The sequence below is a fragment of the Enterobacter cloacae complex sp. I1M genome (assembly GCF_014982425.1).
Lineage (GTDB): Bacteria > Pseudomonadota > Gammaproteobacteria > Enterobacterales > Enterobacteriaceae > Enterobacter > Enterobacter intestinihominis.
In genome coordinates, this window is the sequence record NZ_JADCLG010000014.1 from 1 (window position 1) to 114,468 (window position 114,468).

The 114,468-nt window shown below is 56.7% G+C and carries 108 protein-coding genes, 1 tRNA gene, 1 other RNA gene and 2 pseudogenes (1 of these 112 only partly in view); 50 read left to right on the forward strand and 62 right to left on the reverse strand.

Annotated elements, in window-relative coordinates; all coding sequences use genetic code 11:
* Nucleotides 1-128: 128 nt before the first annotated feature.
* Entirely contained in the window at nt 129-788 is a 660-nt protein-coding gene (locus tag INF86_RS09050; RefSeq protein ID WP_022649307.1) for a hemolysin III family protein, read from the reverse strand.
* Nucleotides 789-1,054: 266 nt separating this feature from the next.
* Here INF86_RS09050 and INF86_RS09055 point away from each other — a divergent pair, with 266 nt between their 5' ends.
* The 6 genes from INF86_RS09055 (at nt 1,055) to INF86_RS09080 (ending at nt 6,972) form a co-directional block, all read left to right on the forward strand.
* Nucleotides 1,055-1,786 carry a MurR/RpiR family transcriptional regulator gene (locus INF86_RS09055; protein WP_022649308.1) on the forward strand — a complete coding sequence of 244 codons (732 nt, stop codon included), beginning with the start codon at nt 1,055-1,057 and terminating at the stop codon, nt 1,784-1,786.
* Nucleotides 1,787-1,902: 116 nt separating this feature from the next.
* Nucleotides 1,903-3,336, forward strand: a complete 1,434-nt coding sequence (gene bglA / locus INF86_RS09060) for a 6-phospho-beta-glucosidase BglA (protein ID WP_023306887.1) — start codon at nt 1,903-1,905, stop codon at nt 3,334-3,336.
* Nucleotides 3,337-3,460: 124 nt separating this feature from the next.
* Nucleotides 3,461-3,820 (forward strand): hypothetical protein, encoded by a 360-nt coding sequence (locus INF86_RS09065; protein ID WP_022649310.1) that lies wholly within the window; start codon nt 3,461-3,463, stop codon nt 3,818-3,820.
* A 48-nt stretch (nt 3,821-3,868) separates the two neighbouring features.
* Complete coding sequence (locus INF86_RS09070; RefSeq protein ID WP_193543443.1) at nt 3,869-5,878, forward strand: protein-disulfide reductase DsbD; 2,010 nt, start codon at nt 3,869-3,871, stop codon at nt 5,876-5,878.
* Between the two features lies 1 nt (nt 5,879).
* The gene (locus INF86_RS09075; RefSeq protein ID WP_193543444.1) at nt 5,880-6,482 is read left to right on the forward strand and encodes a DsbA family protein; all 603 of its coding nucleotides are present in this window, start codon (nt 5,880-5,882) and stop codon (nt 6,480-6,482) included.
* Nucleotides 6,472-6,972 (forward strand): protein disulfide oxidoreductase, encoded by a 501-nt coding sequence (locus tag INF86_RS09080; protein ID WP_032626112.1) that lies wholly within the window; start codon nt 6,472-6,474, stop codon nt 6,970-6,972. Before INF86_RS09075 ends, INF86_RS09080 begins: the two co-directional genes overlap by 11 nt.
* 2 nt (nt 6,973-6,974) lie before the next feature.
* Here the strand turns inward: INF86_RS09080 and INF86_RS09085 are convergent, their stop codons facing one another.
* The 8 genes from INF86_RS09085 to INF86_RS09120 all read right to left on the reverse strand — a co-directional run bounded on the left by INF86_RS09085 (nt 6,975) and on the right by INF86_RS09120 (nt 17,008).
* Entirely contained in the window at nt 6,975-7,718 is a 744-nt protein-coding gene (locus INF86_RS09085) for an SDR family oxidoreductase (protein WP_022649314.1), read from the reverse strand.
* A gap of 70 nt (nt 7,719-7,788) precedes the next feature.
* Nucleotides 7,789-10,662 (reverse strand): aminomethyl-transferring glycine dehydrogenase, encoded by a 2,874-nt coding sequence (gene gcvP, locus INF86_RS09090; protein ID WP_045308801.1) that lies wholly within the window; start codon nt 10,660-10,662, stop codon nt 7,789-7,791.
* Between the two features lie 127 nt (nt 10,663-10,789).
* On the reverse strand, nt 10,790-11,179 hold the full coding sequence (gcvH, locus tag INF86_RS09095; protein ID WP_006811885.1) for a glycine cleavage system protein GcvH: 390 nt from the start codon (nt 11,177-11,179) through the stop codon (nt 10,790-10,792).
* A 23-nt stretch (nt 11,180-11,202) separates the two neighbouring features.
* Nucleotides 11,203-12,297, reverse strand: a complete 1,095-nt coding sequence (gcvT, locus tag INF86_RS09100; RefSeq protein WP_193543445.1) for a glycine cleavage system aminomethyltransferase GcvT — start codon at nt 12,295-12,297, stop codon at nt 11,203-11,205.
* A 397-nt stretch (nt 12,298-12,694) separates the two neighbouring features.
* Nucleotides 12,695-13,897 carry an FAD-dependent 2-octaprenylphenol hydroxylase gene (gene ubiI / locus INF86_RS09105; RefSeq protein WP_022649317.1) on the reverse strand — a complete coding sequence of 401 codons (1,203 nt, stop codon included), beginning with the start codon at nt 13,895-13,897 and terminating at the stop codon, nt 12,695-12,697.
* Between the two features lie 12 nt (nt 13,898-13,909).
* Complete coding sequence (ubiH, locus tag INF86_RS09110; RefSeq protein ID WP_023306892.1) at nt 13,910-15,088, reverse strand: 2-octaprenyl-6-methoxyphenyl hydroxylase; 1,179 nt, start codon at nt 15,086-15,088, stop codon at nt 13,910-13,912.
* A complete protein-coding gene (pepP, locus tag INF86_RS09115) occupies nt 15,085-16,398 on the reverse strand; it encodes a Xaa-Pro aminopeptidase (protein WP_154051600.1) in 1,314 nt (437 codons plus the stop codon). Before pepP ends, ubiH begins: the two co-directional genes overlap by 4 nt.
* Nucleotides 16,399-16,429: 31 nt before the next feature.
* Nucleotides 16,430-17,008 carry a YecA family protein gene (locus INF86_RS09120; RefSeq protein WP_074142809.1) on the reverse strand — a complete coding sequence of 193 codons (579 nt, stop codon included), beginning with the start codon at nt 17,006-17,008 and terminating at the stop codon, nt 16,430-16,432.
* 167 nt (nt 17,009-17,175) lie between these two features.
* Here INF86_RS09120 and zapA point away from each other — a divergent pair, with 167 nt between their 5' ends.
* The 3 genes from zapA to INF86_RS09135 all read left to right on the forward strand — a co-directional run bounded on the left by zapA (nt 17,176) and on the right by INF86_RS09135 (nt 18,351).
* Nucleotides 17,176-17,505 (forward strand): cell division protein ZapA, encoded by a 330-nt coding sequence (gene zapA, locus INF86_RS09125; RefSeq protein WP_003860096.1) that lies wholly within the window; start codon nt 17,176-17,178, stop codon nt 17,503-17,505.
* Nucleotides 17,506-17,546: 41 nt separating this feature from the next.
* Nucleotides 17,547-17,730, forward strand: a non-coding RNA gene (ssrS, locus tag INF86_RS09130) — 6S RNA.
* Between the two features lie 24 nt (nt 17,731-17,754).
* Nucleotides 17,755-18,351 carry a 5-formyltetrahydrofolate cyclo-ligase gene (locus tag INF86_RS09135; protein ID WP_022649320.1) on the forward strand — a complete coding sequence of 199 codons (597 nt, stop codon included), beginning with the start codon at nt 17,755-17,757 and terminating at the stop codon, nt 18,349-18,351.
* 307 nt (nt 18,352-18,658) lie between these two features.
* Here INF86_RS09135 and serA read toward each other — a convergent pair whose 3' ends face one another.
* Together serA and rpiA are read right to left on the reverse strand one after the other, a co-directional pair.
* Nucleotides 18,659-19,891: a phosphoglycerate dehydrogenase gene (gene serA, locus INF86_RS09140; protein ID WP_022649321.1), complete on the reverse strand. Its 1,233-nt coding sequence runs from the start codon at nt 19,889-19,891 to the stop codon at nt 18,659-18,661.
* Between the two features lie 265 nt (nt 19,892-20,156).
* A complete protein-coding gene (gene rpiA / locus INF86_RS09145) occupies nt 20,157-20,816 on the reverse strand; it encodes a ribose-5-phosphate isomerase RpiA (protein ID WP_022649322.1) in 660 nt (219 codons plus the stop codon).
* A 127-nt stretch (nt 20,817-20,943) separates the two neighbouring features.
* Here rpiA and argP point away from each other — a divergent pair, with 127 nt between their 5' ends.
* Nucleotides 20,944-21,837 carry a DNA-binding transcriptional regulator ArgP gene (gene argP, locus INF86_RS09150; protein WP_003860089.1) on the forward strand — a complete coding sequence of 298 codons (894 nt, stop codon included), beginning with the start codon at nt 20,944-20,946 and terminating at the stop codon, nt 21,835-21,837.
* A gap of 42 nt (nt 21,838-21,879) precedes the next feature.
* Here argP and INF86_RS09155 read toward each other — a convergent pair whose 3' ends face one another.
* The 7 genes from INF86_RS09155 to tkt all read right to left on the reverse strand — a co-directional run bounded on the left by INF86_RS09155 (nt 21,880) and on the right by tkt (nt 30,269).
* Nucleotides 21,880-22,602: an oxidative stress defense protein gene (locus INF86_RS09155; protein ID WP_022649323.1), complete on the reverse strand. Its 723-nt coding sequence runs from the start codon at nt 22,600-22,602 to the stop codon at nt 21,880-21,882.
* 92 nt (nt 22,603-22,694) lie between these two features.
* On the reverse strand, nt 22,695-23,330 hold the full coding sequence (gene argO / locus INF86_RS09160) for an arginine exporter ArgO (RefSeq protein ID WP_003860085.1): 636 nt from the start codon (nt 23,328-23,330) through the stop codon (nt 22,695-22,697).
* Between the two features lie 143 nt (nt 23,331-23,473).
* Nucleotides 23,474-24,328: a small-conductance mechanosensitive channel MscS gene (locus INF86_RS09165; protein ID WP_022649325.1), complete on the reverse strand. Its 855-nt coding sequence runs from the start codon at nt 24,326-24,328 to the stop codon at nt 23,474-23,476.
* Nucleotides 24,329-24,516: 188 nt separating this feature from the next.
* Entirely contained in the window at nt 24,517-25,596 is a 1,080-nt protein-coding gene (fbaA, locus tag INF86_RS09170) for a class II fructose-bisphosphate aldolase (RefSeq protein ID WP_017692704.1), read from the reverse strand.
* 92 nt (nt 25,597-25,688) lie between these two features.
* A complete protein-coding gene (pgk, locus tag INF86_RS09175; RefSeq protein WP_023298554.1) occupies nt 25,689-26,852 on the reverse strand; it encodes a phosphoglycerate kinase in 1,164 nt (387 codons plus the stop codon).
* A 49-nt stretch (nt 26,853-26,901) separates the two neighbouring features.
* Nucleotides 26,902-27,921 carry an erythrose-4-phosphate dehydrogenase gene (gene epd / locus INF86_RS09180; protein WP_022649326.1) on the reverse strand — a complete coding sequence of 340 codons (1,020 nt, stop codon included), beginning with the start codon at nt 27,919-27,921 and terminating at the stop codon, nt 26,902-26,904.
* Between the two features lie 356 nt (nt 27,922-28,277).
* Nucleotides 28,278-30,269 carry a transketolase gene (gene tkt / locus INF86_RS09185; RefSeq protein WP_193543446.1) on the reverse strand — a complete coding sequence of 664 codons (1,992 nt, stop codon included), beginning with the start codon at nt 30,267-30,269 and terminating at the stop codon, nt 28,278-28,280.
* A gap of 272 nt (nt 30,270-30,541) precedes the next feature.
* On the opposite strand from tkt, the gene INF86_RS09190 reads away from it, so the two are divergent.
* The gene (locus INF86_RS09190) at nt 30,542-31,300 is read left to right on the forward strand and encodes a M48 family metallopeptidase (RefSeq protein WP_003860073.1); all 759 of its coding nucleotides are present in this window, start codon (nt 30,542-30,544) and stop codon (nt 31,298-31,300) included.
* Nucleotides 31,301-31,345: 45 nt separating this feature from the next.
* Here INF86_RS09190 and INF86_RS09195 read toward each other — a convergent pair whose 3' ends face one another.
* The 14 genes from INF86_RS09195 to INF86_RS09260 form a co-directional block, all read right to left on the reverse strand.
* A complete protein-coding gene (locus INF86_RS09195) occupies nt 31,346-32,986 on the reverse strand; it encodes a thiamine pyrophosphate-binding protein (RefSeq protein ID WP_063201536.1) in 1,641 nt (546 codons plus the stop codon).
* A gap of 13 nt (nt 32,987-32,999) precedes the next feature.
* Entirely contained in the window at nt 33,000-34,469 is a 1,470-nt protein-coding gene (locus INF86_RS09200; protein WP_022649335.1) for an aldehyde dehydrogenase, read from the reverse strand.
* Between the two features lie 9 nt (nt 34,470-34,478).
* The gene (locus tag INF86_RS09205; RefSeq protein WP_023295404.1) at nt 34,479-35,249 is read right to left on the reverse strand and encodes an aspartate dehydrogenase; all 771 of its coding nucleotides are present in this window, start codon (nt 35,247-35,249) and stop codon (nt 34,479-34,481) included.
* 9 nt (nt 35,250-35,258) lie between these two features.
* The gene (locus INF86_RS09210; RefSeq protein ID WP_063148693.1) at nt 35,259-36,053 is read right to left on the reverse strand and encodes an SDR family oxidoreductase; all 795 of its coding nucleotides are present in this window, start codon (nt 36,051-36,053) and stop codon (nt 35,259-35,261) included.
* Entirely contained in the window at nt 36,037-36,807 is a 771-nt protein-coding gene (locus INF86_RS09215; RefSeq protein ID WP_038416704.1) for an alpha/beta fold hydrolase, read from the reverse strand. Before INF86_RS09215 ends, INF86_RS09210 begins: the two co-directional genes overlap by 17 nt.
* A gap of 9 nt (nt 36,808-36,816) precedes the next feature.
* On the reverse strand, nt 36,817-37,347 hold the full coding sequence (locus tag INF86_RS09220) for a cupin domain-containing protein (RefSeq protein ID WP_022649339.1): 531 nt from the start codon (nt 37,345-37,347) through the stop codon (nt 36,817-36,819).
* 10 nt (nt 37,348-37,357) lie between these two features.
* Nucleotides 37,358-38,521, reverse strand: coding sequence for an MFS transporter (locus INF86_RS09225; RefSeq protein ID WP_108458248.1), 1,164 nt, complete (start codon nt 38,519-38,521; stop codon nt 37,358-37,360).
* A gap of 25 nt (nt 38,522-38,546) precedes the next feature.
* The gene (locus INF86_RS09230) at nt 38,547-39,734 is read right to left on the reverse strand and encodes an NAD(P)/FAD-dependent oxidoreductase (protein WP_193543447.1); all 1,188 of its coding nucleotides are present in this window, start codon (nt 39,732-39,734) and stop codon (nt 38,547-38,549) included.
* Complete coding sequence (locus INF86_RS09235; protein WP_192970437.1) at nt 39,731-40,657, reverse strand: VOC family protein; 927 nt, start codon at nt 40,655-40,657, stop codon at nt 39,731-39,733. The genes INF86_RS09230 and INF86_RS09235 overlap by 4 nt, the downstream gene beginning before the upstream one ends.
* A 78-nt stretch (nt 40,658-40,735) precedes the next feature.
* Complete coding sequence (locus INF86_RS09240) at nt 40,736-41,524, reverse strand: IclR family transcriptional regulator (protein WP_003860053.1); 789 nt, start codon at nt 41,522-41,524, stop codon at nt 40,736-40,738.
* 12 nt (nt 41,525-41,536) lie between these two features.
* The gene (locus INF86_RS09245; protein WP_063163574.1) at nt 41,537-42,286 is read right to left on the reverse strand and encodes an SDR family oxidoreductase; all 750 of its coding nucleotides are present in this window, start codon (nt 42,284-42,286) and stop codon (nt 41,537-41,539) included.
* Nucleotides 42,286-43,308, reverse strand: coding sequence for an aromatic ring-hydroxylating dioxygenase subunit alpha (locus INF86_RS09250; protein WP_193543448.1), 1,023 nt, complete (start codon nt 43,306-43,308; stop codon nt 42,286-42,288). Before INF86_RS09250 ends, INF86_RS09245 begins: the two co-directional genes overlap by 1 nt.
* Before the next feature lie 10 nt (nt 43,309-43,318).
* Nucleotides 43,319-43,627: a recombinase-like helix-turn-helix domain-containing protein gene (locus tag INF86_RS09255; protein WP_022649346.1), complete on the reverse strand. Its 309-nt coding sequence runs from the start codon at nt 43,625-43,627 to the stop codon at nt 43,319-43,321.
* Nucleotides 43,624-43,947 carry a non-heme iron oxygenase ferredoxin subunit gene (locus INF86_RS09260; RefSeq protein ID WP_003860044.1) on the reverse strand — a complete coding sequence of 108 codons (324 nt, stop codon included), beginning with the start codon at nt 43,945-43,947 and terminating at the stop codon, nt 43,624-43,626. The genes INF86_RS09255 and INF86_RS09260 overlap by 4 nt, the downstream gene beginning before the upstream one ends.
* A gap of 415 nt (nt 43,948-44,362) precedes the next feature.
* On the opposite strand from INF86_RS09260, the pseudogene INF86_RS09265 reads away from it, so the two are divergent.
* Nucleotides 44,363-44,695, forward strand: a pseudogene (locus INF86_RS09265) (MFS transporter); the annotation flags it as partial.
* 76 nt (nt 44,696-44,771) lie between these two features.
* Here the strand turns inward: INF86_RS09265 and speB are convergent.
* The 3 genes from speB to yqgB form a co-directional block, all read right to left on the reverse strand.
* The gene (gene speB / locus INF86_RS09270; protein WP_193543449.1) at nt 44,772-45,692 is read right to left on the reverse strand and encodes an agmatinase; all 921 of its coding nucleotides are present in this window, start codon (nt 45,690-45,692) and stop codon (nt 44,772-44,774) included.
* 210 nt (nt 45,693-45,902) lie between these two features.
* A complete protein-coding gene (gene speA, locus INF86_RS09275; RefSeq protein ID WP_022649348.1) occupies nt 45,903-47,879 on the reverse strand; it encodes a biosynthetic arginine decarboxylase in 1,977 nt (658 codons plus the stop codon).
* Nucleotides 47,880-47,887: 8 nt separating this feature from the next.
* On the reverse strand, nt 47,888-48,019 hold the full coding sequence (gene yqgB / locus INF86_RS09280; RefSeq protein WP_057979949.1) for an acid stress response protein YqgB: 132 nt from the start codon (nt 48,017-48,019) through the stop codon (nt 47,888-47,890).
* A 660-nt stretch (nt 48,020-48,679) separates the two neighbouring features.
* On the opposite strand from yqgB, the gene metK reads away from it, so the two are divergent.
* The 8 genes from metK (at nt 48,680) to ruvX (ending at nt 55,820) form a co-directional block, all read left to right on the forward strand.
* Nucleotides 48,680-49,834: a methionine adenosyltransferase gene (metK, locus tag INF86_RS09290; protein WP_003860037.1), complete on the forward strand. Its 1,155-nt coding sequence runs from the start codon at nt 48,680-48,682 to the stop codon at nt 49,832-49,834.
* A 416-nt stretch (nt 49,835-50,250) separates the two neighbouring features.
* On the forward strand, nt 50,251-51,648 hold the full coding sequence (galP, locus tag INF86_RS09295; RefSeq protein WP_023298566.1) for a galactose/proton symporter: 1,398 nt from the start codon (nt 50,251-50,253) through the stop codon (nt 51,646-51,648).
* Between the two features lie 59 nt (nt 51,649-51,707).
* A complete protein-coding gene (locus INF86_RS09300; RefSeq protein ID WP_193543450.1) occupies nt 51,708-52,205 on the forward strand; it encodes a SprT family zinc-dependent metalloprotease in 498 nt (165 codons plus the stop codon).
* Between the two features lie 94 nt (nt 52,206-52,299).
* Nucleotides 52,300-53,007 (forward strand): deoxyribonuclease I, encoded by a 708-nt coding sequence (gene endA / locus INF86_RS09305; protein WP_003860034.1) that lies wholly within the window; start codon nt 52,300-52,302, stop codon nt 53,005-53,007.
* A gap of 51 nt (nt 53,008-53,058) precedes the next feature.
* The gene (rsmE, locus tag INF86_RS09310) at nt 53,059-53,790 is read left to right on the forward strand and encodes a 16S rRNA (uracil(1498)-N(3))-methyltransferase (RefSeq protein WP_003860033.1); all 732 of its coding nucleotides are present in this window, start codon (nt 53,059-53,061) and stop codon (nt 53,788-53,790) included.
* 31 nt (nt 53,791-53,821) lie between these two features.
* A complete protein-coding gene (gshB, locus tag INF86_RS09315) occupies nt 53,822-54,769 on the forward strand; it encodes a glutathione synthase (protein WP_003860032.1) in 948 nt (315 codons plus the stop codon).
* 74 nt (nt 54,770-54,843) lie between these two features.
* Complete coding sequence (locus tag INF86_RS09320) at nt 54,844-55,404, forward strand: YqgE/AlgH family protein (protein WP_022649353.1); 561 nt, start codon at nt 54,844-54,846, stop codon at nt 55,402-55,404.
* Nucleotides 55,404-55,820, forward strand: coding sequence for a Holliday junction resolvase RuvX (gene ruvX, locus INF86_RS09325; protein ID WP_006811925.1), 417 nt, complete (start codon nt 55,404-55,406; stop codon nt 55,818-55,820). Before INF86_RS09320 ends, ruvX begins: the two co-directional genes overlap by 1 nt.
* Before the next feature lie 10 nt (nt 55,821-55,830).
* Here the strand turns inward: ruvX and INF86_RS09330 are convergent, their stop codons facing one another.
* Nucleotides 55,831-56,811: a type IV pilus twitching motility protein PilT gene (locus INF86_RS09330; protein ID WP_022649354.1), complete on the reverse strand. Its 981-nt coding sequence runs from the start codon at nt 56,809-56,811 to the stop codon at nt 55,831-55,833.
* Nucleotides 56,812-56,828: 17 nt separating this feature from the next.
* On the opposite strand from INF86_RS09330, the gene INF86_RS09335 reads away from it, so the two are divergent.
* The 6 genes from INF86_RS09335 to INF86_RS09360 are packed head-to-tail and all read left to right on the forward strand — an operon-like array spanning nt 56,829 to nt 60,568.
* The gene (locus INF86_RS09335) at nt 56,829-57,530 is read left to right on the forward strand and encodes a YggS family pyridoxal phosphate-dependent enzyme (protein WP_023298569.1); all 702 of its coding nucleotides are present in this window, start codon (nt 56,829-56,831) and stop codon (nt 57,528-57,530) included.
* Between the two features lie 21 nt (nt 57,531-57,551).
* Nucleotides 57,552-58,118: a YggT family protein gene (locus INF86_RS09340; protein ID WP_003860024.1), complete on the forward strand. Its 567-nt coding sequence runs from the start codon at nt 57,552-57,554 to the stop codon at nt 58,116-58,118.
* Nucleotides 58,115-58,411: a DUF167 family protein YggU gene (gene yggU / locus INF86_RS09345; protein ID WP_022649356.1), complete on the forward strand. Its 297-nt coding sequence runs from the start codon at nt 58,115-58,117 to the stop codon at nt 58,409-58,411. The genes INF86_RS09340 and yggU overlap by 4 nt, the downstream gene beginning before the upstream one ends.
* Nucleotides 58,412-58,414: 3 nt before the next feature.
* The gene (locus INF86_RS09350) at nt 58,415-59,008 is read left to right on the forward strand and encodes an XTP/dITP diphosphatase (protein ID WP_193543451.1); all 594 of its coding nucleotides are present in this window, start codon (nt 58,415-58,417) and stop codon (nt 59,006-59,008) included.
* Complete coding sequence (gene hemW, locus INF86_RS09355; protein ID WP_038416710.1) at nt 59,001-60,149, forward strand: radical SAM family heme chaperone HemW; 1,149 nt, start codon at nt 59,001-59,003, stop codon at nt 60,147-60,149. The genes INF86_RS09350 and hemW overlap by 8 nt, the downstream gene beginning before the upstream one ends.
* Before the next feature lie 56 nt (nt 60,150-60,205).
* Nucleotides 60,206-60,568: an endonuclease domain-containing protein gene (locus INF86_RS09360; RefSeq protein ID WP_023306916.1), complete on the forward strand. Its 363-nt coding sequence runs from the start codon at nt 60,206-60,208 to the stop codon at nt 60,566-60,568.
* Between the two features lie 67 nt (nt 60,569-60,635).
* On the opposite strand, the gene INF86_RS09365 is transcribed toward INF86_RS09360, so the two are convergent.
* Genes INF86_RS09365 through trmB form a run of 3 tightly spaced genes read right to left on the reverse strand, consistent with a single transcriptional unit; the run spans nt 60,636 to nt 62,455 of the window.
* Nucleotides 60,636-61,352 (reverse strand): DUF2884 domain-containing protein, encoded by a 717-nt coding sequence (locus INF86_RS09365; protein WP_022649360.1) that lies wholly within the window; start codon nt 61,350-61,352, stop codon nt 60,636-60,638.
* A 57-nt stretch (nt 61,353-61,409) separates the two neighbouring features.
* On the reverse strand, nt 61,410-61,736 hold the full coding sequence (locus INF86_RS09370) for a YggL family protein (RefSeq protein WP_003862421.1): 327 nt from the start codon (nt 61,734-61,736) through the stop codon (nt 61,410-61,412).
* Nucleotides 61,736-62,455 (reverse strand): tRNA (guanosine(46)-N7)-methyltransferase TrmB, encoded by a 720-nt coding sequence (gene trmB / locus INF86_RS09375; RefSeq protein ID WP_022649361.1) that lies wholly within the window; start codon nt 62,453-62,455, stop codon nt 61,736-61,738. The genes INF86_RS09370 and trmB overlap by 1 nt, the downstream gene beginning before the upstream one ends.
* Before the next feature lie 144 nt (nt 62,456-62,599).
* Here trmB and mutY point away from each other — a divergent pair, with 144 nt between their 5' ends.
* The 4 genes from mutY (at nt 62,600) to INF86_RS09395 (ending at nt 66,700) form a co-directional block, all read left to right on the forward strand.
* Nucleotides 62,600-63,652 carry an A/G-specific adenine glycosylase gene (gene mutY / locus INF86_RS09380; RefSeq protein ID WP_193543452.1) on the forward strand — a complete coding sequence of 351 codons (1,053 nt, stop codon included), beginning with the start codon at nt 62,600-62,602 and terminating at the stop codon, nt 63,650-63,652.
* A gap of 26 nt (nt 63,653-63,678) precedes the next feature.
* Nucleotides 63,679-63,951: an oxidative damage protection protein gene (locus tag INF86_RS09385; RefSeq protein ID WP_003862425.1), complete on the forward strand. Its 273-nt coding sequence runs from the start codon at nt 63,679-63,681 to the stop codon at nt 63,949-63,951.
* Between the two features lie 124 nt (nt 63,952-64,075).
* Nucleotides 64,076-65,152, forward strand: a complete 1,077-nt coding sequence (mltC, locus tag INF86_RS09390) for a membrane-bound lytic murein transglycosylase MltC (protein WP_063146828.1) — start codon at nt 64,076-64,078, stop codon at nt 65,150-65,152.
* A 291-nt stretch (nt 65,153-65,443) separates the two neighbouring features.
* Nucleotides 65,444-66,700: a nucleoside permease gene (locus INF86_RS09395; protein WP_022649364.1), complete on the forward strand. Its 1,257-nt coding sequence runs from the start codon at nt 65,444-65,446 to the stop codon at nt 66,698-66,700.
* 81 nt (nt 66,701-66,781) lie between these two features.
* On the opposite strand, the gene citG is transcribed toward INF86_RS09395, so the two are convergent.
* Genes citG through INF86_RS09435 form a run of 8 tightly spaced genes read right to left on the reverse strand, consistent with a single transcriptional unit; the run spans nt 66,782 to nt 74,093 of the window.
* A complete protein-coding gene (gene citG / locus INF86_RS09400) occupies nt 66,782-67,585 on the reverse strand; it encodes a triphosphoribosyl-dephospho-CoA synthase CitG (protein ID WP_193543453.1) in 804 nt (267 codons plus the stop codon).
* Nucleotides 67,563-68,102 (reverse strand): citrate lyase holo-[acyl-carrier protein] synthase, encoded by a 540-nt coding sequence (gene citX, locus INF86_RS09405; RefSeq protein WP_022649366.1) that lies wholly within the window; start codon nt 68,100-68,102, stop codon nt 67,563-67,565. The genes citG and citX overlap by 23 nt, the downstream gene beginning before the upstream one ends.
* A gap of 2 nt (nt 68,103-68,104) precedes the next feature.
* Nucleotides 68,105-69,622 (reverse strand): citrate lyase subunit alpha, encoded by a 1,518-nt coding sequence (citF, locus tag INF86_RS09410; RefSeq protein WP_045308348.1) that lies wholly within the window; start codon nt 69,620-69,622, stop codon nt 68,105-68,107.
* Nucleotides 69,623-69,632: 10 nt separating this feature from the next.
* Nucleotides 69,633-70,508, reverse strand: coding sequence for a citrate (pro-3S)-lyase subunit beta (gene citE / locus INF86_RS09415; RefSeq protein ID WP_032626185.1), 876 nt, complete (start codon nt 70,506-70,508; stop codon nt 69,633-69,635).
* A complete protein-coding gene (gene citD, locus INF86_RS09420) occupies nt 70,505-70,798 on the reverse strand; it encodes a citrate lyase acyl carrier protein (protein ID WP_017382935.1) in 294 nt (97 codons plus the stop codon). The genes citE and citD overlap by 4 nt, the downstream gene beginning before the upstream one ends.
* Before the next feature lie 16 nt (nt 70,799-70,814).
* The gene (gene citC / locus INF86_RS09425; RefSeq protein WP_165715824.1) at nt 70,815-71,837 is read right to left on the reverse strand and encodes a [citrate (pro-3S)-lyase] ligase; all 1,023 of its coding nucleotides are present in this window, start codon (nt 71,835-71,837) and stop codon (nt 70,815-70,817) included.
* A gap of 13 nt (nt 71,838-71,850) precedes the next feature.
* Nucleotides 71,851-72,714, reverse strand: coding sequence for a fumarylacetoacetate hydrolase family protein (locus INF86_RS09430; RefSeq protein ID WP_193543454.1), 864 nt, complete (start codon nt 72,712-72,714; stop codon nt 71,851-71,853).
* Nucleotides 72,715-72,731: 17 nt separating this feature from the next.
* Nucleotides 72,732-74,093, reverse strand: a complete 1,362-nt coding sequence (locus tag INF86_RS09435) for a 2-hydroxycarboxylate transporter family protein (protein WP_022649371.1) — start codon at nt 74,091-74,093, stop codon at nt 72,732-72,734.
* A 345-nt stretch (nt 74,094-74,438) separates the two neighbouring features.
* Here INF86_RS09435 and INF86_RS09440 point away from each other — a divergent pair, with 345 nt between their 5' ends.
* Nucleotides 74,439-76,076: a sensor histidine kinase gene (locus tag INF86_RS09440; protein ID WP_022649372.1), complete on the forward strand. Its 1,638-nt coding sequence runs from the start codon at nt 74,439-74,441 to the stop codon at nt 76,074-76,076.
* Nucleotides 76,066-76,758 carry a response regulator gene (locus INF86_RS09445; RefSeq protein WP_022649373.1) on the forward strand — a complete coding sequence of 231 codons (693 nt, stop codon included), beginning with the start codon at nt 76,066-76,068 and terminating at the stop codon, nt 76,756-76,758. The genes INF86_RS09440 and INF86_RS09445 overlap by 11 nt, the downstream gene beginning before the upstream one ends.
* Nucleotides 76,759-76,857: 99 nt before the next feature.
* Here INF86_RS09445 and INF86_RS09450 read toward each other — a convergent pair whose 3' ends face one another.
* On the reverse strand, nt 76,858-78,993 hold the full coding sequence (locus tag INF86_RS09450) for an ornithine decarboxylase (protein WP_045308381.1): 2,136 nt from the start codon (nt 78,991-78,993) through the stop codon (nt 76,858-76,860).
* A 181-nt stretch (nt 78,994-79,174) separates the two neighbouring features.
* Here INF86_RS09450 and INF86_RS09455 point away from each other — a divergent pair, with 181 nt between their 5' ends.
* The 3 genes and pseudogenes from INF86_RS09455 (at nt 79,175) to INF86_RS09465 (ending at nt 81,399) form a co-directional block, all read left to right on the forward strand.
* Entirely contained in the window at nt 79,175-79,888 is a 714-nt protein-coding gene (locus INF86_RS09455; protein WP_063959394.1) for a DUF554 domain-containing protein, read from the forward strand.
* 95 nt (nt 79,889-79,983) lie between these two features.
* Nucleotides 79,984-80,059: transfer RNA gene (locus tag INF86_RS09460), tRNA-Phe, on the forward strand.
* 521 nt (nt 80,060-80,580) lie between these two features.
* Nucleotides 80,581-81,399 (forward strand): annotated as a pseudogene (locus tag INF86_RS09465) (DUF4225 domain-containing protein).
* Here the strand turns inward: INF86_RS09465 and INF86_RS09470 are convergent.
* From INF86_RS09470 to INF86_RS09480, 3 genes are all read right to left on the reverse strand, one after another.
* Nucleotides 81,377-81,703, reverse strand: a complete 327-nt coding sequence (locus INF86_RS09470; RefSeq protein ID WP_023298582.1) for a hypothetical protein — start codon at nt 81,701-81,703, stop codon at nt 81,377-81,379. The pseudogene INF86_RS09465 and the gene INF86_RS09470 overlap by 23 nt on opposite strands.
* A gap of 401 nt (nt 81,704-82,104) precedes the next feature.
* Entirely contained in the window at nt 82,105-83,892 is a 1,788-nt protein-coding gene (locus INF86_RS09475) for a hybrid sensor histidine kinase/response regulator (protein ID WP_193543455.1), read from the reverse strand.
* A complete protein-coding gene (locus tag INF86_RS09480; RefSeq protein WP_003862456.1) occupies nt 83,889-84,521 on the reverse strand; it encodes a response regulator transcription factor in 633 nt (210 codons plus the stop codon). The genes INF86_RS09475 and INF86_RS09480 overlap by 4 nt, the downstream gene beginning before the upstream one ends.
* 175 nt (nt 84,522-84,696) lie before the next feature.
* On the opposite strand from INF86_RS09480, the gene INF86_RS09485 reads away from it, so the two are divergent.
* Nucleotides 84,697-85,011: a lipoprotein gene (locus INF86_RS09485; protein ID WP_003862457.1), complete on the forward strand. Its 315-nt coding sequence runs from the start codon at nt 84,697-84,699 to the stop codon at nt 85,009-85,011.
* A 114-nt stretch (nt 85,012-85,125) separates the two neighbouring features.
* Nucleotides 85,126-88,203, forward strand: a complete 3,078-nt coding sequence (locus INF86_RS09490; protein ID WP_193543456.1) for an autotransporter outer membrane beta-barrel domain-containing protein — start codon at nt 85,126-85,128, stop codon at nt 88,201-88,203.
* Nucleotides 88,204-88,264: 61 nt separating this feature from the next.
* Here INF86_RS09490 and INF86_RS09495 read toward each other — a convergent pair whose 3' ends face one another.
* Entirely contained in the window at nt 88,265-88,792 is a 528-nt protein-coding gene (locus INF86_RS09495; RefSeq protein WP_045308383.1) for a LuxR C-terminal-related transcriptional regulator, read from the reverse strand.
* 668 nt (nt 88,793-89,460) lie between these two features.
* On the opposite strand from INF86_RS09495, the gene pgaA reads away from it, so the two are divergent.
* Genes pgaA through pgaD form a run of 4 tightly spaced genes read left to right on the forward strand, consistent with a single transcriptional unit; the run spans nt 89,461 to nt 95,600 of the window.
* Nucleotides 89,461-91,899 carry a poly-beta-1,6 N-acetyl-D-glucosamine export porin PgaA gene (gene pgaA / locus INF86_RS09500; protein WP_193543457.1) on the forward strand — a complete coding sequence of 813 codons (2,439 nt, stop codon included), beginning with the start codon at nt 89,461-89,463 and terminating at the stop codon, nt 91,897-91,899.
* Nucleotides 91,900-91,907: 8 nt separating this feature from the next.
* On the forward strand, nt 91,908-93,845 hold the full coding sequence (gene pgaB, locus INF86_RS09505) for a poly-beta-1,6-N-acetyl-D-glucosamine N-deacetylase PgaB (RefSeq protein ID WP_193543458.1): 1,938 nt from the start codon (nt 91,908-91,910) through the stop codon (nt 93,843-93,845).
* Entirely contained in the window at nt 93,838-95,169 is a 1,332-nt protein-coding gene (gene pgaC, locus INF86_RS09510) for a poly-beta-1,6-N-acetyl-D-glucosamine synthase (protein ID WP_063850063.1), read from the forward strand. Before pgaB ends, pgaC begins: the two co-directional genes overlap by 8 nt.
* Nucleotides 95,166-95,600, forward strand: a complete 435-nt coding sequence (gene pgaD, locus INF86_RS09515) for a poly-beta-1,6-N-acetyl-D-glucosamine biosynthesis protein PgaD (RefSeq protein WP_063163591.1) — start codon at nt 95,166-95,168, stop codon at nt 95,598-95,600. The genes pgaC and pgaD overlap by 4 nt, the downstream gene beginning before the upstream one ends.
* A gap of 52 nt (nt 95,601-95,652) precedes the next feature.
* Here pgaD and gss read toward each other — a convergent pair whose 3' ends face one another.
* Entirely contained in the window at nt 95,653-97,515 is a 1,863-nt protein-coding gene (gss, locus tag INF86_RS09520) for a bifunctional glutathionylspermidine amidase/synthase (RefSeq protein ID WP_022649388.1), read from the reverse strand.
* 183 nt (nt 97,516-97,698) lie between these two features.
* Here gss and yghU point away from each other — a divergent pair, with 183 nt between their 5' ends.
* Complete coding sequence (gene yghU, locus INF86_RS09525) at nt 97,699-98,565, forward strand: glutathione-dependent disulfide-bond oxidoreductase (protein WP_023306934.1); 867 nt, start codon at nt 97,699-97,701, stop codon at nt 98,563-98,565.
* A gap of 76 nt (nt 98,566-98,641) precedes the next feature.
* Nucleotides 98,642-99,391, forward strand: a complete 750-nt coding sequence (gene fucR / locus INF86_RS09530; RefSeq protein WP_046618801.1) for an L-fucose operon activator — start codon at nt 98,642-98,644, stop codon at nt 99,389-99,391.
* A gap of 2 nt (nt 99,392-99,393) precedes the next feature.
* On the opposite strand, the gene INF86_RS09535 is transcribed toward fucR, so the two are convergent.
* Together INF86_RS09535 and yghX are read right to left on the reverse strand one after the other, a co-directional pair.
* Complete coding sequence (locus INF86_RS09535; protein WP_038416726.1) at nt 99,394-100,941, reverse strand: methyl-accepting chemotaxis protein; 1,548 nt, start codon at nt 100,939-100,941, stop codon at nt 99,394-99,396.
* Nucleotides 100,942-101,054: 113 nt separating this feature from the next.
* Nucleotides 101,055-101,942, reverse strand: a complete 888-nt coding sequence (gene yghX, locus INF86_RS09540; protein ID WP_023306936.1) for a YghX family hydrolase — start codon at nt 101,940-101,942, stop codon at nt 101,055-101,057.
* Nucleotides 101,943-102,024: 82 nt separating this feature from the next.
* Here yghX and INF86_RS09545 point away from each other — a divergent pair, with 82 nt between their 5' ends.
* Nucleotides 102,025-103,065 (forward strand): aldo/keto reductase, encoded by a 1,041-nt coding sequence (locus INF86_RS09545; protein WP_063147393.1) that lies wholly within the window; start codon nt 102,025-102,027, stop codon nt 103,063-103,065.
* Nucleotides 103,066-103,171: 106 nt separating this feature from the next.
* Here the strand turns inward: INF86_RS09545 and INF86_RS09550 are convergent, their stop codons facing one another.
* Together INF86_RS09550 and INF86_RS09555 are read right to left on the reverse strand one after the other, a co-directional pair.
* The gene (locus tag INF86_RS09550) at nt 103,172-103,660 is read right to left on the reverse strand and encodes a TIGR00645 family protein (RefSeq protein WP_006811956.1); all 489 of its coding nucleotides are present in this window, start codon (nt 103,658-103,660) and stop codon (nt 103,172-103,174) included.
* A gap of 43 nt (nt 103,661-103,703) precedes the next feature.
* Nucleotides 103,704-104,207 carry an ESA_00282 family adhesion-associated protein gene (locus INF86_RS09555; RefSeq protein WP_023298598.1) on the reverse strand — a complete coding sequence of 168 codons (504 nt, stop codon included), beginning with the start codon at nt 104,205-104,207 and terminating at the stop codon, nt 103,704-103,706.
* Between the two features lie 102 nt (nt 104,208-104,309).
* On the opposite strand from INF86_RS09555, the gene INF86_RS09560 reads away from it, so the two are divergent.
* Nucleotides 104,310-104,714: a hypothetical protein gene (locus INF86_RS09560; RefSeq protein ID WP_193543459.1), complete on the forward strand. Its 405-nt coding sequence runs from the start codon at nt 104,310-104,312 to the stop codon at nt 104,712-104,714.
* On the forward strand, nt 104,707-105,144 hold the full coding sequence (locus tag INF86_RS09565; protein ID WP_023298600.1) for a hypothetical protein: 438 nt from the start codon (nt 104,707-104,709) through the stop codon (nt 105,142-105,144). Before INF86_RS09560 ends, INF86_RS09565 begins: the two co-directional genes overlap by 8 nt.
* 91 nt (nt 105,145-105,235) lie before the next feature.
* Here INF86_RS09565 and exbD read toward each other — a convergent pair whose 3' ends face one another.
* Nucleotides 105,236-105,661 (reverse strand): TonB system transport protein ExbD, encoded by a 426-nt coding sequence (gene exbD, locus INF86_RS09570; protein WP_023298601.1) that lies wholly within the window; start codon nt 105,659-105,661, stop codon nt 105,236-105,238.
* A gap of 4 nt (nt 105,662-105,665) precedes the next feature.
* Complete coding sequence (gene exbB, locus INF86_RS09575) at nt 105,666-106,397, reverse strand: tol-pal system-associated acyl-CoA thioesterase (RefSeq protein WP_023298602.1); 732 nt, start codon at nt 106,395-106,397, stop codon at nt 105,666-105,668.
* A 251-nt stretch (nt 106,398-106,648) separates the two neighbouring features.
* On the opposite strand from exbB, the gene metC reads away from it, so the two are divergent.
* Nucleotides 106,649-107,836 (forward strand): cystathionine beta-lyase, encoded by a 1,188-nt coding sequence (metC, locus tag INF86_RS09580; RefSeq protein WP_023306940.1) that lies wholly within the window; start codon nt 106,649-106,651, stop codon nt 107,834-107,836.
* A 142-nt stretch (nt 107,837-107,978) separates the two neighbouring features.
* Complete coding sequence (gene yghB, locus INF86_RS09585) at nt 107,979-108,638, forward strand: DedA family general envelope maintenance protein YghB (RefSeq protein ID WP_015571869.1); 660 nt, start codon at nt 107,979-107,981, stop codon at nt 108,636-108,638.
* A gap of 45 nt (nt 108,639-108,683) precedes the next feature.
* On the opposite strand, the gene INF86_RS09590 is transcribed toward yghB, so the two are convergent.
* Entirely contained in the window at nt 108,684-109,583 is a 900-nt protein-coding gene (locus INF86_RS09590; RefSeq protein WP_017382749.1) for an AraC family transcriptional regulator, read from the reverse strand.
* Between the two features lie 195 nt (nt 109,584-109,778).
* Between INF86_RS09590 and yqhD the strand changes: the two genes are divergently transcribed.
* On the forward strand, nt 109,779-110,942 hold the full coding sequence (yqhD, locus tag INF86_RS09595) for an alcohol dehydrogenase (protein ID WP_023330190.1): 1,164 nt from the start codon (nt 109,779-109,781) through the stop codon (nt 110,940-110,942).
* Between the two features lie 105 nt (nt 110,943-111,047).
* A complete protein-coding gene (dkgA, locus tag INF86_RS09600; RefSeq protein WP_023306942.1) occupies nt 111,048-111,875 on the forward strand; it encodes a 2,5-didehydrogluconate reductase DkgA in 828 nt (275 codons plus the stop codon).
* Nucleotides 111,876-111,964: 89 nt separating this feature from the next.
* On the opposite strand, the gene INF86_RS09605 is transcribed toward dkgA, so the two are convergent.
* Nucleotides 111,965-114,142: a YgiQ family radical SAM protein gene (locus tag INF86_RS09605; protein ID WP_046618810.1), complete on the reverse strand. Its 2,178-nt coding sequence runs from the start codon at nt 114,140-114,142 to the stop codon at nt 111,965-111,967.
* Nucleotides 114,143-114,293: 151 nt separating this feature from the next.
* On the reverse strand, nt 114,294-114,468 hold the final stretch of the coding sequence (gene ftsP / locus INF86_RS09610) for a cell division protein FtsP (protein WP_023298607.1). It continues 1,238 nt past the right edge of the window; only the last 175 of its 1,413 coding nucleotides appear in the window; its start codon lies off the right edge, out of view; the stop codon is at nt 114,294-114,296.

The window sequence follows — 114,468 nt, forward strand, 5'->3', positions numbered from 1 at the left end:
CCCCTCACCCTAACCCTCTCCCCGGAGGGGCGAGGGGATTGCTCAGTGCTCGCATTAATTTGTGGGGAACCCTCAGCCCACCGGGAGAGGGTCGGGGTGAGGGCATCAGACCGCACCTTACAAAAAAACTACACCTGACCAACATACAGATAAATTGCCAGGAAGTGGCACACGCTGCCGCCCAGCACAAAGCCGTGCCAGATGGCATGGTTGTACGGGATACGCTTGCAGACGTAGAAAATCACGCCCAGCGAGTAGATCACTCCGCCCACCGCCAGAAGCGTCACGCCCCCCACCGCCAGCTTAATGGCTAACTGATACACCACAATCAGCGACAGCCAGCCCATTGTCAGATAGGTGACCAGCGACAATACTTTGAACCGGTGCGCGATGGTCAGCTTGAACAGGATCCCCAGCAGCGCCAGGCTCCAGATCACAATCATCAGGCCACGCGACAGCGGTGAGTTGAGCCCCACCAGCAAAAATGGCGTGTAAGTGCCTGCAATGAGAAGATAGATTGCGCAGTGGTCAAATTTCTTGAGCCATATCTTCGCCCGTTGATGCGGAATAGCGTGATACAGCGTTGAGGCAAGGAAAAGCAGGATCATACTCCCGCCATACAGGCTGTAGCTGGTAATGGCCATCGCGCTGGCGTTGGTATCTACCGCCTGCACCAGCAGCAATACTAAGCCGACAATCCCAAACACCAGGCCAATGCCATGGCTTATACTGTTGGCTACTTCCTCAGCCAGCGAATATCCCTGTGCGATTAATGGTCTGCTCACCATACTTAACTCCGGGAAAACAAAAGATGATTATTCATCGCCAGTCTATGCTAACTGAGAATGATTCCAGTGAACACCTGTTAGCTAAAATAAATCCATAATCAAGATTTATCCTTACAAATCAGTATAATGCAAAATAAATCCACCGCACAGGTGTAAATTATTTCATTAACACCTGAGTAATCAAGGAGATAAATCCGTCTCTCACCCTTCGTCATCATGGTATGCTTCAGGGATAGTGTCCGACAGCGAGTTTAGCCATTGTGAGTATGTTCAGCCATTCCGCCATTGCCAGCCTCAACAATCTGGAAATGATGGTCTACAACTATGTCATTAAGAACCGTGACAAAGTGATGTACATGACCATCCGCGAGCTGGCGGATGCGGCGGGAGTCTCTACCACTACTATCCTGCGCTTCTGCCGAAAGCTCAACTGCGAAGGCTACTCGGAATTTCGGGTGCGCTTTAAACTCTATCTGGAGCAGAACGAGCCCCAGCAGGCGAATTTTGGTGCCAGTGAAATTATCAGCTTCTTTAAAAGCGTAAATAACGAAGAGTTCGATGCGTTATTAGATAAAGCCGTCGATATTATTTTATCATCTGAACGAATTATTTTTGTTGGCGCAGGCACGTCCGGATCGCTGGCAAAATATGGCGCACGTTTCTTTTCAAATATCGGGAAATTCAGCAACCATATCGACGATCCTTATTTCCCGGTCACTAACGATATGGCTAAAAATGCACTGGCCATTGTACTTTCCGTCTCCGGAGAAACCGAGGAAATCCTGCGCTTCGCCAGCCAGTTCAGCCTGCATCGCTGCAAGGTGCTCTCTGTCACCAGCCACGAACATTCTCGTCTCGCGAAACTGGCGGACTTTAATCTCTCCTGGCATGTCCCCCAAACGCGCATAGGCGGCGTTTACGATATAACCACCCAAATTCCCGTCATCTATATTCTTGAATCATTAGGCCGGAAACTGGCGAAGAAATTAACAGAATAAAACATCCTGTTTTTTTGATGTGACAAATTACAATTCCCGCAAAATGTTATATCGTGACATTTATTTCCGCTTTGCTAGACTCGAAATCAATAAGTCCTGAATTGAGAATAGCAAAGATGAAAAAACTCACTTTACCGAAAGATTTTTTATGGGGCGGCGCGGTGGCGGCGCACCAGGTTGAAGGCGGCTGGAACAAAGGCGGCAAAGGGCCAAGCATTTGCGACGTGCTCACCGGCGGCGCACACGGCGTTCCGCGTGAAATCACGCAGGAAGTGATTGAAGGCAAATATTACCCGAACCACGAAGCCGTCGACTTTTACGGCCATTACAAAGAAGACATCAAGCTGTTTGCCGAGATGGGCTTCAAATGTTTCCGTACCTCTATCGCCTGGACGCGCATCTTCCCGAAAGGCGACGAAACTCAGCCAAACGAAGAGGGGCTGAAGTTTTACGACGACATGTTCGATGAACTGCTGAAGTACAACATCGAGCCGGTGATCACCCTCTCCCACTTTGAAATGCCGCTGCACCTCGTTCAGGAATACGGCGGATGGACCAACCGTAAAGTAGTCGATTTCTTTGTACGCTTCTCGGAAGTGGTATTTGAGCGCTACAAAAATAAGGTCAAATACTGGATGACCTTCAACGAAATCAACAACCAGCGCAACTGGCGTGCGCCGCTGTTCGGCTACTGCTGCTCTGGCGTGGTCTATACCGAGCATGACAACCCGGAAGAGACCATGTACCAGGTGCTGCACCACCAGTTCGTGGCCAGCGCGCTGGCGGTGAAAGCCGCCCGCCGCATTAACCCGGAGATGAAAGTCGGCTGCATGCTGGCGATGGTGGCGCTCTATCCGTACTCCTGCAAGCCAGAAGATGTCATGTTTGCTCAGGAATCCATGCGCGAGCGCTACGTCTTTACCGACGTACAGCTGCGCGGCTACTACCCGTCTTACGTGCTGAACGAGTGGGAACGCCGTGGCTTCTCCATCAAAATGGAAGCAGGCGACGAGCAGATCCTGCGTGAAGGCACCTGCGATTACTTAGGTTTCAGCTACTACATGACCAACGCGGTCAAAGCGGAAGGCGGCACCGGTGACGCCATTTCCGGCTTCGAGGGCAGCGTGCCGAACCCACACGTCAAGGCGTCCGACTGGGGCTGGCAGATTGACCCTGTGGGCCTGCGTTATTCGCTGTGTGAACTGTACGAGCGCTACCAGAAGCCACTGTTTATCGTGGAAAATGGTTTCGGCGCCTACGACAAGGTGGAAGAGGACGGCAGCATCAACGATGACTACCGCATCGACTACCTGCGCGCCCACGTGGAAGAGATGATGAAGGCCGTGACGTACGACGGCGTGGATCTGATGGGCTACACCCCGTGGGGCTGCATCGACTGCGTCTCCTTCACCACCGGCCAGTACAGCAAGCGCTACGGCTTTATCTACGTCAACAAGCACGACGACGGCACCGGTGACATGTCCCGCTCCCGTAAGAAGAGCTTTGAGTGGTATAAAACCGTCATTGCCAGCAACGGCGAAACGCTGTAATGGCTTGCCCTCTCTGCAAGCGGAGAGGGCAAACTGCTTATCTTCCAGACACTTCTTTACAGCTTTTGCGTTGCCAAAATATGTTCGCCCGATAATATAGGCATCCTGAATATTTGAGGCGAACATGATTAAGCGACAACGCAACGCTATCCTGCTTGTAGCCCTGGCCTGTCTGGTGGTGCTGATATGTACCGCCCAGCGGATGGCCGGGATGCACGCGCTTGTCATGAACGTCACCGCCACGAGCCAGTCTGTCCAGCAGGGGCAGGAGAGTGCCGACGCACCGGTAACCCCGTGTGAGCTAAGCGCCAAGTCGCTGATGTCGGTCCCGCCTGTTTTGTTTGAAGGCGCCCTGATTGCCGTCACCCTGCTGCTTGCGTTGCTGGCAGCCAGTCCACCGCGCCGCGAACGGCAGTGGCCTCCCCGCGTTATCTCCCCGCCCCGGTTAAGGGTGCATCTGCGATTATGCGTCTTCCGTGAATGAGCCTTCGCCTGTTACTTCAGGTTAATTCATCATTTACGGAGAAAATTTATGTTTACTGTATTCAGGCGACTGCTGGTCTGCCTGCTTTGGCTATGGCTGCCCCTCAGCCAGGCTGCCGACAGCGGCTGGCTGCGCGCCGCCGATAATCAGCACGCCAGCGTCAGGCTGCGTGCGCAACCTGAAAGCACTGGCGAAACCCGCCTGCTGCTGGACGTCGCCCTGCAAAAAGGCTGGAAAACCTACTGGCGCTCGCCGGGCGAAGGCGGCGTCGCACCCGCGATTAAATGGCATCAGCCCGTCGAGGCGATCTGGCGCTGGCCTGTGCCGCAGCGTTTCGACGTCGCGGGCATCACCACGCAGGGCTATCACGGCGATGTCAGCTTTCCCCTCACTCTGCGGGGCGACGTCCCGACGATCCTGAGCGGCGTGCTGACTCTCTCCACCTGTAGCAACGTCTGTATTCTTACCGACTACCCGTTTTCACTGAACATGACCGCATCCGCAGGCGCCAGTTTTGATTACGATTTCAGTCGGGCCATGGGCACCCTTCCGCTCAGCGGCGGGTTGACCTCAACGCTTAACGCCACCTATGCCCCCGGCAAGCTGACCGTAACGGCGCAGCGTGACGCAGGCTGGCAGGCGCCGTCGCTGTTTATCGACGGTATGGATGATGTTGATTTCGGCAAACCGGCCCTCACCATGCGCGGTGATTCGCTGGTCGCCACCGTGCCCGTGACGGACAGCTGGGGCGAGGCCGCGCCCAACCTCAGCGGCAAAACCCTGTCGCTGGTTCTGGCCGATAGCGGGCAGGCGCAGGAGTCCAGCCTGAGCATTCAGCCGGGGAACGCCGCGCCGACGCTCCCGTTAGGCTGGGTGCTGCTGATGGCGCTTGCTGGCGGTCTGATCCTTAACGTCATGCCCTGCGTACTGCCCGTGCTGGCCATGAAGCTGGGCACGCTGATGCAAACCGAACGGCAGGCGCGCGGTCAGGTACGCCGACAGTTTCTTGCATCGGTAGCCGGGATCGTGATCTCGTTCCTCGCACTGGCGCTGATGATGACGGTATTACGTTTAGGCAATCAGGCGCTCGGCTGGGGGATCCAGTTCCAGAACCCGTGGTTTATTGCCGCGATGGCGCTGGTAATGGTGCTCTTCAGCGCCAGCCTGCTGGGGTTGTTTGAAATCCGTCTCCCTTCCGGCGCCAGCACCTTCCTCGCCACGCGCGGCGGCAACGGGCTTGCGGGTCATTTCTGGCAAGGCGCGTTTGCCACGCTGCTGGCGACACCCTGCACCGCGCCGTTCCTGGGGACGGCGGTCTCGGTCGCGCTGGCGGCACCGCTTCCCCTGCTGTGGGGGATCTTCCTGGCGATGGGTATCGGCATGAGCCTGCCGTGGCTGCTGGTGGCGGCCTGGCCGGGGCTGGCCCAGCGGTTGCCGCGTCCGGGGCGCTGGATGAACGTTGTACGCGTAGTGCTGGGGATGATGATGCTCGGCTCATCGCTGTGGCTGCTGAGCCTGCTGACGGTGCACATTGGCAGCCTGCCGGTCATTACGCTGGGCGTGCTACTGATCCTTGCGCTGCTGCTGGTCACCGCCTGGCGCTACCGCTGGCAAACGGCACTGCGCGCCGGGGTATTAGCTGTACTGGTGGCCGGGGTAGTCGCGTTTGTTTCCGGCTCCGGCGGCGAGGGCTCCCGCCGCGATCGTATTCACTGGCAGCCGCTCAGCGAGCAGGCCATTGTCCGCGCGCTGGCGGAGAACAAACGGGTGTTCGTCGACGTGACCGCCGACTGGTGCGTGACCTGTAAAGCCAATAAATACAACGTGCTGCTGCGCGACGACGTGCAGGATGCGCTCTCCGCCCCGGACGTTGTCGCCCTGCGCGGCGACTGGAGTCGTCCCTCAGATACCATCAGCCAGTTTTTAACCACGCGCGGCAGCGCCGCCGTGCCGTTTAACCAGATCTACGGACCGGGATTACCGCAGGGCCACGTGCTGCCTGCGTTGTTAAGCCGCGAAGCGGTGCTGAGCACCCTGTCCGATGCAAAAGGAAAATAACATGAGAACCTTCGTTGCCTTACTTCTGCTGTCGTTATCAACGTTCGGTTTCGCCGCACCGTCAGATGACGCTTCCAATGACCAGCTGGCAAAACTGCTGTTTAACGACCCCAACAGCCCGCGAACCGGCGCGACATCGCCGAAGCTCACCATCGTCTCCTTCACAGACTACAACTGCCCGTATTGCAAGCAGTTCGACCCAATGCTGGAGAAAATCGTGCACGATAATCCCGACGTGCAGCTCATCATCAAACTGCTGCCGTTCAAGGGACAAAGCTCGGTAAATGCCGCGAAAGCGGCGCTCTCAACGTGGCAGCAGGCGCCGGATCAATTCTGGTCACTACACCAGCGGCTGATGATGAAAAAGGGCTATCACGATAACGCCAGCATCGCCGCCGCGCAGGTGAAGACCGGGACGGACAGCATTAAAACCGATGATAAAACCATGGACAGCGTAAAGATGAACCTGATCCTGGCGCAGGTGCTGAATATTCAGGGCACCCCGGCGACCATCATCGGTGACCAGATGGTGGCGGGCGCAATCCCGTATGACGATCTGGAGGGGCTGGTCAAAGAACAGCTGGCAAACGCCCGTGGCAAGTAAGCTTCCGCGCCTGCTGCGCGAGCTGGCCGTGTGGCTGCTGATTGGCGTAGCCGTGAGCCTGGCGGTGGACTATTTCCGCCAGCCCGCGCTGCCGCAGAATTTCTCCGCGACGGCACTGCACACCCTCGACGGTCAGCCCGTCGATCTTATCGCCATGAGTAAGGAGCGACCGCTGCTGGTCTACGTCTGGGCGACATGGTGCGGCGTCTGCCGCTACACCACGCCGTCGGTGGCGGCGATTGCCGCGGACGGGGGTAACGTGATGTCGGTTGCGCTGCGCTCGGGCGATAACGCGACGCTCGAAACATGGATGAGAAAGAAGAAGGCGATGATGCCCACGGTCAACGACGCCAGCGGAGAACTGGCGCGTCAGTGGGACGTTCAGGTGACGCCAACGCTTGTGGTGATCTCTCACGGTGAAGTGAAGTCGATCACCACCGGCTGGACCAGCGGCTGGGGAATGCGCCTGCGGCTGTGGCTGGCGTCGTAGCGTTACTTCCCGCCAGCCAGCTCCAGGAAGCTACCGGTGACATAGGAGGCTTTGTCGCTCAGCAGCCAGGTAATGGCCTGGGCGACCTCCTCCGGCTGACCGCCACGCTGCATCGGTAACAGCGACTTCACCCGATCCACACGCCCCGGCTCGCCGCCGGAGGCGTGAATATCGGTATAAATCAGGCCTGGCCGCACGCAGTTAACGCGAATGCCCTGCGCCGCCACCTCCAGCGCGAGGCCGGTGGTGAGGGAATCCACCGCCCCTTTGGAGGCAGCATAATCCACATACTCCCCCGGAGCGCCCAGTCGTGAGGCCGCCGAGGAGACATTCACAATCGCGCCACCCTTGCCGCCGTGTTTATGCGACATGCGTTTCACCGCCTCACGGCAGCAGAGAAAATAGCCAGTGACGTTGGTGGACAGCACGCGGTTAATACGTTCAGCGGAGAGGTTTTCGATGGAGGATTGTTCAAACAAAATCCCGGCGTTGTTCACCAGCGCGGCGAGCGGCTCACCTTCGCGATCGATGCTGTCGAACATCGCCATCACCTGCGATTCATCGCTGATATCCGCGCGCACGGCAAAGGCCTTACCGCCCGCGTCCACGATCTGATTAATAACCTCTGTCGCGGCTTTGATGTTGTGATGAAAATTCACCGCAACGGTGTAGCCTTCGCTTGCCAGCTGTAGCGCGGTGGCTTTACCAATACCCCGGCTGGCGCCGGTGACCAATGCAATTGCCATTCTGTTCTCCAAATAAAAAAGCCGGGTGGCGGCTTCGCCTTACCCGGCCTACGTTACTACAGGAACAACGTTACTGGTATTCGCTCATCGGCACGCAGGAGCAGAACAGGTTACGGTCGCCGTAAACATCATCAAGACGTTTCACGGTTGGCCAGTATTTGTTTGCTACACCTGCCGGGAAGACAGCCAGCTCGCGGGTATAACCGTGGTTCCACTCTGCCACCAGTTCGTTCTGGGTATGCGGCGCGTTAACCAGGGGGTTATCTTCCAGCGTCCATTCCCCGCCTTTCACGCGGTCGATTTCGCTGCGGATCGCCAGCATGGCGTCGATAAAGCGATCCAGCTCCACCTTGCTTTCAGACTCGGTCGGCTCAACCATCAGCGTACCCGCTACCGGGAACGACATGGTTGGCGCGTGGAAGCCGTAGTCGATCAGACGCTTGGCGATATCCAGCTCGCTGATGCCCGTCTCTTCTTTCAGAGGACGAATATCGAGGATGCATTCGTGCGCCACGCGACCATCGCGGCCGGTGTAGAGCACCGGATAGGCGTCTTTTAGACGTGTTGCGATGTAGTTGGCGTTGAGGATCGCCACCTGGCTGGCCTGCTTGAGCCCTTCCGCGCCCATCATGCGGATGTACATCCAGCTGATTGGCAGGATAGAGGCGCTGCCGAACGGTGCCGCGGAGACCGCGCCCTGACGGGTCAGCATGCCTTCAATCTGCACCACGCTATGGCCTGGCACAAACGGTGCCAGGTGCGCTTTGACGCCGATTGGGCCCATGCCCGGGCCGCCGCCGCCGTGCGGAATGCAGAACGTTTTATGCAGGTTGAGGTGCGACACGTCCGCGCCAATAAAGCCCGGAGAGGTAATGCCCACCTGGGCGTTCATGTTCGCACCGTCGAGGTAAACCTGGCCGCCGAACTGATGCACCACTTCACATACTTCACGGATCGTTTCTTCGTACACGCCGTGGGTGGACGGGTAGGTCACCATGATGCAGGAGAGTTTGTCGCCTGCCTGCTCGGCTTTCGCGCGCAGGTCGGCCAGATCGATGTTGCCGTTTTTGTCGCACGCCACGACCACCACTTCCATCCCTGCCATCTGGGCAGAGGCCGGGTTGGTGCCGTGGGCAGAGCTTGGGATCAGACAGATATCGCGGTGGCCTTCGTTGCGGCTTTCGTGATAGTGACGGATCGCCAGCAGACCGGCGTATTCACCCTGCGCACCGGAGTTCGGCTGCATGCAGAGCGCGTCGTACCCGGTCAGCTTCACCAGCCAGTCGGAGAGCTGGTTGATCATCATGTGATAACCTTCCGCCTGCTCAGCCGGGCAGAACGGGTGCAGCTCGGAGAATTCAGGCCAGGTGATTGGGATCATCTCAGCCGCGGCGTTCAGCTTCATGGTGCAGGAGCCCAGCGGGATCATCGCCTGGTTCAGCGCCAGATCTTTACGTTCCAGAGAGTGCATGTAACGCATCATCTCGGTTTCGCTGTGATAGCGGTTGAACACCGGGTGAGTCAGGATCGCGTCGTCGCGCAGCATGCTTTCCTGAATGGAGCGGCTGTCGAGCGCAACCTCTTTGTCGAGCGTATCAACGTCCAGACCCTGTGCGTCACCCAGCAATACGTTGAACAGGGTCAGGATATCGTCACGGGTGGTGCTTTCGTCCAGCGTAATACCGACTGCGTTGTGAATGTCGCTGCGCAGGTTGATTTGTGCTGCCTCGGCGCGCGCCAGCACGGCCGCTTTGTCTGCCACCTCGACGCACAGGGTGTCGAAGTAGTGCTCATGACGCAGTCTGAGACCTTTCTGTTGCAGACCGCAGGCCAGGATATCGGCCAGACGGTGGATGCGGCTGGCAATGCGTTTCAGACCTGCCGGACCGTGGAACACCGCGTATAAGCTGGCAATGTTAGCCAGCAGCACCTGCGAGGTACAGATGTTGGAGTTCGCTTTCTCGCGGCGGATATGCTGCTCGCGGGTCTGCATCGCCATGCGCAGCGCGGTGTTACCGGCGGCATCTTTCGATACGCCGATAATACGGCCTGGCATGGAACGTTTAAATTCATCTTTCGCGCCAAAGAACGCCGCGTGCGGGCCGCCGTAGCCCATCGGCACGCCGAAGCGTTGCGCTGAGCCGAAGACAATATCCGCGCCCTGTTTACCTGGCGCCGTCAGCAGCACCAGCGCCATAAAATCAGCGGCGACGCTAACAATAACCTTACGGGATTTGAGCTCGGCGATCAGCGCGCTGTAATCATGCACTTCCCCGGTGGTGCCCACCTGCTGTAACAGCACGCCGAAGACGTCCTGGTGATCCAGCACTTTGTCAGCGTCGTCGACAATCACCTCAAAGCCGAAGGTTTCCGCACGGGTGCGCACCACGTCCAGCGTCTGGGGATGCACGTCCGCCGCGACGAAGAAGCGGTTGGCGTTTTTCAGCTTGCTCACGCGCTTCGCCATCGCCATCGCTTCAGCGGCGGCAGTGGCTTCATCCAGCAGAGAGGCAGAGGCGATATCCATACCGGTCAGATCCAGCGTCACCTGCTGGAAGTTCAGCAGCGCTTCCAGACGGCCCTGGGAGACTTCTGGCTGATACGGGGTGTAAGCGGTGTACCAGCCCGGATTTTCCAGCATATTACGCAGGATCACCGGCGGTAATTGCACGTTGGTGTAGCCCATGCCGATATAAGACTTATAGCGCTTGTTAAGGCCGGCGATGGCCTTCAGCTCCGCCAGCGCGGCGAACTCCGTCGTGGACTCGCCTACCTGCGGCGGTGTGGCAAGCTGGATGTCTTTTGGCACGATCTGGCCGATCAGTGCGTTTAATGAATCCGCGCCAACTGTCTTCAGCATCTCCTGCTGTTGCTGAGCATCCGGCCCAATGTGACGTTCAATGAAGGCGCCACGGTTTTCAAGCTGGCTTAAAGTCTGTGTCATGAGCGATGGTTCCTGAAACGTGCAGTGAATCGTAATTATCTGTAACGCTGTTGCCCGGTGGCGCTAACGCTTACCGGGCCTACGTAGATCTGTAGGCCGGATAAGCGCAGCGCCATCCGGCACAACGTTATTCGTCTTCCAGTAGTGCTTCGTACGCGGTCGCATCCAGCAGCGCGGCAACCTGCGCTTCGTCGCTGGCTTTGATCTTAAAGATCCAGCCGCCTTCATAAGGCTCGCTGTTCACCAGCTCCGGGGAGTCGCTCAGCGCGTCGTTCACGGCAACAATTTCACCGCTCACCGGAGCGTAGATGTCAGAGGCCGCTTTAACGGATTCCGCCACCGCACAGTCGTCGCCTGCGCTCACGGTTGCGCCCACTTCCGGCAGATCAACAAACACCATGTCGCCCAGCAGTTCCTGCGCGTGCTCGGTGATCCCAACGGTGTAAGTGCCGTCCGCCTCTTTGCGCAGCCACTCGTGTTCTTTGCTGTATTTCAGTTCTGCTGGCACATTGCTCATTGAAGTTCTCCTGATAAAAATAGTTAGGCGACCGGCTTACCGGCGCGAACAAAAATCGGTTTGGTCACGTTGACCGGCATTTCGCGGTTGCGGATCTGCACCACCGCCGTTTCGCCAATCCCCGCTGGCACGCGTGCCAGTGCAATACTGTAGCCGAGCGTCGGGGAGAACGTTCCGCTGGTGATCACGCCTTCGCGATGATTGCCATCGGTATCGGTGAAGCGCACCGGCAGCTCGCCGCGCAGAACGCCTTTTTCTTTCATCACCAGGCCAACCAGCTGTTCAGTGCCCTTCTCGCGCTGCATCTCCAGCGCTTCACGGCCAATAAAATCACGGTCAGCCGGTTCCCACGCGATGGTCCAGCCCATGTTGGCTGCCAGCGGTGAGACGCCTTCGTCCATCTCCTGACCGTAGAGGTTCATCCCCGCTTCCAGACGCAGCGTATCGCGCGCGCCCAGGCCCGCAGGCTTCACACCCGCCTCCACCAGCGCACGCCAGAAATCGGCGGCCTTTTCGTTTGGCATTGCAATTTCGTAGCCCGCTTCACCGGTGTAGCCGGTGGTGGCGATAAACAGATCCCCCGCCTGCACGCCGAAGAACGGCTTCATGCCTTCGGTTGCTTTGCGCTGCTCGTCGCTGAACAGAGACGCGGCTTTCGCCTGGGCGTTTGGCCCCTGCACCGCAATCAGCGACAGATCGTCACGAACGGTGATGTCGATGGCGTAAGGTTCAGCGTGTTGGGAAATCCAGGAGAGGTCTTTTTCGCGGGTGGCGGAGTTTACAACGAGGCGGAAGAAATCTTCGGTGAAGTAGTAGACGATGAGGTCGTCAATCACGCCGCCAGAGGCATTGAGCATGCCGGTATAGAGCGCTTTGCCCGGCGTTTTTAGTTTGGCGACGTCGTTTGCCAACAGATAACGCAAAAACTCCCGGGTGCGGCTTCCGCGCAGGTCGACAATCGTCATATGAGACACGTCGAACATACCGGCATCGGTGCGCACCGCGTGGTGCTCATCAATCTGCGAGCCGTAGTGCAGCGGCATCATCCAGCCGTGGAAGTCCACCATGCGGGCGCCGCATAACACGTGCTGTTCGTACAAAGGAGTCTGTTGAGCCATCTTTTCCTCGTTGAAAAATTCACCGTGAAACCCGGTGTCGACCTCGCGATCGGGGGCCGACGCAAACGTTCTCTTTTACCTGAACTTACCACCGAAACCGGCGGTTAACCATAAGGTAAAACGGGTCATCACATTAGCTTATGACCAAAAATCGCTGAAAAGCCTACAGAGTTATTCACTGGTAAAATGCGATTAAACCCGCATAAAATTAACATCGAGCTAACAGGATTTAGCAGATGGTGATATTTCGTGCGGAAAAACGGGCCGAATTTCCGTAACATAAAAAGAGTAAGATTAGATTTTCTAATGCGAAAAATGACGTGAAATTAGATTATTTCAAACGAGGAGATTTCCCCGGCGCGAAGGCCGGGAAAATAAAGTGTGACGGGGATCGAGATTAACGTAACCAGTCGGGAAGATCGTTAAGGCCCATTGCCTGACGAAGAAGCTGCGGTTTGACGCCGGGAAGGGTGTCGGCCAGTTTGAGGCCGATATCGCGCAGCAGTTTTTTCGCCGGGTTCGCTCCGGCAAATAGCTCGCGGAAGCCCTGCATACCCGCCAGCATCATCGCCGCACTGTGTTTGCGGCTGCGCTCGTAGCGACGCAGATACAGATGCTGACCAATATCTTTGCCTTCACGATGCAGACGACGCAGCTCTTCAACCAGCTCGGCCGCGTCCATAAAGCCGAGGTTCACCCCCTGCCCGGCCAGCGGATGAATCGTATGCGCCGCATCCCCCACCAACGCCAGACGGTGCGCCGCAAACTGACGCGCGTAGCGACCAGTTAACGGAAACGCCTGGCGTTCGCTTTCAAGCGTGCACAGGCCCAGACGGTTATCAAACGCCACGCATAGCGCCTGATTAAAGGCGTCCGGCGTCGCCTCCTGCATCTGCTGCGCTTTCTCCGGCTCTAAAGACCAGACGATGGAGCAGAGATGCGGATCAGCAAGCGGCAGGAAGGCCAGAATGCCATCATTGTGGAAAATCTGGCGCGCCACGCCGCCATGCGGCTCTTCGGTGCGGATTGTGGCAACCAGGGCGTGATGACGGTAATCCCAGAAGGTCAGCGGAATATCCGCTTTGTTACGCAGCCAGGAATTGGCGCCGTCGGCACCCACTACCAGCCGCGCGGTCAGCATGTCGCCGCTTTCAAGAGTGATAAACGCGTCGTTTTCGCCCCACGCCACCTGCTGAAGTTTCGCCGGTGCGATCAGCGTGACGTCGCTGCACTGCTGCGCTTTTTGCCACAGCGCGTGGTGGATCACCGCGTTTTCAACGATGTGCCCAAGGTGGCTGTAGCCCATGCTTTCATCGTCAAACGCGATATGGCCGAAGCTGTCTTTATCCCACACTTCCATGCCATGGTAACAGCTGGCACGCAGCGCCACGATTTCAGACCAGACGCCAAGGTGCGTCAGTAGCTTTTCGCTGGCGGCATTGATCGCCGAGACGCGCAGCTCCGGCGGTGCATCCTGCGCCACGGGCTGCGGCGCATTTTGCTCAAGCACCGCCACGCGCAGGCCGCTGCCCTGTAAACCACAGGCCAGCGCCAGTCCTACCATTCCGCCGCCGACAATGGCGACATCAACATTTTGCACGGTGATTACTCCTTAACGCGCGACCCAACCCAGGGTCCGCTGCGCCAGCACGTCACGTGCCGGAATGAACAGTTCCATCGCCATCAGCCCAAGGTTGCGACCCGCAACCAGCGGTGCCCAGCGATTGGCAAACAGGTGGACTAAACCGTCGGTAACGCCAATGGTCGCCGCTTTGTCCGCCTGACGTCGTTTCTGGTAATGGCTCAGCACTGAGTATGCGCCACAATCCTGTTGTTCGCTCCACGTCTGCGCCAGTAGCTCAGCCAGGCTCATCACGTCGCGCAGGCCAAGGTTAAAGCCTTGCCCGGCGATGGGGTGCAGCGTCTGCGCGGCGTTGCCGACCAGGGCGACGCGATGGGAGACAGTCTGCGATGCGGTCGTCAGCGCGAGCGGATAGGCCACGCGTTTTCCGGCCTGGGTGATACGCCCAAGCCGCCAGCCGAAGGCTTTCTGCAGCTCGGAACTAAAACGTTCGTCGGACCAGGAGAGAACCTCATCGGCCCGGTCCTGCGCATGGCACCACACCAGCGAGCAGCGCCCGTTCGACATCGGCAGCATGGCCAGCGGGCCGTGCTCCGTGAAGCGCTCAAATGCCCTGCCGTTATGCGCGCCAGCCGTAGAGACGTTAGCGATGACCGCCACCTGCCCATAGGGTTCAGAGCGCAATTCGACGCCGCACTGCGTGGCGATCGCGGAGCGTGAACCATCCGCCGCCACCAGCAGTTCCCCCTCCAGCGTGGTGCCGTTGTCCAGCGTCACGCTGACGGCTTCGTCACGGCGGCTAAAGCTGGCGACGCGCGCCGGACAGTGCAGCGTGACGCCAGGCGCGTCCTGTAAAAGACGGAACAGCCGCAGCCCTACGTCATGCAGCTCGACAACCTGCCCCAGCGCCTCGATCCGGTAATCGTGGGCATCCAGCGTCACAAACCCGGCGTGCCCGCGATCGCTGACGTGAACGGTGCCGATCGCCGTCGCGCAATCCGCTATCGCCTGCCAGATCCCAATACGCGCAAGCTGCTGACAGGTTCCCTGCGCCAGCGCGATAGCGCGGGCGTCGAAACCGGGATGATCGGCCGCCTGCGGCGCGACCGCCTCAACCAGATGCACCGGAAGCTGGCCCTGGGTTAACTGCGAAATAGCCAACGCCAGAGTAGCGCCGGTCATGCCTCCGCCAACAATGATCACGCTCATCCGCGTGCCGCCGCCATCAGCGCCTCGATGTCGTCGGCTTTTTTCACCACGGTCGCGGTCAGGTTTTCGTTACCGGTTTCGGTGATGACGATGTCATCTTCAATACGAATACCGATCCCGCGGTACTGTTCCGGCACGTCGGCATCCGGCGCGATATACAGCCCCGGCTCAACGGTCAGCACCATGCCAGGCTCCAGCACGCGCGAACGTTCCGGACCGTATGCCCCCACGTCATGCACATCCAGCCCCAGCCAGTGGCTCAGGCCATGCATAAAGTACGGACGATGGGCGTTTTCGGTTATAAGGGTGTCCACATCGCCTTTCAGAATGCCGAGCTTCACCAGCCCGGTAATCATGATGCGCACCACCTCGCCCGTAACCTCCTGGATGGAGGTGCCAGGGCGGAACAGCGTCAGCGCGGTCTCCAGAGACTCAAGCACGATGTCATAGATTTCACGCTGCGCTGGGGTGAATTTACCGTTCACCGGGAAGGTACGGGTGATGTCGCCCGCGTAACCCTGATATTCACAGCCGGCGTCAATCAGCACCAGATCGCCGTCGCGCAGTTCACTTTCGTTTTCGGTGTAGTGCAGAATGCAGCCGTTTTTCCCGCCGCCTACGATGGTGTTATAGGACGGGAAGCGCGCGCCGTGACGGTTAAATTCATGGTGAATTTCCCCTTCAAGCTGGTACTCGAACATACCGGGACGGCACTTTTCCATGGCGCGGGTATGCGCCAGGGCGCTGATTTCGCCCGCGCGGCGCATCACGTTCAGCTCTTCTTCAGACTTAAACAGGCGCATCTCATGCACCACCGGTCGCCAGTCTGTCAGGGTTGCGGGTGCAGACAAATTCTGACGTGAGCCTTTACGCAGCTTATCCAGCGCAGTGAAAACAATCTCATCCGCATAGGCGTATTCACCCTGCGCGTGGTACAGCACGTCCAGGCCGTTGAGCAGTTGATAGAGCTGCTGGTTGATTTCGCTGTAGGCCAGCGCGCGGTCCACGCCCAGTTTTTCCGGCGCCGCCTCCTGACCTAAGCGGCGGCCAAACCAGATTTCCGCGGTCAGATCGCGCACGCGGTTGAAAATCACGCTGTGGTTGTGGGTGTCATTGCTTTTAATCAGCACCAGTACCGCTTCCGGCTCGTTAAACCCGGTGAAGTACCAGAAATCGCTGCTCTGGCGATAGGGGTATTCGCTGTCGGCGCTGCGCGTCACTTCCGGCGCGGCGAAAATCAGGGCAGCGCTTCCCGGCTGCATTTTTGCCAGCAGCGCCTGACGACGGCGAGAATACTCTTGACTGGAGATAACCATGACACCCTCCTGTGCGTTATTTTTCTTAGTGTAATGTTGGCTTGCGAACTTCCGGCGCGGTCGGCTGCGAGCGCGTAAAGTTGTCGTGGCACAGCAGAGACGCCACGCGCACGTACTCGATGATCTCTTCGAGAGACATCTCCAGCTCTTCCTGGTCTTCGTCTTCATCGTAGCCGAGCTGGGCGATGTTACGCAGATCGTCGATCGCTTCACCCGCTTCGCCGGTCACTTTATCCAGTTTAGGCTGGGTTACGCCCAGGCCAAGCAGATAGTGGTTTACCCAACCCGCGAGCGCATCAGCGCGATCGAAGACGCTGACATCGTCGCCTTCAGGCAGATAAAGCTGAAAAAGAAAGCCATCGTCTTCCAGGGAATCGCTGGTTGTGGCGTGCATTTTACGCAGCGCTTCCGCCAGTTCGTGGCCAAATGCCAGCCCTTCGTTGGTGAGGTCGTGGATCAGCGGCAGCCATGAGCTGTCGCTGTTTCCGCCGCACAGTATGCCGCTGATCAGACCGTGCATTTCGGCAGGGGTTAGACCGACTCCCTGCTGGTTCAGTAACTGGTTTAAATCCTTGTAACCAGGCATTTCGTTCTGTATAGACATACGCATTCGTCATCAAAGGGAGGATATTCATGATATGCTACCACTTTGGACCCTGGTGATACCAGAAAAGGGCTTGTATCTTCACATCAGGGTAGCTATAGTGTCGCCCCTTCGCAGCCCCCGGGGCAGTAAGCGAAGGCAGCGCAGTCAATCAGCAGGAAGGTGGCATGTCTGCACAACCCGTCGATCTCCAGATTTTTGGCCGTTCACTGCGAGTGAATTGTCCGCCTGAACAAAGGGATGCTTTGAATCAGGCTGCGGACGATTTGAATCAGCGGTTGCAAGATCTAAAAGAACGCACTAGAGTCACAAATACTGAGCAGCTGGTTTTCATCGCCGCGTTGAACATCAGCTATGAACTGACTCAGGAAAAAGCGAAGACCCGCGATTACGCGGCAAGCATGGAGCAGCGCATTAAAATGCTCCAGCAGACCATTGAACAGGCATTGCTTGATCAAGGTCGCAGTCCTGAAAGACCGGGACCAAAGTTTGAATAACACTTCTCAGTTGACTATGGTAGAGTAACTGTGAAGACAAAATTTCTCTGAGATGTTTGCAAGCGGGCCAGTCCCCTGAGCCGATATTTCATACCACAAGAATGTGGCGCTCCATGGTTGGTGAGCATGCTCGGTCCGTCCGAGAAGCCTTAAAACTATGACGACACATTCACCTTGAACCAAGGGTTCAAGGGTTACAGCCTGCGGCGGCATCTCGGAGATTCCCTCTCTCTTCTTCTACCAACAACCATGACTCAATTCCCTGAAGTTTCTGCTTCACGCCAGGATATCCGTCAGCTCATTCGCCAGCGTCGTCGTGCCTTAAGCGCCGAACAACAGGCACAGTTTGCCCAGCAGGCCGCCGCCCGTATGATGGCCTATCCGCCTGTGGTGATGGCAAACACCGTCGCCCTGTTTCTTTCGTTTGATGGTGAGCTGGATACCCAACCGCTTATAGACCAGCTCTGGCGCGCCGGGAAAAAAGTTTATCTGCCGGTGCTGCATCCCTTTAGCCGGGGCAATCTGCTGTTTCTGCACTACCATCCGCACAGCGAACTGGTGGTGAATCGTCTGAAAATCACCGAACCCAAACTCGACGTGCGCGATGTGCTGCCGCTATCTGAACTGGATGTGCTGATTACGCCGCTGGTGGCGTTTGACGAGCAGGGACAGCGATTAGGTATGGGCGGTGGTTTTTACGACAGAACGCTACAAAACTGGCAGCAGTACGGGTTGCAGCCGGTGGGCTATGCGCATGATTGTCAGGGCGTGGAGGCATTACCCGTGGAGAAATGGGATGTGCCGTTGCCGGCGGTGGTGACGCCCAGTAAAACCTGGACCTGGTAGAACAAAGCCGGGTGGCGGCTACGCCTTACCCGGCCTACATAAATCCTCGAACATTGTAGGTCGGGTAAGCGTAAGCGCCACCCGACACACAGACCGCACGACCGTTGTAGGTCGGGTAAGCGTGAGCGCCACCCGACACACAGACCGCACGAACATTGTAGGTCGGGTATGCGTAAGCGCCACCCGACACCACAGACCGCACGAACATTGTAGGTCGGGTAAGCGTGAGCGCCACCCGATACACAGACCGCACGAACATTGTAGGTCGGGTAAGCGTAAGCGCCACCCGACACCACAGACCGCACTATCAGTACAGCAGACGCGCGCGAATCGTCCCCGGAATGGCCTTCATGCTCTGCAATGCTTTCTCAGCAATGTCTTCATCCGCTTCAATATCAATCACCACATAACCCATCTGCGCGTTCGTTTGCAGATACTGCGCGGCAATGTTGACGCCCTGTTCGGCAAAGATCTGGTTGATAGCAGTCAGCACGCCCGGACGGTTTTCGTGAATGTGCAGCAGACGACGCCCGCCGTGTAGCGGCAGAGACACTTCCGGGAAGTTCACCGCAGAGAGCGTTGAACCGTTGTCGGAATATTTGCTCAGCTTGCCCGCCACTTCCAGGCCGATATTCTCCTGCGCTTCCTGAGTAGAACCCCCGATATGCGGCGTCAGGATCACGTTGTCGAACTCGCACAGCGGAGAGGTGAACGGATCGCTGTTGGTGGCCGGTTCCGTCGGGAACACGTCAATCGCCGCACCCGCCAGATGCTTACGCTTCAGCGCATCGCACAGGGCAGGAATATCGACCACTGTACCGCGCGCGGCGTTGATCAGCAGTGAGCCCGGCTTCATCAGCGCCAGCTCTTCCGCTCCCATCATGTTTTTGGTGGACGCATTTTCCGGCACGTGCAGGCTGACCACGTCGCTCATGTTCAGCAGGTCAGAAAGATGCTGCACCTGCGTCGCGTTACCCAGCGGCAGTTTGTTTTCGATATCGTAGAAAAACACGTGCATGCCAAGGGATTCCGCCAGAATACCGAGCTGCGTACCGATGTGGCCGTAACCAATAATCCCGAGTTTTTTACCACGCGCTTCGTAGGAGCCCGCGGCCAGTTTATTCCACACGCCGCGGTGCGCTTTGGCGTTAGCTTCCGGAATACCGCGAAGGAGTAGCAGCAGCTCGCCAATCACCAGCTCCGCCACGGAACGGGTGTTGGAGAACGGGGCGTTAAAAACCGGGATACCGCGTTTTGCGGCGGCATTCAGATCAACCTGATTGGTACCGATACAGAAACAGCCAATCGCCACCAGCTTTTCCGCCGCAGCAATAACGTCTTCAGTCAGTTGGGTACGGGATCGCAGGCCAATGAAATGGGCATCACGGATGGACGCTTTCAGCTCTTCAGTATCCAGCGCGCCTTTGTGAAATTCGATGTTGGTGTAACCTGCAGCGCGAAGGCTATCGAGCGCTTTCTGGTGCACGCCTTCAACCAGCAGGAATTTAATCTTGTCTTTCTCCAGTGATACCTTTGCCATTTACCCGACCCTGTTTTTATCTGAACTGATGTTGTGCTGGATATAAATCCCGTGCAGCCAACATATCAAAAAAAACTATTGCAGCAATATGAACGTTTGCGTCGGCACTCTGAAGAAAAGTCATACAGAGCAAAATGACAGAGGAAAATGCTATGGAAATTTACAAACGCGGCAGGATCGGCAAAAGAGGCGGAAAAACGTGACACAAGTCACCGAATTTAGCTTTTCAAAATTTTTTAGCGGGGGGAGCGCTCCCCCCGTCAGATCATTTTACGATGGTTTTTACACCGTCAGCCGTGCCGATCAGCGCCACGTCCGCGCCACGGTTGGCAAATAACCCTACGGTAACGACGCCCGGAATGCCGTTGATCGCATTTTCCAGCGCAATGGCATCGAGGATCTCAAGGCCGTGAACGTCGAGGATCACGTTGCCGTTGTCGGTCACCACACCCTGACGGTATTCCGGACGACCACCCAGCTTCACCAGTTGACGTGCCACGGCACTGCGCGCCATCGGGATCACTTCGACCGGCAGCGGGAAACTCCCCAGAATGTCGACCTGCTTGGAGGCGTCCGCGATGCAGATGAACTTATCCGCCACGGAGGCAATGATTTTTTCGCGGGTCAGCGCCGCGCCACCGCCTTTGATCATCTGCATGTGGCCGTTGATTTCATCCGCGCCATCAACGTAAATGCCCAGACGGTCCACTTCGTTGAGGTCGAAAACAGTGATGCCGAGGCTTTTCAGCTTTTCCGTGGAAGCATCGGAGCTCGAAACCGCGCCCTCGATTTGCCCCTTCATCGTGCCCAGCGCATCGATAAAGTGCGCCGCCGTCGATCCCGTACCAACACCGACAATGGTACCCGGCTGTACGTACTGGAGAGCGGCCCATCCTACTGCTTTTTTCAGTTCATCCTGCGTCATGATCGTTTTGCCTGTGGTGTGAAAACTCAGGGCGCATTATAGAACACGTCGAATGGATTTCGTCTGCCACGAAGGGAAAATTGTGTCATAGTGCAGATTAAGCAAAATTAAGGAGTCAGCCAGAGCAATGAAACGTCCGGACTACAGAACACTACAGGCACTTGATGCAGTTATTCGTGAACGCGGTTTTGAGCGCGCGGCGCAAAAGCTGTGCATCACCCAGTCCGCCGTATCACAGCGTATCAAACAGCTTGAAAACATGTTCGGGCAGCCGCTGCTGGTGCGTACCGTACCGCCGCGTCCAACGGAGCAAGGACAAAAGCTCCTCGCCCTGCTGCGTCAGGTTGAACTGCTGGAAGATGAGTGGCTGGGCGATGAACAGACCGGCTCCACGCCGCTGCTGCTGTCGCTGGCGGTGAACGCCGACAGTCTGGCAACCTGGCTGCTGCCGGCCCTTGCGCCGGTGCTGGCCGACTCCCCTATCCGCCTGAATCTCCAGGTTGAAGATGAAACCCGCACCCAGGAACGTCTGCGTCGCGGCGAAGTGGTTGGTGCCGTCAGTATTCAGCCTCAGGCGCTGCCAAGCTGTCTGGTGGATCAGTTGGGCGCGCTGGATTACCTCTTCGTCGGTTCAAAAGCCTTTGCCGAGCGCTATTTCCCGAACGGTGTGACCCGCGCCGCGCTGCTAAAAGCCCCTGCCGTCGCGTTCGACCATCTGGACGATATGCATCAGGCCTTCCTGCAGCAAAACTTCGATCTGCCGCCGGGCAGCGTGCCGTGTCATATCGTTAACTCGTCCGAAGCCTTTGTGCAGCTTGCACGTCAGGGAACCACCTGCTGCATGATCCCGCATCTGCAGATTGAGAAAGAGTTGAAAAGCGGTGAGCTGATTGATTTAACTCCGGGGCTGTATCAGCGCCGGATGCTGTACTGGCACCGTTTTGCGCCGGAAAGCCGCATGATGCGCAACGTCACCGACGCGCTGCTGGCGTTTGGGCATAAGGTGTTAAGACAGGATTGAAAAACAAGCCGGGTGGCGGCTTCGCCTTACCCGGCCTACGGGTTACTGAGCTGGCTTTTCAGTCGGCTCCAGCTGGAACACCACATCAACCTGATCGTCGAACTGAATGGTTGGCTGCTCGTAGGTTTCCTGAGCAGAAACCGGCGCGGCGTCCGCTTTCATCATCCGCACCATCGGGCTTGGCTGGTAGTTTGAGACGTGGTAACGCACGCTGTAAACCGGACCGAGCTTGCTCTTGAAGCCGGATGCCAGCTGCTGCGCCTGATGAATGGCATCATCAATCGCCGCTTTACGCGCTTCGTCTTTATACTTCTCCGGTTGCGCAACGCCCAGCGAGACGGAACGAATTTCGTTCAGCCCAGCCTTCAGCGCACCATCCAGCAATCCGTTGAGCTTATCAAGCTGGCGCACGGTCACTTCTACAGTACGCACGGCGCGATAGCCTTTCAGGATGCTTTTGCCGTTCTGGTAATCGTAATCCGGTTGAGTACGCAGGTTCGCAGAGCTGATGTCTTTTTTCGCGACACCGTTCTGTTCCAGGAAAGAGAGGTATTGCGCAACACGATCGTCTGCCTGTTTCTTAGCGGAAGCAGCATCTTTCGCCGCCACGTTCACTTCAATTGCCAGGGTTGCAACATCCGGTACCGCATCCACGCTTGCCGTACCTGAAGTGACAATGTGCGGGCCGTTTGGCAGTTCATTCGCCTGCACCGACACCGCACCTAAACTTACTAATGCCGCCAGGGCCATCACCTTAAACTTCACTGTCATTCCTCCATGTTGCGAAGAGTGCCCTGTTAACAGGGCTCATGCCAGCAAGCTTAGCGGGTCTTGTTCAGATGTCCATAAGACAACGCTTAGTTGAACAATCCCTGTACGTGATGAATGCCCTCTTTCGCCAGCTGGAAGGCAATAAACCACATCACCAGCCCCACCAGGGTATTGATAATGCGCTGCGCTTTGGCGGTACGCAGTCGTGGCGCCAGCCACGCCGCCAGGATCGCAAGACCAAAGAACCAGAGGAAGGAGGCGCTGACCGTACCGAGCGCAAACCAGCGTTTGGGCTCAACGTCCAGCTGTCCACCCAGGCTGCCGAGCACCACGAACGTATCAAGATAAACGTGCGGGTTAAGCCATGTCACGGCGAGCATGGTGACGATAATCTTCCAGCGCCCTTGCTTCATCACTTCGGCGCTCGCCAGCTCAAGATTGCTGCTCATGGCCGTTTTCAGGGCGCCAAACCCGTACCACAGCAGAAACGCTACGCCGCCCCAGGTAACCAGCGCCAGCAGCCACGGCGACTGCATCAACAGGGCGCTGCCGCCAAAAATCCCGGCGCAAATCAGCAGCAGATCGCTCACCGCGCACAGCAGGGCAATCATCAGATGGTACTGACGGCGAATGCCCTGATTCATCACGAACGCATTTTGTGGACCAAGGGGAAGGATCATGGCCGCACCTAACGCAAGCCCTTGAAAATAGTAAGATAACATAACGTAATTCTCGCAGAGTTGTCCTGGGGCAGACTATACTGCGGGAACGACATTAGAGGAAATGGATAATATTAATTGGGGATTAGCGGGGCTAATAAAAGAAAAGCCCGGTGTCGCTGACGCTTACCGGGCCTACGGAGACGTTACTCTGCTTCTTTGACTTTTTTGACGTTTACGTCCATCTGCGGGTACGGGAAGCTGATGCCGTTAGCATCGAAGTCACGCTTAATGCGCTCCAGCACATCCCAGTAAACGTTTTGCAGATCGCTGCTTTTGCTCCAGATGCGCACCACAAAATTAATGGATGATGCGCCCAGTTCATTCAGACGAACGGTCTGCTCGCGGTCCTTCAGAATACGGTCATCTGAAGCAATGATGTTGGTAATCAGAGACTTCACCTGATCGATATCGGAATCGTACGCCACGCTGATGATCAGCTCGTTACGACGCACCGGCTCGCGGGAGAAGTTAATGATATTACCGGCAATGATTTTCCCGTTCGGTACCACCACAATACGACCGTCGACAGTACGCAGAGTGGTAGAGAAAATCTGTACCTGCAACACGGTACCCGCGATCCCGCCTAAATCCACGTATTCACCGGAACGGAACGGACGGAAGGTTACCAGCAGTACGCCCGCCGCCAGGTTCGACAGCGAACCCTGTAATGCCAGACCAATGGCCAGACCGGCAGCACCGAGCACAGCGATGACGGATGCCGTCTGCACGCCGACACGCCCCAGCGCCGCAATCAGCGTAAAGGCGATGATGCCGTAACGCACCAGCGCGGAGAGGAAATCGGCGACCGTGGCGTCAATGTGTCGTGCAACCATCACCCGGTTGACCGCGTTCGATACGATACGCGCCACGATCATCCCGACAATGATGATGGCAATAGCGGCAACAATATTCACAGCGTAGCTCAGCAGTAGCGCCTGGTTGCGCACCAGCCAGTTACCCGCGTGATTGATGCTGTCTACAACATCAAGTTGTTCCATTTATTCTTCCTTTTGCTAAACCAAAACACAAAATCTATCCCTTAAGGGGACAGGCAGGTCAGTAAAGGGTAAACAAAAAGAGCGGGTAATGCCAAACAGATCACAAAATCAGGTATTGCAGGATATTGAAAAAGCATAAAAAAAGGCCCGCATTTGCGGGCCTTCTGATGTGCTGTCAGCAGTTCAAATTACAGAACGTCAACCGCGTTCAGTTCTTTGAAAGCCTGCTCCAGACGAGTAATCATAGAAGTCTGGGCAGCGCGCAGCCATACGCGTGGATCGTAGTATTTCTTGTTCGGCTGGTCTTCGCCTTTCGGGTTGCCCAGCTGACCTTGCAGGTAAGCTTCGTTGGTTTTGTAGTATTGCAGGATACCGTCCCAGGTTGCCCACTGGGTGTCGGTATCGATGTTCATTTTCACTACGCCGTAGCTTACGGAATCTTTGATTTCCTGAGCAGAAGAACCGGAACCGCCGTGGAAGACGAAGTTCAGGCTGTTGTGCGGCAGGTTGTGTTTCTTAGACACATATTCCTGAGAATCACGCAGGATGGTCGGGGTCAGAACCACGTTACCTGGCTTGTACACGCCGTGCACGTTACCGAAGGATGCTGCGATGGTGAAGCGTGGGCTGATTTTGCTCAGCTCGGTGTAAGCGTAATCAACGTCTTCTGGCTGAGTGTACAGAGCAGAAGCGTCCATGTGGCTGTTGTCCACACCGTCTTCTTCACCGCCGGTGCAACCCAGTTCGATTTCCAGGGTCATGCCCATTTTGGACATACGCGCCAGGTACTTAGAGCAGATCTCGATGTTTTCTTCCAGAGACTCTTCGGACAGGTCGATCATGTGAGAAGAGAACAGTGGCTTACCGGTTGCTGCGAAGTGTTTTTCACCTGCGTCCAGCAGACCGTCGATCCATGGCAGCAGTTTTTTCGCGCAGTGGTCAGTGTGCAGGATAACCGGAACACCGTAGTGCTCAGCCATCTGGTGAACATGATGTGCGCCAGAGATAGCACCCAGGATAGCAGCGCCCTGAGGAACGTCAGTTTTCACGCCTTTACCTGCGATGAACGCAGCGCCGCCGTTAGAGAACTGAACGATAACCGGTGCTTTAACTTTTGCAGCGGTTTCCAGTACGGCATTGATGGAGTCGGTACCTACGCAGTTAACTGCTGGCAGAGCGAAGTTGTTTTCTTTAGCTACCTGGAACACTTTCTGTACGTCATCACCAGTGATAACGCCAGGTTTTACGAAATCAAAAATTTTAGACATGTTGCTTAGTCCTGTATCTTCGGCCGTTAGAAAAGGTGCGAGCTCTGATAAGCGCGCTGAAAATTGGGCAGGTTTCCCTGCCCCTGAATGGCTTACTTCTTAGCGCGCTCTTCGAGCATTGCTACTGCTGGCAGGACTTTGCCTTCCACGAATTCGAGGAATGCGCCGCCACCAGTGGAGATGTAGGAGATCTTGTCAGCGATACCGAACAGGTCGATAGCTGCCAGGGTGTCACCACCGCCTGCGATAGAGAACGCTTCGCTGTCTGCGATAGCGTTTGCAACGATTTCAGTCCCTTTGCGGAAGTTCGGGAATTCGAACACGCCGACAGGACCGTTCCACAGGATAGTTTTTGCGTTTTTCAGGATTTCAGCCAGTTTCTGTGCAGAAACGTCGCCCAGGTCCAGAATCTGCTCTTCATCTTTGATGTCATTAACAGATTTAAGGGTTGCGGTAGCAGTTTCGGAGAACTCGGTCGCCACGCGAACGTCAGTTGGAACCGGGATATCACAGGTGCTCAGCAGGCGTTTGGCTTCGTCAACCAGATCCGCTTCGTACAGGGATTTACCCACGTTGTGGCCTTGCGCAGCAACGAAGGTGTTCGCGATACCACCGCCAACGATCAGCTGGTCAGCAATTTTGGACAGAGAATCCAGAACGGTCAGTTTGGTAGAAACTTTAGAACCACCAACGATAGCGACCATCGGACGAGCAGGTTCTTTCAGTGCTTTACCCAGAGCTTCCAGTTCGTCAGCCAGCAGTGGACCTGCACAGGCGACGTCTGCGAATTTACCGATACCGTGGGTAGAAGCCTGCGCACGGTGAGCCGTACCGAAGGCATCCATCACGAATACGTCGCACAGCGCAGCGTATTTTTTGGACAGGGTTTCGTCGTCTTTCTTTTCGCCTTTGTTGAAGCGAACGTTTTCCAGAACAACCAGCTCACCTTCAGCAACTTCTACGCCGTCCAGGTAATCTTTCACCAGGCGAACCGGGTTGGACAGTTTGTCTTTCAGGTAATTAACAACCGGCAGCAGAGAGAACTCTTCGTTGTACTCGCCTTCAGTTGGACGGCCCAGGTGGGAGGTGACCATCACTTTAGCGCCCTGCTTCAGAGCCAGTTCAATGGTTGGCAGAGATGCACGGATACGCGCGTCGCTGGTCACTTTGCCATCTTTAACCGGTACGTTCAGATCGGCACGGATGAAAACGCGTTTACCTGCCAGATCCAGATCGGTCATCTTAATTACAGACATGGTGAATCCTCTCGTTGATTCTTAAAGTTTTGCAAGCGCAAGGTGCGCTCTACCTGAAACCTTTTGCGGCCATGGCTAACGTGGTGTCGAGCATTCGGTTAGCAAAGCCCCATTCGTTATCACACCAGACCAGCGTCTTGATGAGGTGCGCACCACTGACTCGCGTCTGCGTGCCATCCACGATGGCGCTGTGCGGGTCGTGGTTAAAATCTACTGAGACCAACGGTAATTCCGTATAGTCAACTATACCATGAAATGCTCCCTGTGCCGCTTTTTGCAGCAACAGGTTGACTTCACAGGCTTTTACCGGTTTTTTCACCGTCACGCTAAGATCGATTGCGGTGACGTTTATCGTCGGGACGCGCACGGCAATCGCTTCGAAACGGTCGTTAAACTGCGGGAAAATACGCGTGATCCCGGCAGCCAGTTTCGTATCCACCGGAATGATGGACTGGCTCGCCGCGCGAGTGCGTCGTAAATCCGGATGGTAGGCGTCGATAACCTGCTGATCGTGCATGGCGGAGTGAATCGTGGTCACGGTACCGGATTCAATGCCATACGCATCGTCTAACAGTTTAATGACCGGAATAATGCAGTTGGTGGTACAGGAGGCGTTGGAGACAATGCGGTGTTCAGCCTGCAGCTCGTGCTGGTTGACACCAAACACGACGGTGGCGTCGAGGTCGTGACTGCCGGGATGGGAGAACAGCACTTTTTTCGCGCCAGCATTCAGATGTGCTTCGCCATGTTCACGGTTACCGTACACGCCGGTACAGTCCAGCACCACATCCACACCCAGTTCGCGCCAGGGCAGCTCTTCAATACTGTTCTCATGCAGCACGCGGATGGCATCGTCACCGACGAACAGCTGTTCCCTTTCCTGGCGAACGTCCCAGGCAAAGCGACCGTGGCTGGTGTCATATTTCAACAAATGCGCCATGCCCGCAGCATCCGCCAGTTCATTGATTGCCACCACGGTGATTTCCGCACGACGCCCGGATTCATATAAAGCACGAACCACGTTGCGCCCGATGCGACCGAAGCCATTAATCGCTACGCGTACGGTCATAGATCTCCTGCAAAGCTATCCCTGAGTTTGAGGTGGCTGAAAGAGTAATCCAGCGACGCCCGAAGGGGAATCCTTGCTGTCACAAACTGCGATTGATTGGTCAATTGTCGAACATTTAATCGACTGAAACGCTTCAGCAAGAATAAGCGAATCGGGGAATAAAAGGAATCTCTGTCCAGATGAATAAGCGAGCTATATGACTTGCATCACATTTTCGGTGGAATAATTTACAGAGCAGTTACATGTCTGAGGAATCGTGCATACAAAAAAGCCGGGTGGCGCTAACGCTTACCCGGCCTACATTTTATGCCATTTGTAGGCCCGGTAAGCGTTAGCGCCACCGGGCAAAACGGCAATTACAGCAGTTCTTTCGCCTTAGCGACAACGTTCTCAACGGTGAAGCCAAACTCTTCAAACAGCTGTTCAGCCGGCGCAGACTCACCAAACGTGGTCATACCGACGATAGCGCCGTTCAGGCCAACGTATTTGAACCAGTAGTCAGCGATACCCGCTTCCACTGCCACGCGAGCGGAGACCGCTTTAGGCAGTACAGATTCGCGGTACGCGGCATCCTGCTTGTCGAACGCATCGGTAGACGGCATGGAAACCACGCGCGCTTTCACGCCTTCAGCAGTCAGTTTTTCCCATGCGGCAACGGCCAGTTCAACTTCAGAACCGGTCGCGATAAAGATCAGCTCAGGCTGGCCCGCGCAATCTTTCAGCACGTAACCACCGCGGGCGATGTTTGCCAGCTGCTCTGGGGTACGTTCCTGCTGCGCCAGGTTCTGACGAGAGAGGATCAGCGCGGTCGGGCCGTCCTGACGCTCAACGCCGTATTTCCACGCCACCGCAGATTCAACCTGGTCACATGGACGCCATGTGCTCATGTTCGGGGTCACGCGCAGGGAAGCCACCTGCTCTACCGGCTGGTGAGTTGGACCATCTTCGCCCAGACCGATGGAGTCGTGGGTGTAGACCATCACCTGACGCTGTTTCATCAGCGCAGCCATACGCACGGCGTTACGTGCATATTCTACGAACATCAGGAAGGTAGAGGTGTACGGCAGGAAACCACCGTGCAGAGCGATACCGTTGGCAATCGCAGTCATACCGAATTCACGTACACCATAATGGATGTAGTTACCGGCAGTGTCTTCGTTGATTGGCTTAGAGCCAGACCACAGGGTCAGGTTAGATGGCGCCAGGTCAGCGGAGCCGCCGAGGAATTCTGGAAGCAGAGGACCAAACGCTTCGATCGCATTCTGAGACGCTTTACGGCTGGCGATTTTAGACGGGTTCGCCTGCAACTTCGCAATGAACTCGTTCGCTTTCGCGTCGAAGTCAGACGGCATGTCACCATTCATACGACGGGTGAATTCAGCCGCTTCCTGTGGGAAGGCTTTCGCGTAAGCCGCGAACTTCTCGTTCCAGGCTGCTTCTTTCGCCTGGCCCACTTCTTTCGCATCCCACTGCGCGTAGATTTCAGATGGGATTTCGAAGGCAGGGTGTTTCCAGCCAAGCGCTTCACGGGTCAGTGCGATTTCCGCGTCGCCCAGTGGTGCGCCGTGGGAGTCGTGAGTGCCCGCTTTGTTCGGAGAACCGAAGCCGATGATGGTTTTGCACATCAGCAGGGACGGTTTGTCGGTCACGGCGCGCGCTTCTTCTACGGCACGTTTAATCGAGTCAGCATCGTGGCCATCAACGCCGCGCACAACGTGCCAGCCGTAGGCTTCGAAACGTGCGGCGGTGTCGTCAGTGAACCAGCCTTCAACGTGACCGTCGATGGAGATGCCGTTGTCGTCGTAGAACGCAACCAGTTTACCCAGCTTCAGGGTGCCTGCCAGGGAGCACACTTCGTGAGAAATGCCTTCCATCATGCAGCCGTCGCCCAGGAACGCATAGGTGAAGTGGTCAACGATGTCGTGGCCAGGACGGTTGAACTGTGCCGCCAGGGTCTTCTCAGCAATCGCCATACCCACGGCATTCGCAATGCCCTGACCCAGCGGACCGGTAGTGGTTTCAACGCCAGCGGTGTAGCCCACTTCCGGGTGACCTGGAGTTTTGGAGTGCAGCTGACGGAAATTTTTCAGCTCTTCGATTGGCAGATCGTAGCCAGTGAGGTGCAGCAGGCTGTAGATCAGCATAGAGCCATGGCCGTTAGACAGCACGAAACGGTCGCGGTCTGCCCATGCCGGGTTCTGCGGGTTGTGGTTAAGGAAATCACGCCACAGGACTTCGGCGATGTCAGCCATGCCCATAGGGGCGCCCGGGTGGCCGGATTTGGCTTTCTGTACTGCGTCCATGCTCAGCGCACGAATAGCATTAGCAAGCTCTTTACGTGAGGACATTTTAACTCCAGATCGGACTGTTAAAGGCCATGCCCTTGACGACAGCGCGTTTTGGGCTACGCCGGAAAAAAGTGCCAACAATGTAACCCAAGCCGCAGGGCATGTACATGGACCATTCTTTTGCAGCTTAAGAAATCTCTGGATCATGCTCGCATGTTGCGCAATCTACTCGCCCGCCCCTGTAGATATTCCTTATACTTAGCCCGACACCGGCTTCGTTGACGGTGCATTTTTCGGAATTAATTCAGATTAACGAGTACGGAAGCAACATCATGAAAATGCGTGCAATTGGGCTGGCTGTGGGAACAACGCTCCTGCTAAGCGGCTGTCAGAATATGGATTCTAACGGCCTGATGACCTCAGGCGCAGAAGCTTTTCAGGCCTACTCATTGAGCGATGCGCAGGTGAAAGCGCTGAGCGACGAGGCCTGTAAGGATATGGATGGAAAAGCTACGCTTGCCCCGGCAAACAGCACCTACACGCAGCGTCTGAACAAGATTGCTTCCGCGCTGGGCGACAACATTAACGGTCAGCCGGTTAACTACAAGGTGTATATGGCGAAAGACGTCAACGCCTTCGCGATGGCTAACGGCTGTATCCGCGTTTACAGCGGCCTGATGGACATGATGACCGACAACGAAGTGGAAGCGGTGATCGGCCATGAAATGGGTCACGTTGCTCTCGGTCACGTGAAGAAAGGGATGCAGGTTGCGCTGGGCACCAATGCCGTGCGTGCTGCGGCGGCCTCTGCGGGCGGCATTGTCGGCAGCCTGTCCCAGTCGCAGCTGGGCGACGTGGGTGAGAAACTGGTTAACTCCCAGTTCTCCCAGCGTCAGGAGTCGGAAGCGGATGACTACTCTTACGATCTGTTGCGCAAACGCGGCATCAATCCATCGGGTTTAGCCACCAGCTTCGAAAAACTGGCGAAACTGGAGGAAGGCCGTCAAAGCTCCATGTTTGACGATCACCCGGCCTCCGTTGAACGCGCGCAGCATATCCGTGACCGCATGGCGGCAGACGGAATTAAATAAAACTTCGGCCCGGTGCGCGCCGCGCTACCGGGCAACAAGGCTCAATCAGTACAGCGTTTTCTGTGGCGGCCCGGCAAACTTCAGGGCGCCAATCTGCCCCATCCGCACTTCCACCACCGACGGCCCCGGCATCGCCAGCGCTTCCGTCATCACCGCATCAAAGTCCTCAGCCCGCTCAACGCTCCAGGCCTGTAGGCCAATCGCCTGCGCCAGCAGGGTAAAGTCCGGTGTATGCAGTTCGTTATAATACTGACGCCCGCCAAAATATTTATCCTGAATACCGCGCATTACGCCGTAGCCCCCGTCGTTCATGATGAGCAGCGTCACGTTGGCTTTCTCCTGCGCCAGCGTCGCCAGCTCGCCTAAATTCAGGCTCAGGCCGCCGTCGCCCACCAGTCCCACCACCCTGCGCTGCGGGTTAGCAATCGCGGTGCCGATGGCCATCGGCAGTCCCATACCAATCGCCCCGGCGAGGGAGTGAATGTTCAGCAGCGGACCGTTAGCCCTGAACAGACGGCTACCCCACAGGCTGCCGGACACGGTGATATCGCGCACCAGCAGGCCGTCTTTCGGCAGGGCTTTTTCTATGGCGTCGTTAAGCTTCGCATAGGCGCCGCACTGCTCGCGCAGCCCCTGCTCAGCTTGCCCGACCGCCTGCTGCACCTGCATATCCCACTGGGCGTTGCCCCACTCGCGGCCCTGCACTTTTTTAGCCAGCGCGCCAAGCAGCGCTGAACAATCTGCTATCAACGTGCTATCCATCAGGTAGTTACGGCTGGCCGCCGCCGGGTCGATATCAATCTGCACGCGCGGGGACGGCAGCTCAAGCGTCCAGGAGCGGGTTTCGTTGCTGCGCAGACGTGAACCGGCCACCAGCGTAAAATCACACTGCGCAATCAGCGCCTCCACCGACGGCGAGTTGTGGAACGCCCGCAGGCTGGCGCGGTGGTCGTCCGGCAGCACGCCGCGCGCGTGGGTGCTGGAAATCACGGTGATGCCCGCATCCGCCAGTTTTTTCACCGCCTCAGCGCTTCCCAGCGCCCCGCCGCCCAGCCACAGCAGCGGCTGTTTCGCCTGTTTGAGCTGCGCCCACAGCGCGTCAACCATCCCGGTATCCACGGCTGGAACCGATGCCGGTTTGACCGGGGCGGTTACCAGCGACAGCGGAATTTTGGCGCCCTGAATATCAATCGGGATTTCCACCGAGACCGGTCCGCACGGTGGGGTCTGCGCCTCCTGGATGGCTTTATGCAGAATGGCTATCGCCTGATTCGCATTGCTGATACGGTACGCCCGTTTTGAGCTGGCCTTCAGGAAGGTCAGCTGATCGCGGGTTTCATGGATAAACCCGGTGTCGGCGTCCAGCCAGGCTTTCTCTACCTGCCCGGTTAAATGCAGCAGCGGCGTGCAGGCATTCATCGCTTCCACCAGCGCGCCTACCGCGTTCCCGGCCCCCGCGCCGGTGCTGGTCAGCGCCACGCCGAGGCCGGAAAAGCGCCCGTGAGCATCGGCCATGGTGACGGAACCGGCTTCACCGCGCGCGGGTACAAAGCGGATATTGCCCCGCTGCCCAACCGCATCCGCTATCGGCAGGTTGTGAATGGAGATGACGCCGTAGATGGCCTCAACCTGATACTGCTCCAGCGTTCTGGCGATGGCGTCGCCGACGGTTATCATTTCGCTCATTGCTCACCCTTTCTCAGTCGCACCAGTGGTTGACGCTGTTACCCGTCGCCAGATAAATGCTCTTTTGTTGCATCCAGGCTTTCAGCCCCTGGATACCCTTCTCGCGGCCCAGACCGCTCTCTTTAAAGCCCCCGAACGGGGTCGAAATCGCAAAAACTTTGTAGGTGTTGATCCACACCGTGCCTGCCTCCAGCTGCTCGCTGAGACGCAGGGCGCGCCCGGTATCGCGCGTCCAGATCCCCGCCGCCAGGCCGTAAACCGAGTCGTTCGCCTCGCGAATAAGCGCCGCTTCATCGCCAAACGGCATCGCCACCAGCACCGGGCCGAAGATCTCTTCCTGACATGCGCGGGCGCTGTTGTGTAGCCCTTCGATAATGGTTGGCTGGAAGAAGCTGCCGTTTGCCAGAGCGGGATCGGCGGGGATCTCGCCGCCGCACAGCACGCGGCCCCCTTCCCGCTTCGCCAGTTCGACGTACTCGATCACGCTCTGGCGATGTTTCTCGCCGATCAGCGGTCCTACATGCACGCCGTCGGTAAACGGATGCCCGACGCGCAGCCCGCGAGTTAATTCCAGCAGCCTCGCCATCAGCGGGGCGTAAATACTCTCGTGGATAAACAGCCGCGATCCGGCGATGCACGCCTGCCCCGCCGAGCTGAAAATGCCGTAGCAGATCCCGCGCGCCGCCTGTTCGATATCGGCATCCTCCAGCACGATGGTCGGCGATTTGCCGCCCAGCTCCAGCGAGGCCGGGATCAGTTTTTCCGCCGCCACGTGCGCCAGATGACGGCCCGTAGTGGTTCCGCCGGTAAAGGAAATTTTGCGCACGCGAGGATGACGCGCCAGCGCATCACCAATCACCGAGCCTTTGCCCGGCAGCACGCTCAGCAGCCCGGCGGGCAGCCCGGCCTGTTCAAAAATCCGCGCCAACTCCAGCGCCATCAGCGGCGTGGCTTCGGCGGGCTTGAGGATCACCGCGTTCCCGGCGGCAATCGCCGGTGCGACCTTCTGCATTTCGCTGGCAATCGGCGAGTTCCACGGCGTGATGGCCGCTACCACGCCAAGGGGCTCGTAGCGGCTCAGCGTCAGCAGATCCGGCTGGCGCGGTGTCGGAAGTTCACCCTCCAGCAGCTCGCAGGCGGCGGCAAAGTAGCGCGCCGTTCCCGCCGCGCTCATCACCAGCCCGCACGCTTCCGCCAGCGGCTTGCCGTTATCCCGGCTCTGCATCTGCGCCAGTTCATCCACACGGGATTCAATAAGATCCGCCACCTTGTGCAGGATCTTCGCCCGCACGTGCGGCAGGCTGTTACGCCAGGCGGGATCGCGCCAGGCGCGCTCTCCGGCGTCTACCGCCTCCTCCAGGTCATCCAGACTGGCGGCGTTCAGCGTCGCGTTGATCGACCCGTCTGCCGGGAAGTGGCTCTGCATCGGGTTACCTCCGCCGTGTCGCCACTGTCCGCCGATAAAAATCTTCAGATCGTCCATCGTCACTCCTCAGCTCAGGGCCAGCTCGCGGCAGGCGCGCACCGCGCTCAGTGCCGCCAGGGTGGAGGTTTTAGGGTTAGACGCCAGCGGCAGCCCGCTAAGCTCCAGATGGAATTCGCCAAACAGCCCTTCGACGTGCAGCGTGTGGGTGTTACGTTTCGTTGCCGGGTCAACCATCAGCTGCACGCGGGTGTCATCCATCCCGACGCCGCCGAGCGCCACGGTCGCCGCTACGTTGGCGTTCGCCGGGAACAGCCGCGCCGCCTCGCGGGCGCTGCCTTCAAAAAAGACCTTTGCCTCTGACACCGCATTCAGATCGATAAGCTGCTCGGCATAGCTGCCGCGCCAGCTGGCCGGGCTTTTGCGCGACTGATAGGTGACGCGCTCAAGCCCACCCTCTTTCGCTGCCGCCAGCCCGTCGATACCGGCCACTGCACCGGAAAGCAGAGTCAGTTTTCCGCCCGCGGCGAGCAGACGCTGCTCCAGCGCGCTGTCCGCCAGCGCGCCGGTGGAAATGACGGCCAGATGCCAGCCGCGACGCAGGATCTCTTCCCCGTACTGGGCCACCGCCTGCTGGCTGGCGCATTCCAGCACCAGATCCGGCGTTTGCGCGCACGCCATTGGCGACGTCAGCGCCTCGACCGCATCGCCAAACTGGTCGTGAATGGCGGCATGGTGAGACGCGCGCGCCACGATCCAGCCGATAGCCACACCGGCGGGCAGGCGCTCAATCACCGCCTGCGCCATGGCACCAAAACCAATCAACATTACCTTTTTCATGATGCGTCCTTACAGATGGCGACAGAAGCCGCCGGAAACGTCCAGCGCGGCGCCGGTGGTAAACGAGGCCAGCGGCGAGGCGAGGAACAGCAGCGCCTGCGCGGGCTCCTGCGGCTTGCCGAGGCGCGCCATTGGAATGCCGCGCTTGCGCGCGATATCCGCCGTCCACTCCGGCCAGCTCTGGCTTTTGTCCGCCCGGTTTTCAAAGCGGCGCTGCCACTGGCCGGACTCCACCATGCCGAGCAAAATGGAATTGACGCGAATGCCTTTACCCACCAGCTCTTTCGAGAGCGTCAGCGTCATGTTCAGCAACGCGGCACGAGCAGCGGAGGTAGCGATCATGTGCTCCTCCGGCTGTAGCGCCAGCAGGGAGTTGACGCAGGTAACAGAGGCAATGTCTGACTGCTCCAGCAGCGGCTGAAACGCCTGCACCGGATTGATGACGCCAAACAGCTTCAGCTCTGCCTCGTGCAGCCACGCCTCGCGCGGGGTGTCATGGAAGTGCGCCACGTAGCCCTGCCCGGCGTTGTTGATCAGCAGATCAGCCGCGCCAAAGCGCGCCTGCACCGCATCCGCAAAGGCCTGAACCTCGTCGGCGTTCAGCACGTCGCAGCGGTAAGAAAAAATCTCCCCGTGGGGGAATTCGTTTTGCAGCGTCGCATGGGCGCTGGCGAGCCGGTCCGGGTCACGGCCGCAGAAGGCGACTTTCGCCCCTTCCCCCAGCAGCAGGCGCAGCGTTTCAAAGCCAATGCCAGAAGAACCGCCGGTGACTACCGCTACGCGCCCGTCAATTTGTGCATTCATCGCGCACCTCTTCGTTAATGCGTAAAAGCTGTTGGTTGAAAAACACGTCGTTATCGAGATAGCTGGCGTGCCCGGCCTGCGGAATGGCGGTAAACGGCATGCCGTAGCGCAGCGCCAGCCCCTGCACCAGTTCGGGCTGCGTTATCGCGTCCTGCTCGCCGCACCAGACTTCAAACGTGCCGGAGTATCGTTTAAGCCAGCCGTGAATGTCGTCATGCGCCAGCATCCACGCGGCGGCAAGGTAGCCTTCCGGGCGCAGCGTGCGCATGCCCGCCGCGACGGTGGCGATATCTTCCGCGCGCGCGCCGGGGCGCAGCAGCTTCGCGGCACGGGTCTGGGCGAGGATTTCGCCGCCCAACGCCATCTGCTGCTCGCGGTTGCGCCAGACCTGCTCCCGCTGCTCCGGCGCGGCATTGCCGTAGCCCTGCGCAGCGTCGGCCAGTACAAGATGAATGACGCGATCCGGGAACTTCGCCGCAAAGGCACTTGCGACCAGTGCCCCCAGGGAATGGCCCACCAGCACCGCCTGCCAGACACCGGCGCGATCCAGCATCGCCGCCAGCACGTCGGCGTAATCCCCCGCGTTTGCCCGCGCGACGGCCAGCATCGGGCTTTCGCCATAACCGGGCATGTCCCACGCCAGCACGCGAAAACCGTTCAGCGCCATCTGCTTGTGCCAGGACGCAGCGCCAGAGCTGATCCCGTGTAGCAGCATCAGCGGAATGCCGCTTCCCTGTTCACGAAAACCCGTCATGGTGCCCCCTTAGTTCCGCTTCACTTTCGAGAGCGGATGGTCGGACGGATAGGTCGGGATTTCCGGCTTGTTGGTCCCCAGCATGACGCACATCAGCGCCTCTTCTTCCCCGTGGTTAAACAGGCCGCGATAGATGCCCGGCGGGACGGAGATCAGGTCACGCTCGCGCAGCACGGTTTCGGTGTAGTTGTCGCCGTCCTGGATCATCAGCGTGATCTGCCCCTTGAGCATGAAGAACACCTCTTCCACGTCGTCGTGCAGGTGCAGCGGCCCTTCGCACTTCGACGGCAGTACCATGGTGGAGAAGGTGAAATGGTCCGCCTGCACGGTGTTGGTGTCGTTCGCCACGCCGGTTGCGCCGGTGCCGATGTAGCGCATCTGCGCCCGGCGGTATTTTGGGTCAAAATCGGCCTGGAACTTCAGCGCGTTCCAGTCGTATTTACGGCCTTCGAAGCGCGCGATGCGCGACTCGACCCACTCCTCCATCGTCAGATGGTCAGGTTTGATGCCCGTTTTGTGGGTTACGGTTGAATCAGTCATGACACTCTCCTCAGTAACGTCTCAGCAGCGGCAGTAACAGGACGCAGCCCACCGCCGCCATCACCGCCAGAAAAATCAGCCCGGAATCCATGCTGTGGGTGAAGGCGATAAGCGCGCCCATCACCGCCGGCGACAGCGCGCCTGCAAAGTTTCCCAGCCCGTTGAAAATGCCGCCCGCCGTGGCGCTCACCCGGGGATGGGTGGCCTTCGCCAGCAGGGCGAAAATGTTGGGCGCGCCGGTGCCCCACATAAAGGTGCTGAAGCTCATCGCCGCGATGACGGCGAGCGGGGTATCGAGGTGCATTACCGCCGCCAGCATGGCGATGAACGGCATCGACGACAGCCAGCCTGCATGCTCAAGGTGAATGCCTTTGCCTTTGATCAGGTAGCCCGGCAGCCAGCCGTTGATGCCCCACAGGTAGGTCAGGAACGCGATGTTAAAGATGCAGATGATCCAGAAGTGCGGGCTGACGAACAGCTCGCGCCGCGCGGCACGCCGCTCGTCCTGTGACGCCTGCGAAGTGCCGGGTTTAGCCTCCAGACGGATCCCGCGCAGGCCGATGCGCACAAAGATAAGCACCGGCACGGTCAGCATTGCCATGACAAAGAAGGTGCTCTGCCAGCCGAAGGTGTTCAGCAGCCAGAGGGAGAGCGGGAAGCCAATTGCCGCCCCTACCGGTGTGCCCAGCAGCCACAGCATGGTGGCGCGCGCCTGCAGATGCTGCGGGAAGTTGTGGCGCACGATGGCGAAAGCCAGCGGGAACAGCGGCCCTTCCGCCACGCCCAGCAGGATGCGCAGGACGATCATCAGCGTGTAGTTATGGGTAAAGCCCATCGCCACCATCAGCACGCACCACACAGCCATCATCCCGGTGAGCAGGCGCAGCGGCGCGATTTTGTCGCCTAAACCGCTCAAAAATACCGACGAAAAGCCGTAGCTCAGCAGGAAGGCGCTCATCAATATGCCGAGGCGCGTGGTGTCGAAATCAATGCCCATCGCCTGCTGGAAATGGGTATCCGAAAAGAGCGCCGCGATGCTGATTTTGTCGAAAAACGCCAGCAGCACGCAGGCCAGCAGCGACAACGGGATGGCCCAGCGCACCGCTTTTTCGGGCGTGCGGGTCCCCTCACCGCTCGCCTCAACCGGCGCGGTGTTCGTCTCTAGTGTGGTCATCTCTCCCCCTACGGGTGCGGGTTAGCTATCGCAGTGACATCAGTGAAAATGTCGGGTCGGCAAGCGGTACGTTCGACAGATCCCGCCCCGCCGCCATCCAGCGCTTCGCCAGCTTGACGGTGCGCGCATCGTTGAACGCTACCAGCTGCGTCAGCCGCCCGTTTTCATCCAGCGAGAAGAACAGCGCATCTTCACGCACTATCGTTTTACTCTCCGGCTGCGGAATACCGAGGATCTGAATATTGTGCTGATATTGATCCGACCACAGCCACGGCGCGTCGTCGTAACCTGGCGCATCGGGGTTGAGCATCGCTTTCGCCGTCGCCACTGCCTGATTCTGGGCGAAGGCCCAGGACTGGATGCACAGGCCGTAGTGATGGTGCTGGGCCACATCGCCAGCGGCAAAGATGAATGGATCCGAGGTGCGTCCCTGGGCATCCACCACGATCCCGCGCCCGGTTTTCAGCCCCGCATCAAGCGCCAGCTCCAGATTGAGATCGACGCCGATCCCGACCACGACCGCATCAAAGGTTTCACGGTTGCCGTCGCAGTGGATGACCGGCAGGCCATTATCGTCCTCCAGCTCCAGCGCGCCGCAGCCGGTACGGATCTCCACCCCCTGCTCGCGGTGGATGGCCTCCAGGCGCTGGGACACCTCGCTGCTCACCGAGCGCATGCACACCGCAGGCTGCTGCTCGAACAGGGTGACCGCCACGCCGCTTTTCCGCGCGGAAGCGGCAATCTCAAGGCCAATCCAGCCGCCGCCGATAATCGCCAGTTTGTGACTTTCCGCCAGACGCGCCTTCAGACGCTGCGCGTCCTGCCAGTGGCGCAGGGTATAAACCTGCGGATGGCTGGCCCACGCCTGCGAAGGCAGGCGCGCGCGCCCGCCGGTAGCGATTAAAAGGATGTTGTAACTAAGACGTTCGCCGTTGCTTAAACGCACGATTTTCTCTTCACGATCGACTGATTCAGCACGCAGCGGGCGGTACCAGATCAGGTTCAGTGCCTGCTGCGCTTCTTCGCTAAACAGCCGCGGAAGCGCGGAGTCCGGCTCCAGCAGAGACGCTTTTGACAGCGGCGGCCGCTCGTAGAAATCCCATTCCTCTTCCGCCACCACGCAAATCTCGCCGTCGAAGCCCTCGTCACGCAGGGTTTTCGCCGCCCAGCCGCCCGCCTGGCCGCCGCCGATAATGACAATGCGCGATGTCATACCGCCTCCGGCTTTTTCTGCTGACGGCGCGTGTCGTGGTCAATCCCGCCCTCCACCGCCCATTCGGTAAAGGAGACCAGGGAGTGCTCCAGCTCGCGCGGCTGCCAGTTTTCGGTCAGGTAGTCGTCGTTGGTGTAATACTCAAACGCGCCGCCGGTCGGGCTGTTGACGTACCAGAAGTACGCCGACGACACCGGATGACGGCCCGGCCCGATAAAGGTGCTCCAGTCATGTTTATTCATCGCGATACCGCCGCCGATCACCTCGTGGATGTCGCGCACGGTGAAGGCCACGTGGTTAAGGCCGCGCTTGCGGTTCGGCAGTTGCAGCAGGAACAGGTTGTGATGGCCGCCACGCGCCCCGCAGCGCAGGAACACGGCGCGGTTGATATAGCGATCCGAGACCTGGAAGCCGAGCACCTCGCGGTAGAATTTCTCCACTGCCGCCAGCTCTTCCACGAAGAACACCACATGCCCCACGTTGATCGGCTGGGCGCGATCGTAAACCGGGCTGGGCGTGTCGATACGGCGGGCGTCGCCCCACTGGTTTATTGGCTCGACGTTAAGCTCCACGTCGGTCTGCTGGGTCACCTGCACGCGCAGCGTCATGCCGTTCGGATCCAGGCATTCCAGCGCGTCGCCCACTTCACGAAAACCTGGCTGTTGCGCCAGCTTCGGGCGCAGCGCATCCAGCTCATACTGGCTGGCAACCGCCCAGGTCATGCGGCGCAGAGTGTTACCCGCTTCAAACGCGGGCGGCAGGTCGGGGCTGTCGATCGGGTTAAGCTCCACGCGCGCGCCGCTCAGGGTGGTGAAACGCTGGCCGCTGGCATCGCCCGTCAGGCCAAAATCACGCATAAATTTGGCGCAGTGCGTCAGGTCTTCCACACCAAATTCCAGCTTTTCAATTCCGGTTATACTCATCGTTCGTTGCCTCATCTGGCCCAGATTGGGCGTAAAACATGCCCGACGCAGTCAAGCGCCTGACGTTAACTCACTGATTTAACTGGCCTGTGACAGATACCCTAAGAAGCCAGAAATTTTATCCGCCGCGAGGCGAACCTCGTTTTGCAGGCGCTCGCGGTCGCTCTGTGGGATCTCCTCCGACGGCACCAGAATGCTGACCACCGCCGCCACGCGGCCGCTTCGGTCATACACCGGGTAGACGATGGAAGAGATGCCGTGGCGGAAGAAGGATTCGCCGATGACATACCCGCGGGCTTTGTCCTGCTGCACCATCTGCCACAGGGCTTCGCGGTCGTGAAGCTGCCCCGGCGTGTTGCCCGGCAGGCGCTCATGCGGGAACAGCTGTTCGAAATCAGCGCGGGAAATATCGGTCAACAGCATGCGGCCCAGCGAGGTGCAGTGCACCGGCAGACGGGTACCAATGCTGACCTGGTTGATACGCGACCCGGCGGCGCTGACGCGGGCGATATAGATAATGTCGCGCCCGTCGCGGATCGCCAGATGGCTGCTGCACTGGCTCACGTCGCGCAATTGCTCGATCACCGGCTGGCCGACCTGCGCCACGTCCAGCGAGGCGATGTACTCAAAGCCAAGACGCAGCACGTTCATGCCCAGCGAAAAGGTATTGGTGCGCGTGTTGCGCTCCAGAAATCCCATGTACTCCAGCGTCTGTACCACGCGATAGGCGGTGGCCTTCGGCATATCCACCAGCCGATGCAGTTCGGCAAAGGTCAGATCGCGATGCTGCTCGCCAAAGGCCAACAGCAGCTGTAAACCGCGCTCCAGCCCCGGCACCAGATACTTCACTTCCTGATCGTTTGCCATCATCGCCCTACCTTAGTTAAAGACAAAACCGCCGTTGACCGGGATCAGCTGTCCGGTGATGAACCGCGACAGATCGCTTAACAGCCAGACCACGCTGCCGGTGACGTCTTCCGGCTGCTGTGCCCCGGTTAACGCGCGGCCGTTTTCGTAGAGTTGATGCCGTTCGGCGGGGACATATTCCGTCGCCTCGACGCGGGTTAGCCCCGGCGCGATGGCGTTAATGCGTATACGCTTTTCACCCAGTTCGCGCGCCATTGAGCGAGTCATGGCAATCACGGCGCCCTTGCTGGCGACGTAGGCCATCAGGCGCGGCGCGCCCCACAGCGCGGTGTCGGACGCGACGTTCACGATGCCCGCCCCCTCGCGCAGCAGCGGCACCGCGGCGCGCGTCACCAGCCAGGTGCCTTTGACGTTGACGCTCATCACCCGATCCCAGAGATCCGGATCGTAATCGAGCATATTTTTGCCGCCGACGCCCGTCGCCATCGCCGCGTTGTTCACCAGACCGTCAATCTGCCCCTGCTCGCCAATCGCGCTGAACACCTGCTCAATGGACTGCGGATCGGCCAGATCGATAACGTGCGATTCGATCGCATATCCCCGCTCGCTCAGCCGGTGGGCGCTCTCGGCCAGCTCGCCTTTGAGGATGTCGCACATCACCACCGCCGCGCCCTGCTCCGCGCAGGTTTTGGCAAAGTGAAAGCCCAGCCCGCGCGCGGCGCCGGTTATGACGATGCGTTTACCGCTCAGCAGCCCGTTCATCAGGCGGCCCCCTGCTGTGCTTCACGCATCGCCAGCTGCTCTTTGGCGGCCTTTTGCATCATGCGACGCAGGCGCGAGAGGCCAACGTCGTGCTGATACAGGTATTCATGATCGCGGGCGTTTGGCGCCAGGCTCTCCAGCACCACGCGGTCCTGCTCCAGCACTTCCCAGTGCAGTTTTTCCAGCCGGTTGCGGTACATGAAGCGCCACATATCGCGCTGCCAGCCCTGCACCCGGCGAATGCGCCAGAAGAAGACGCGGCAGTTGTCGTTATCTTCCGGCACCACCATGCCGACGATAAAGAAGTGGCCGCCCGGCCCGAAACGCTTCTTGTACGGAATGGAGAGACGCATCCAGTAGGTGCCGCTGTTGCCCAGCTCCACCCAGTCGAAGTTGACGCCGCTCTGCCCTTTCTTCTCAAAGATAAAGCCGGTTTTGGTCGGCTGGAGCACCATGTCGGCCTTGCGATCCCCTTCCGCCATCGAGTGCGAGGAGGAGTGCAGATAGGTGCCGTGCATCGGGTCCATCACGTTTTCCAGCGCGTACTGGTAATTGCATTTCCACGCGGCGGTGCAGAGGAAGTTGCTGAAGCTGTCCGTGTCGGCGAGTTCATCCGGGAAGGTCAGTTCGTCCGGCTGCTGATCCGCGGTGACGCCAAACCAGAGGAAGATGGCGCCGTGCGCCTCCTGCACGTTATAGCTGCGCACGCACTGCTGGCCGACCAGCGGACATTTATCCACAGCGGGCACGTCTTTCACCTCGCCGTTGCCCGCCACCTCTACGCCGTGATACCAGCAGGCGATGCGGTCGCCGAGGTTCCAGCCCATCGACAGGCGCGCGCCGCGGTGCGGACAGCGGTCCTCCAGCGCCTGCACCTGGCCGTCTTTGTTGCGCCAGACCACAATCTGCTCGCCCAGGCGGGTGATGCCCACCGGCGCAGACTGCACTTCCCAGCTCGCCAGCACCGGATACCAGAGGCCGCGCAGGCCTTTATCCAGATAGTGTTGTACGGTCGTCGTCATCGCGTTGCCCTCAGTAGCCGTTAACCTGTAAGAATGCCTGGAAGCTGGCGTCGCTCCACGGCTCGCCCTGCTGGTCGTGCATGCGCACCGCGTTCAGCCCGTTTACCAGCTCCGGCAGGGTTTCAACGCCCTGTTCGAAGAGCTCTTCCAGCGTCGCAATCAGCTTCACCTCCCAGCTTTCCGGCTCACGGCTGCGGGTCTGCCAGATCAGGTTCTGGTACTCGCCCGGCTTGTGAATGGCGCCATTACCGCCCTCTGCCGGCGGGGTAAACTGGCGGCTTTCCGGCAGCGCCGGGTTGTAGTTCAGCGTGTCGCTCATGCCACGGTCTCCTCAACAAAGGTAATCTGAATCTGATTTTCAAAGACCCGAACCGGGTAACGGTTGAGGTTGCGTCCTCCGGGGCCGTGCAGACACTGGCCGGTTTTGACGTCGAACACCGCCTCGTGCAGCGGGCATTCCACCTTGCCGTCTTCTACGAAGCCCTGACTCAGCAGGGCATAGGCGTGGGGGCATACGTCTTCCAGCGCGTAATATTCACCGTCGATCAGGTAAACGCCGATCTCTTTCCCGTCGACGTTGCCGCTAAAAGGGAAATCTTCCTGTACTTGTTCTGCGTCACATACGCCTATCCAGCTCATCACGATCCTCCAGGCTTTTGTTTCATATATGAAACTCTGTTTCTTATTTAATACGGTCAATATAAAAGCGATGAATGTTTCGTCAAGCGACAATGTGACGAATTTGTTAATCGATCGGCAATTAATTAACTAAGTGTGCAAGGGATCACGAAAAAATGCAGCGATATGAAATTTTCATTATTACAGCGTGAGAAATACGTTTTTTTAATGGTCTCTTATTTTGAATAAAAGATATTGACTTCCTTTCTTTTTACTCTTTAAAAATAAATTAACGTCACCTCTTTCGCGTTTCACCGGTGAAACTCATTTTTAATTTATCTTTAATAAACAATGAGTTTCACAGGTGAATCATTTTAGCTCCGTGACAATCACATTGATGAAAAATATAAGTTACAAAAAACGTAAGGCGGACATGATGACGGCAAGATGGCAAGGCACGATTGCGCTTTTATTACTCATTATTATTTCGTACGTCGATCGGGTAAATATCTCGGTAATGATTTTAAACCCGGAATTTGCCGAACATTTTCAGTTAAATGAAAACAGAATGTTACAGGGTCTACTCATGACCTGCTTTCTTCTGGGTTATGGTTTTTCCGCTCTATTATTAACGTCGGTTATTGAAAGCAAACTTCATTATCGGCAGGGATTATTAAGCAGCATTGCGCTTTGGGCCGCGGTCTGCGCGGTTTCGCCTTTGTTAGGCTCGCTGACGGGAATGGTCATCGCCCGCGAAATAACCGGTGTTTGTCCACACCTTCACGCTGGCCTGGGGAATGTTGCTGCTGCGCATGCGGCGCGCAGCAGCAATCAGCGCGTAAGGCTTATTCGCCTTTTTTCGCTGCCTGGATGTAGAGCATTTCCAGCGCCAGGGTCGCCGCGGCCAGCGCGGTGATCTCGGACTGGTCATAGGCCGGAGCCACTTCCACCACGTCCATCCCGACAATGTTCAGATCCTTCAGGCCGCGCACCAGCTTGATGGCGCGGTCTGACGTCAGGCCGCCGATCACCGGCGTACCGGTACCCGGTGCGAATGCCGGATCCAGGCAGTCGATGTCGAAGGTCAGGTAGACAGGCATATCGCCGACGATCTGCTTAACCTGAGCCAGAATATCGTCCACGCCGCGATCGTTCACCTGGCCCGCGTCGAGTACGGTGAAGCCGTTGTCTTTGTCGAACTCGGTGCGGATGCCGATCTGCACGGAGTGGTTCGGATCGATCAGGCCTTCTTTCGGCGCGGTGTAGAACATGGTGCCGTGGTCGAATTCGCAGCCGTTCGCGTAGGTGTCGGTATGCGCGTCAAAGTGCACCAGCGCCATTTTACCGAAGTGCTTCGCGTGGGCGCGCAGCAGCGGCAGGGTCACGAAGTGGTCACCGCCGAAGGAGAGCATGCGTTTACCGGCCGCCAGCAGCTTCTCGGCGTGCGCCTGCAATTTTTCGCTCATTTCGCGCGCGTCACCGAAGGCGTACACCAGATCACCGCAGTCCACCACGTTCAGGCGCTCGCGCATGTCGAAGTTCCACGGGAAGCGGTTGTGCTCCCAGGCCAGGTTGGTGGAAACCTGACGGATTGCCGCCGGGCCATGACGTCCACCCGCACGACCGGACGCTGCCATGTCGAACGGTACGCCGGTGATCACCCAGTCAGCATCGCTGTCGTAAGGCTGGAAGTTCATCGGAAGGCGTAAAAAACCAAACGCGTTAGATACCAGAGAATTATCGTACTGATGACCTAAAGTGCTCATGTCCTGACCTCTTATAAAGTCGATACATTAAAAACAGATGAAAAAAAATCCCCTCCGCGTCGTTAAACCCGACGAGGAAGGGATTGATTCGTAAATCGCATAGTGGGGCGAATTATCGCCGTTAATTCATACGGGTTCAAGTGAGTATAGGGCATCGTGCGGTCTGATGCCCTCACCCCAACCCTCTCCCACCGGGAGAGGGAGGTTTTACTACTCGTCTTCCAGATACGTATACCCGTACAGACCCGCTTCAAACTCTTCCAGGAACTGCTGCTGCAAGGCATCGTCCAGACCGGTGTTTTTGACCTGATCGCGGAACTGGGTGAGCAGTTTTTTCGGATCCAGCTGAACGTATTCGAGCATATCCGCCACGGTGTCCCCTTCGTCGGACAGCTCAACCTCCACGCTGCCGTCAGGGAAGACAAACACATCAACCGCTTCGGTATCACCGAACAAGTTGTGCATGTTGCCGAGGATCTCCTGATACGCACCCACCATAAAGAAGCCCAGCATTGGCGGGTTCTCCGGATCGTACTCCGGCATTGGCATGGTCGTAGCGATACCGTCACCGTCGACGTAGTGGTCAATCGCGCCGTCTGAGTCACAGGTAATGTCCAGCAGCACCGCGCGGCGTTCCGGCGCATGATTCAACCCTTCCAGCGGCAGAACCGGGAACAGCTGGTCGATACCCCAGGCATCCGGCATCGACTGGAACAGGGAGAAGTTGACGTACATTTTGTCCGCCATACGTTCCTGCAACTCGTCGATAATCGGACGGTGTGCGCGGTTGCTCGGATCGAGCTGCTTCTGCACTTCATGGCACATGTTCAGATAGAGCTGCTCCGCCCACGCGCGTTCCTGCAGGCTAAAGGTGCCTGAAGAATAACCGACGTGAATGTCGTGCAGATCCATCTGGCTGTCGTGCAGCCATTCGCGCAGAGAACGACGCGTGCCCGGCTCGTGCATCTCCTGCCAGGTTTCCCACATGCTTTGCAGGGAACGTGGAGCATCGTCTGCCGGAGGCGTGGCTTCAGTGATTTCGCTGCGCTCAACGCCGATGATGTTAGAGACCAGCACCGTATGGTGCGCAGTGACCGCGCGGCCGGATTCGGTGATCACCGTCGGGTGCGGCAGGCCGTGCTCTTCGCAGGCATCGCCAATCGCCCAGATAATGTTGTTGGCGTATTCGTTCAGGCCGTAGTTGACCGAGCAGTCAGACTGCGAGCGTGTCCCTTCGTAATCCACGCCCAAGCCACCGCCCACGTCAAAGCACTGAATATTTACGCCAAGCTTGTGCAGCTCAACGTAGAAACGTGCCGATTCACGCACGCCGGTGGCAATGTCGCGAATGTTGGCCATCTGCGAGCCAAGGTGGAAGTGCAGCAGCTGAATGCTGTCCAGACGACCGCGCTCGCGCAGAATTTCCACCAGCTGAAGCACCTGGTTCGCCGCGAGGCCGAACTTGGATTTTTCACCGCCGGAAGACTGCCATTTACCGGAACCCTGCGACGCCAGTCGCGCACGCACACCAAGGCGTGGGATCACGTTCAGACGCTCGGCCTCTTCCAGCACGATCGCGATTTCGGTCATCTTCTCGATCACCAGATAGACCTTGTGGCCCATCTTCTCGCCAATCAGCGCCAGACGAATGTATTCGCGGTCTTTATAGCCGTTACAGACGATCACCGACCGGGTCATGCCCGCGTGCGCCAGAACCGCCATCAGCTCCGCTTTGGAGCCAGCTTCCAGGCCCAGCGGTTCGCCGGAGTGGATCAGGGACTCAATCACGCGACGGTGCTGGTTTACCTTGATCGGGTAAACGAGGAAATAGTCGCCGTTATAACCATACGATTCCCGCGCGCGTTTGAACGCGGCGTTAATAGAACGCAGGCGATGTTGCAGGATCTGCGGGAAGCAGAACAGTGCAGGCAAGCGCTGACCCTGTGCTTCACGGGCTTTCACCAGCTTAGCGAGATCCACGCGCGCTTCCGGGACGTCCGGATCCGGGCAGACACTGATGTGGCCCAGCTCGTTAACGTCGTAGTAGTTATTGCCCCACCAGGCAATATTGTAAGTGCGCAGCATCTTGCTGGCTTCCTGGGAGCTCATCGCAACCTCCTGCATAGAACGTAGTACACCCTGTTCGCCTGCTGACGAAGGCGAAAGCGAAGACATGTCGTCAGACATAGCGAACCTCAACTCTTTGTATTAAGTGTAAAACAGTTGACTACTATCGCAGCGTTATACGGCGATAACAACCCATTAACGGCTCCATTTCCCAGCAGAGTATGCTGAAATCCAGACCGTGCGACCGGTTTCTTATTCATATCATTGTAAAACACGTATCCGAACTCTGTATGACAAGGTTCGGCGAAACCACGAGAAAACTCCTGTATTAACAAGAGCGCCCTTGTTCAGTTTTCACAAAGCGTGACCGGCTCTGGAATCCTGAGAAGCACCGAGATGGGTATAACATCGGCAGGTGTTTAGACCAGAAGTGCGGGTGGGAATCAAATGCGCGCCAGAACGACTGCGCTGAATGAGCGGAAAACAATGGTTCATTATCTCGTATCACCTCCACGGCCGCCTCTGCTGAAACGGACCACAAGCCAAAGCTAAAAGTTCACTGCTTAACCCGGCTGGAAGTGGCGACACGATGTGTTCATCGAGCGCTTATTTTATATGAGCCGCGCGCCGCGTTTTATACCGAGAAGGTCGCTAAAAAGCAAAACAAAAATGCGCAGGTTGCCAGCGCCGTCAGGAAAAATTTCCAGCCGTGTTTTCAACGCAGTGAGAGGTGAGTCAAAAAAAACTGGAAATCGGGTGAAGAAGTGACCTAAAATAGACGTCCAGATGTTAATCCATCCATACCGATTAACACTCAGACTGCCAGTGTCAAAATCCTGCAGGCCTTGGTAGAATTATCTCCTTTGGCTATTCCACACAGCAGTTCGAGCTAACCAAATTCCTTTTAGGTGAAATAAAACATGGCAAAACACCTGTTTACGTCCGAGTCCGTATCAGAAGGACATCCTGATAAAATTGCTGACCAAATCTCCGATGCGGTGCTGGATGCGATCCTCGCGCAGGATCCAAAGGCGCGCGTAGCGTGTGAAACCTATGTCAAAACCGGCATGGTTCTGGTTGGCGGTGAGATCACCACCAGCGCATGGGTTGATATCGAAGAGATCACCCGTAACACGGTGCGTGAGATCGGTTATGTACATTCTGATATGGGCTTTGATGCCAACTCCTGCGCCGTACTGAGCGCTATCGGCAAACAGTCCCCGGACATCAACCAGGGCGTTGACCGTGCCGATCCGCTGGAACAGGGCGCGGGCGACCAGGGCCTGATGTTCGGCTACGCGACCAACGAAACCGACGTGCTGATGCCAGCGCCGGTGACTTACGCACACCGTCTGGTGCAGCGTCAGGCTGAAGTGCGTAAAAACGGCACCCTGCCGTGGCTGCGTCCGGATGCGAAAAGCCAGGTGACCTTCCAGTATGACGACGGGAAAATCGTCGGCATTGATGCCGTGGTTCTTTCCACGCAGCATGCTGAAGAGATTGACCAGAAATCCCTGCAGGAAGCGGTGATGGAAGAGATCATTAAGCCGGTTCTGCCAACTGAATGGCTGAGCTCTGCGACCAAATTCTTCATCAACCCAACCGGACGCTTCGTTATCGGCGGCCCAATGGGTGACTGCGGTCTGACCGGTCGTAAAATCATCGTAGATACCTACGGCGGCATGGCGCGCCACGGTGGCGGCGCGTTCTCCGGTAAAGACCCGTCTAAGGTGGACCGTTCTGCGGCGTACGCTGCACGTTATGTGGCGAAAAACATCGTTGCTGCGGGCCTGGCTGACCGCTGTGAAATTCAGGTTTCCTACGCCATCGGCGTGGCTGAGCCAACCTCCATCATGGTGGAAACCTTCGGTACTGAAAAAGTGCCTTCTGAACAGCTGACCCTGCTGGTGCGTGAGTTCTTCGACCTGCGTCCATACGGTCTGATTCAGATGCTGGATCTGCTGCACCCAATCTACCAGGAAACCGCAGCGTACGGTCACTTTGGTCGCGAACATTTCCCTTGGGAAAAAACCGACAAAGCCGCCCTGCTGCGTGATGCTGCCGGTCTGAAATAATCGACTGCCAGCAGCTTAAACAGGCCAGCCTTTGTGCTGGCCTTTTTTATGTCGGGTGGCGGCTATGCCTTACCCGACCTACGGGTAGTGAATTTTGGTAGGCCGGGTAAGGCGCAGCCGCCACCCGGCAATGTTTGGAACCGTTTACACCTCACTCTCTATACCCCGCTTTCAGAATATTCTCTTTGCATGATCGCATTTCTTCTGCTGTTACATTCCCTTTCAGTTAAGTCTGAAATTTGCGCAAACGCGATGCATATCAATTAATTTACCTCTATATTTTCAAAGCTTTAATTATTTTTACGGTTACAAACTAGTGTAACCGATTACACCGTTGTGATTTGACTCACATATTTTTATGAGCCGCTCACCTACTCTTAATATCGTAAAAACTGATAACCCAACTGGAGGGCATAATGCCTGACAATAATAAACAGGGGCGTACGTCCAATAAGGCAATGACGTTCTTCGTCTGCTTCCTCGCCGCTCTGGCAGGATTACTCTTTGGCCTGGATATTGGCGTAATTGCCGGTGCATTACCTTTCATCACCGATGAGTTCCAGATTAGCGCACACACTCAGGAATGGGTGGTCAGCTCCATGATGTTCGGTGCCGCCGTCGGCGCGGTCGGCAGCGGCTGGCTCTCCTTTAAGCTCGGGCGTAAAAAGAGCCTGATGATCGGCGCGATCCTGTTCGTTGCCGGCTCACTGTTCTCTGCCGCTGCGCCTAACGTTGAAGTGCTGATCCTCTCCCGCGTGCTGCTCGGTCTGGCAGTGGGCGTGGCGTCTTATACTGCCCCGCTGTACCTGTCTGAAATCGCACCGGAAAAAATCCGCGGCAGCATGATTTCCATGTACCAGCTGATGATCACCATCGGTATTCTGGGGGCTTATCTTTCCGATACCGCCTTCAGCTACAGCGGCGCTTGGCGCTGGATGCTGGGCGTCATCATCATTCCGGCCATTCTGCTGCTGATTGGTGTCTTCTTCCTGCCGGACAGCCCGCGCTGGTTCGCCGCCAAACGCCGCTTCCACGATGCCGAACGCGTGCTCTTACGCCTGCGTGATACCAGCGCCGAAGCCAAAAACGAGCTGGAAGAGATCCGCGAAAGCCTGAAGGTCAAACAGTCCGGCTGGGCGCTGTTCAAAGAGAACAGCAACTTCCGCCGCGCGGTGTTCCTCGGTGTGCTGTTACAGATCATGCAACAGTTCACCGGGATGAACGTCATCATGTATTACGCGCCGAAAATCTTCGAACTGGCGGGCTACACCAACACCACCGAACAGATGTGGGGCACCGTGATCGTCGGCCTGACCAACGTGCTGGCGACCTTTATCGCTATCGGTCTGGTGGACCGCTGGGGGCGTAAACCAACCCTGACGCTGGGCTTCCTGGTCATGGCCGTCGGGATGGGCGTGCTGGGTACCATGATGCACATGGGCATTCACTCCCCAACGGCACAGTACTTCGCCGTGGCGATGCTGCTGATGTTTATTATTGGGTTTGCGATGAGCGCCGGTCCGCTGATTTGGGTACTGTGTTCTGAGATCCAGCCGCTGAAAGGGCGTGATTTTGGTATCACCTGCTCTACCGCAACCAACTGGATTGCCAACATGATCGTCGGCGCAACGTTCCTGACCATGCTCAATACCCTGGGTAATGCCAATACCTTCTGGGTCTACGCCGGTCTGAACCTGTTCTTTATTGTTCTCACGATCTGGCTGGTTCCTGAAACCAAACATGTTTCACTGGAACACATTGAACGTAACCTGATGAAAGGTCGTCCTCTGCGCGAAATCGGCGCACACGACTGATCCTCCTGCGGGGAGGCGCCTCTTGCGCCTCCCCGCTTCCCGCTTTATGCTCTGCCCCTATGAAATCTCCCCGTCTCCCCATCGCCATTCAGCAAGCCGTTATGCGCAGCCTGCGGGAAAAACTCGCCCAGGCCAACCTGAAGCTCGGCCGCGATTATCCTGAACCGAAGCTGGTCTATCAGCAGCGTGGCACCGCGGCAGGCACCGCCTGGCTGGAATCGTATGAGATCCGCCTGAATCCGGTGTTGATGATGGAAAATCAGCAGGCGTTTATCGAAGAAGTGGTGCCGCACGAGCTGGCCCACCTTCTGGTGTGGAAACACTTTGGCCGCGTCGCGCCGCACGGCAAAGAGTGGAAATGGATGATGGAGGCGGTGCTCGGCGTTCCGGCTCGCCGCACCCACCAGTTCGAGCTGGAATCGGTACGCCGCAATACGTTTCCCTACCGCTGCCAGTGCCAGCAGCACCAGCTTACCGTCCGCCGTCACAACCGCGTGGCGCGCGGCGAGGCGACCTATCGCTGCGTTAAATGCGGCGAACCTCTGGTTGCGGAATAATCACTCGAACTTTCAGGAACTTTCCTGATCTGACTGATTGCATACGGGAACAACATTCGTTACGTTGCGGGCTCGTTTTGACACGGAGTGTAAGATGTCCCGTAATGTTTCTCTCGCGGTCGCTTTTCTGGCGACAGCGCTCTCCGGCCATGCTCTGGCCGACGGTATTCACAGTTTCTCTCAGGCAAAAACCGCGGGCGTAAAGATTAACGCCGACGTACCGGGTGATTTCTACTGCGGCTGTAAAATTAACTGGCAGGGTAAGAAAGGGGTCGTGGATCTGGGATCCTGCGGCTATAAGGTGCGCAAGAACGAGAATCGTGCCAGCCGAATCGAATGGGAACACGTTGTTCCGGCCTGGCAGTTTGGCCACCAGCGCCAGTGCTGGCAGGACGGTGGACGTAAAAATTGCGCAAAAGATCCGGTCTACCGCCAGATGGAAAGCGATATGCACAACCTGCAACCCGCCGTGGGTGAGGTCAATGGCGACCGCGGAAACTTCATGTACAGCCAGTGGAACGGTGGCGAAGGCCAGTACGGTCAGTGCGCCATGAAGGTCGATTTCAAAGAGAAAGTCGCCGAACCGCCTGCCCGCGCGCGCGGTAGCATCGCCCGCACTTATTTCTATATGCGCGACCGCTACGATCTCAACCTTTCCCGCCAGCAGACGCAGCTCTTCAATGCCTGGGACAAGCTCTACCCGGTGACGGACTGGGAATGCCAGCGCGACGAACGTATCGCAAAAGTCCAGGGGAATCACAACCCTTACGTCCAGCGGGCTTGCCAGGCGCAAAAGAGCTAACCTACACTACGGCAATTCGCTTATATCGCATGACACATGGAATTTCTGACTATGCGCATCCCTCGCATCTATCACCCTGAACTGATTACCCCAGGCGGCGAAATCGCCCTGTCTGATGATGCCGCAAACCACGTAGGCCGCGTGCTGCGCATGGGCGCAGGCCAGGCGATTCAGCTCTTTGACGGCTCTAATCAGATTTTTGACGCTGAAATTACGCGCGCCGATAAAAAAAGCGTGCACGTGAAGGTGCTGCGTGGCGATGTGGACGACCGGGAATCCCCGCTGCACATTCACCTTGGCCAGGTGATGTCGCGCGGGGAAAAGATGGAGTTCACCATTCAGAAATCCATTGAACTGGGTGTAAGCCTCATTACGCCACTTTTTTCTGAGCGCTGCGGCGTTAAACTGGATGCGGAACGTCTGAACAAAAAGATCCAGCAGTGGCAGAAAATTGCCATTGCAGCCTGTGAACAGAGTGGCCGCAACCGCATCCCGGAGATCCGCCCGGCGATGGATCTGGAGGACTGGTGTGCAGAAGAGGAAAGCGGGCTTAAGCTTAATCTTCATCCGCGCGCCAGCGCCAGCATCAATACGCTGCCGCTGCCCGTTGAGCGCGTACGCCTGCTGATTGGCCCGGAAGGCGGCCTGTCGGCTGACGAAATCGCCATGACGGCGCGTTACCAGTTTACTGATATTCTGTTGGGACCTCGCGTTCTGCGCACTGAGACAACGGCACTCACCGCCATTACCGCCCTACAGGTGCGATTTGGCGATCTGGGTTGAAGCAAAGCCTGACCCATAACCGGAGAAGAACATGATTAAGCTCGGCATCGTGATGGACCCCATCGCAAACATTAACATTAAGAAAGATTCCAGCTTCGCTATGCTGCTGGAAGCGCAGCGTCGCGGCTATGAACTCCACTATATGGAGATGAACGATCTGTACCTGATCAACGGTGAAGCCCGCGCACGTACCCGCATCGTTAACGTCGAGCAGAACTACGAAAAATGGTACGAATTCGGCACCGAGCAGGATATTGCCCTGGCCGACCTTAACGTCATCCTGATGCGTAAAGATCCGCCGTTCGACACCGAATACATTTACTCCACCTATATCCTTGAGCGTGCCGAAGAGAAAGGCACGCTGATCGTCAATAAGCCGCAGAGCCTGCGCGACTGCAACGAGAAGCTCTATACCGCATGGTTCTCTGACCTGACGCCGGAAACGCTGGTCACCCGCAGCAAAACGCAGCTGAAAGAATTCTGGCAGAAGCACGGCGACATCATCATGAAGCCGCTGGACGGCATGGGCGGCGCATCGATCTTCCGCGTGAAAGAGGGCGACCCGAACATTGGCGTAATTGCCGAAACGCTGACCGAGCTGGGGACCCGCTACTGCATGGCGCAAAACTATCTGCCGGCCATTAAAGACGGTGACAAGCGTGTGCTGGTTGTAGACGGCGAGCCGGTGCCTTACTGCCTGGCGCGTATCCCGCAGGGTGGTGAAACCCGTGGCAACCTGGCGGCCGGAGGTCGTGGCGAACCGCGTCCGTTAAGCGAAAGCGACTGGGAAATTGCCCGCCGTGTCGGCCCTACGCTGAAAGCCAAAGGCCTGATCTTCGTTGGCCTCGATATTATCGGCGATCGTCTGACCGAAGTGAACGTCACCAGCCCGACCTGCATTCGTGAGATCGAAGCGGAATTCCCGATCTCGATCACCGGAATGCTGATGGACGCTATCGAAAAACGTTTACAGAAATAACCTGTGACAGCGCCTGTGTTTATCCCCATACTGGGCGCTGTCGCTTTTTAAACCAGGAAACAGTACCTCTGACAATGAATTTACAGCATCACTTTCTTATTGCCATGCCTGCTCTCCAGGATCCGATTTTCCGCCGCGCCGTGGTCTATATTTGCGAATACAACGAAGACGGCGCAATGGGGATTATCATCAATAAGCCGCTGGAAAACCTTCAGGTCGAAGGCATTCTGGACAAGCTGAAAATCCCTGCTGAAGCGCGGCTGCCGGAAATCCGTCTTGATAAACCGGTGATGCTCGGCGGACCGCTTGCAGAAGATCGTGGCTTTATCCTGCATACCCCGCCGGTTTTCTCGTCCAGCATTCGTATCTCCGATAACACCGTCGTCACCACCTCTCGCGATGTGCTCGAAACACTGGGCACGGCAAATCAGCCTTCTGAGGTGCTGGTTGCGCTCGGCTACGCTTCCTGGGAAAAAGGGCAGCTGGAACAAGAAATTCTGGACAACGCCTGGCTGACGGCCCCTGCGGATATGAATATCCTGTTTAAAACCCCTATCGCCGATCGCTGGCGTGACGCGGCAAAACTGATTGGCATTGATATTCTGACCATGCCTGGCGTTGCGGGGCACGCGTAATGAGCGGCACCCTTCTCGCCTTTGACTTCGGCACCAAAAGCATCGGCGTCGCTGTGGGTCAACGGATCACCGGCACCGCCCGCCCGCTCACGGCGCTGAAAGCTAACGACGGCACGCCGGACTGGAACCTTATTGAGCGCTTGCTCAAAGAGTGGCAGCCGGACGACGTGATTGTCGGTCTGCCGTTGAACATGGACGGCACCGAGCAACCGCTTACCGCCCGCGCACGCAAGTTCGCGAACAAAATTCATGGCCGCTTTGGTGTCTCCGTTAAGCTGCACGATGAACGTTTGAGCACCGTCGAGGCACGCGCTGGCCTGTTCGAGCACGGTGGCTTCCGGGCGTTGAACAAAGGCAGCGTGGATTCAGCTTCAGCCGTCATTATCCTCGAAAGCTATTTCGAACAGGGTTACTGAGCGCCGGGGCCTACAGCCGCCCCTGCGCCCGTCGCTCCGCCAGACTCTGCTCAAAGTTCTGCATCCCCGCCTGCTGCCCCGTTTGAATAATGCCCGGCAGTTGCCAGGTTTTGCCTTCGCGGATCAGGTTTGCCGCCGCCGACGTATTCACCAGTAGCTCATACAGCGCCACGCGCCCGCCCTGGACATCCTGACGCAGCTTCTGCGCCAGTACCGCACGCAGGCTTCCCGCCAGCTGATTACGAACCGGATCTTTCTCCTGCGCCGGGAAGGTATCGACCAGTCGCTCGATCGCCTGCGCCGCACCGCGCGTGTGCAGCGTGGCCAACACCAGATGGCCAGTCTCAGCCGCCGTCAACGCCAGGCGTATCGTCTCGCTGTCGCGCAGCTCACCAAGCAGAATCACATCCGGATCTTCACGCAGCGCACTGCGCAGGGCCTCGGCAAAGGACGGGCTATGCTGGCCTATCTCCCGCTGCCGGATGAGGCAACGTTCACTCTGGTACATAAACTCCACCGGATCTTCCAGGGTCAGAATGTGCCCGTCCGTATGGTGATTGAGAAAATCGACCATCGCGGCCAGGGTGGTCGATTTCCCGCTGCCGGTGGCGCCGGTGACCAGAATCAGGCCATTGTCATTGGACAAAAGCTCCGGGATCGCGCGCGGCACGCCTAGCGCAGAGAGCTGCGGACACGTCAGCGGCAACAGGCGTAGCGCGATCGAAACGCCGTGCATATGCTTAAACGCACTGCCGCGCAGCCGCTGACCGCCTGTGAGGGTAACGGCAAAATCTACCTGCCCGTTTGCCCACCAGGCACCCTGCTGCTCGTCGTTGAGCCACGCTTTTAATAACGCCTCCACATCGGGGGGCGGAAACGGCGCAGGTTCAAGACGGCCTGACCTGCGCCAGCGCGGTGGTGAATCACTGCACAGGTGTAGATCGGAGACGTTATGCTTTACACTAAGGGCCACAATTTCTTCCACATCCATAGACAACTCCTCGGAAAATGAACGACATTGCGCATAACCTGGCACAGGTCCGGGACAAAATCTCAGCCGCGGCAACGCGTTGCGGCCGTGCTTCAGAAGAAATTACGTTGCTTGCAGTCAGCAAGACCAAGCCTGCGAGCGCCATCGCAGAAGCGATAGCCGCCGGTCATCGTGCCTTTGGTGAAAACTATGTGCAGGAAGGCGTAGATAAGATTCGCGCTTTCCGGGAGCGGGGAAATACAGACCTGCAGTGGCACTTTATCGGTCCGCTACAGTCGAACAAAAGCCGTCTGGTAGCAGAGCACTTCGACTGGTGTCACACCATCGATCGTCTGCGTATCGCTACCCGTTTGAGCGACCAGCGCCCTATGGAGATGCCAGCGCTTAACGTGCTGATTCAAATCAACATCAGTGATGAAAACAGCAAGTCCGGCATTACGCTGAGCGAACTGGATGCGCTGGCGGCGGACGTGGCGGCGCTGCCGCGCTTAACCCTGCGCGGACTGATGGCCATTCCGGCACCAGAGTCAAGTTATGAAAGGCAGTTTGCCGTAGCACAGCAAATGGCTGTAGCATTTGAGGCGCTTAAAGCGCGCTATGACACGGTAGACACGCTTTCTCTGGGCATGTCGGATGATATGGAAGCCGCCATCGCGGCAGGCAGCACCATGGTGCGCATCGGCACAGCAATTTTCGGTGCGCGCGATTACACCCAATAATAAGGAAACCTGAGGAACGCCATGAAGACGTTGACTTTCCTGCTTTCAACGGTCATTGAACTGTATACGATGGCGCTGCTACTGCGCGTCTGGATGCAGTGGGCCCGTTGTGATTTTTACAATCCATTCTCACAATTTATCGTGAAAATCACGCAGCCCATTGTGGGGCCGCTTCGCCGCATCATTCCGGCAATGGGGCCGATTGACAGTTCATCTCTGCTGATGGCGTTTATTCTGAGCGTTATCAAAGCGATCGTACTGTTTATGGTCATCACTTTCCAGCCGATTATCTGGATTTCAGCCGTTCTGATCCTGGTTAAAACCGTCGGCTCGCTGATCTTCTGGGTCCTGCTGGTGATGGCGATTATGAGCTGGGTAAGCCGGGGCCGTAGCCCGGTGGAGTACGCGTTGATTCAGCTGACTGAACCGTTACTGCGTCCGATCCGAAGCCTGCTGCCTGCGATGGGCGGAATCGACTTCTCCCCGATGCTTCTCGTTTTGCTGCTGTACGTGCTGAATATGGGTATCGCGGAACTGTTACAGGCGACGGGTAATATGCTGCTGCCGGGGCTGTGGATGGCGTTATGAGTGCAGTTAGCCCCTGCGCCGACGGGCTGGTTTTACGGCTGTACATTCAGCCGAAAGCCAGCCGCGACAGCATTGTTGGGCTGCATGGCGACGAGCTAAAAGTCGCCATCACTGCCCCGCCCGTTGACGGCCAGGCGAATGCGCATCTGACTAAATATCTGGCAAAACAGTTTCGCGTCGCTAAAAGCCAGGTCATCATTGAGAAAGGTGAACTTGGCCGGCATAAACAGGTAAAAATCCTTAACCCGCAATCTATCCCGACAGAAGTCGCGGCTCTGACAAAACAGGACTAAACCATGCAGAAAGTTGTTCTCGCCACCGGAAACGCCGGTAAAGTGCGCGAGCTGGCCTCGCTATTACATGATTTTGGGCTGGACGTGGTGGCTCAGACCGAGCTGGGCGTGGACTCCGCCGAAGAAACCGGCCTGACGTTTATCGAAAACGCCATTCTGAAAGCGCGCCATGCGGCGCAGATCACCGGGCTGCCCGCGATTGCCGATGACTCCGGTCTGGCCGTGGATTTTCTGGGCGGTGCGCCGGGGATTTACTCCGCCCGCTATTCCGGGGTAGACGCCACCGACCAGCAGAACCTGGAAAAGCTGCTTGTGGCCCTGAACGACGTCCCTGGCGAACAGCGTACCGCGCAGTTCCACTGCGTGCTGGTCTACATGCGTCACGCGGAAGATCCCACGCCGATTGTCTGTCACGGCAGCTGGCCGGGCGTGATCACCCGTGAAGCGGCGGGCAACGGCGGCTTTGGTTACGACCCGATTTTCTTTGTCCCGACCGAGGGCAAAACCGCTGCGGAACTCACCCGCGAAGAGAAAAGCGCGATCTCCCACCGTGGACGCGCCCTGAAACTGTTACTGGAAGCACTGCGTAATGGCTAATTTGCCGCCTCTGAGTCTTTATATTCACATCCCATGGTGCGTGCAGAAATGCCCGTACTGCGATTTCAACTCGCACGCGCTGAAGGGCGAAGTGCCGCACGATGATTACGTCGCGCATCTGCTGGCCGATCTGGATGCCGATGTACCGTACGCACAGGGACGTGAAGTGAAGACCATTTTTATTGGTGGCGGTACGCCGAGCCTGCTTTCAGGCCCGGCGATGCAGACGCTGCTGGACGGTGTGCGCGCACGCCTGAACCTGGCAGCGGATGCTGAAATTACGATGGAAGCCAACCCGGGCACCGTTGAGGCCGACCGTTTTGTCGAGTATCAGCGCGCGGGCGTGAACCGTATCTCCATCGGCGTGCAGAGCTTTAGCGAGCCAAAGCTGAAGCGTCTGGGGCGCATTCACGGCCCGGAAGAGGCAAAGCGCGCGGCGAACCTGGCAACGGGGCTTGGGCTGCGCAGTTTTAACCTCGATTTGATGCACGGCCTGCCGGATCAGTCGCTGGAAGAAGCGCTGGACGATTTGCGTCAGGCAATTGAACTGAACCCGCCGCATCTGTCGTGGTATCAGTTGACCATTGAACCGAACACCCTGTTTGGTTCCCGTCCTCCGGTGCTGCCGGACGATGACGCGCTGTGGGATATCTTCGAGCAGGGCCACCAGCTTTTGACCGCGGCGGGGTATCAGCAATACGAAACCTCGGCGTATGCGAAGCCGGGCTATCAGTGTCAGCACAACCTGAACTACTGGCGCTTTGGTGATTATCTGGGGATTGGCTGCGGGGCACACGGCAAAGTGACCTTCCCGGACGGGCGCATTCTGCGCACTGCAAAAACGCGTCATCCGCGCGGGTTTATGGAAGGCCGCTACCTGGAGCGTCAGCATGACGTCGAGGCGGTGGATAAGCCGTTTGAGTTCTTTATGAACCGCTTCCGTCTGCTGGAAGCCGCACCGCGCGCGGAGTTTGCGCTCTACACCGGGTTGTCAGAGTCGGTGATTCGTCCGCAGATTGACGAGGCGTTGGCGCAGGGATATCTGACCGAGTGTAATGAGTACTGGCAGATCACCGAGCACGGTAAGCTGTTCCTAAACTCCCTTCTTGAGCTGTTCCTCGCTGAAAATCCTGAAGGCTGATTCAGGATTTTACATCCCGTTCTGCTGGTTGAGGGAAAGGCTGGCAGAGTGTGAGGATGGAAATTACTCGTTCTTATGCAAAACAGCTCAGACGTGAGCTGACAAAAGAAGAAAGGCGGCTTTGGTATCTACTGCGCAGCCGCCGTTTCGAAAATTATAAATTTCGTCGACAGCATCCGGTAGGTAATTACATTCTGGATTTCGCCTGCTGCGCGGCTCGTCTGGCTGTTGAGCTGGATGGCGGGCAACATGATGAGAATCAGGAATACGATCGTCAAAGGACGCTCTGGCTAAATCGAAAGGGCTGGTACGTCATTCGTTTCTGGAACAACGAACTCTGGGATAACGAAGAGGTGGTGTTAGAAAAGATCCTTGAAACACTGCAAATGCTGCAACCCTCACCCCGGCCCTCTCCCTGAAAGGGAGAGGGAGCAAACCATCCCCTCGCCCCTTTGGGGAGAGGGTTAGGGTGAGGGGTGAAGTAAATTACTTCAGCGTCCCCACCAGCGCCTTCCGGCTGTCTTCCAGGGACACCACGCGTTTACACACGTCTTTGCCGAACTGCTGGAAATCGGCTTCCTGATTCTTCCACTCGTTCTGAATCGAGGTTTGCAGTCCGCCCAGGCTACCCAGTACACCCTGCAACGGATTACCGCCGCCTTTCAGCACCGCTTTGGCGCCCATCTCGTTGATGCTGTCCTGGAGAATGCCGCCCATCGCCTGGTTCACCAGCTGCTGACCGTCGGCTCGCACCTGATCGATCGCCTTATAGTGGAACGTCAGGCCATCAGAGCGCGTCTCAATAATGCGGTTCATCTGTTCTTTCAGCTGTTTATCCAGCTTCGTCAGGCGGGTGCGCATATTGCTGCTCTCCCCCACCTCTTTGGTGATGATTTTATCCAGCGCCACGCGGCCCTTCTCAACGCGGGTCAGCGCGCCATCGTTTATCCATGGCAGCGCGGTACGCAACTCGGCCTGGTAGTCCATCGCCTGCTCGCGCTGGGCGGCCGTCAGGTTTTGCTGTTTGCCGTTAAACGTCACGTTGCCATCCGGCGTGATCACCAGATTGCCATTCTCGCCTTTAACCTGCACGGTTTGCGGGCTTAATACCACGTCGTCACGCGGGGTGACGCTACATTTATACTCCGCATGGGCGGTGGTTCCGATTGCCAGTAAAGCAACCGCCAGCAACGTTTTACGCATCTTCAACACTCCCTCAGACAAAATGGGCCAGCTAATGCTGGCCCCGTTCTTGCTTTATTAGTCCCACCAAACGTCGAAAAGTTCGCTGACGCGGACATCTTCCAGTTTGTGGTCTTCAAGCCATTTGCGTACCAGCGCCTGATGTTCTTCGGTGCATTTCCCCACTTCCTGGGTGCAAATCAGACCTTCCCACGCCAGATAGCCGCTACCGTCGAAGGCCAGCTTGTTGGGTTCGATCACCTCGTTGATGAACGCATCAACGTCCTGATCGATCTGCTCAACGCTGGTGCCTTCCGGGAAACGCCAGGCAACGGAGAAACCCACTTCCTGGAATTCTTCGATGTGCATCTTTTTACGCAGACGACGGCTACGATTCTTTGCCATTATTTCACCCTCTCGAACATTAAGTCCCATACGCCGTGACCAAGACGATGGCCACGCTGTTCAAATTTTGTCACCGGACGTGAATCCGGACGCGGTACGTAGTCGTTGCTTTCAGACTGGTTTTTATACCCGTCCAGCGACGACATCACTTCCAGCATGTGTTCCGCATAAGGTTCCCAGTCGGTCGCCATGTGGAAGACGCCGCCCAGCTTAAGCTTACTTTTCACCAGCTCGGCAAACGGTGCCTGAACGATACGGCGTTTATTATGACGCGCTTTGTGCCACGGGTCAGGGAAAAAGAGCTGAACCATGTTCAAAGAATTGTCAGGAATCATTTTATGCAGCACTTCCACCGCGTCGTGACACATAACGCGCAGGTTCTCAACGCCCTCTTCATGGGCCGTTGCCAGACACGCACCGACGCCCGGCGAGTGTACTTCGATACCGAGGAAGTTCTGCTCCGGTCGCGCTTTCGCCATAGTGACCAGCGAGGTGCCCATGCCAAAACCGATCTCCAGCGTCACTGGCGCATCGCGGCCAAACAGCTCGGTAAAGTCGAGCGGCTGCTCGCTGAACTCAACGCCCATCACCGGCCAGTAGTTGTCCAGCGCGTGTTGCTGCCCTTTTGTCAGGCGGCCCTGACGGCGGACAAAGCTGCGAATACGGCGCAGCGGGCGACCGTTTTCATCAAATTCCGGTGAAATGACGTCGTTTTTCATAAAAGAGTTGTCTGCTTGTGAGAGTGTACGGGAAACGGGCATTATCCAAAGTTAAGGCTTCTATGCAAGCATGGGAAAGATCCGGTTTACAGCAGATTGACGCTGTGCTGCAATCTGCCTCCCTGATTAAGCGAATCGATGACCATGCAAGCCTCTCAATTTTCAGCCCAGGTGCTGGACTGGTACGACAAATACGGGCGTAAAACCCTGCCCTGGCAAAATGAAAAAACGCCTTACAAAGTATGGCTCTCCGAGGTGATGTTGCAACAAACGCAGGTCGCGACGGTCATTCCTTACTTCGAGCGTTTTATGGCGCGCTTCCCGACAATCACCGATCTGGCCAACGCGCCGTTAGACGAGGTACTGCACTTGTGGACAGGCCTCGGCTATTACGCCCGCGCGCGCAACCTGCACAAAGCCGCACAGCAGGTCGCCACCCGCCACAACGGTAAATTCCCGGAGACCTTTGACGAGGTGGCGGATTTGCCCGGCGTCGGGCGTTCAACCGCAGGCGCAATTCTCTCCCTGTCTTTAGGCAAGCATTTCCCTATTCTCGACGGCAACGTCAAGCGCGTGCTGGCACGCTGCTACGCCGTAGAAGGCTGGCCGGGCAAGAAAGAGGTTGAGAAGCGCCTGTGGGAGATCAGTGAAGCGGTCACTCCGGCGAAAGGGGTGGAACGTTTTAACCAGGCGATGATGGATCTGGGCGCGATGGTCTGCACCCGTTCAAAACCGAAGTGCGAACTCTGCCCGGTAAATAACCTCTGCGTGGCCTATGCGAACCACTCCTGGGCGCAGTATCCGGGGAAAAAACCGAAGCAGACGCTGCCTGAACGCACCGGGTACATGCTGCTGATGCAGCATGGCGACGAGGTGTTTCTCGCCCAGCGCCCGCCGAGTGGCCTGTGGGGTGGTCTATACTGCTTCCCACAGTTTGAGGATGAAGCTTCGCTTCGGGCATGGCTTGAACAGCGCGGCATTGCGGCCGATACCCTGACGCAACTCAACGCGTTCCGTCATACCTTCAGCCATTTCCATCTGGATATTGTGCCTATGTGGCTTCCCGTGTCCTCATTCACCTCCTGCATGGATGAAGGCACCGCTCTCTGGTATAACTTAGCGCAACCGCCATCAGTCGGGCTGGCGGCTCCCGTGGAGCGCCTGTTACAGCAATTACGTGTCGGTGCAATGGTTTAGCATCGGCAAGACAAAGAGGAATGAGTATGGCCAGAACCATTTTTTGTACTTTCCTGCAGCGCGACGCTGAAGGCCAGGATTTCCAGCTCTACCCGGGCGACCTGGGTAAACGCATTTACAACGAGATCTCCAAAGAAGCCTGGGGACAGTGGCAGAAAAAACAGACCATGCTGATCAACGAGAAAAAGCTCAGCATGATGAACCCGGAACACCGCAAGCTGCTGGAGCAGGAGATGGTGAACTTCCTGTTCGAGGGTAAAGACGTCCACATCGAAGGCTATACGCCACCGGAAAAATAATACTCTGCGGCTGCTGCCCGGCGGCGCTGCGCTTGCACGGGCCTACGGTTATGTAGGCCGGGTAAGCGCAGCGCCACCCGGCAACAGCAACCTCAAAGCAAACACAACACGCACTCCCGGAATGATGAAAAAACTATTAGCGCTAGCACTTGTTGCGCCGTTGCTTGTGTCTTGTTCTTCCAAAAAGGGCGATAGCTATAACGAAGCCTGGGTTAAGGACACCAACGGTTTTGACATTTTGATGGGGCAGTTTGCCCATAACATCGAGAACATATGGGGATTTAACGAAGTTCTTATTGCCGGACCGAAGGACTACGTTAAGTATACCGACGCCTATCAGACCCGTAGCCACATCAACTTTGATGACGGTACGATTACGGTTGAAACCATCGCGGGGACTGAACCTGCGGCGCATTTACGTCAGGCCATCATCAAAACCCTGCTGATGGGCGACGATCCGGGATCTATCGATCTCTACTCTGATGCCGATGATATTACTATCTCCAAAGAGCCATTCCTGTATGGGCAGGTCGTTGACCAGACCGGTCAGCCGATTCGCTGGGAAGGGCGCGCGACGAACTTCGCAGACTATTTGCTGCAAACGCGCCTGAAAAGCCGCACCAATGGCCTGAAGGTGATCTATAGCGTTACGATCAACCTGGTGCCGAACCACCTCGACAAGCGTGCGCATAAGTATCTGGGCATGGTGCGTCAGGCGTCGCGTAAGTATGGCGTGGATGAGTCGCTGATCCTGGCGATTATGCAGACCGAATCCTCGTTCAACCCGTATGCGGTGAGCCGTTCCGACGCGCTGGGGCTGATGCAGGTTGTGCAGCACAGCGCCGGTAAAGACGTGTTCCGCGCGCAGGGGAAATCCGGTACGCCGAGCCGCAGCTACCTGTTTGACCCGCAAAGCAACATTGATACCGGTACCGCATATCTGGCGATGCTGAACAATGTTTATCTCGGCGGGATTGATAACCCGACTTCACGTCGCTATGCGGTGATCACCGCCTACAACGGCGGCGCGGGCAGCGTCCTGCGCGTCTTCTCGAACGATAAAGTTCAGGCCGCGAACATCATCAACAGCATGGCGCCGGGGGATGTCTACTCAACCCTCACCACTCGCCACCCGTCTGCGGAATCCCGCCGCTATCTGTATAAGGTGAATACGGCGCAGAAGAACTATCGTCGTCGCTAGAAACCACCCCCCCCCTCACCCTGCCCTCTCCCCAAAGGGGAGAGGGTGTTCAAGTTCCCTCTCCCCTTTGGGGAGAGGGTTAGGGTGAGGGGGCATCAGACCGCACCCATCTCATCCCACCCATACAAAAATGCTATTTGCATCACAATCCAAACTGCAAATTAATGTGGATTGCATTTTTTTGCGGGAGGTAACAAAACATATCGTTGCCAACTGATAGAATTGCATCAAATAACAACCCTGAATGTTCCTATAACAACATATCTCCCGCTCACTTGTGAGGAAAGTAACATGAACCTTAAGCTGCAGCTTAAAATCTTGTCGTTTCTGCAGTTCTGCCTGTGGGGTAGCTGGCTGACTACACTCGGCTCCTATATGTTTGTGACGCTCAAGTTCGATGGTGCGTCAATCGGTGCCGTCTACAGCTCGCTGGGTATTGCGGCTGTTTTCATGCCAACGCTGCTCGGTATCGTGGCGGATAAATGGTTAAGTGCGAAATGGCTGTATATGCTTTGCCATCTGGTGGGTGCGGGGACGCTGTTTATGGCGGCCGAAGTGACCACGCCGGGGGCGATGTTTATGGTGATCCTGCTTAACTCGCTGGCGTATATGCCAACGCTTGGCCTGATCAACACCATCTCCTACTACCGCCTGAAATCTGCCGGTCTGGATATCGTCACCGACTTCCCGCCAATCCGTATCTGGGGCACCATCGGCTTTATCATGGCAATGTGGGGCGTGAGCTTCGCGGGCTTCGAGCTGAGCCACATGCAGCTGTATATTGGTGCCGCGCTCTCCGTGCTGCTGGCGCTGTTCACCCTGACGCTGCCCACCATTCCGGTTTCTAACCAGCAGAAAAACCAGAGCTGGAGCACCATGCTTGGCCTGGACGCCTTCGCCCTGTTCAAAAACAAGCGCATGGCGATCTTCTTTATTTTCTCCATGCTGCTGGGCGCGGAACTGCAAATCACCAACATGTTCGGTAATACCTTCCTGCACAGCTTCGATAACGATCCGCTGTTTGCCGGGAGCTTTATCGTTGAACACGCGTCGGTGATGATGTCCATCTCGCAGATCTCTGAGACGCTGTTCATCCTGACCATCCCGTTCTTCCTGAGCCGCTACGGCATCAAGAACGTCATGCTGATCAGTATCGCTGCCTGGATGTTGCGCTTCGGTCTGTTCGCCTACGGCGACCCAAGCGCGTTCGGCACCGTGCTGCTGGTTCTGTCGATGATTGTTTACGGCTGCGCCTTCGACTTCTTCAACATCTCCGGCTCGGTGTTTGTAGAAAAAGAGGTGAAACCTGAAATTCGCGCCAGCGCGCAGGGCATGTTCCTGATGATGACCAACGGCTTCGGCTGTATTCTGGGCGGCGTGGTGAGCGGTAAAGTGGTTGAGATGTATACCACCAACGGCATCACCAACTGGCAGCCGGTGTGGCTGATCTTCGCCGGGTACTCACTGGTGCTGTTCTTCGCGTTCATCGTGCTGTTCAAGTACAAGCACGTACGCGAACCACACGGTGCGCAGCCGATCGCGCATTGATTGTTGTGCCCGGTGGCGGCTTCGCCTTACCGGGCCTACAAACCGCAAACCGTAGGCCGGGTAAGCGTTAGCGCCACCCGGCTATTTTATTCCAGACAGCACCCACCCCACCGACAGCAAATCCGCGCTGCCGCCCGGACTCAGGTTTCGTTCAATCAACGCGTTATCCATCCTAAGTAACGCATCCTGATCCCAGCCGTTCGCCAGCAGCTCCTGCGCATAACCCTGGACGTAGCGCAGCCCTTCAGTGCCGCCGCGCGAAACGAGATTACTGTCCTGGTTGATGGCCATCAGGCGCAATAACAGGTCATGAAGGGTGTTTCCCTTCCACTGCGCCAGCGCCTTACGCACCGTGCTGAATCCGCTTTCTGCCTCACCGCGCGCGCCGGTTAAACCGTACTGTTGAAACTGTCGCTCTCCCGCCGTTGCCTGCCCGCAGCGCCCGCCCAGTTCCCGCGCCACGAGCCCACGACAGATGTTACTTACCTCACAACAGAGGCTATCCGCAGAGATATTTTTCACACGTCCGGCGGCGAAGCAGAGCAAACCAAGGGCAAAAATCCCGCCCTTGTGCGTGTTCACCCCGCCCGTGGCGGCGTACATCGCCTGCTCACAGGCCATTCCCATCGGGCGGATAATCCGCAACTGCTGATCGGCAGGTTTGGCCGCATGTGCTTCACCCAGTTCAGCAAAACGGGCAAACCACGGCGTAATCGCCGCAATGCTGCGGAGGAATAAGGTATGGTCCATATCGCGATGGGAGCCGTTATTGAGCCTGTCCACCAGCCCCGGTTTGGGCGTCAGCTCCAGCTCCTGCCACAGCGCCTCTGCGGCAAGCGCAGGAACATCAACCGGGCGCGGTTTAGTCGCGAGCAAACCAGTCATCTATCATTTTCTCCACGCGGGAAACCACCTGCTCAACGGGATGGTGCCGAGAACGGGAACAAGCGTGGGCAGGCTCGTCGCAAATCAGACAGCGCCTGAGGTGTGAACCCAACGACTGACGGCCAACGTGGCCGTTTTCAGGGCAGATCACATCCAGATCCCACAGTCTGCCGAGCGGGTGCGTCTGCTCCAGTTCAGCACAGTGCGCTTTAATTTCCGCCGCCGGATGCGCGACGCACCACAGCGCTTCAGGTCCGGTGGGTAGCCAGAGCACCTGGCGATCCAGCACCTGCCAGCGGTTTTCCCACAGCAGCTGGTCGCACATCTGTAACGCCACGCCCATGGTGTTGCGATAGCGCAGGCTGTCTTTGATTTGCCCGGGCGTGACCAGCGTTAGGGAGATCACCGGTTGTTGATGGTGCGTAAGCCAGTCAGCCTGACGGGCTGCGCGGCGCTCTTTCGCCGCCAGCAGCGCGTCAAGGCTGACACCCGTCCGCACGGGTGTCGCAATTGTCATATTCACTCCTTTACCTGTCGAACGGTGTCGATCACGCTGCCGTCGCGGTAGCGGATCACCCCGACAATTTTGTCGGTGAACTCAATCGGTTTCGGTACGCCGGTCAGGGAAATCGCCCGCTCATAGAGCGCGTTGATATCTACAACCTTCAGGCCTGCTTCCATGAGTCGTTCGCGGATCTCCGGGCGCGCCGGGTTGACCGCAATACCGTGGTCGGTGACCAGCACGTCAATGCTCTCCCCCGGCGTGAGGCGCGTGGTAACGCGCTTCACAACGGTCGGGATGCGGCTTCGCAGCAGCGGCGCGACCACAATGGTCAGGTTGGCTGCCGACGCCACGTCGCAGTGCCCGCCGGATGCGCCGCGCATCACGCCGTCGGATCCGGTGATGACGTTGACGTTAAAATCGACGTCGATTTCCAGCGCGCTGAGGATCACCACGTCGAGCTGGTCGCAGCTTGCCGCCTTGCTGCCGGGGTTGGCGTAGACGTTGGTGGAGATCTCCACGTGGTTCGGGTTGCGCGCCAGCGAGGCCGCTGCCTGGCCGTCAAAGCACTGGGTGTCGAGCAGCTTTTCGATGAGCCCCTTCTCGTGCAAATCCACCAGGCTGCCGGTGATACCGCCAAGGGCGAAGCGCGCCTTCACGCCGCTGCGCTCCATCTTCTCTTCCATAAAGCGGGTGCAGGCGGTCGCCGCCGCGCCGGAGCCGGTCTGCATCGAGAAACCTGGTTTGAAATAGCCTGAGTGCTCAATCACGTCCGCCGCATAGCGGGCAATCATCAGCTCGCGCGGGTTGCTGGTGACGCGCGCCGCACCGACGCTGATTTTCGCCGGGTCGCCCACGCTCTCCACCTGCACGATGTAGTCCACCTGATCCTGCACCAGGCTGGCGGGCATATTCGGGAACGGCACCAGTTCTTCGGTCAGCAGCACCACCTTACGGGCAAAGTGTGCGTCCACCATGGCGTAGCCCAGCGAACCGCAACACGATTTGCCCTGCGTGCCGTTGGCGTTGCCAAACTCATCGCTGCACGGCACGCCGAGAAATGCCACGTCGATATTCAGCTCGCCATCCTGGAGCAGCTTCACGCGCCCCCCGTGGGAGTGAATTTGTACCGGCTCGTCCATCAGCCCGTGGGAGATGGCCTCCGCCAGCCTGCCGCGCATACCGGAGGTGTAAATTCGGGCGATCACGCCGCTTTGAATATGCTCGATCAGCGCGTCGTTGCAGGTCATCAGCGAGCTGGAGGCCAGGGTCAAATTTTTAAAACCCATCCGCGCCAGCAGCGCCACAACGGTGTTGATCACCCGGTCGCCTTCGCGAAAGGCATGGTGGAAAGAGATGGTCATCCCGTCCTGCAAGCCGCTGCGCATGACGGCTTCTTCGAGGGAGGCGCAAAGCTTACGGTTGTGTTTCGCCTCGCTGTCCGCCAGCCACGGCGTCGCGCTGTGGGCGGTATCAAAGGGCTTCAGATCCCGCAGATGGGGGAAATTCACATGGAGAAGTTCTGTCTGATTCATTATGTCATCCTTACCGACGCACGCCGGAGGCCGCCGCGCGCTCCAGCACCACCTGCGCGTGGTTAATAATCGGTGCATCCACCATTTTGCCGTTGAGCGAGACCACGCCCAGGCCGTTACGCTCGCCCTCTTCTGCCGCTTCAATCACCCGTTTGGCGTGCTCCACCTCTTCCCGTGTCGGGGCGTAGGCGTTGTGCAGCAGGTCAATCTGGCGCGGGTTAATCAGCGATTTGCCGTTAAAGCCCATCTTGCGGATCAGATCGACCTCGCGCAGGAACCCGGCTTCGTCATTAACGTCTGACCACACCACGTCGAAGGCGTCGATGCCTGCCGCGCGGGCGGCGTGCAGCACGGCGCAGCGGGCGTAGAACAGCTCGGTGCCGTCGCCGCGCTCGGTCTGCATGTCCATTACGTAGTCAAAGGCGGCCAGCGCGATGCCGATCAGGCGCGGGGAGCTGCGGGCAATCGCCACGGCGTTGATGACGCCAATGGCCGATTCAATCGCCGCCATCACGCGGGTGGAACCCACTTCGCGCCCGCACTCCTGCTCAATGCGCTCCAGGTGGCCTTCCAGCTCGTAGATATCGTCCGGGGTGTCGGTTTTCGGCAGGCGAATCACGTCTACGCCCGCGCGCACGGCGGCCTCCAGATCCAGCAGGCCAAACGGCGTGCTCAGCGGGTTAATACGCACCACGGTTTCGATATCCTGATACATCGGGTGCTGCAACGCGTGGAACACCAGCATGCGTGCGGTGTCTTTCTCGCGCAGGGCCACGGCGTCCTCAAGGTCAAACATGATGGAGTCGGGGCGGTAGATAAAGGCGGTGGAGAGCATGGCGGCATTGGCGCCCGGCAGGAACAGCATACTGCGGCGGAGTTTGCTCATTTCAGCGCCCCCCAGTTGATGGCCTGTTCATCGGCGGCACGCAGAAGCGCGCTTTGCAGGCGGGCGCGGATCACACAGTCCAGCGCCCCTTTGTCTTCAATAATGATTAATCCCTGGTGCACGTTCATGGCGCGCAATGTGTCGTTGACCACCTGGCGTATTTGCTCGCCAAACTGCTTAATCACTTCACTGTGGATGACAATCTCCAGCTCACCGTGAGCGGGGGCGATTTTCACCATCAGGTCGCTGGACTCCTGCGTTCCGGCCAGCGCCTCCCTTACAATATTCATGATAAATTCCTGATAGTTATGCGACTTCCGCACTCGCACGATAATGTGCTTCGAGGTGCGCGAAGGTGGAGTCCGGGACAATCTCCCGGATCCGGGAAAACTGCTGTGTCTTGAGTAAACGGCGTACTTCCGAGGCCGAAATGGCGTTGCCGTTGGCTTTGATGCGCGGCATTTCCACCACGTCGATGTGCGAGGCCAGCAGGTCGTGCAGCGTCTGGTTGTACTGGCGGGTGATATCGCAGAACGGTTCCGAACCAATAAAACGGTGCGTGATGCCCAGCGCCGGGGCGATAAAGTCCCGGAAGATCAGCACGTCGATCTCGCTCCACGCCTGCTGCACTTTGCCGGTCTCCTTCAGGAAGTAGGCCGGAAACGTGGCGCGGGAGATGATGTACTGCGAGCCTTCATGCACCACCACGTTCGGCAGATGCGCCACGCCCGCACGCACCATCTCAAGGCGCGCGCTGAACGGGAAGAACGAGGCGTCTTCACGCACCACGAACAGATGTAGGGCATCGCACTGCGCCGCCGCCTGCTCCACCAGATGACGGTGACCGAGGGTGAACGGGTTGGCGTTCATCACGATGGCACCAATCTTCTCCCCACACTTGCGGCTAGCGCGCAGAGATCGGCAGTAGCGCACGATCCCTTGCGGAGTGTTTTCCATTAGCACCGCGTTGTTCCCGCTCTGGGCAACCGGCCAGAAACCGCTGCGGCCAAAGCGCTCCTTATTACACGGACGGGTGCAGAGGAAGAGGTGAAAATGGCCGCGCTCCAGCGCCGCATTTTCCACCTCTGCCAGCAGACGCGCGCTGAGGTTTTCCCCACGAAGCTGCTCGTTGACCGCGACGCACTTGATGACGTTGGCAGCAAGCCCGGCGCAACCCACCAGCTGCGCGCCGGACCAGGCTTCAACAAACAGCGTGATGTCGTTGTCCAGGCCAAGGCCGCTGTCTGCCAGCAGGTAGCGGATCTGGCTTAAGCGTTCCGGGTGTTTCGCCACAACGGTGTGGCGAAAATCAATGGGTTGCGATTGCATGCTGCCGCCTTACTCAGTGCGCTGCCGCGAGCCCGACGGCTGGCGCTTCCACGATCACGTTGCTCAGATGACCGATATGTTCGATCTCCACCTCAATGCGATCCCCCTCCTTCATAAACAGTGGCGGGTTGCGCTTTTTACCCACCCCGCCAGGCGAGCCGGTGATGATCACGTCGCCCGGGCTGAGACGGGTGAAGGTGCTGATGTACTCGATCAGCTCCGCCACCTTGTGGATCATGCTGCTGGTGTTGTCCTCCTGCACCATGCGGCCGTTCAGCCAGGTGCGGATCGCCAGGCTGTGCGGGTCCGGGATCTCATCCGCCGTCGCCATCCACGGGCCGAACGCCCCTGTCTGCCGCCAGTTTTTCCCGGCGGTGAACCAGGTGTGCTGCCAGTCGCGGGCGGAGCCGTCCATGTAGCAGCTGTAGCCCGCCACGTGGCGCAGGGCGTCGTCGCGGCTGATGTTCTCCCCGCCTTTGCCGATGATCACCGCCAGCTCGCCTTCGTAGTCGAACTCGCTGGAGTGGCGCGGCTTCAGCACCGGCTCGTTTTGGCCGGTCTGTGAATCCGGGAAGCGGACAAACAGGGTCGGGGCCGGGTTATGCTGATCAAACTCCTTGCGCTTGTCGGCATAGTTCATGCCCACGCAGAGAATTTTTTCCGGCTGGACAATCACCGGTAAGAAGGTGATGGCGTTCAGCGGTACATCCACCGCGTCGTTCAGAAAACGGGTGGCCTGCGCCAGCCCGTTCCCCTGCAACAGCGCTTTAAGGTCGCCATAGCGGTCGCCCAGGCGGCGGCCTAAATCAATCACGCCCCCGGCCTGAACGATGCCGTAGCTGCGTTTACCCTGGTATAAAAAGCTTGCGAGTTTCATTGTTCTTTCCTGAAAACTTAAACGAGGAAGTTGCCCAGAATCAGCAGTGAGACAGAGACGTTAATCGCCCCGCCGATACGGGTAGCAATCTGGGCGAATGGCATCAGGCTCATGCGGTTGCCTGCGGTCAGGATCGCCACGTCACCAGTACCGCCCTGCCCGCTCTGACAGCAGGAGACGATGGCGACATCAATCGGGTGCATACCAATCTTTTTGCCAACGAAGAATCCGGTTGCCACCAGCGCGGAAACGGTGCTGATAATCACCAGCAGGTTGCTGACGGTGAACGCCGCCACCAGTTCATGCCATGGGGTAATCGCCACGCCAACGGCGAAGAGAATCGGGTAGGTCACGGAGGTCTGGAAGAATTTGTACACCACCTGAGAACCTTCCAGCAGACGCGGAGAGGCGCCATTGCAGAGCTTCACCAGCACCGCCATAAACAGCATACCGACCGGCGCTGGCAGACCAATCAGCTTGTGACCGAGCATGCCCAGCATGTACAGCAGCACCGCCAGCAGCGCGCCGGAGGCGATGGTGGTCACATCCGCTTTGCCGGAGAACGCGGGTTGAGAGACGGTGGCATCGGCGTTGGCGCGGTTAGGCATCAGCTGGCCTTCACCGGTCAGGTGCGGATAGCGTTTACCGAGCTGGTTGAGGCAACCGGAGATGATGATCGCCGTCAGGCCGCCGAGCATTACCATCGGCAGCACGCGGCCGAGCGCCACGCCCTGATCCATGTGCAGCAGGGTGGCATAGCCGATAGAGAGCGGGATCGCCCCTTCCCCGACGCCGCCCGCCATGATCGGCAGAATGATAAAGAAGAAGATCTGGAACGGCTCGAGGCCCAGCGCCAGCCCAACGCCCATGCCGACAATCATGCCGACGATTTCACCGCACAGCATCGGGAAGAAGATGCGCAGGAAGCCCTGGATCAGCACGGTGCGGTTCATGCTCATGATGCTGCCGACAATAATGCAGCAGATATAGAGGTAGAGAATATTGGTGGATTTATAGAATTTGGTCGTGGACTCGACCACCACGTCCGGCAGCAGGCCGTAATAGACCAACGCGGAAGGGATAAAGGTGGCGCAAATTGCCGCCGCGCCGAGCTTGCCGACAATCGGCAGGCGTTTGCCGAACTCGCCGCAGGCAAAGCCGAAGAAGGCCAGCGTGGCCACCATGACTACGATGTCGCTCGGCAGTTTTCCGCCCAGGCAATCTATCGCAATCAGCGCGCCCGCCAGAACGAACAGTGGCAGAGGAATAATGCCGATTTTCCAGGTATCCATAATATGCCACCAGCGCTCTTTGAGCGATGGCCGCTGAATATCAATCGGGTCGTGGGTAACAGAGAATGAATCGTCAGTTGTGCTCATAATAAGCCCCTTAGTTATTTTGTGCGTTCAGCTTAGAGTCACAAAGGCTTACTTTATGTGAGGAATGGCATATTAAAAGCGAAGTTTTAATGGCCGCTATGGTTTTAATGGTTTCTTTTATTTAATGTGATTTATGCCTTATTTATTACCGTGGTTTTTATGGTTTCTTTTCTTAACTGAACAAAGAAATAACATTTATTCATTTAGGCTTAAGAGGATGAGACTTTCGGAAAAATCTTTTACAGGCTGCGCTGTGCAAGGGATCACAAGTTTTCGGCAAAGCGGGCATCCTGGCCTTAAAAGATGATATATTCAGCCGACCTGTTGATATCTCGCGTGATAGTTATGAAAGTATCGTTTCAGATCAAGCTGTTTATTTCGCTGGTCGCCTTTTTCTCAGTGCTGTTCGCATTACTGGGCGGATATTATTATGTCGATGTCGGCAGGCAGCTTTATCAAGAAATGAGCGCGCGCGCAAAAATACAGGCCGAAGAAATTGCGCTTATTCCTTCTTTGCGAAAAGAAGTCGAACAAAAGGATATCCAGGGCATCCATGACTTTATGCAGAAAATAGCCGCCCGCAGCGACGCCAGTTTTATTGTGATTGGTGACAATAAAGGGCTGCATCTTTTCCATTCCGTGTTTGCCGACCGGGTAGGCAAAACGCTGGTTGGCGGAGACAACGACGAGGTATTACACGGCAAAAGCACCATCACCATCCGCAAGGGCGGGTTAGGCATTTCGCTGCGCAGCAAAGCGCCCATTTTTAATGATGCCGGGCAGGTGGTAGGGATTGTTTCGGTAGGCTATCTCACAAGCTATCTGGACACCATCACCGTCAGCAAGGTGGTTAATATCCTGATTGCCGCCGTGCTGCTGCTTATCGCCCTGTTTATTTTCTCCTGGTTCTTCACCCGCAGCATCAAGAAGCAGATATTCTCTCTGGAGCCGCGCGAAATCGGCCTGCTGGTGCGTCAGCAAAAGGCGATGATGGAATCCATTTATGAAGGGGTGATTGCCATCGACGACGATCTCCGCATTGAGGTGATTAACCAGGCGGCGCGTAAATTATTAGGCTTACGCCAGCCCGCCCGCGAACTGCGGGGTCAACTCATCAGCCAGGTGATCGCGCCCGTCCCGTTCTTTAACGCGCAAACCATGCTTGCGAAAGACACCCACGATGAGATCTGTCGCTTTAACGATCTCACGGTCATTGCCAGCCGGGTGCGGATCATGCTGGAAGATGCGTTGCAGGGCTGGGTGATCACCTTTCGCGATCGCAACGAGATCGACTCGCTCAGCGCCCAGCTCAGCCAGGTGAAGCGCTATGTTGATAACCTGCGCATTATGCGCCATGAACAGCTGAACCGCATGACCACGCTGTCCGGCCTGCTGCATATGGGCCGTTATGACGAGGCGATCCGCTACATACAGGCGCAGTCGGAACACGCTCAGGAGCTGCTGGACTTTATCTCGTCCCGCTTTAGCTCCCCGACGCTGTGCGGTTTGCTGCTTGGAAAGGCCGCCCGCGCGCGTGAAAAAGGCGTTGAGCTGAGCTTCGATCCAGCCTGCCGGGTGGACAAACCCTTCCTGCCGCTGCTCGAATCGGAACTAGTCTCGATCATCGGGAACTTGCTGGATAACGCCATCGAAGCGACCCAGCGCGCCCCGCTCCCGCATGCCCCGGTAGACGTGCTAATAAAGTTGAACGAGCAGGAACTGATTATTGAAGTCGCCGACCAGGGCGTCGGCATCACACCGGAGATCCGCGACCGGATCTTTGAGCGCGGCATCACTACCAAAACGCGCGGCGATCACGGTATTGGCCTGTATCTGATTGAAAGCTACGTCACGCAGGCTGGCGGTGCAATTGAAGTTGCCGATAACACCCCACGCGGTGCCATTTTCTCACTGTTTATTCCCGCCACGGGAACGGTCCGGCACCCCGTACAGGAACTGGAAGATACCGACTATGCAACATGAACTTATCGACGTACTGATTGTTGAAGACGAGAACGAACTGGCGCAACTGCACGCGGAGCTTATCGGTAAACATCCGCGCCTGAGGCTGGTGGGGATTGCCGCGTCACTGGCCGACGCGCAGGTACAACTGGAGAGCAAACAGCCGAAGCTGATGCTGCTGGATAACTATCTGCCGGACGGCAAAGGCATCACCCTTATCAGCAACCCGATGCTCACCCGCGCCAACTGCTCAGTGATTTTCATCACCGCCGCCAGCGATATGGACACCTGTAGCCAGGCCATTCGTAACGGCGCGTTCGACTACATCCTCAAGCCGGTTTCCTGGAAACGCCTGAGCCAGTCGCTGGAACGTTTTGTGCAGTTTGCCGAACAGCAGCGCGTCTGGAAGATTGTCGACCAGCAGAACGTGGATTCACTCTATCAGCTACAGGCGAAAAATTATCGACTGGACAACGGCAGCAAAGGGATAGAGGAGAACACGCTGGCGCGGGTGCAAACGCTGTTTAACAACAAGGCGGCGCACTGCTTTACGGTGGATGAGGTGGTGAGCGAGACGGGCCTGAGTAAAACCACCACCCGGCGCTATCTGGAACACTGCGTGGAGGTGGGTTTTCTGACGGTGGAGATGCTGTACGGGAAGATTGGGCATCCGAGAAGGATGTACCGGCGTAGTGCGACTTAACTCCCCTCACCCCGGCCCTCTCCCCAAAGGGGCGAGGGTGAAAAGACGGCTCCGTGCAATCCCCTCTCCCCTTTGGGGAGAGGGTTAGGGTGAGGGGCCCTACTTTAACACGTACCCATACAGTCGCTTGATCCCGTCGGCATCCTTCTCGCTGTAAACGCCCTGCAACTCTGGCGAGAAACCCGGCAGCATATTAATGCCCTCTTCCAGCGCCAGGAAGTAGCGCTGTACTGCTCCACCCCAGACTTCCCCCGGTACCACGCACAGCACGCCCGGCGGGTATGGCAGCGCACCTTCGGCGGCAATGCGTCCTTCGGCGTCACGAATACGCACCAGTTCGACATTCCCGCGAATGTACTCCTGGTTGGCATCCTGCGGGTTCATCTCCACGGCAGGCAGGCTCTCCTGGCGGAACATCGCCTTCTGTAAATCCTTCACGTTAAAGCTGACGTAGAGATCGTGCATCTCCTGGCACAGCTGACGGATCGTATAGTCGCGGTAACGCACCGGGTATTTCTGATAGATGGTCGGCAGCACATCCACGAGCGGCGTATCGTCTTCAATATGCTGTTCAAACTGCCCCAGCATCGCCACCAGCTGCATTAGCTTCTCCGCGCTCTCGGCTGGCGTCAGCAGGAACAGGATGGAGTTGAGATCGCACTTCTCCGGCACAATGCCGTTTTCGCGGAGGTAGTGGGCGAGAATGGTCGCCGGAATGCCGAAATCGGTATAGTGCCCTGTTTCCGCATCAATGCCCGGCGTGGTCAGCAGCAGCTTGCACGGATCGACGAAATACTGTTCACGGGCATAGCCTTCAAAACCGTGCCATTTTGCACCCGGTTCAAAACTAAAGAAGCGACGCTCGCTGGCGATGGCATGCGTGGGGTGATCCTGCCATGGCCGCCCCGCCACCACCGGTGGGATAAAGGGTTTGATCATATGGCAGTTGGCGATGATGGCCTTGCGCGCTTCAATGCCCAGCTCGACGCATTCAGCCCACAACCTGCGTCCGCTCTCACCCTCGTGGATCTTGGCGTTCACGTCCAGCGCCGCAAACAGCGGGTAAAACGGGCTGGTGGAGGCATGCAGCATGAACGCATTGTTCAGCCGCTTGTGCGGGCAGAAGCGCGACTGACCGCGAATATGGTTATCCTTTTTATGGATCTGTGAGGTTTGCGAGAACCCGGCCTGCTGTTTGTGGACCGACTGGGTCACGAAAATTCCCGGATCGTTCTCGTTCAGTTCCAGCAGAAGCGGAGACGTTTCCGCCATCATCGGGATAAATTGCTCGTAGCCGACCCAGGCGGAGTCAAAGAGGATGTAGTCGCAAAGGTGACCGATCTTGTCGATCACCTGACGGGCGTTGTAGATCGTGCCGTCGTAGGTGCCGAGCTGAATGATCGCCAGACGGAACGGGCGCGCCTCGGCGGCTTTCTGCGGCGCGACGTCACGGATCAGTTCCCGCAGCCAGGCCTCATCAAAGCAGTGTTCATCGATCCCGCCGATAAAACCAAACGGATTACGGGCTGCCTCAAGATAGACAGGCGTTGCCCCGGCCTGGATCAGCGCCCCATGATGGTTGGACTTATGGTTGTTACGATCGAACAGCACCAGATCGCCACGGGTCAGCAGCGCATTGGTCACCACTTTATTGGCCGCCGACGTGCCGTTCAGCACGAAGTAGGTTTTATCCGCGTTGAACACTTTCGCCGCGAACTTTTGCGCGTGCTTGGCAGAACCTTCGTGGATCAGCAAATCACCGAGCTTCACGTCGGCATTGCACATATCGGCACGAAACACGTTTTCACCGAAGAAGTCGTAAAACTGCCGCCCGGCGGGATGTTTTTTGAAAAAGGCGCCGTGCTGGTGACCCGGACAGGCAAAGGTGCTGTTTCCCATCGCCACATACTGGCTCAGGGTGTCAAAAAAGGGTGGCAGCAGGTTCTCTTCATACCGGCAGGCGGCAGATTCCAGTTCCAGCAATTCCTGTGCTTTACCCGAGATGATCGCCGTGACACCCTCTGGCACCTCTCCTGGCTCTGTTGAGAACATAAATACCGGTAGCTGAAAGCCCGTACGCTTCAGCAACGCAAGAATGCCGCTGTAGCTTTCAACAACCGTAATGACGACTGCCGCCACATCGGTGAAATCGGTGTTATCCAGCATAACCTTTTCGCGATGCGTAGAAACTTTGGATACCAGCTCACGGCTGACGGCAATTTTCATGGTTTTCATAAGCGCAAATACCCTCACCGAACGGTGAGACAGGAAGGAGAAAATTCGCGCAATCATGTCACCTTTTATTTTCAGGTGCAAGAAGGAATCAGTATGCGTTACGCCTCCCAAAGCTAAGCATAATCAGGGACGGACGTGCCATAATCATGCAATGCCAGTGCTTAAATAACAGGAGTTAGACGTGGTGATTGGACCCTTTATCAATGCGGGAGCCGTATTGCTGGGCGGTGTACTTGGGGCAGTATTAAGTCAGCGGTTGCCGGAGCGTATTCGCGTCTCCATGCCCTCCATTTTTGGCCTGGCGTCGTTAGGGATTGGTATCCTTTTAGTGGTGAAATGCGCCAACCTGCCGGTGATGGTACTGGCGACACTGCTCGGCGCGCTGATCGGCGAGTTTTGCTATCTGGAAAAAGGCATTAATCACGCGGTAGGCAAAGCCAAAAATCTGATTGCCCGACAGGGCAAGGCAAAGCACGGCACGCACGAGTCGTTTATTCAGAACTACGTTGCGATCATTATTCTGTTCTGCGCCAGCGGCACGGGGATATTCGGTTCGATGCAGGAAGGGATGACCGGCGATCCCAGCATATTGATTGCGAAAGCGTTTCTGGATTTCTTTACTGCCACCATCTTTGCCACCACCCTCGGCATCGCCGTGGCGGCGATTTGTGTACCGATGCTGCTTATTCAGCTGGCGCTGGCCACCTGCGCCACGCTGATCCTGCCGCTGACGACGCCTGCGATGATGGCGGACTTTACCGCCGTCGGCGGCCTGCTGCTGCTGGCGACAGGGCTGCGCATCTGTGGCATCAAGATGTTTGCAGTGGTGAACATGCTCCCTGCCCTGCTGCTCGCGATGCCGCTTTCCGCGCTCTGGACGCACTTTTTCGCTTAAGTTTGCGACGAAATGGTGAGAGAGTGTGCAGTCTGCACCGAAAACAACAAATTTCGTTGACGTCGGAGGGCGGATCGGGTTTAATGCGCCCCGTTGCCCGGATAGCTCAGTCGGTAGAGCAGGGGATTGAAAATCCCCGTGTCCTTGGTTCGATTCCGAGTCCGGGCACCACTTATTTATAACCCTCGCTTCGGCGGGGGTTTTTGCTTTCTGAGTCAGCAACTCGTTGTTTGAACAGTAGTTACCGCCCTTATCTCTCCTCCGGCCCCGCTTCCCGGTGGTACAACTGGCGTTGTTTACCGCCTTTACCGCCACACAGAAGCAGAAAAACCTGACCTTCACCGATCTATTTGAGCATTACAAATGCACATATCAATTGGACAGAGCCCGACAGAGCGGCATCACGTATCCGTGATTACCCCCCATCGGCTAACTGTTTTATTAGATTCATCGGTGGTAAATCCATCCGGGACATCCTGAAAAGTGACCTTTCGGCGTTCCGTACACTGCTGGAACAGGCCCTGGCTAACCGCAGTAAAGTAGGCCGAGGAACGAAGCTGTAAAAAGCGACTTCTACTTCAGACACCGTAACCACATTGCTACTATATTGTGTGTGCGTTGGCACGCATGGCTGTCATGGGGGCATTTATCAGTCTAAGCAGAGGCCGGTAAAGCAATTGAGAGGAACTACAATGGATGCAGCATTACTTAACATGATGCGCTCAGATGGAAGAAATAAAGCCTGGGCGGAAACTATGGTGAATATGGAAGCCAGGAAACTGGTAAATACAGCCAACACTCTGTCGGCTTTTCATCTCAGCGATAGTTTGACTCGAATGAAGTTTGTTCAGGAAATTCGGGACCTCATAGAACATCAGTTTACGTAAGCTCGTCGGGCTAAATCAGATGAAGAATGCATGGAATGCGTTAAAATTCTCAGAGAAGAAAACAGTAACCTGCTGGAACAAGCGCGTTTATTAAGAACGAAGGCAGCGAAGCTTTACGCTATAGTCGAGTTTATCCGAGAGAATAACAAAATTGTTGGGTATGTGATCTCGGCTGTTAGTGTTGTCCTGGCCGGTGCTGAAATAGCCGCAGGATTTACCCTCATAGGCACTATGACCCCTCTCGAGGTTCTTGCTGGTGCGATTCTGGTTACTGACGGGACAAACAGCATCAGTAAAGAAGTGGCTCGCTACGCAACTAACAACACTACCAGTGAAGGGCTGGTCGCGAATGCCGCGATGTCTACAGCTGAGTTTATGGGCTTTAGTCGTGAGAATGGGTTAGGTGTCTACAAATCAATTTCACTGGCCGCTAATGCGTACACCATTTTTGGCTTGTTACGGCGACCTGGTACCTGGCGACTGTTTCGTTATCTCCCTGCTGACTATTACCGAAAGGTGAGCACACTGAGCCGCCCGCAGCTTACAATGAAAATAGCGGGTTATGGCGTGAAAGCTAAGATTATTTTTGATCTGTTGTCCGTCAGCGACCCGTCCCAGAATTAGTCAGCATTTTACGATAACGCCAGGATTTGTAGCCAAGTTTTGCTGGCGTTATATACCAGATGAAAGGTAGTACAATCAATAATGTGAGCGCAAGTGTCAGGCTTGTATCCTTGGATGCAAGTAAAAGAGTTAAAGCCAGTATGATGAAGGCAATAATAGTTATCCACTTCATAGCCTTAAAACGATTGGCCAGATCATGAGTTACGCTATCAAACGAACCACCGTAATTTTCAATATTGTTTTTTAACTTTTGAAGATCTCGTTTGCTAAAACCTGATTTTAAAAGTGCCTCTTCGCTGGTCATTCTGTTATCCGTCCCATAACTCACTGAAACCTGTGACGAAGTTTAACTTAATTTGGCGGATAAATCGCTACCTGACGATATTCGTCAAATTTATATATATCAACGAGTTGAAGATATCTTAGAGTATACGCTCGAAAACTGACATTATTGCCCACTGCGGAACTTCGCTGGTAGCAACTCTCATGACTCCTTCGGGGCCGTTTCCAACATCTCCCGCCCTGCCCGGTAGAAGCAACATGCAGATCACCACAGGAGGCTGAATCATGCACGATGAAATCATTAATCAGGCCCGCGAAATCCTCCCTCAGCGGCTCAACCATACCGACACATTGGCATCACAGCAGGACACCGCGTACTATCTGGCCCTACAGTGAAGCGCAATGCTGCTATTATCTATTCCCCTATCCACGACACCCTGACCACTGCGTCAGCAGCGCATGCAGTTTAGCCGGCTCCAGAGGCTTGCGAAGCACCAGGTACCCTTCCTGCTCCGCCTCCAGCAGAACCGGTGAATTAAATTCGCCGCTGACTATGGCGCCGCTCATATCCGGCAGACGGTCAAAAAGCGCTTTCAGGATATCGAAGCCGCTTTCGCCGGATCGCAGACGCTGGTCGCACAGCACGGCGAACGGCGTAAAGCCGTCGTCGATGATGGCAAACGCTTCTTCAGCGGAGGCCGCACAGCGTACATCGATTCCCCAGACGCTCATCAGGCTCTCCCAGGCAGACGTCACCAGCGGGTCGTCATCGACGACCAGGCAGGAACCGTGCAGCGGGGCATAGCGTACCGGCGTGGCGGTGTTGTCAGCGGCGGGCGGGATATCCAGGGCGCTATCTTCGCCAGCATATTGGGTGAAGCGCATCCAGAAGCGTGAGCCTTTACCTTCAATGGATTGCATCCCGTATTTCACCTTCATCAGCTTGGCACAGCGGGCGACTACGGCCAGTCCCAGCCCGTGTCCGGCGCTGTCGATCTTCCATGCCAGCTCGGGGCGGTAGTAAGGTGAGAAGATTTTGCCCTTCTCTTCATCGGCGATACCGACTCCCGTGTCCCACACCTCCACCATACACTCGTCACCGCGCGGTCGGATGGCAACCAGCACCCCGCCCTGGAGCGTGTAACGAAGGGCGTTTTGAATCAGGTTAATCAGGGACTGTCGCACCAGCAGCGAATCGCCCATCACGTAGATACGGCGTTTAGGCCGCCGGATGCACAGCCTAAGCGCGCGGCTGTTGGCCTCTTCGCGAAACAGCGTGATGACCGAGTCGAGCAGAGCACCGATATCCACTTTGGTCGGGACAGAGAGGACATTCCCGGATTCTATTTTGCTGAGATCGAGCAGAGAGTTGAGCATTAAATGTACCGAGCGAACGCTCTGCTGCAGGTCAAGAAGCTGTGGCGTCAGGCTGTCGTCCCGGTTTCGGTGGAGGATGGCTTCGATCAGAAAGCCCATAGCGTGTACGGGCTGGCGCAGATCGTGGCTGGCGGTTGTCAGAAACTGATTTTTATCCAGCAGTGCCTGCTCCGCGTCCTCTTTGGCCTGACGAAACTGTTCCGCCAGGCGTGAGCTTTTTTCCTCAAGCAGTGCCTGCTGAATAAAGAACGCATGGGAAGTTAACGCATGGCGGTAAATTGCGAAGCCGTAAAGCAGATTCAGCATGAGCACGATGAACATCAACTCATCCAGCCGCCAGATAATACCGAGGTTCAGCACCCCCCAGGAGGCGAAGAAAAAGCGCGTAAAGGTGCTGATGACCGGCGTCAGATGCGTCGCATTGGCGGCGACGATAGCGGCGATGCTGATATTAAGTAACAAGAAAAAGTCAAAATTCTGCGTCTGTGGAGTAATTAAATAGAGCGAAGAAATGCCCAGCCCGTGAATAAAGGCGATATTATTAATACGCGGAAGCCAGCGTCGCAGGACGTCCCTCTCACCGTTTTCTTTCGCTTCACGCTGATAGCGTCGGTGCAATAGTCGTATCGCCACGGCACATAGCAGATAAATAATTATCCAGATAATCGTTGGGCCGAGGTCGTCCCCAAGCATATAAATCCAGATGGCGAAAGGAATACCCACAAAGGGCACCGCACTAAAGCTAAATACCAGCCGCAGAAAGGTGTTGTTTAGCAAACGGATCTGCGCCGGAGCAGAGATACCTTCGTTTTGTAAGCTCTGGAAAAACCTCATTCTGACGGTTCCTGCTTGCCGTGCAGAAGCGTGATGGCTTCGACCCGGCTGTTAACACCTATCTTTTTCAATATATTGCTGATGTGTTCTTTGACCGTGGGCTCAGAAATTGAAAGCTGCGCGGCGATTCGTTTATTTGGCAGGCCGCGCATAATCATATTTAATACGTCAATTTGTCGCGGCGTTAAGTTAAATTTACTTAACTTCTCATTATTTGCCTTAACGGAAATTTCGTTTCCCTCAGGAAACCAGGTCTGATTATCAGTGAGTGCGAAAACGGCCCGCGAGAACATCTCAGGTGGCTCGCTTTTCAATACAAAACCGTGTCCCCCGGCGGCATTAACTTTGCGCCAGATGTCATTATTGTCATCTCCGCTGACCACCAGGAGTCGTACCTGTGGGTAAAGTTGTTTTACTTCTTTGAGTAATTTCAGGGCCGTTCCGGAAGAGAGCCAAAAATCGATAACCAGCAAACGTGGCGGGCCATGATCCCTAATTTGGCGGTAGCAATCATCCTCATTCGTCACCACACACGCCTGTTTAAACTGGCAATGTGTAATCAGAAAATTGGCGATGCCGCTTGCTACCAATGGATGGTCATCAACGACTAACGCATAATTCTGTCCCAAAGGAGCCTCCTTTTACCTTCGCATATCTTAGAGTACAGATGAATTATTATCTACCCACCCTACTTTAGGAGGGTTTTTTCGATTAGGAAAGAGAAATATATTATTCGCTGATTTGGGTAAAAGAAAACATAAATACAATCAGTGAAATTAACTGGTTGGATATCAAGGATAATTTATGAAAAAACCACTAATCGTTTTAACCGTTACGTTGATGCTAGCCGGTTGTTCCACGTTGAAAACCGATCAGGCTATTCCACTCCTGCAAGCGGAGACCGCTAAAATGCTGGGACTGGGCTCATCGGATGAAATAACCGTGACCAACGTTAATGGCGCCCAGCCGGACGCACTGGGAGGACAAAAACTGTCTTATCGCGCCACGACAGAAAAAGGGCGTATTTTCGATTGTTCATCAATGATGATGCCGGGGATTTTAGGATCCGCACCGACGCTAAGCGCGCCAACCTGTACACCTGTTGTCACACATAAATAATTAACGCCGCATCAAAAGGCGTACATAAATAACGCCTTTTACATTTTCTGACGTATCTGAGTTTTTATAAAAACGATTTTCCAGACATCACGCTAATGAGTACGGAGATAGCCCGTGAATAACTCTACATCGCATGCTTTAGCGGTTAAGACGCCGCTTTCCAGACTTTACCTCGCTCTATTTTCCGCGCCGCTGTTACTGTTTTTACCTGCCGATATCGCGCGTGCAGCCGATGCCTTTTTTGATGGCGACTCGCGTATTACCGAAACGCTGGGTTACACCGGAGATGTTTATGTTGGACGTAATCAACGCGGAAACCTGCTGATCGATAATGGCAAAATCACCGCCTATAACATCAATATCGGTCGGCTGTTCGACGGCAAAATTTATGAAAGCGTGGTCACGGTCCGTGGGCCAGACGCTGAGCTTAACGCGGTGAACGATCGGTACGTCCTGCGCGGCGACCTGAATCTTGGCCTCGGCACCCTGCGAGTCGAAGAGGGCGCGCTGGCGAGCGCAAAGGAGATCGTTGTCGGCACCACCCGGGGCTACGACAGCCACCTTATCGCCACGGGTGCCGGCTCTCGCGTGACCAGTAATTTTCTGAGCGTAGGCACCGATCTGGGCGCACGCTCCACGCTGGCAATTGAGGACGGCGCGGCGCTCAATACCGCCTACGATGCGCGCATCGGGAATGGTACCGGGCCGGGTGAAACCGACACGCTGAGCCCGAAAGCCACCGTCACGGGGAGTGGCTCACAGTGGAACGTTGGCCGTACGTTGACGCTTTATGGCGACCTGGACGTACTGAACGGCGGAGCGGTTAACGTTGGCGGCGTGCAGGTGGCGGGCGTCTCCGGCGCAGGGAAAACCGCCGAATTGGTTATTGCGGGCAAGGACTCGCGCTTTACCAGCGGCAGCAGCGTGAGCGTGGGCGATTACGGCAATGGCGTGCTGTCTGTGATTGACGGCGGTTCATTTTCCGCTGGCAGCAATGCGCTGATCGTGGGGACATCGGGTTCCGGCTCGAACCGGGGTGCGCTCATCATCGGCAGCCGCGGCAATATGGACACCGGCACGGGTTTAACTGAGCCAACGCTAGGCACGGCGGGCGGCGCAGGTACCCTCGATGCGAAGACGGCAATCAGCCTGCGTGGCGGACTGTTCGGCAGCTATGTCTACTTCAACCATACCGACGGAAATTACCTCTTCAGCAACACGATGAGCGGTGAAGGTGATGTGATCAATACCTCCGGGCAGACGACGCTGAACGGCGATCTTTCCGCACTCAAGGCGAACGTAACCGCGCGGGGCGGTAAAGTCATCATTGCCAGCAATATTAATACCCAGCCAGAAGACGATATCTTTGACGTCCAGACCCTTAGCGCCGAGAACGGCGGCACGCTGATCCTCAATGCGACGGCGGGTTCAGACGTCAGCAACGGGGTCGGTTACAGCAGCGCCGCGTCAATCAAGTCCGGCGGCACGCTGGGCGGCAACGGCACGCTGGGCCAGACCGAGATCCTGTCTGGCGGGCATATCTCGCCTGGCGACGGCAATATCGGTACGTTGACGCTGAAACGCTATCTGAACTTTATCGGCGAATCCTTCTATGACGTGGATATCGCGGGCGATGGCAGCAGCGACCAGCTACTGGTATCGGGTAAAACCACCATCAGCGATCGGGCTAAGGTACAGGTCACCGCGCTGGATCCGCAAACCAGCTATAAAACGGGCCAAAGCTACCGCATTTTGACCTCCGACGGGGGAATTGACGGTGAGTTCGCCGGAGCGATTTCCAAATCCGCCTTCCTGAACGTGGCGCTTGAGCAAAGCACCAACGCCGTCGATCTGACCATCGCGCAGAAAGAGACCGGAGGCGAAAATCCTGGGGGCGAGAACCCGGGCGGTGAAAATCCCGGAGGCGAGAACCCGGGCGGTGAAAATCCCGGAGGCGAGAACCCGGGCGGTGAAAACCCCGGAGGTGAAAACCCGGGCGGTGAGAATCCTGGCGGCGAAAACCCGGGCGGTGAGAATCCTGGCGGCGAAAACCCGGGCAGCGGCAAGCCGGGCATTTTCCAGACCGTGGCCCAAAGCAGCAACCAGTGGAATACCGCTGGCGCGCTCTCCACGCTGACGCAAAGCGGCCCGTCGCTGGCGCTGTATAACTCGCTGTTGCTGCTGAGCGCGCCGGAAGCGCGCGAGGCGTTCAACCAGCTGTCTGGCGAAGTTTATCCATCAATGCAGTCCAACCTGATCGCTGGCAGCACGCAGGTGTTTAACGTGTTAAACCAGCGTATGCAGCGCGCGTTTGATAACGACAGCCTGCCGATCCCACCGTTAGCCATGTCGCTGGTGCAGCAGCCGGAGCCGCAAAACAATGGCGTCTGGGGCCAGACCTTCAGCTCCTGGAGCCGAAACAGCGGCGACGGAAACGTGGGCAAGCTGGACGGCAACACCACCGGCTTCCTGCTGGGGGCAGATCGCAAGCTGGCGGACCATAACGTGCGTGTCGGCGGCTACTTCGGCTACAGCCGGGGTGATTACGACGTCGACAGCCGTCGCTCCTCAACGGATACCGACAACTATCACCTTGGCCTGTATGCGGCGGGTCAACAGGATGCGTTCTCCCTTCGCGGCGCGCTGGGTTACACCTGGCACAAGATCCAGGGCGAGCGCAATGTTGATTTCAGCGGCTTCTCGGATCGGCTGAAGTCAGATTACGACGCTAACTCGCTGCTGGCGTTTACCGAAGCGGGCTACCGTTTCGGCCAGCCAGACAGGAATATTGAGCCGTTCGTCAATTTATCGTACATCCGGCTGCATACCGACAGCTTCAGGGAAGACGGCGGTGCCGCTGCGCTGAGCGTCCGTAACGAAACGATGAACACCTTCTATTCCACACTCGGGGTGCGCGGTGTGACCGAGCTGCCGAAGAACGTTAACCTCTACGGTTCGCTGGGATGGCAGCACGCTTATGGCGATAAAAATACCTCTTCGCGCATGGCGTTTGCGGGCAGCGACGCGTTCATTACTCAGGGGCAAGCCGTGGATGAGGACGTAATGGTGGGTGATATCGGCGTGAGCGTACAGCTGTCGCGTGCTGCGACGCTGGATGTGGGTTATCAGGGACAATATGGTGCGGATACCCGCGTCAACTCTGTTAACGCCAATCTGCGCTGGTCGTTCTGAATTATTTCCATTAAAAGAACCCGCCCTCGTGGCGGGTTTGTGCTTTTGGCTTCTGACGAAGCTAGGGATCGTTCCCAGCCGCGTCCAGCAGTTTGTTTTTGAAGATAAACAAACACGCCTCGTTGAAGTTCCCTGCCCCTAACCGCTCCGATAGCGCCGTTCGCTTGCGATAGAGGCTTTTAACCGACATATTCAGCTTATCTGCAATCTCTTCCATTGACCTCCCTGCCTTCAGCAACCGGAGCATTATCGCTTCATGTCTACTCAGCCGTAAGTTAAGCAGCCATTTGGTTGTCAGACGCCAGCCTTTCATATCAAGCACCAGATTGAATAACGACGCCATATCCGGAGGCGTAAGCGACGTGTTCATAAACAGCTTCATACTGTGCAGATCCTCCTCTCGAGGGCGCATATCCAGCATAACGCAGCAGATCGTTTTTCTCGTTCTGGCCGGATGGCGTATCAGGTAATCATATAAACGGAGCGGCGTACGGCTATCAATCAGTACAGTATATTCATTTGCGTCGGTATCAAATATGTTTCTGTCTATCGAACAGAGGCAAATTATATCCGGGAAAAATAGCCGCATCCCCCTGACAAGGAAACAATCCTGAGTCACTAACACTATTGAAGTCGCCACTAATCATCCCTTTTAGATTAAAGCAAGCCCGCCTCTTAAGAAACAAAGACGCTTTCGTTTATAGCGCATTACATTAACGGCAAATGTTTTCTGGCTTTGATCACCCCTCAATATGACATTGGTGAGCTAGACTTTTTGTAGACTATCACTCAATGCCTGGTGTTAATTATAAATAAAAAAGAATTTCAGAAAAGTCACTTCTCTGAACATTAAGAATTTTTGTCATGAAACTTCCCAAACATGCACCGGAAAGTACTTTAATTAACTCAGCAGAACTTCATTTCAAATATAAAAAAACTGCAAACAGCAAAAGAAAAAACATTTAATATCAATCATTTGAAAAGAACAATCCTGCACTGAATTATCTAAAAAACTTACTTATTCCAGAATTATCTCAAAACCTCCCAGCCTCTTTTCAACTTATTTATCCCCCAACACATCGGGTGTACATTAAGCCCAATCGGACCACTGAGATGAGGGCGCATAATTACCTTTAAGTAAGTACCCCATAACGTAGCATCATTCAGATTTAATGTTCTCCTTTATGCCCTTTAACGCAGAGTTAAAAGGCGGCCGTGTTATGCAATGGATTCACGATAAACAAATGGCAAATAGATATGGAAAGATCGCTTAGCTTCACTACGTTATTCTTTTATCGCACCACAATATTATTGTTCCTGCTTTTACTCTTTCCTGTTCTGGTTCAGGCTGATGAATCCGTTTATGAGCATCAGATACAACAGGCACGTAACGGTAATTACGCTCTGTTTCTTGATTACCTACAGCGCTATGAGCAACAGCATGCTTTAACACCTGGACAGGTTGCGGACTGGTTACAGGTAGCCTCCTGGGCAGGACGCGATGATGAGGTTATTCGAGTCTGGCAGCGTTATGGTATTTATATGCCGCTGCCCGCTCGCGCCATCGCTGCTGTCGCCCAGTCCAGAAGAAACCAAAAAGCCTGGCCATCCGCCTTATCGCTGTGGAAAGAGGCGCTCAGCCTTGCGCCGGATAACGACGATTACCGCATCGGCTATGTTAAGACCCTGGCCGATGCCCGCAGAGATCGCCTCGCGCTTTCGGAAGCCCGGCAGCTGGTTAAGGACGATCCTTCTCCCGCGCACCTTGAGACGCTCTCCTATGTCTGGATGCGCCAGGGAAAAAACGGGGACCGGCTGCTGGCGGACATGCGCGCGCTAAACGCCGCACCAGGGAATAACGCCCTTCTTCGCGAGACGATCGATGCGTTAACGGATAACCGGGTAAGCACGCCCGCACTCTGGCTGTCGCAAAGCGCAGCGATGTCCCCCGCGGAGCGTCGCCGCCTTGAGCGTAACGCCGCGGCTGAAAAGGTACGCCTGGCGGATGTGCCTGGCAGAACGGAGAAAGAGCGGCTGCGGCTGGCACAAAACGCATTAGATCGCTATCACGTCCTGCTTTCCCGCTGGCAAAACGAACCGCAGGCGGCTGAAGACATCATCCTTGCCCGTATCGATCGGCTTGGCGCGCTGTATGCGCAGGGTGATTACCGGCAGGTTATTAGCGAATATGAGGCGCTGACGACCGCACAGCATCCGGTGCCGGACTGGGCCATCGGCTGGGTGATCTCTGCATATTTGCAGGAGAAAAACACCGTCGCCGCCTTCTCGCTTGTACAACGCTATCCACACTACGCCTCCGATCCGCAGGATGAGGAGCATGCGCTTTTCTACGCCTGGCTGGATACGGGGCAGTATCAGGCCGCCCGCCGCTACGTTGAGCGCGAGACCCGCAGTGTTCCCTGGACCCGCTACGATTTCGGATCCCCGACCGCTCAGCCGAACGATCGGTGGCTCACCGGACAGTCACTCAAACTTAACTATTTGCTGGCGACCAACGCCCTGCCCGAGGCCGAAAAGCTGTCGTATCGTCTGGCGTCAACGGCGCCGGGAAATCAGGGATTACAGATTGATTATGCCGCCCTGCTTCAGGCCAGGGGCCTGCCGCGCGCGGCCGAGCAAAAGCTTAAACGAGCAGAGGCGCTCGAACCCACGAATCTGGAGCTTGAAAAACAGCAGGCTTACGTCGCAATGGACCTTCAGGAGTGGCGCCAGATGGATTTACTGGCTGATGACGTAATTGCTCGCGCCCCCGCCGATCGCAGCGCCCGCCGCCTGGACAGGCTCAGAGCGGTCCACCATATGTCAGAGCTGCGTCTGAACGCGGGTAAAGGATTGCATTCAGATAACCCCGTCAGCGGTAGCCACGACATGAGCTGGGACGCCACGCTCTATGGCCCACCCGTGGCGGATAACTGGCGGCTATTTGCTGGCGCCCGCTATGCACAGGGGAATTTCGACGAAGGTAAAGGCATCAGCCGCCACCTGTTGGGCGGCGTTGAGTGGCGCCCACGTGACCTCACGCTCGAAGCCGAGCTCTCCAGCAACCGCTATCACGGCACAAACAGGCCGGGTGCACGGCTCTCAACAACCTACAGCCTGAGTGATAACTGGCAGGTCAGCGGTAGCCTCGAGCGCTTATCACGCGCGACACCCTTACGGGCATTACGCAATGGGATCAGCGCCAACCGGGGTGAAGGTGGGGTGCGCTGGTATCAAAACGAGCGACGTGAATACCAGTTCAACGCCGCCGTCAGCCGCTTCTCAGACCACAACCGCCGTCAGGAATACACCCTCTCTGGGAAAGAGCGTCTCTGGCAGACCCCGACCCTGACGCTGGATCTCGAACCGGGGATCGCCGCCAGTAAAAACAGCCTGCGGAATACGCTCTATTACAACCCGGCACGGGATCTGTCCGTGACGGCAGCCCTGTCCGTTGACCATGAGATGTACCGCCACTACGACACCCTCTGGAACCAGCAGTTCGTGGCAGGCGGCGGCAGCTACTGGCAGAAAAATCAGTCGCCTGGCGCCATTACCCTGCTGGGTTACGGGCAACGCATTCAGTGGAACAACGTTGTCGATACTGGCGTGATGCTGAACTGGGATAAACGCCCTTACGACGGCAAACGCGAGAGTAATCTCTCCGTCACGTTAGATGCGACTTTACGCTTTTAAGGATGAATATGCTGAATACACGTTTTTCTGTAAGCCTGATCGTCATCGGCTGGCTCTGCCTCAGCGCGAGTCTCTGCGCGCAGCCGCTCTCCTTTATGGCTCCTGAAGAGAGGCCGCAGCTGGAGGCCAGCAAACCCTGGCCGGAGAATCAGTTTCTGGTCCTGGCCTACCACGACGTCGAAGATGATGCTGCCGATCAGCGCTACCTCTCCGTTCGCACCAGCGCGTTAAACGAGCAGATAAGCTGGCTTTTGCACAACGGCTATCACGCCATCAGCGTGCAGGACATTCTGGATGCGCATGAAGGAAAAAAAACGCTGCCGCCGAAAGCCGTTTTGCTCAGCTTCGACGACGGCTACAGCAGCTTTTACACCCGCGTTTGGCCCCTGCTTCAGGCCTGGAACGTTCCTGCGCTGTGGGCGCCGGTGGGCAGCTGGGTGGATACGCCGGCAAATCAAAAAGTTAACTTCGGCGGTCTGATGACGCCCCGCGATCGGTTCGCGACATGGGACATGGTGCGCGAGTTAAGCCGCTCCCCGCTGGTTGAAATTGGCTCGCATACCTGGGCCTCGCATTACGGCATCCCGGCCAACCCGCAGGGAAGCCGTGAACCCGCTATCGCCAACCGTTTTTTCGATAACGCGACGGGGCATTACGAAACCGATGAACACTTCAACCAGCGGATCGCCGCAGACGTACGGAAAGTCACCGAAAAAATCACCCAGGTGACGGGAAAAGCGCCGCGTGCCTGGGTGTGGCCCTATGGGGCTGCCAACGGTACATCGCTCGCTATCGCCCAGAAACAGGGCTATCAGCTGGCCTTTACCCTGGAGGACGGGCTGGCAAACGTGCGCGACCTCGGCAACATCCCGCGCCTGCTGATTGCCGGAAATCCGTCGATAAAAACCTTTGCCAACACGGTTAGCCGCGTTCAGGAGTTTGACCCGGTGCGCGTCATGCATGTTGATCTCGATTATGTCTACGATCCCGATCCGGCCCAGCAGACGAAAAACATCAACAAACTCGTCCAGCGGGTCTACGACATGAAAATCAGCCATGTGTTTCTCCAGGCGTTTTCGGATCCGCGGGGCGACGGCAGGATCGGCGCGCTCTATTTCCCCAACCGTCGTCTTCCGGTCCGGGCCGATCTTTTTAATTTTGTCGCCTGGCAGCTACAAACCCGCGCGGGAGTGAAAGTCTTTGCGTGGATGCCGGTCCTCTCTTTCGATCTCAGTCCAGCCCTGCCGCGCGTGCAGCGCCGGGATCGTCAAACGGGAGAGTTGACCGTGGCCGCCGAGCCCTACATCCGGCTCTCCCCCTGGAGTCCACAGGTTCGCCAACAGGTGACGGAGATCTATGAAGATCTGGCCCGCTATGCCAGCTTCAACGGGATCTTGTTCCATGACGACGCGGTGCTGACGGACGTTGATGATGCCGGACAGGAGACGACCCGGCAGAAGAGCCAGCAGCTTATCGGCTTTACCCGCACCCTGAGCCAGGCGGTGAAAAACATCCGTGGCCCGCAGATCAAAACCGCGCGCAATATGTTCGCCCTCCCCATTCTGCAGCCCGAAAGCGAAGCGTGGTTTGCGCAAAATCTGGATGATTTTCTGTCGGCCTACGACTGGACGGTGCCGATGGCAATGCCACTGATGGAGTCCGTCCCGGCAGAAGAGAGCAATGCCTGGCTGACGCGTTTAGTCAACGCCGTCGCCGCACGCCCCGGCGCGCTGAATAAAACGATTTTTGAGCTACAGGCCAGGGACTGGGCGCAGAAACCGCAGCGTGCCGTAGCCGATGAACGTCTGGTGGAGTGGATGCAGGTGCTCCAGCTGAACGGCATCAAAAATTACGGTTATTACCCCGACGACTTCCTCAACAACCAACCTGATATTTCGCGTATCAGGCCTGAATTTTCTTCGTACTGGTATCCTGACAATGACTGATCGCATTATCGCCTTCTCTATTTTGTGTCTGGTATTCGGGTTGCCGTTAGGCGTAGCCGCGCTGTTTACCGGCGAACTGATTCTGGACTTTGTCTTTTTCTGGCCGCTGTTTATGTCCGTGCTCTGGGTAACCGGCGGCCTCTATTTCTGGTTTCAGCTTGAACGGCACTGGTCGTGGGATAACGCAACACCCGCGCCCGCCTTAGCCGGTGAACCGTTAATTTCGATTCTTATTCCCTGCTTTAATGAGGAACGCAACGCACGGGAGACCATTAGCGCCGCGCTGGGTCAGCGGTACTGGAATGTTGAGGTTATCGCCATCAACGACGGCTCTTCGGACAATACCGCGCTGGTGCTGCATCAACTGGCGCAGGAGCAGCCGCGCCTGCGGGTGATTAATCTCGCGGAGAATCAGGGGAAAGCCGTGGCGCTCAAGGCTGGTGCGGCGGCGGCCCGGGGCGATCTGCTGGTCTGCATTGACGGCGACGCCCTGCTCGATCGCGATACGGCCGCGTATCTGGTGGCACCGCTGATTCAGTATCCCCACGTTGGGGCCGTCACCGGAAATCCGCGTATTCGCACGCGCTCAACGCTGATTGGTCGTATTCAGGTGGGCGAGTTTTCTTCCATTATTGGTCTTATCAAGCGAACGCAGCGGATCTATGGCCGGGTCTTTACGGTCTCCGGCGTCATCGCCGCCTTTCGCCGACAGGCGCTGGCGGATGTCGGGTACTGGAGCCCGGATATGATCACAGAGGACATTGACATAAGCTGGAAGCTTCAGCTGCGCCACTGGGATATTTTTTTCGAGCCGCGGGCGCTGTGCTGGATCCTGATGCCGGAGACGCTCAAGGGGCTGTGGAAACAGCGTCTGCGCTGGGCTCAGGGCGGTGCAGAGGTGTTTCTGGTTAACCTGCGCAAAATGGCCCGCTGGGAGCATCATCGGATGTGGCCCCTGTTTCTCGAGTACGCGCTATCAACGCTGTGGGCGTTTGCCTATGGAGCGACCGTGGTGTTGTTCATTCTTAGCCATATTATCCCTCTTCCCGCGAACCTGGCCGTTGCGAGTCTGTTTCCCCCGGCGTTTACCGGGCTGCTGCTGGGGGTGATGTGCCTGCTGCAATTCCTCGTCAGTTTGTATATCGAGCGGCGCTACGAGCGGAAAGTGGCAGGCTCGCTGTTCTGGGTGATTTGGTTCCCGATGGTGTACTGGATGATTGGCCTGTTTACCACGCTCGTGGCATTTCCGAAAGTCATGCTTAAACGTAAACGCGCCCGCGCGCGCTGGATCAGTCCGGACCGGGGAAAAGGGAGCATTCAATGAACGAGAATACGTTAATTTTGACTGAACATCGGCTGGCACCGCGTCTTTTCGATGCCGCATTAACGCTGATAGCCTGGGGAGGATTCCTGTTTTTCCTGTATGCCAGGCTGTGGATGCAGTTAACCGAGGAGAGCGATCACCGCTGGAGCGTGATTATCGCCTCTTTTAATACAGTGCTGGTCTATCTGCTGATTGCCGCGTTCAACGGCTGGCTGCTGATCCTGTGGTATCAGTACAATCGCCGCCGCGCGCATGTGAGGCGGCGTCATCCGCAAATGTTGCGCCATGACGAGCTTGCCCAAAGTTTTAACGTCACGCCGCAAATTATGTCCGAGATGAGCCAGTACAACCTGCTGACGGTCTATCATGACCAGATCGGCCGCATCATTGATCTGAAGATCAGCGAGCAGCAGGTCGAGGAAGAAGAGTAATAAAAAGCCCCCGCAGCATACCCTGCGGGGGCTTTTTTATAACAGGGAGACGTTATTTATCCTTCACCACAATCAGCGGTTCAATATCGCTCTCTTTCTTCACCACCAGCGAGTCATCCCCACGCAGACAGGTTCCGCCATAGTTTCCGCCCACGGTAAAGGTGCAGACCTGTATGTATCTGCCGTCAACCTTTGGCAGGCACCATAGCTGCTGGTAGATATTTTTGCGGTCAACAAACTTGCCGCTGGACTGGTCCAGCAGTTGATCCTGGGCGCCGATCAGATCGATATTGCTCCCGCAGCGTCCGGCTATCGGTTTAACGGCATAGCCTGTCCGTTTCAGCAGCGCATTCACCTCAAAATCGGTATCCAGCAGGTAACGGTGGTTCGGGAACAGCTGCCACAGCACCGGCAGGATCGCCTTGTTACCTGGGATCACCGTCCACAGCGGTTCAAAGACCAGCACTTCCGGGCGCAGCAGGACGTCAATCAGGCGCACTTCACCCTTCGGGTGACCGGTACGGATGGGCACGGCGGCGTACTCGGTTTCGCTCACCTCGCGGATCTGCTCGATCGCCGTTTCCCACGCCCAGGTTTTCCATACGCAGTTGACGTGACGGCCTTCATCATCAATCAGTTGCCCGGCGGCATCCCAGCTCAGCGCGCCCAGTCCATGCAGGATTTTGGTTTCAAACCCGGCCTGGATCAGCGAGCGCTGAATAAAGAGCGCGTGGTAATCCTCTTCGATATCGTTGTCCTGCATGATATGGACGAACGGCCGCGCGTGGCTGTGCTTCCAGGCGCCGGTCAGCTCCTCCAGCAAGCCTTCCGCCGGATTGTGGCCGGTGCCGCGATAGCCGTTTTTCACCCACTCTTCAAGAATCAGCCCGCCCTCGGTATGGCAGGAGGCGGAATCCGCGTTGTACTCGTAAACCTTAATGCCGCGCTCATCCATGCAGAAATCCATACGACCGGTGATCATATGGTGACGACGCCACTGCCACGAGAGGCGCAGACGCGGCCAGAGAATTTTCGGGATGTCGAAAAGCGCGAGTAAGCTGTCGTCTTTCAGCACCTTGTCGGTGGCATGAAGGTACATCAGGTGCAGTTCGTTGGTGGCTTTGATCAGCTCCTGCTCGGCACTTTCGGTAATGGTGAAGTACTGGCAGGGATCGTTGTTAATAACGTGGCCGTTCGCGCGAACGTACGCCTGTTGCAGGGCGTCGTTTTCATTGAGCCATTTTCCGTCGAACTGACGGTTGTTCTTCAACCGCGCGCCGCTGATTTTCAGCAGCTCACCGTCGATCTCCGGCTGAGGAATACTGTGTTCCGTCTCCTCCGTCTGGATCATCCAGCCGAGGATCTCGGTATCGCTGAACGTATCATGAAGCGTATAGCAACCGTTCTCAACGCTCAGACGCAGCTCGCGCGTCCACTGCTGCCCCATCGGCAGCGGGGAGTGAATAACGTTCTGCTCGGCAATGCGCACTCTGTCGTCCAGCAACTGGGTGATGACGGCGACGTGGCCGGTCTCTTGAAACTCACCGCCCTTTTGCCAGATGAGCAGCGCACCGGCCTGCGGCGCGCGTTTTGAGCCATTAGCAAAGGCCTGTAGCGGCAGGATGTTGTCATTCACCACCTGGCGTAAAAAACGCAGGGAGAAGATCTCCCACGCCATCCCGACGTCGGTAAAGACAAACCCGTGGTTGAGAAACAGGAAACGGCGCGCAAACTCAACGCACTGCCATTTATGGCCCATGTATTCGTTGCCGATATAGCTGCGGAATTCCGCGTCTTCCGGGTAGTGCCGCGGATCGAGACTGCCGTAATTTGAAGAGTAAATCGCCACGCCACCCGGCGCATAACCTAATAACGTCCCGAAGGGTGCGTCACTGCTTAACGTTCCTTTACGCATGTGTCCAACCTAAAACAGGCAGGCGGCAATTTTTTTGTGGGGTTGTCGTCGTCTGCACGTTGTAATTAACTGACAGAGGTGGCGTTATCATACACCCGCCCTGCCCATTACGCTCGCATCGTTAAACGGTTCCCCTATCTCCTGCTACACTGCCTCAACACAACACCAAAAAGGCAGGCCAACATGTCAGATAACACCTATCAGCCACCGAAAGTGTGGGAATGGAAACAGAATAACGGCGGCGCGTTCGCCAATATCAACCGTCCCGTCTCGGGCGCTACGCACGAGAAAGAGCTGCCTGTGGGCGAGCACCCGCTCCAGCTGTACTCTCTGGGTACGCCGAATGGACAGAAAGTTACCATCATGCTGGAAGAGCTGCTGGCGCTGGGCGTGACGGGCGCGGAATACGACGCATGGTTAATCCGCATCGGTGAGGGCGATCAGTTCTCCAGCGGTTTTGTCGACGTGAACCCGAACTCGAAGATCCCGGCGCTGCGTGACCACTCCACCACCCCGCCGACGCGCGTCTTTGAATCCGGCAATATCCTGCTCTATCTGGCCGAGAAATTTGGTCACTTCCTGCCAAAAGATCCGGCTGGACGTACGGAAACCCTGAACTGGCTGTTCTGGTTACAGGGCGCGGCCCCGTTCCTCGGCGGCGGTTTTGGCCACTTCTATAACTACGCGCCGGTGAAGATTGAGTACGCTATCGATCGCTTCACCATGGAGGCTAAACGCCTGTTCGACGTGCTGGACAAGCAGCTGGGGCGCGGTCGTTATGTAGCGGGTGAGGAATATACCATTGCGGATATGGCAGTCTGGCCATGGTTTGGCTGCGTGGCGCTGGGCAGCGTCTACAACGCCGCCGAATTCCTCGACGCCGGGAAGTACACCAACGTGCAGCGCTGGGCAAAAGATGTGGCGAATCGCCCGGCCGTTAAACGCGGGCGCATTGTTAACCGCACCAACGGCGAGCTGAACGAGCAGCTGCATGAGCGCCATTCAGCGAGCGACTTCGATACCCAGACGGAAGATAAACGTCAGGATTGACCCATGACCGGGCGGTTCGCCGCCCCTCTTCTGCGATGAGAAAAATGAGTCAGCACGCGTGAGCAAGGATCCTCGAATGTCAGACCAGACGCTAAAAGCGACCCGACAGCAGAGCATCATCACCCTGCTGAGTAAAAGCGACTGGCTGACCACTGATGCCCTGGCTGAAAAGCTCTCCGTCAGCAAAGAGACGATCCGCCGGGATCTGAAGTCGTTACAGCAGCAGGGGAAACTTCTGCGCCAGCATGGGCGTGCGCGTCTGATTCACCCGGACAGCCGCGACAGCGGTGAACCCTTTGGCGCACGCCTGAAAAGCCATTATGCCGACAAAGCCGATATTGCCCGACACGCGCTGGGCTGGATCAGCGAAGGGATGACCATCGCCCTCGACGCCAGCTCGACCTGCTTTCATCTGGCGCGCCAGCTTCCGGATATCGAACTCACCGTGTTTACCAATAGCCTGCCTGTCTGCCACGAGATGGCAAAGCGCGAGCGGATCACGCTTATCTGCTCCGGCGGAACGCTTGAGCGTAAGTATCGCTGCTATGTTAATCCGGCGCTGGTGACGCAGCTTAAAGGGCTGGAGATCGATCTGTTTATCTTCTCGTGTGAAGGGGTTGATGAGCATGGCGTCCTTTGGGATCCGTCTGAGCACAACGCGGGCTTTAAGGCGATGCTGTTAAACCGGGCCAGCCAGTCGCTGCTGCTGATCGACAAAAGTAAATTTATGCGGGCAAGCGAAGTGAAAATCGGTCAGCTGTCGCAGGTGACACAGATTATTCAGAGCGATAAATGTCAGGCCGCCAGAGACGGCCTGACGCGATGATGTTACGCGGAGAGACGGAACTTCTGCACTGAGCGCTGGAGTTCTTCGGTCTGCCGTTCCAGTGCGGCCGCGGCGGCGGAAACCTGCTCCACCAGCGAGGCATTCTGCTGGGTCACGCCGTCCATCTGCGTGATGGCTACGCCGACCTGAGAAATACCTTTGCTCTGCTCCTCTGACGCGATGGCGATCTGCTTCATAATGACGGTCACCTCCGTCACGTCGCGCAGGATAGCTTCCATCGTCGTGCCGGTATCGTTCACCAGCTGCGCCCCCTGCTCCACGCGGGCAACGGAATCCGCAATCAGCCCTTCGATCTCTTTTGCCGCATTCGCGCTGCGGCTGGCCAGATTACGCACCTCGCCCGCCACGACCGCAAAACCGCGCCCCTGCTCCCCGGCCCGAGCCGCTTCCACCGCGGCGTTCAGCGCCAGAATATTGGTCTGGAAGGCGATGCTGTTGATAACGGTAGTGATTTCAGCAATTTTCTTCGAGCTGTCCGAAATGCCGCTCATGGTCGTGACCACATCGTCTACCAGCGACCCGCCGCGGCTGGCCGTACTGGAGGCGACATCCGCAAGCTGGCTGGCCTGGCGCGCGCTTTCGGCGTTCAGCTTCACCGTTGCGGTAAGCTGCTCCATGCTGGCCGCGGTCTCTTCCAGCGCAGCGGCCTGCTCTTCGGTACGCGAAGAGAGATCGTTATTCCCGCTGGAGATCTCCGTTGCCCCGCGCCAGATATTCTCGCTGCCGGAACGAATCGTGCTGACCGCCTCCCGCAGGCTGTCCTGCATGGCGCTCAGCAGCGGAACCAGTTGCCCCACGCAGTTGCGGCCAATGGGCTCAATCGGCTGGCTGAGATCGCCCTGCGCAATCTGGCGGAACTGCTGACGGATACGCTCCAGCGGTTTTACCAGCAGCGCCACCAGGTAGCGGTCGGTGAACAGCAGGATCAGCAGACCCACGATCGTGGCGGTGATAATCACCGTCCGGGTCATGCTGGTCAGGCTGTCGACCACAACGCGCGTACTGTCGAGCGCCTTCACCGCAGAATTGTTAAAGTTCTCAACCGCGGCGCCAAACGCGCGGCTTAGCGGCGGCGTAACATTGTTGGCATGCTGACGATAGCCTTCGAGCGTCGCCTGCTTTGCCTGCACCATCTGAGGCGTAACGCCCCGATCGAGCAGCGCCTGCCAGGTGGAAATCACCTGCGCAGAGACCTTTTCATCCATCGGGCCCGGGGAGATAGCTTTCATCTCTGCCAGCTTTTTACTCATGTTATCCAGCGCCTGCTGAGCAGGAGCCAGGTCCGGCGTGCCGCCCGCTGCTTTAGCTTCCATCGCCCGGCTCAGGCGGGTGACGAAACGGAAATACTGATCGTTGCCCTGGCTCAGCACCGTCATTTGCCTGACCAGCTGGCGGTCAACGTCATTACCATCAGAAACACGAGACAGAGACCAGGTGCTGTAAAGCCCCACGCCTGCCCACATGACACAAAAGATCCCCAGTACCGTCAGCATGACGAAACGGATGGTGAAATTACGAAGCATCTTCATTGAGTATTCCTTGCCGTGAGGGTGAATTCGCCCAGAGGCGAGTACTACCCTCGTTATCGGCAGGGACAGGGGAAAAGATAACCCTTTGTGATGATTTATTTAAGCAGGGCTTATCATTCCAGATATTTTTTAAACCAGCTTAACGTTCTCGACCAGGCCAGCTCGGCTGCGGGCTGGTCATAGCGTGGGGTAGAATCGTTGTGAAATCCATGGTTTACGCCGGGGTAGATATACGCTTCATAAACCTTATTATTTGATTTCAGCGCGGCTTCATAGGCAGGCCAGCCCTCGTTAATATTTTTGTCCAGCTCGGCATAATGAAGCAGGAGCGGCGCGCTAATTTTTGGCACATCCTCCACCCGAGGCTGACGACCATAGAAGGGCACCGCACAGTCGAGTTCCGGATACGCTACGGCGGCGGCATTCGATACGCCGCCGCCATAGCAAAAACCGGTAATCCCCACCTTACCGGTGGCTTCCGGATGATTTTTCATAAACTCTATGGCGGCAAAAAAGTCGTTCATCAGCCTTGTCGGGTCGACCTTCTGCTGCAAAACCTTTCCTTCGTCGTCGTTGCCGGGGTATCCCCCCACCGAGCTCAGGCCGTCGGGAGCCAGCGCGATATACCCCGCTTTCGCCACGCGTCGTGCCACGTCTTCAATATACGGATTCAGCCCCCGGTTCTCATGCACGACCACTACCGCGGGCGTTTTCGCGGTGGCTTTGGCCGGCTTCACCAGGTAACCGCGCACTTCGCCGTGACCATTGGGCGAGGGATAAGTGATGTATTCCGGAAGAATATCGGGATCGGTGAATTTAACCTGCTCCGCGAGGGCGTAGTTGGGTTTAAGCATATTAAACAGCATCAGCGCCGTTACGCCGCCTGCGGCATAGCGCGCCGCGAGATTCAGAAATTCGCGTTTGCTGATTTTACCGTGGGCGTAATAGTCATAGTAATCAAGCAGCTCTTGCGGAAAATCTTTGGCAGTCAGGCGCGTCATCGCTTATCTCCATGATTTATGATTTGATAAGCTTAGAATAAAAACGCTGTTTCGAAAATTCACCGATAAGAAAGGAGACATCATGTCCTGGCACCCTTACACCGGCCGATACGAAAACATGCAGTACCGATACTGCGGCAAAAGCGGCCTGCGCTTACCGGCGCTGTCGCTGGGTCTGTGGCACAGCTTTGGCCACGTTCAGGCGCTCGATTCCCAGCGCGCGCTGCTGCGTAAGGCCTTCGATCTCGGCATTACCCATTTTGACCTTGCCAACAACTACGGCCCCCCTCCAGGCAGCGCTGAAGAAAATTTTGGCCGCCTGCTGCGAGAAGATTTTGCCGGGTATCGCGACGAGCTGATCATCTCCACCAAAGCGGGCTACGACATGTGGCCAGGACCGTATGGTTCGGGTGGTTCACGTAAGTATCTGCTCGCCAGCCTCGACCAGAGCCTGAAACGCATGGGCGTGGAGTATGTGGATATTTTCTATTCTCACCGCGTAGACGAAAACACGCCGATGGAAGAGACCGCCGCCGCGTTGGCACACGCGGTGCAGAGCGGAAAAGCGCTGTACGTCGGCATTTCGTCCTACTCCACGGAACGCACGACGGTGATGGCCGAATTGCTGCGCGAGTGGAAGATCCCGCTTTTGATCCACCAGCCGTCTTACAACCTGCTTAACCGCTGGGTCGACAAGACTGGTCTGCTGGACGCGCTGGAGAAAAACGGAACGGGCTGTATCGCCTTTACCCCGCTGGCGCAGGGCCTGCTGACCGGAAAATACCTGAACGGTATTCCGGACGGTTCACGTATGCAGCGCGAAGGGAAAAAAGTGCGCGGCCTGACGGAGAAAATGCTGACGGAAGCCAACCTGAGCAGCCTTCGTCTGCTGAACGAGATGGCGCATGCGCGCGGGCAGACGATGGCGCAGATGGCGCTAAGCTGGCTGTTGAAAGATACACGTGTAACGTCAGTGCTCATCGGCGCGAGCCGCCCGGAGCAACTGGAAGAGAACGTTCAGGCGCTGAATAACCTGTGCTTTACCGAAGATGAACTGACGCGGATTGACCAGCACGTGGCGGATGGTGAGCTGAATTTGTGGCAGGCGTCGTCGGATAAATAAATAGTGCGGTCCGATGCTTTCGCCCCTCACCCTAACCCTCTCCCCAGAGGGGAGAGGGAACTTGAACACCCTCTGGGGAGAGGGCAGGGTGAGGGGCCTGGTAAATTTATTTCTTACTGATCTTATCCAGATACCCCATCACAAACGCCGACAGTACAAACGTCAGGTGGATAATCACATACCACATCAGCTTATTATCCGGGACGTTTTTAGCATCCATAAAGACACGTAACAGGTGAATAGACGAAATCGCCACAATCGACGCCGCGACTTTATTTTTCAGCGATGAGGCGTCCATTTTCCCCAGCCAGTTGAGCTTTTCTTTGTGCTCGGCGATATCAAGCTGAGAGACGAAATTCTCATAACCGGAAAACATCACCATCACCAGTAATCCTCCTACCAGCGTCATATCCACCAGCGACAGCAGAACCAGAATCAAATCGGCTTCTGCCACGGAGAAAATGTTTGGCAGGACGTGGAATATCTCCTGGAAGAACTTGATCGTCAGGGCGACCAGCGCCAGAGAGAGACCAAAATAGACGGGTGCGAGCAGCCAGCGAGAGGCATACATTGCGTTTTCAAAGAAGCGTTCCATAAAATCCTGTCTGCAAACGAAACCAGCGCTCAGTATATCTCAACTATACCTCGTTGGGATCCACATCCGGACGCGCATACTCCGGCCAGACCAGTGCGACCAGTTCCGGGTAGGCTTCCAGGCTAAACTCGCGAAAACACTGGCGCAGATTTAATACGTCTAAATCGGAATACGACACCTTCTCGCCATTCAGACAGCGCTTTTTGATATTGTCGTAATATTTATAGACCGCCGAATTAAGGTCGCTACAGCGGCGCTGCGCGTCGAACAGGCCGGGCGTATCATTAATTTCGGCCATTTTCATTCGCTTAATTGTCGCATGGAGAAAATCGATATATTCGTGATTCACCCGCCAGTACCAGACTGGCGTCACGGCGTTCATCAAGACGGAGAAATGATCTTCCCCCTCCTCTTTGGACATCAATTCAGGCTGCGGTGGTTCACTGGCGTCATTTGACACTTTCGTTTTATTGAACTCTTGCATCAATAAAAGCACGCCAGCGGTCAGTAATAGTAACGTTACGACCGTGAAGAAAATGCTGTTCATGGGTAGGCTCCATTTTTTTTGATTTTAAAATTGCCTCATGATATTGTCAACGAATCTCACCCTTTTTCCAACCCCACCCTTTTGAAATTAAAGGAAATTAAAATGCTGCCCGACAATCTTGTCCCGGCAAAGTACCACATTACGCCTGTGGAACAGCCTTCGACGGAAGCAGATAAAGAGGCGAATTTCACTCAAGGAAAAAGAAAACTCTCCGACTATGAAGCCGATATATTAATTGGTGTTTCACGCACCGGCAAATCCCGTAATATGGTGCTGGAAGAGCACGATCGCCATTTAAAAGAACGGTTATTTCGTGCCATCAAGATTGAAACCTTAGTTCATCTGCTAAATGATTTACAGGCCGAAGGGGAAATAGATGCCCAGGCTCTAAGTCAAATAATGGCCGAGAAAACACAGCAAATAAATGAAGCTGGCAATGAAATTTGGCTTAACTTAATTACGCGTGAAAAAAACAATCCCATTTTTTATAACCTGGGGGATGATTAACGTGAATGATGATAGCGGTAATAACGTTTATTTGACTTTAGATGATAAGAAAAGCGATGAATTTATCTTAAAGCAGAATCTCGACGCCCTGAAAAAGATAAAAAATGACGAGATGACGCGAATAACGCAGGACTTGGTTTCGATTCCGGCCACGCTGGTGCGCCTGAAATGGCAGAACCGTCGGGAAATTTATGCCTTGCAGGCCAAAGAGGAGATTTACGGCGCGGTGATGAACGCTATTATTGAGCTGCGCCCTGAGCTTAAAGAGAAGATCCTTGGGCGACTGGAGACGAACTATCAGTACCTGCTGGCACGCGAGACAGCCACCCTGCGCCTGACCCGTAAACTCTCGGAAGGCAACTATCGCACATCAAACGTCACCTGCGTGGCGCTCGATGAAGAGGCGTCAACAACATCTTCTAACTGCTGACAACGTGGTTCGCCCGGCGGCGCTAGCCTGAGATTGTAGGCCGGGTAAGGCGAAGCCGCCACCCGGCACGGAAGGCGGCTTCGCCTTCGTTTTACTTCGCGGCCGCTTTCTCTTCGCCGACCAGGCCAATCTTCAGGTATCCCGCCTGATGCAGCGTGTCCATTACCTTCATCATGGTTTCATAATCGACGGTTTTATCCGCGCGGAAGAAGACGGTGGTGTCTTTCTTGCCGCCGGTCAGCTGGTCCAGCGCCGGAATAACCGAGGCATCCGTCACCGGATCGTTGCCCAGGAACATGGACTTATCGGCCTTCACGGACAGGTAGACAGGCTTTTCCGGACGCGGCTGCGGCTGGCTGGAGGACGCAGGCAGATTCACCTTCACGTCCACCGTCGCCAGCGGCGCGGCAACCATAAAGATAATCAGCAGAACCAGCATGACGTCGATAAACGGCGTCACGTTGATCTCATGCATTTCACCGTTATCGTCCAGATTTTCATTAAGACGCATTGCCATACAATCAACCTACGCGCAGTTTGGACGCCGCATGCACCGGTTTAACGGCGCTGGCGTTCAGGTCCAGATCGCGGCTTTGCAGCAGCAGAACCTGCGCGGCAACGTCACCCAGTGTGGCTTTGTAACTGCCAATCATGCGCGCGAAGATGTTATAGATAACTACCGCAGGGATAGCGGCAACCAGACCGATAGCCGTTGCCAGCAGCGCTTCTGCGATACCCGGCGCGACGACCGCAAGGTTAGTGGTCTGCGTCTGGGCGATACCGATAAAGCTATTCATGATGCCCCAGACGGTACCGAACAGGCCGACGAACGGGGAGATAGCGCCGATAGTCGCCAGGTAGCCGTTACCGCGGCCCATATGACGACCCACGGCCGCAACGCGACGCTCCAGACGGAAGCCGGTACGCTCTTTAATGCCTTCGTTATCTTCACTGCCTGCGGAGAGTTCCAGCTCGTTCTGCGCTTCGTTCACTAACAGGGTAGTCAGGCTTTTCGCATGGAAGGATGAGGTGATATCAGAAGCCTGATCCAGAGAGCGGGCTTCCGCCAGCTGCTTCTGCTCACGCTTGAGGCGGCGTTTTTGTGAAAGAAGTTCGGCGCTCTTGCTGAAGAAGATAGCCCAGGTGATCACGGACGCCAGAATCAGGCCGATCATCACAACCTTAACGACGATGTCAGCATGTTGATACATGCCCCAAACGGAGAGATCCGTCTGCATCAAATTATTACCCACTCTGTATCTCCAGGACGCAAATCACACAATCTGAACGTAATAATATCAAAACGTCGTCGAATTGATAGTAGTTCTCATTAGTATTTACATAGTGCCGTAATTTTCGCTCACTTTCCTTGCGCTTACGCAGTAAAAATTTCTTATGCGAATATTTGATAATATTTTCTGCTTATTCGATAAGCATCCGGATGCACATTCTGACAATCGTGGTAGTCTGGACGTCCAGACGTATAAAAATAGGGTTAGCGAACATGACTAAAAAGCAGCTTGAGACCACGCTGGTGCAGGCAGGACGCAGTAAAAAATACACCCAGGGCTCGGTCAACAGCGTGATCCAGCGAGCCTCCTCGCTGGTGTTTGATACCGTCGAAGATAAAAAAATCGCCACGCGTAATCGCGCGAAGGGCGGGCTGTTTTACGGTCGCCGTGGCACGTTAACCCATTTCTCGTTGCAGGAAGCCATGTGCGAACTGGAGGGCGGCGCGGGCTGCGCGCTGTTCCCGTGCGGTGCTGCGGCGGTCGCCAATACCATTCTGGCGTTTGTTGAACAGGGTGACCACATCCTGATGACCAATACCGCCTACGAGCCAAGCCAGGACTTCTGCACCAAAATACTCAGCAAGCTCGGCGTCACCACCAGCTGGTTCGATCCGCTGATTGGGGCCGGTATTGCCGGGCTTATTCAGCCCAACACGCGCGTTGTGTTCCTGGAATCTCCCGGCTCCATCACCATGGAAGTGCATGATGTCCCGGCCATCGTGAAGGCGGTGCGCAGCATAGCGCCGGAAGCGATCATCATGATCGACAACACCTGGGCGGCAGGTGTGCTGTTTAAAGCCCTGGAATTTGACATCGATATCTCCATTCAGGCGGCGACCAAATACCTGATTGGCCACTCAGACGGCATGATCGGTACGGCGGTATCTAATGCCCGCTGCTGGGAGCAATTGCGTGAAAACGCCTACCTGATGGGCCAGATGGTGGATGCCGATACCGCCTACATGACCAGCCGGGGCATCCGTACGCTCGGCGTGCGTCTGCGTCAGCATCACGAAAGCAGCCTGCAAATTGCTCAGTGGCTGGCGCTGCATCCGCAGGTGGAGCGCGTTAACCATCCGGCGCTGCCGGGCAGCAAGGGCCACGAATACTGGCAACGTGACTTTACGGGCAGCAGCGGGTTGTTCTCATTTGTTCTTAAGAAGCGCCTGAATGACGCCGAGCTGGCAAGCTATCTGGATAACTTTACCCTCTTCAGCATGGCCTATTCATGGGGTGGGTTTGAATCGTTGATCCTGCCCAATCAGCCGGAGCAGATTGCGGCCCTGCGCCCGGGCGGCGAGGTGGACTTCGAGGGGACCTTAATCCGCCTGCATATCGGGCTGGAAAATGTGGACGATTTAATTGCGGATTTATCGGCAGGATTTGAGCGCATCGTGTAAAGTGCTGGCTGACATGTACTCCCTGGACGCTATTCTGAACACCGCAAGCAGAAAAGTCTGTATGAGATGCGCCTGCGATCAACCCCGACAGGCAAAATTGGGAGTACAATAGCGTTATATCTGCTGTTCCACAGGAAAGTCCATGGCTGTTATTCAAAATATCATCACGGCGCTCTGGCAACACGATTTTGCCGCGCTGGCGGACCCACATGTCGTCGGGATTGTCTATTTCGTGATGTTCGCGACGCTGTTTCTGGAAAATGGATTACTGCCAGCCTCATTTTTACCCGGTGACAGCCTGCTCCTGCTCGCAGGGGCGTTAATCGGCAAGGGCGTGATGGACTTCGCACCGACAATGGTGATCCTCACCTCTGCGGCCAGTCTCGGCTGTTGGCTGAGCTACCTGCAAGGGCGCTGGCTTGGAAACACCCGCGTGGTGAAAGGCTGGCTGGCGCAGCTGCCGCATAAATATCATCAGCGCGCGACCTGCATGTTTGACCGTCACGGCCTGCTGGCGTTGCTTGCCGGGCGTTTTCTGGCGTTCGTTCGCACCCTGTTGCCTACCATGGCGGGTATTTCAGGCCTCTCTAACCGCCGCTTCCAGTTCTTCAACTGGCTGAGCGCCCTGCTCTGGGTGGGCGTGGTTACCACGCTCGGCTACGCGCTGAATATGATCCCCTTTGTTAAGCGCCATGAAGACCAGGTGATGACCTTCCTGATGATCCTGCCGATTTTCCTGCTGGTTGCAGGGCTGGTGGGTACCATTGCGGTGGTGATCAAGAAAAAGTATTGCAGCGCATAAATAAAAGCCGGGTGGCGCTACCGCTTACCCGGCCTCCGTTTCCCCTCACGCTCCCTGCATGGTTCTGATACGTGACGCATCTTCCCCCGGCGTGACGCCGAAGTAACGCTTAAACTCCCGACTAAACTGCGACGCGCTTTCATACCCGACCCGCATCGCCGCGGCGCTGGCCTTCATGCCATCGTGGATCATCAGCATCCGCGCCTTATGCAGACGGTAGGTTTTGAGGTACTGCAACGGCGACGTGCTGGTGACGGATTTAAAGTTATGGTGAAACGCCGAGACGCTCATATTGGCTTCCGCCGCCAGCTGATCAACGCTGAGGTTTTCCGTGTACTGGCTCTCGATGCGCTTCAGCACGCGGCTAATCAGGCTGAAGTGCGTTTGCCGGCTTACCAGCGCCAGCAGCGCCCCGCCGCCCGGTCCCAGCAGCACATGGTAAAGAATTTCGCGGATAATCTGCTTTCCGAGAATACGCGCATCCAGAGGCCTTTCCATCACGTCTAACAGGCGTTCAATCGCGCAGAGAATTTCCTCCGATAAGGTCGCGGAGTTGATACCGCTTGCCGCCATCGACGGCCGGAAAAGTTCGTCCTCCCCAATCTCCATCAGCAACTCCTGCAACTGGAGAATGTCGACGTTGACGCGGATCCCGGCCAGCGGTACCTCCTCTGTCGCGAAAGTTTCACATTCGAAGGGTAAAGGTACAGTCAGAAGCAGATATTCATTGGTGTCGTAACGGAACACGCGCTCATTGATATAGCCAATCTTATGGCCAGAAAAGAGAAACACGATGCCGGGCTGATACATCACCGGGGTGCGCGTTCCGGGCTGGGTACCGTAGAGCAATCGGATATCCGGCAACAGCTCAGCCGAATCATTTCCGTTATCTATCAGTCTTTTAATCTGCGACGTTAGCTGGCGGCAGATGGCATCACGGTTCATTTTCAGTTACTCCGGGTACGGTTTCCGACGCTAACAGTGTGCGCATTTTCTTACCGTTTCTCCAGAGCGCTGTAGAAATGGGCAAGACATCGGCAGGAATGTGCATTGAGAGGATAGCGCCTGCCCGCCACAATGTGCAGCATCAGGTTGCCTTCTGCGCCACCACGATTTTTTACCCACTACAGGGAACAAGCCATGAACAACTTTAATCTTCACACCCCAACCCGCATTCTGTTTGGTAAAGACGCTATCGCTGACCTGCGCGCGCAAATCCCGACGGACGCCCGCGTCCTGATTACCTACGGCGGCGGCAGCGTGAAAAAAACCGGCGTACTGGATCAGGTTTACAGCGCTCTGGAAGGGCTGGACGTACGCGAGTTCGGCGGTATCGAGCCTAACCCGTCTTATGAAACGCTGATGAACGCGGTAAAAATCGCCCGTGAGGAGCAGATCACTTTCCTGCTGGCGGTGGGCGGCGGTTCCGTGCTGGACGGCACCAAATTCATCGCGGCGGCAGCGCATTACGCTGACGGCATCGACCCGTGGCATATTCTGGAAACGGGCGGCAGCGACATCAGCAGTGCGATCCCGATGGGCTCCGTGCTGACGCTGCCGGCCACCGGCTCTGAGTCCAACAAAGGCGCGGTCATCTCCCGTAAAACCACCGGTGACAAGCAGGCCTTTATGAACGAACACGTTCAGCCCGTGTTCGCGATCCTCGATCCGGTTTACACCTATACCCTGCCTGCGCGTCAGGTGGCGAACGGCGTGGTCGACGCCTTTGTTCACACCGTTGAGCAGTACGTCACTTACCCGGTGAACGCCAAAATTCAGGATCGTTTCGCGGAAGGCATTCTGCTGACGCTGATTGAAGAAGGTCCGAAAGCGCTGAAAGAGCCTGAAAACTATGACGTGCGTGCTAACGTTATGTGGGCTGCAACACAGGCACTGAATGGCCTTATCGGTGCAGGCGTGCCACAGGACTGGGCTACCCATATGCTCGGCCACGAGCTGACGGCGATGCACGGCCTGGATCACGCCCAGACGCTGGCGGTGGTTCTGCCTGCGCTGTGGAATGAAAAACGTGACGCTAAACGCGCCAAACTGCTCCAGTACGCCGAACGCGTGTGGAACATCACCGAGGGTTCCGACGATGCGCGTATTGATGCCGCAATTGAAGCCACCCGTCACTTCTTTGAAAGCCTGGGCGTGCCAACGCGTCTCTCTGACTACGGCCTGGACGGCAGCTCCATCCCTGCCCTGCTGGCGAAGCTGGAAGCACACGGTATGACGCAGATCGGCGAGCACGGCGACATCACCCTGGACGTCAGCCGTCGTATTTACGAAGCGGCACGCTAAGCGTTTTTAGGATCCTGACTTTCGTTTTTTGACATTTCGTCCAGACTTAATGCACATCACATCGTCGGAGGTTCCCTCCGGCGATGAGCACCTGAAGGAGGAAAAATGGCAAACCAAACCGTAATCAAGCTACAGGACGGCAACGTGATGCCCCAGCTGGGGCTAGGTGTATGGAAAGCCGGTAACGACGAGGTCGTCTCCGCCATTCATAAAGCCCTGGAAGTCGGCTATCGGTCCATTGATACCGCCGCCGCCTATAAAAACGAGGACGGCGTGGGGACCGCGCTTGCCAGCGCTGGCATTCCCCGCGATGAGTTATTCATCACCACCAAGCTGTGGAACGACGATCAAAAGCGTCCACGCGAAGCGTTACAGGAGAGCCTGGAGAAACTCCAGCTCGATTTCGTCGATCTTTATCTCATGCACTGGCCGGTACCGGCTATCGACCATTACGTTGATGCCTGGAAAGGGATGATTGAGCTGCAAAAAGAGGGGCTGATAAAAAGCATCGGCGTCTGTAATTTTCAGGTTCATCACCTGCAACGCCTGATTGATGAAACGGGCGTCGCGCCGGTGATTAACCAGATTGAGCTACACCCGCTGATGCAGCAGCGCCAGCTTCATTCGTGGAACGCCACGCACAAGATCCAGACCGAATCCTGGAGCCCGCTGGCTCAGGGCGGCGAAGGGGTGTTTGACCAGAAAATCATTCGTGAACTGGCGGATAAGTACGGCAAAACGCCGGCGCAGATCGTCATTCGCTGGCATTTGGATAGCGGTCTGGTGGTGATCCCGAAATCGGTCACGCCATCGCGTATCGCCGAGAACTTCGACGTCTGGGATTTCCGCCTGGATAAAGACGAGCTGGGTGAGATTGCGAAGCTGGATCAGGGCAAGCGGCTTGGGCCGGACCCGGATCAGTTCGGCGGGTAGTTTCCCCTCACCCTAACCCTCTCCCACAGGGAGAGGGAATGCTTTCCACCCTCTCCCTGTGGGAGAGGGCCGGGGTGAGGGCATCATCGTTATCCGATCTTACGTTTTCCCGTTTTTTTCGTCCCCGAAGCCCCACCGTTCGAACGCTGATGCACAATTGGCGTGTGCTTGGTCAGCGCCGGGCGCGTATTGCGGTTCTGGCGGCGCGCTTCGCGCATCTCTTCCAGCGTTGGCGCAGGCACCAGGCAATCACGACGCGAGCCGATCAGGTGCTTTTTCCCCATCTCTTCCAGCGCCTGACGGATCAGCGGCCAGTTTTTCGGGTCGTGATAGCGCAGCAGCGCTTTGTGCAGACGGCGCTGTTTATCCCCTTTCGGCACCACCACGTCTTCGCTCTTATAACCAATCTTACTTAGCGGGTTTTTGCCGGTGTAATACATGGTCGTCGAGTTAGCGAGCGGCGACGGGTAGAAGTTCTGCACCTGATCCAGACGGAATCGACGCTGCTTCAGCCACAGCGCCAGGTTCACCATGTCTTCATCACGGGTGCCGGGGTGCGCGGAGATGAAGTATGGGATCAGATACTGCTCTTTCCCCGCCTGTTTTGAAAAGGTATCAAACAGCTGTTTAAAGCGGTCATAGCTGCCCATGCCTGGCTTCATCATTTTGGACAGCGGGCCTTCTTCGGTGTGCTCCGGGGCGATCTTCAGATAACCGCCAACGTGGTGCGTCGCCAGCTCTTTGATGTAGCGCGGATCTTCCACCGCAATGTCATAACGCACGCCGGAGGCGATCAGGATCTTCTTGATGCCTTTCAGGTCACGGGCGCGACGGTAAAGGTTGATCGTCGGCTCGTGGTTGGTGTCCATATGCTCGCAAATGCTCGGATAGACGCAGGAGAGACGACGACAGGTCTGCTCAGCGCGCGGCGATTTGCAGCGCAGCATGTACATGTTAGCCGTTGGACCACCCAAATCGGAGATTACGCCGGTAAAGCCCGGGACCGTGTCGCGAATCGCTTCGATCTCGTTAACAATCGACTCTTCGGAACGGCTCTGAATAATACGACCTTCGTGTTCGGTGATCGAACAGAAGGAGCACCCGCCGAAGCAGCCGCGCATGATGTTGACCGAGAAGCGGATCATCTCGTACGCCGGAATACGGCTGTTGCCATATGACGGATGCGGCACACGCTTGTACGGCAGGGCAAAAACGCTGTCCATCTCTTCGGTAGAGAGCGGGATCGCCGGCGGGTTAACCCAGATATAACGCTCGCCGTGCTTTTGCATCAACGCGCGGGCACAGCCCGGGTTGGTTTCATGGTGCAGAATACGGGAGGCGTGTGCGTAGAGCACCTTGTCAGCTTTGACCTTCTCATATGACGGCAGCAGCACATAGGTCTTTTCCCACGGCTTCGGACGCGGCGGCTGCACCACCACGGCCTTTGCTTCCGCTTTCTTCGGCTCAACTGGTTTGTTATCCGCGCACGGCAGATCGTCACCGTACGGATGCGGGATAGGGTCGATTTTGCCCGGCATATCGATAATGCGGGAATCCACCCCGCTCCAGCCCGGCAGCGCCTCTTTCACCATGATCGCGGTGTTGCGCACGTCGCGGATCTCGCTGACCGCTTCACCCTGCGCCAGGCGATGCGCCACTTCCACCAGCGGACGCTCGCCGTTGCCGAAGATCAGCATGTCGGCTTTCGAATCCACCAGCACCGAACGGCGCACGGTGTCAGACCAGTAGTCGTAGTGCGCGGTGCGGCGCAGGCTCGCCTCGATGCCGCCCAGGATCACCGGCACGTCTTTCCATGCTTCTTTGCATCGCTGGGTGTAGACGAGGGTCGCGCGATCGGGACGTTTACCCGCCACGTTATCTGCCGTATAAGCGTCGTCATGGCGCAGCTTACGGTCCGCGGTATAGCGGTTGATCATCGAGTCCATGTTGCCCGCGGTCACGCCAAAGAACAGGTTAGGTTTACCCAGACGCATAAAGTCGTCTTTGCTGTTCCAGTCAGGCTGAGAAATAATCCCCACGCGGAAACCCTGAGCTTCCAGCATACGGCCGCAGATCGCCATGCCAAAGCTCGGGTGATCGACATACGCATCACCCGTCACCAGAATGATATCGCAGCTGTCCCAGCCCAGTTGATCCATCTCTTCCCGGGACATCGGCAGGAACGGCGCCGGTCCAAAGCAGGCTGCCCAGTACTGGGGCCAGGAGAAGAGGTCGCGATCCGGCTGGATCAGGGAAATTGCGCTCATAATGCTTCCGAAGAAAAAATAGACAAAAGGAGCGGGATTATACGCTGGTTTATCGGGGGAAATGAAGGGGTATTTATTGCCCGGTGACGCTACGCTTACCGGGCCTACGGGCCTGTAGGTCGGGTAAGGCGAAGCCGCCACCCGACTCGTTTTACGGTGCCGGATTCACCAGCATCTGCCCTACCGACCCCCTGTCCATCATCTCCAGCGTCTGGCTGTGGAACAGGAACGGGAAGTGCGGCCATGACGGCTGTCCATAGTAGACGAGCAGTTCTACCTGCCCATCCACCCAGACGGTGTCTTTCCAGCCCCTGTCTTCCGGGAAC

Coding starts and splice junctions, on each gene's coding strand:
- gss (WP_022649388.1), bottom strand. CDS start 97,515: ATGCGTAAAGGAACGTTAAGCAGTGACGCACCCTTCGGGACGTTATTA.
- citD (WP_017382935.1), bottom strand. CDS start 70,798: ATGAATATTGTAAGGGAGGCGCTGGCCGGAACGCAGGAGTCCAGCGAC.
- INF86_RS09120 (WP_074142809.1), bottom strand. CDS start 17,008: ATGTCTATACAGAACGAAATGCCTGGTTACAAGGATTTAAACCAGTTA.
- gcvH (WP_006811885.1), bottom strand. CDS start 11,179: ATGAGCAATGTGCCAGCAGAACTGAAATACAGCAAAGAACACGAGTGG.
- bglA (WP_023306887.1), top strand. CDS start 1,903: ATGAAAAAACTCACTTTACCGAAAGATTTTTTATGGGGCGGCGCGGTG.
- rpiA (WP_022649322.1), bottom strand. CDS start 20,816: ATGACGCAGGATGAACTGAAAAAAGCAGTAGGATGGGCCGCTCTCCAG.
- INF86_RS09300 (WP_193543450.1), top strand. CDS start 51,708: ATGAAATCTCCCCGTCTCCCCATCGCCATTCAGCAAGCCGTTATGCGC.
- INF86_RS09555 (WP_023298598.1), bottom strand. CDS start 104,207: ATGAACAGCATTTTCTTCACGGTCGTAACGTTACTATTACTGACCGCT.
- INF86_RS09165 (WP_022649325.1), bottom strand. CDS start 24,328: ATGGAACAACTTGATGTTGTAGACAGCATCAATCACGCGGGTAACTGG.
- pgaD (WP_063163591.1), top strand. CDS start 95,166: ATGAACGAGAATACGTTAATTTTGACTGAACATCGGCTGGCACCGCGT.
- INF86_RS09605 (WP_046618810.1), bottom strand. CDS start 114,142: ATGAGCGCAATTTCCCTGATCCAGCCGGATCGCGACCTCTTCTCCTGG.
- INF86_RS09245 (WP_063163574.1), bottom strand. CDS start 42,286: ATGAACGGGCTGCTGAGCGGTAAACGCATCGTCATAACCGGCGCCGCG.
- yqgB (WP_057979949.1), bottom strand. CDS start 48,019: ATGAATAAGAAACCGGTCGCACGGTCTGGATTTCAGCATACTCTGCTG.
- mutY (WP_193543452.1), top strand. CDS start 62,600: ATGCAAGCCTCTCAATTTTCAGCCCAGGTGCTGGACTGGTACGACAAA.
- INF86_RS09260 (WP_003860044.1), bottom strand. CDS start 43,947: ATGAGCTGGATAGGCGTATGTGACGCAGAACAAGTACAGGAAGATTTC.
- INF86_RS09220 (WP_022649339.1), bottom strand. CDS start 37,347: ATGACTGATTCAACCGTAACCCACAAAACGGGCATCAAACCTGACCAT.
- argP (WP_003860089.1), top strand. CDS start 20,944: ATGAAACGTCCGGACTACAGAACACTACAGGCACTTGATGCAGTTATT.
- citC (WP_165715824.1), bottom strand. CDS start 71,837: ATGCAATCGCAACCCATTGATTTTCGCCACACCGTTGTGGCGAAACAC.
- INF86_RS09195 (WP_063201536.1), bottom strand. CDS start 32,986: ATGAGCGAAATGATAACCGTCGGCGACGCCATCGCCAGAACGCTGGAG.
- INF86_RS09435 (WP_022649371.1), bottom strand. CDS start 74,093: ATGAGCACAACTGACGATTCATTCTCTGTTACCCACGACCCGATTGAT.
- metK (WP_003860037.1), top strand. CDS start 48,680: ATGGCAAAACACCTGTTTACGTCCGAGTCCGTATCAGAAGGACATCCT.
- gshB (WP_003860032.1), top strand. CDS start 53,822: ATGATTAAGCTCGGCATCGTGATGGACCCCATCGCAAACATTAACATT.
- INF86_RS09565 (WP_023298600.1), top strand. CDS start 104,707: ATGATTAACGTGAATGATGATAGCGGTAATAACGTTTATTTGACTTTA.
- speA (WP_022649348.1), bottom strand. CDS start 47,879: ATGTCTGACGACATGTCTTCGCTTTCGCCTTCGTCAGCAGGCGAACAG.
- INF86_RS09350 (WP_193543451.1), top strand. CDS start 58,415: ATGCAGAAAGTTGTTCTCGCCACCGGAAACGCCGGTAAAGTGCGCGAG.
- fucR (WP_046618801.1), top strand. CDS start 98,642: ATGTCAGACCAGACGCTAAAAGCGACCCGACAGCAGAGCATCATCACC.
- ruvX (WP_006811925.1), top strand. CDS start 55,404: ATGAGCGGCACCCTTCTCGCCTTTGACTTCGGCACCAAAAGCATCGGC.
- INF86_RS09440 (WP_022649372.1), top strand. CDS start 74,439: ATGAAAGTATCGTTTCAGATCAAGCTGTTTATTTCGCTGGTCGCCTTT.
- INF86_RS09560 (WP_193543459.1), top strand. CDS start 104,310: ATGCTGCCCGACAATCTTGTCCCGGCAAAGTACCACATTACGCCTGTG.
- INF86_RS09235 (WP_192970437.1), bottom strand. CDS start 40,657: ATGAGTATAACCGGAATTGAAAAGCTGGAATTTGGTGTGGAAGACCTG.
- INF86_RS09395 (WP_022649364.1), top strand. CDS start 65,444: ATGAACCTTAAGCTGCAGCTTAAAATCTTGTCGTTTCTGCAGTTCTGC.
- INF86_RS09495 (WP_045308383.1), bottom strand. CDS start 88,792: ATGCGGCTATTTTTCCCGGATATAATTTGCCTCTGTTCGATAGACAGA.
- yggU (WP_022649356.1), top strand. CDS start 58,115: ATGAGTGCAGTTAGCCCCTGCGCCGACGGGCTGGTTTTACGGCTGTAC.
- citX (WP_022649366.1), bottom strand. CDS start 68,102: ATGACAATTGCGACACCCGTGCGGACGGGTGTCAGCCTTGACGCGCTG.
- rsmE (WP_003860033.1), top strand. CDS start 53,059: ATGCGCATCCCTCGCATCTATCACCCTGAACTGATTACCCCAGGCGGC.
- INF86_RS09135 (WP_022649320.1), top strand. CDS start 17,755: ATGACTCAATTCCCTGAAGTTTCTGCTTCACGCCAGGATATCCGTCAG.
- INF86_RS09210 (WP_063148693.1), bottom strand. CDS start 36,053: ATGAATGCACAAATTGACGGGCGCGTAGCGGTAGTCACCGGCGGTTCT.
- zapA (WP_003860096.1), top strand. CDS start 17,176: ATGTCTGCACAACCCGTCGATCTCCAGATTTTTGGCCGTTCACTGCGA.
- INF86_RS09240 (WP_003860053.1), bottom strand. CDS start 41,524: ATGGCAAACGATCAGGAAGTGAAGTATCTGGTGCCGGGGCTGGAGCGC.
- yghX (WP_023306936.1), bottom strand. CDS start 101,942: ATGACGCGCCTGACTGCCAAAGATTTTCCGCAAGAGCTGCTTGATTAC.
- INF86_RS09225 (WP_108458248.1), bottom strand. CDS start 38,521: ATGACCACACTAGAGACGAACACCGCGCCGGTTGAGGCGAGCGGTGAG.
- citE (WP_032626185.1), bottom strand. CDS start 70,508: ATGAGCAAACTCCGCCGCAGTATGCTGTTCCTGCCGGGCGCCAATGCC.
- argO (WP_003860085.1), bottom strand. CDS start 23,330: ATGTTATCTTACTATTTTCAAGGGCTTGCGTTAGGTGCGGCCATGATC.
- INF86_RS09450 (WP_045308381.1), bottom strand. CDS start 78,993: ATGAAAACCATGAAAATTGCCGTCAGCCGTGAGCTGGTATCCAAAGTT.
- INF86_RS09255 (WP_022649346.1), bottom strand. CDS start 43,627: ATGAGCGACACGCTGAACTACAACCCGGCGCTGCCGGAAAGCCGCCAG.
- citF (WP_045308348.1), bottom strand. CDS start 69,622: ATGAATCAGACAGAACTTCTCCATGTGAATTTCCCCCATCTGCGGGAT.
- INF86_RS09065 (WP_022649310.1), top strand. CDS start 3,461: ATGATTAAGCGACAACGCAACGCTATCCTGCTTGTAGCCCTGGCCTGT.
- INF86_RS09445 (WP_022649373.1), top strand. CDS start 76,066: ATGCAACATGAACTTATCGACGTACTGATTGTTGAAGACGAGAACGAA.
- epd (WP_022649326.1), bottom strand. CDS start 27,921: ATGACCGTACGCGTAGCGATTAATGGCTTCGGTCGCATCGGGCGCAAC.
- INF86_RS09215 (WP_038416704.1), bottom strand. CDS start 36,807: ATGACGGGTTTTCGTGAACAGGGAAGCGGCATTCCGCTGATGCTGCTA.
- INF86_RS09055 (WP_022649308.1), top strand. CDS start 1,055: ATGTTCAGCCATTCCGCCATTGCCAGCCTCAACAATCTGGAAATGATG.
- metC (WP_023306940.1), top strand. CDS start 106,649: ATGACTAAAAAGCAGCTTGAGACCACGCTGGTGCAGGCAGGACGCAGT.
- INF86_RS09475 (WP_193543455.1), bottom strand. CDS start 83,892: ATGAGGTTTTTCCAGAGCTTACAAAACGAAGGTATCTCTGCTCCGGCG.
- INF86_RS09070 (WP_193543443.1), top strand. CDS start 3,869: ATGTTTACTGTATTCAGGCGACTGCTGGTCTGCCTGCTTTGGCTATGG.
- INF86_RS09230 (WP_193543447.1), bottom strand. CDS start 39,734: ATGACATCGCGCATTGTCATTATCGGCGGCGGCCAGGCGGGCGGCTGG.
- pgk (WP_023298554.1), bottom strand. CDS start 26,852: ATGTCTGTAATTAAGATGACCGATCTGGATCTGGCAGGTAAACGCGTT.
- pgaC (WP_063850063.1), top strand. CDS start 93,838: ATGACTGATCGCATTATCGCCTTCTCTATTTTGTGTCTGGTATTCGGG.
- hemW (WP_038416710.1), top strand. CDS start 59,001: ATGGCTAATTTGCCGCCTCTGAGTCTTTATATTCACATCCCATGGTGC.
- ubiH (WP_023306892.1), bottom strand. CDS start 15,088: ATGAGCGTGATCATTGTTGGCGGAGGCATGACCGGCGCTACTCTGGCG.
- pgaB (WP_193543458.1), top strand. CDS start 91,908: ATGCTGAATACACGTTTTTCTGTAAGCCTGATCGTCATCGGCTGGCTC.
- tkt (WP_193543446.1), bottom strand. CDS start 30,269: ATGTCCTCACGTAAAGAGCTTGCTAATGCTATTCGTGCGCTGAGCATG.
- INF86_RS09550 (WP_006811956.1), bottom strand. CDS start 103,660: ATGGAACGCTTCTTTGAAAACGCAATGTATGCCTCTCGCTGGCTGCTC.
- INF86_RS09485 (WP_003862457.1), top strand. CDS start 84,697: ATGAAAAAACCACTAATCGTTTTAACCGTTACGTTGATGCTAGCCGGT.
- citG (WP_193543453.1), bottom strand. CDS start 67,585: ATGACTGGTTTGCTCGCGACTAAACCGCGCCCGGTTGATGTTCCTGCG.
- INF86_RS09205 (WP_023295404.1), bottom strand. CDS start 35,249: ATGAAAAAGGTAATGTTGATTGGTTTTGGTGCCATGGCGCAGGCGGTG.
- INF86_RS09385 (WP_003862425.1), top strand. CDS start 63,679: ATGGCCAGAACCATTTTTTGTACTTTCCTGCAGCGCGACGCTGAAGGC.
- INF86_RS09370 (WP_003862421.1), bottom strand. CDS start 61,736: ATGGCAAAGAATCGTAGCCGTCGTCTGCGTAAAAAGATGCACATCGAA.
- INF86_RS09190 (WP_003860073.1), top strand. CDS start 30,542: ATGAAAATGCGTGCAATTGGGCTGGCTGTGGGAACAACGCTCCTGCTA.
- INF86_RS09360 (WP_023306916.1), top strand. CDS start 60,206: ATGGAAATTACTCGTTCTTATGCAAAACAGCTCAGACGTGAGCTGACA.
- INF86_RS09085 (WP_022649314.1), bottom strand. CDS start 7,718: ATGGCAATTGCATTGGTCACCGGCGCCAGCCGGGGTATTGGTAAAGCC.
- dkgA (WP_023306942.1), top strand. CDS start 111,048: ATGGCAAACCAAACCGTAATCAAGCTACAGGACGGCAACGTGATGCCC.
- INF86_RS09330 (WP_022649354.1), bottom strand. CDS start 56,811: ATGGATGTGGAAGAAATTGTGGCCCTTAGTGTAAAGCATAACGTCTCC.
- endA (WP_003860034.1), top strand. CDS start 52,300: ATGTCCCGTAATGTTTCTCTCGCGGTCGCTTTTCTGGCGACAGCGCTC.
- yghU (WP_023306934.1), top strand. CDS start 97,699: ATGTCAGATAACACCTATCAGCCACCGAAAGTGTGGGAATGGAAACAG.
- INF86_RS09200 (WP_022649335.1), bottom strand. CDS start 34,469: ATGGACGATCTGAAGATTTTTATCGGCGGACAGTGGCGACACGGCGGA.
- INF86_RS09335 (WP_023298569.1), top strand. CDS start 56,829: ATGAACGACATTGCGCATAACCTGGCACAGGTCCGGGACAAAATCTCA.
- yghB (WP_015571869.1), top strand. CDS start 107,979: ATGGCTGTTATTCAAAATATCATCACGGCGCTCTGGCAACACGATTTT.
- INF86_RS09430 (WP_193543454.1), bottom strand. CDS start 72,714: ATGAAACTCGCAAGCTTTTTATACCAGGGTAAACGCAGCTACGGCATC.
- gcvP (WP_045308801.1), bottom strand. CDS start 10,662: ATGACACAGACTTTAAGCCAGCTTGAAAACCGTGGCGCCTTCATTGAA.
- INF86_RS09340 (WP_003860024.1), top strand. CDS start 57,552: ATGAAGACGTTGACTTTCCTGCTTTCAACGGTCATTGAACTGTATACG.
- INF86_RS09365 (WP_022649360.1), bottom strand. CDS start 61,352: ATGCGTAAAACGTTGCTGGCGGTTGCTTTACTGGCAATCGGAACCACC.
- galP (WP_023298566.1), top strand. CDS start 50,251: ATGCCTGACAATAATAAACAGGGGCGTACGTCCAATAAGGCAATGACG.
- INF86_RS09320 (WP_022649353.1), top strand. CDS start 54,844: ATGAATTTACAGCATCACTTTCTTATTGCCATGCCTGCTCTCCAGGAT.
- INF86_RS09535 (WP_038416726.1), bottom strand. CDS start 100,941: ATGAAGATGCTTCGTAATTTCACCATCCGTTTCGTCATGCTGACGGTA.
- serA (WP_022649321.1), bottom strand. CDS start 19,891: ATGGCAAAGGTATCACTGGAGAAAGACAAGATTAAATTCCTGCTGGTT.
- pgaA (WP_193543457.1), top strand. CDS start 89,461: ATGGAAAGATCGCTTAGCTTCACTACGTTATTCTTTTATCGCACCACA.
- gcvT (WP_193543445.1), bottom strand. CDS start 12,297: ATGGCTCAACAGACTCCTTTGTACGAACAGCACGTGTTATGCGGCGCC.
- INF86_RS09590 (WP_017382749.1), bottom strand. CDS start 109,583: ATGAACCGTGATGCCATCTGCCGCCAGCTAACGTCGCAGATTAAAAGA.
- mltC (WP_063146828.1), top strand. CDS start 64,076: ATGAAAAAACTATTAGCGCTAGCACTTGTTGCGCCGTTGCTTGTGTCT.
- INF86_RS09545 (WP_063147393.1), top strand. CDS start 102,025: ATGTCCTGGCACCCTTACACCGGCCGATACGAAAACATGCAGTACCGA.
- speB (WP_193543449.1), bottom strand. CDS start 45,692: ATGAGCACTTTAGGTCATCAGTACGATAATTCTCTGGTATCTAACGCG.
- INF86_RS09050 (WP_022649307.1), bottom strand. CDS start 788: ATGGTGAGCAGACCATTAATCGCACAGGGATATTCGCTGGCTGAGGAA.
- trmB (WP_022649361.1), bottom strand. CDS start 62,455: ATGAAAAACGACGTCATTTCACCGGAATTTGATGAAAACGGTCGCCCG.
- exbD (WP_023298601.1), bottom strand. CDS start 105,661: ATGGCAATGCGTCTTAATGAAAATCTGGACGATAACGGTGAAATGCAT.
- INF86_RS09250 (WP_193543448.1), bottom strand. CDS start 43,308: ATGACGACGACCGTACAACACTATCTGGATAAAGGCCTGCGCGGCCTC.
- INF86_RS09470 (WP_023298582.1), bottom strand. CDS start 81,703: ATGACCAGCGAAGAGGCACTTTTAAAATCAGGTTTTAGCAAACGAGAT.
- yqhD (WP_023330190.1), top strand. CDS start 109,779: ATGAACAACTTTAATCTTCACACCCCAACCCGCATTCTGTTTGGTAAA.
- fbaA (WP_017692704.1), bottom strand. CDS start 25,596: ATGTCTAAAATTTTTGATTTCGTAAAACCTGGCGTTATCACTGGTGAT.
- INF86_RS09075 (WP_193543444.1), top strand. CDS start 5,880: ATGAGAACCTTCGTTGCCTTACTTCTGCTGTCGTTATCAACGTTCGGT.